The 115343-nt window shown below is 42.9% G+C and carries 104 protein-coding genes and 2 pseudogenes (2 of these 106 running past the window's edge); 27 read left to right on the top strand and 79 right to left on the bottom strand.

Annotated elements, in window-relative coordinates; translation table 11 throughout:
- From rpe to pilM, 10 genes and pseudogenes are all read right to left on the bottom strand, one after another.
- Window positions 1-588 carry the 5' portion of a ribulose-phosphate 3-epimerase gene (gene rpe, locus QF117_RS06995; protein ID WP_282388359.1) on the bottom strand. It extends 87 nt beyond the left edge of the window, so the window shows 588 of its 675 coding nt (coding positions 1-588); the start codon lies at window positions 586-588; its stop codon lies off the left edge, out of view.
- A gap of 229 nt (window positions 589-817) precedes the next feature.
- Window positions 818-1663, bottom strand: coding sequence for a Dam family site-specific DNA-(adenine-N6)-methyltransferase (locus QF117_RS06990; RefSeq protein ID WP_282388358.1), 846 nt, complete (start codon window positions 1661-1663; stop codon window positions 818-820).
- A 69-nt stretch (window positions 1664-1732) separates the two neighbouring features.
- On the bottom strand, window positions 1733-3226 hold the full coding sequence (locus QF117_RS06985; RefSeq protein WP_282388357.1) for an AAA family ATPase: 1494 nt from the start codon (window positions 3224-3226) through the stop codon (window positions 1733-1735).
- A gap of 40 nt (window positions 3227-3266) precedes the next feature.
- Window positions 3267-4373, bottom strand: coding sequence for a 3-dehydroquinate synthase (gene aroB / locus QF117_RS06980; RefSeq protein ID WP_282388356.1), 1107 nt, complete (start codon window positions 4371-4373; stop codon window positions 3267-3269).
- Window positions 4374-4398: 25 nt separating this feature from the next.
- Window positions 4399-4917, bottom strand: a complete 519-nt coding sequence (aroK, locus tag QF117_RS06975) for a shikimate kinase AroK (RefSeq protein WP_017036110.1) — start codon at window positions 4915-4917, stop codon at window positions 4399-4401.
- A 188-nt stretch (window positions 4918-5105) separates the two neighbouring features.
- Window positions 5106-6725, bottom strand: a pseudogene (locus tag QF117_RS06970) (type IV pilus secretin PilQ family protein); the annotation flags it as partial.
- 116 nt (window positions 6726-6841) lie between these two features.
- Window positions 6842-7357 (bottom strand): pilus assembly protein PilP, encoded by a 516-nt coding sequence (locus tag QF117_RS06965; protein ID WP_282388354.1) that lies wholly within the window; start codon window positions 7355-7357, stop codon window positions 6842-6844.
- Window positions 7347-7937 (bottom strand): type 4a pilus biogenesis protein PilO, encoded by a 591-nt coding sequence (gene pilO, locus QF117_RS06960; protein ID WP_282388353.1) that lies wholly within the window; start codon window positions 7935-7937, stop codon window positions 7347-7349. The genes QF117_RS06965 and pilO overlap by 11 nt, the downstream gene beginning before the upstream one ends.
- A 166-nt stretch (window positions 7938-8103) precedes the next feature.
- Window positions 8104-8640: pseudogene (locus QF117_RS06955) on the bottom strand (PilN domain-containing protein); the annotation flags it as partial.
- A complete protein-coding gene (gene pilM / locus QF117_RS06950; protein WP_282388352.1) occupies window positions 8630-9628 on the bottom strand; it encodes a type IV pilus assembly protein PilM in 999 nt (332 codons plus the stop codon). The gene pilM and the pseudogene QF117_RS06955, both read right to left, overlap by 11 nt.
- Before the next feature lie 140 nt (window positions 9629-9768).
- Between pilM and QF117_RS06945 the strand changes: the two genes are divergently transcribed.
- Window positions 9769-12360 (top strand): PBP1A family penicillin-binding protein, encoded by a 2592-nt coding sequence (locus QF117_RS06945; protein ID WP_282388351.1) that lies wholly within the window; start codon window positions 9769-9771, stop codon window positions 12358-12360.
- Between the two features lie 70 nt (window positions 12361-12430).
- On the opposite strand, the gene oxyR is transcribed toward QF117_RS06945, so the two are convergent.
- Window positions 12431-13318, bottom strand: a complete 888-nt coding sequence (gene oxyR / locus QF117_RS06940) for a DNA-binding transcriptional regulator OxyR (protein WP_282388350.1) — start codon at window positions 13316-13318, stop codon at window positions 12431-12433.
- Window positions 13319-13507: 189 nt separating this feature from the next.
- On the opposite strand from oxyR, the gene QF117_RS06935 reads away from it, so the two are divergent.
- Both QF117_RS06935 and QF117_RS06930 read left to right on the top strand, forming a co-directional pair.
- Window positions 13508-14236 carry a glutathione peroxidase gene (locus QF117_RS06935; protein WP_282388349.1) on the top strand — a complete coding sequence of 243 codons (729 nt, stop codon included), beginning with the start codon at window positions 13508-13510 and terminating at the stop codon, window positions 14234-14236.
- Between the two features lie 262 nt (window positions 14237-14498).
- Window positions 14499-15971: a dihydrolipoyl dehydrogenase gene (locus tag QF117_RS06930; RefSeq protein WP_282388348.1), complete on the top strand. Its 1473-nt coding sequence runs from the start codon at window positions 14499-14501 to the stop codon at window positions 15969-15971.
- A 304-nt stretch (window positions 15972-16275) separates the two neighbouring features.
- Here the strand turns inward: QF117_RS06930 and QF117_RS06925 are convergent, their stop codons facing one another.
- The gene (locus QF117_RS06925; protein WP_282388347.1) at window positions 16276-16623 is read right to left on the bottom strand and encodes a RidA family protein; all 348 of its coding nucleotides are present in this window, start codon (window positions 16621-16623) and stop codon (window positions 16276-16278) included.
- A 67-nt stretch (window positions 16624-16690) separates the two neighbouring features.
- Between QF117_RS06925 and QF117_RS06920 the strand changes: the two genes are divergently transcribed.
- Entirely contained in the window at window positions 16691-16969 is a 279-nt protein-coding gene (locus tag QF117_RS06920; RefSeq protein ID WP_282388346.1) for a DUF3624 domain-containing protein, read from the top strand.
- A gap of 86 nt (window positions 16970-17055) precedes the next feature.
- Here QF117_RS06920 and QF117_RS06915 read toward each other — a convergent pair whose 3' ends face one another.
- The 5 genes from QF117_RS06915 to argC form a co-directional block, all read right to left on the bottom strand.
- On the bottom strand, window positions 17056-18519 hold the full coding sequence (locus QF117_RS06915) for an alkaline phosphatase (RefSeq protein WP_282388345.1): 1464 nt from the start codon (window positions 18517-18519) through the stop codon (window positions 17056-17058).
- A gap of 440 nt (window positions 18520-18959) precedes the next feature.
- Window positions 18960-20834, bottom strand: a complete 1875-nt coding sequence (gene argH / locus QF117_RS06910) for an argininosuccinate lyase (RefSeq protein ID WP_282388344.1) — start codon at window positions 20832-20834, stop codon at window positions 18960-18962.
- Window positions 20835-21142: 308 nt separating this feature from the next.
- On the bottom strand, window positions 21143-22363 hold the full coding sequence (locus QF117_RS06905) for an argininosuccinate synthase (protein ID WP_282388343.1): 1221 nt from the start codon (window positions 22361-22363) through the stop codon (window positions 21143-21145).
- Between the two features lie 113 nt (window positions 22364-22476).
- Entirely contained in the window at window positions 22477-23283 is an 807-nt protein-coding gene (gene argB, locus QF117_RS06900; RefSeq protein WP_282388342.1) for an acetylglutamate kinase, read from the bottom strand.
- A gap of 116 nt (window positions 23284-23399) precedes the next feature.
- Window positions 23400-24419: an N-acetyl-gamma-glutamyl-phosphate reductase gene (argC, locus tag QF117_RS06895; RefSeq protein WP_282388341.1), complete on the bottom strand. Its 1020-nt coding sequence runs from the start codon at window positions 24417-24419 to the stop codon at window positions 23400-23402.
- Window positions 24420-24641: 222 nt separating this feature from the next.
- Between argC and argE the strand changes: the two genes are divergently transcribed.
- The 3 genes from argE (at window position 24642) to QF117_RS06880 (ending at window position 29832) form a co-directional block, all read left to right on the top strand.
- Window positions 24642-25778, top strand: coding sequence for an acetylornithine deacetylase (gene argE, locus QF117_RS06890; protein WP_282388340.1), 1137 nt, complete (start codon window positions 24642-24644; stop codon window positions 25776-25778).
- A gap of 358 nt (window positions 25779-26136) precedes the next feature.
- Window positions 26137-28770 carry a phosphoenolpyruvate carboxylase gene (ppc, locus tag QF117_RS06885; protein WP_017036782.1) on the top strand — a complete coding sequence of 878 codons (2634 nt, stop codon included), beginning with the start codon at window positions 26137-26139 and terminating at the stop codon, window positions 28768-28770.
- 522 nt (window positions 28771-29292) lie between these two features.
- Window positions 29293-29832, top strand: coding sequence for a PadR family transcriptional regulator (locus QF117_RS06880; protein WP_017036783.1), 540 nt, complete (start codon window positions 29293-29295; stop codon window positions 29830-29832).
- Window positions 29833-29991: 159 nt separating this feature from the next.
- On the opposite strand, the gene cysE is transcribed toward QF117_RS06880, so the two are convergent.
- The 5 genes from cysE to epmA all read right to left on the bottom strand — a co-directional run bounded on the left by cysE (window position 29992) and on the right by epmA (window position 34482).
- Entirely contained in the window at window positions 29992-30813 is an 822-nt protein-coding gene (gene cysE, locus QF117_RS06875; RefSeq protein WP_282388339.1) for a serine O-acetyltransferase, read from the bottom strand.
- A gap of 68 nt (window positions 30814-30881) precedes the next feature.
- Window positions 30882-31919, bottom strand: coding sequence for an NAD(P)H-dependent glycerol-3-phosphate dehydrogenase (gene gpsA / locus QF117_RS06870; RefSeq protein WP_282388338.1), 1038 nt, complete (start codon window positions 31917-31919; stop codon window positions 30882-30884).
- Between the two features lie 161 nt (window positions 31920-32080).
- Window positions 32081-32551, bottom strand: a complete 471-nt coding sequence (secB, locus tag QF117_RS06865; protein WP_017036786.1) for a protein-export chaperone SecB — start codon at window positions 32549-32551, stop codon at window positions 32081-32083.
- A 276-nt stretch (window positions 32552-32827) separates the two neighbouring features.
- On the bottom strand, window positions 32828-33262 hold the full coding sequence (locus QF117_RS06860) for a rhodanese-like domain-containing protein (protein ID WP_282388337.1): 435 nt from the start codon (window positions 33260-33262) through the stop codon (window positions 32828-32830).
- 245 nt (window positions 33263-33507) lie between these two features.
- Window positions 33508-34482: an elongation factor P--(R)-beta-lysine ligase gene (gene epmA / locus QF117_RS06855; protein WP_282388336.1), complete on the bottom strand. Its 975-nt coding sequence runs from the start codon at window positions 34480-34482 to the stop codon at window positions 33508-33510.
- A gap of 381 nt (window positions 34483-34863) precedes the next feature.
- Here epmA and frdA point away from each other — a divergent pair, with 381 nt between their 5' ends.
- Genes frdA through frdD form a run of 4 tightly spaced genes read left to right on the top strand, consistent with a single transcriptional unit; the run spans window position 34864 to window position 38210 of the window.
- A complete protein-coding gene (gene frdA / locus QF117_RS06850; protein WP_282388335.1) occupies window positions 34864-36675 on the top strand; it encodes a fumarate reductase (quinol) flavoprotein subunit in 1812 nt (603 codons plus the stop codon).
- Window positions 36675-37433 (top strand): succinate dehydrogenase/fumarate reductase iron-sulfur subunit, encoded by a 759-nt coding sequence (locus tag QF117_RS06845; RefSeq protein WP_282388334.1) that lies wholly within the window; start codon window positions 36675-36677, stop codon window positions 37431-37433. The genes frdA and QF117_RS06845 overlap by 1 nt, the downstream gene beginning before the upstream one ends.
- 2 nt (window positions 37434-37435) lie before the next feature.
- The gene (frdC, locus tag QF117_RS06840; protein ID WP_282388333.1) at window positions 37436-37819 is read left to right on the top strand and encodes a fumarate reductase subunit FrdC; all 384 of its coding nucleotides are present in this window, start codon (window positions 37436-37438) and stop codon (window positions 37817-37819) included.
- Between the two features lie 13 nt (window positions 37820-37832).
- Window positions 37833-38210, top strand: coding sequence for a fumarate reductase subunit FrdD (gene frdD / locus QF117_RS06835; RefSeq protein ID WP_282389435.1), 378 nt, complete (start codon window positions 37833-37835; stop codon window positions 38208-38210).
- A 105-nt stretch (window positions 38211-38315) separates the two neighbouring features.
- Here frdD and hslU read toward each other — a convergent pair whose 3' ends face one another.
- The 5 genes from hslU to priA all read right to left on the bottom strand — a co-directional run bounded on the left by hslU (window position 38316) and on the right by priA (window position 44676).
- Complete coding sequence (gene hslU / locus QF117_RS06830; RefSeq protein ID WP_282388332.1) at window positions 38316-39650, bottom strand: HslU--HslV peptidase ATPase subunit; 1335 nt, start codon at window positions 39648-39650, stop codon at window positions 38316-38318.
- 84 nt (window positions 39651-39734) lie between these two features.
- Window positions 39735-40277, bottom strand: coding sequence for an ATP-dependent protease subunit HslV (hslV, locus tag QF117_RS06825; RefSeq protein ID WP_017036794.1), 543 nt, complete (start codon window positions 40275-40277; stop codon window positions 39735-39737).
- A gap of 294 nt (window positions 40278-40571) precedes the next feature.
- A complete protein-coding gene (locus QF117_RS06820; protein ID WP_282388331.1) occupies window positions 40572-41123 on the bottom strand; it encodes an SPOR domain-containing protein in 552 nt (183 codons plus the stop codon).
- Between the two features lie 121 nt (window positions 41124-41244).
- Window positions 41245-42276, bottom strand: a complete 1032-nt coding sequence (gene cytR / locus QF117_RS06815) for a DNA-binding transcriptional regulator CytR (protein WP_282389434.1) — start codon at window positions 42274-42276, stop codon at window positions 41245-41247.
- Window positions 42277-42474: 198 nt separating this feature from the next.
- Window positions 42475-44676, bottom strand: a complete 2202-nt coding sequence (gene priA, locus QF117_RS06810) for a primosomal protein N' (protein WP_282388330.1) — start codon at window positions 44674-44676, stop codon at window positions 42475-42477.
- 274 nt (window positions 44677-44950) lie between these two features.
- Here priA and rpmE point away from each other — a divergent pair, with 274 nt between their 5' ends.
- Window positions 44951-45166 (top strand): 50S ribosomal protein L31, encoded by a 216-nt coding sequence (gene rpmE / locus QF117_RS06805; protein WP_017036798.1) that lies wholly within the window; start codon window positions 44951-44953, stop codon window positions 45164-45166.
- Between the two features lie 430 nt (window positions 45167-45596).
- Complete coding sequence (locus QF117_RS06800) at window positions 45597-46889, top strand: malic enzyme-like NAD(P)-binding protein (RefSeq protein WP_282388329.1); 1293 nt, start codon at window positions 45597-45599, stop codon at window positions 46887-46889.
- Window positions 46890-47127: 238 nt separating this feature from the next.
- Here the strand turns inward: QF117_RS06800 and metJ are convergent, their stop codons facing one another.
- On the bottom strand, window positions 47128-47448 hold the full coding sequence (gene metJ, locus QF117_RS06795; RefSeq protein WP_017036800.1) for a met regulon transcriptional regulator MetJ: 321 nt from the start codon (window positions 47446-47448) through the stop codon (window positions 47128-47130).
- Window positions 47449-47724: 276 nt separating this feature from the next.
- Between metJ and QF117_RS06790 the strand changes: the two genes are divergently transcribed.
- The 3 genes from QF117_RS06790 (at window position 47725) to metF (ending at window position 52545) form a co-directional block, all read left to right on the top strand.
- On the top strand, window positions 47725-48939 hold the full coding sequence (locus tag QF117_RS06790) for an O-succinylhomoserine (thiol)-lyase (RefSeq protein ID WP_282388328.1): 1215 nt from the start codon (window positions 47725-47727) through the stop codon (window positions 48937-48939).
- 3 nt (window positions 48940-48942) lie between these two features.
- Complete coding sequence (locus tag QF117_RS06785) at window positions 48943-51354, top strand: bifunctional aspartate kinase/homoserine dehydrogenase II (protein WP_282388327.1); 2412 nt, start codon at window positions 48943-48945, stop codon at window positions 51352-51354.
- Window positions 51355-51654: 300 nt separating this feature from the next.
- Window positions 51655-52545, top strand: a complete 891-nt coding sequence (metF, locus tag QF117_RS06780; RefSeq protein WP_017036804.1) for a methylenetetrahydrofolate reductase — start codon at window positions 51655-51657, stop codon at window positions 52543-52545.
- A gap of 172 nt (window positions 52546-52717) precedes the next feature.
- Here metF and zapB read toward each other — a convergent pair whose 3' ends face one another.
- Window positions 52718-52960 (bottom strand): cell division protein ZapB, encoded by a 243-nt coding sequence (zapB, locus tag QF117_RS06775; RefSeq protein ID WP_017036805.1) that lies wholly within the window; start codon window positions 52958-52960, stop codon window positions 52718-52720.
- Window positions 52961-53297: 337 nt separating this feature from the next.
- Between zapB and glpX the strand changes: the two genes are divergently transcribed.
- On the top strand, window positions 53298-54305 hold the full coding sequence (gene glpX / locus QF117_RS06770; protein WP_282388326.1) for a class II fructose-bisphosphatase: 1008 nt from the start codon (window positions 53298-53300) through the stop codon (window positions 54303-54305).
- A 60-nt stretch (window positions 54306-54365) separates the two neighbouring features.
- Here glpX and modF read toward each other — a convergent pair whose 3' ends face one another.
- The 3 genes from modF to QF117_RS06755 form a co-directional block, all read right to left on the bottom strand.
- Window positions 54366-55811 (bottom strand): molybdate ABC transporter ATP-binding protein ModF, encoded by a 1446-nt coding sequence (gene modF, locus QF117_RS06765; protein WP_282388325.1) that lies wholly within the window; start codon window positions 55809-55811, stop codon window positions 54366-54368.
- A gap of 339 nt (window positions 55812-56150) precedes the next feature.
- Entirely contained in the window at window positions 56151-57797 is a 1647-nt protein-coding gene (gene groL / locus QF117_RS06760; RefSeq protein WP_282388324.1) for a chaperonin GroEL, read from the bottom strand.
- A gap of 80 nt (window positions 57798-57877) precedes the next feature.
- The gene (locus QF117_RS06755) at window positions 57878-58171 is read right to left on the bottom strand and encodes a co-chaperone GroES (RefSeq protein WP_017036809.1); all 294 of its coding nucleotides are present in this window, start codon (window positions 58169-58171) and stop codon (window positions 57878-57880) included.
- 258 nt (window positions 58172-58429) lie between these two features.
- Here QF117_RS06755 and QF117_RS06750 point away from each other — a divergent pair, with 258 nt between their 5' ends.
- Complete coding sequence (locus QF117_RS06750) at window positions 58430-59047, top strand: metalloregulator ArsR/SmtB family transcription factor (RefSeq protein ID WP_282388323.1); 618 nt, start codon at window positions 58430-58432, stop codon at window positions 59045-59047.
- A gap of 234 nt (window positions 59048-59281) precedes the next feature.
- On the opposite strand, the gene QF117_RS06745 is transcribed toward QF117_RS06750, so the two are convergent.
- Together QF117_RS06745 and QF117_RS06740 are read right to left on the bottom strand one after the other, a co-directional pair.
- Window positions 59282-60259 (bottom strand): diguanylate cyclase, encoded by a 978-nt coding sequence (locus QF117_RS06745; RefSeq protein ID WP_282388322.1) that lies wholly within the window; start codon window positions 60257-60259, stop codon window positions 59282-59284.
- The gene (locus QF117_RS06740) at window positions 60256-61197 is read right to left on the bottom strand and encodes a response regulator (protein WP_282388321.1); all 942 of its coding nucleotides are present in this window, start codon (window positions 61195-61197) and stop codon (window positions 60256-60258) included. Before QF117_RS06740 ends, QF117_RS06745 begins: the two co-directional genes overlap by 4 nt.
- Before the next feature lie 368 nt (window positions 61198-61565).
- Here QF117_RS06740 and QF117_RS06735 point away from each other — a divergent pair, with 368 nt between their 5' ends.
- Window positions 61566-61907 (top strand): DUF3135 domain-containing protein, encoded by a 342-nt coding sequence (locus QF117_RS06735; protein ID WP_282388319.1) that lies wholly within the window; start codon window positions 61566-61568, stop codon window positions 61905-61907.
- 18 nt (window positions 61908-61925) lie between these two features.
- Here QF117_RS06735 and birA read toward each other — a convergent pair whose 3' ends face one another.
- Together birA and murB are read right to left on the bottom strand one after the other, a co-directional pair.
- Window positions 61926-62963: a bifunctional biotin--[acetyl-CoA-carboxylase] ligase/biotin operon repressor BirA gene (gene birA / locus QF117_RS06730; RefSeq protein ID WP_282388317.1), complete on the bottom strand. Its 1038-nt coding sequence runs from the start codon at window positions 62961-62963 to the stop codon at window positions 61926-61928.
- Window positions 62960-64048, bottom strand: coding sequence for a UDP-N-acetylmuramate dehydrogenase (murB, locus tag QF117_RS06725; RefSeq protein ID WP_282388316.1), 1089 nt, complete (start codon window positions 64046-64048; stop codon window positions 62960-62962). The genes birA and murB overlap by 4 nt, the downstream gene beginning before the upstream one ends.
- Before the next feature lie 64 nt (window positions 64049-64112).
- Between murB and QF117_RS06720 the strand changes: the two genes are divergently transcribed.
- Window positions 64113-64544, top strand: a complete 432-nt coding sequence (locus tag QF117_RS06720) for a GNAT family N-acetyltransferase (protein ID WP_282388315.1) — start codon at window positions 64113-64115, stop codon at window positions 64542-64544.
- Between the two features lie 149 nt (window positions 64545-64693).
- The gene (gene pssA / locus QF117_RS06715; protein ID WP_282388314.1) at window positions 64694-66034 is read left to right on the top strand and encodes a CDP-diacylglycerol--serine O-phosphatidyltransferase; all 1341 of its coding nucleotides are present in this window, start codon (window positions 64694-64696) and stop codon (window positions 66032-66034) included.
- Window positions 66035-66439: 405 nt separating this feature from the next.
- Here the strand turns inward: pssA and QF117_RS06710 are convergent, their stop codons facing one another.
- Window positions 66440-67180 carry a Wzz/FepE/Etk N-terminal domain-containing protein gene (locus tag QF117_RS06710; protein ID WP_282388313.1) on the bottom strand — a complete coding sequence of 247 codons (741 nt, stop codon included), beginning with the start codon at window positions 67178-67180 and terminating at the stop codon, window positions 66440-66442.
- Between the two features lie 1095 nt (window positions 67181-68275).
- Here QF117_RS06710 and QF117_RS06705 point away from each other — a divergent pair.
- Window positions 68276-70186, top strand: a complete 1911-nt coding sequence (locus QF117_RS06705) for a nucleoside-diphosphate sugar epimerase/dehydratase (RefSeq protein ID WP_282389433.1) — start codon at window positions 68276-68278, stop codon at window positions 70184-70186.
- A gap of 257 nt (window positions 70187-70443) precedes the next feature.
- On the opposite strand, the gene QF117_RS06700 is transcribed toward QF117_RS06705, so the two are convergent.
- From QF117_RS06700 to QF117_RS06565, 28 genes are all read right to left on the bottom strand, one after another.
- Window positions 70444-72147 carry a DUF6044 family protein gene (locus QF117_RS06700; protein ID WP_282388312.1) on the bottom strand — a complete coding sequence of 568 codons (1704 nt, stop codon included), beginning with the start codon at window positions 72145-72147 and terminating at the stop codon, window positions 70444-70446.
- A gap of 6 nt (window positions 72148-72153) precedes the next feature.
- Window positions 72154-73344, bottom strand: coding sequence for a DegT/DnrJ/EryC1/StrS aminotransferase family protein (locus QF117_RS06695; RefSeq protein ID WP_282388310.1), 1191 nt, complete (start codon window positions 73342-73344; stop codon window positions 72154-72156).
- A 9-nt stretch (window positions 73345-73353) separates the two neighbouring features.
- Window positions 73354-73977 carry an acetyltransferase gene (locus tag QF117_RS06690; protein WP_282388309.1) on the bottom strand — a complete coding sequence of 208 codons (624 nt, stop codon included), beginning with the start codon at window positions 73975-73977 and terminating at the stop codon, window positions 73354-73356.
- Window positions 73970-74569 (bottom strand): sugar transferase, encoded by a 600-nt coding sequence (locus QF117_RS06685; protein WP_282388308.1) that lies wholly within the window; start codon window positions 74567-74569, stop codon window positions 73970-73972. The genes QF117_RS06690 and QF117_RS06685 overlap by 8 nt, the downstream gene beginning before the upstream one ends.
- Window position 74570: 1 nt before the next feature.
- The gene (locus QF117_RS06680; protein WP_282388307.1) at window positions 74571-75701 is read right to left on the bottom strand and encodes a glycosyltransferase; all 1131 of its coding nucleotides are present in this window, start codon (window positions 75699-75701) and stop codon (window positions 74571-74573) included.
- Window positions 75698-76702, bottom strand: a complete 1005-nt coding sequence (locus tag QF117_RS06675) for an NAD(P)-dependent oxidoreductase (protein WP_282388306.1) — start codon at window positions 76700-76702, stop codon at window positions 75698-75700. The genes QF117_RS06680 and QF117_RS06675 overlap by 4 nt, the downstream gene beginning before the upstream one ends.
- Window positions 76699-77493, bottom strand: coding sequence for a glycosyltransferase family 2 protein (locus QF117_RS06670; protein ID WP_282388304.1), 795 nt, complete (start codon window positions 77491-77493; stop codon window positions 76699-76701). The genes QF117_RS06675 and QF117_RS06670 overlap by 4 nt, the downstream gene beginning before the upstream one ends.
- The gene (locus QF117_RS06665; protein ID WP_282388302.1) at window positions 77494-78414 is read right to left on the bottom strand and encodes an NAD(P)-dependent oxidoreductase; all 921 of its coding nucleotides are present in this window, start codon (window positions 78412-78414) and stop codon (window positions 77494-77496) included.
- 3 nt (window positions 78415-78417) lie between these two features.
- Entirely contained in the window at window positions 78418-78846 is a 429-nt protein-coding gene (locus QF117_RS06660) for a dTDP-4-dehydrorhamnose 3,5-epimerase family protein (protein WP_282388300.1), read from the bottom strand.
- Window position 78847: 1 nt separating this feature from the next.
- A complete protein-coding gene (gene rfbG, locus QF117_RS06655; RefSeq protein WP_282388299.1) occupies window positions 78848-79951 on the bottom strand; it encodes a CDP-glucose 4,6-dehydratase in 1104 nt (367 codons plus the stop codon).
- Window positions 79952-79956: 5 nt separating this feature from the next.
- Window positions 79957-80727 carry a glucose-1-phosphate cytidylyltransferase gene (gene rfbF, locus QF117_RS06650; protein WP_282388298.1) on the bottom strand — a complete coding sequence of 257 codons (771 nt, stop codon included), beginning with the start codon at window positions 80725-80727 and terminating at the stop codon, window positions 79957-79959.
- Window positions 80728-80831: 104 nt separating this feature from the next.
- Entirely contained in the window at window positions 80832-82016 is a 1185-nt protein-coding gene (locus QF117_RS06645; RefSeq protein ID WP_282388297.1) for a hypothetical protein, read from the bottom strand.
- Between the two features lie 307 nt (window positions 82017-82323).
- Window positions 82324-82947, bottom strand: coding sequence for an HAD hydrolase-like protein (locus QF117_RS06640; protein ID WP_282388296.1), 624 nt, complete (start codon window positions 82945-82947; stop codon window positions 82324-82326).
- A 44-nt stretch (window positions 82948-82991) separates the two neighbouring features.
- The gene (locus QF117_RS06635; RefSeq protein ID WP_282388295.1) at window positions 82992-83876 is read right to left on the bottom strand and encodes an NAD(P)-dependent oxidoreductase; all 885 of its coding nucleotides are present in this window, start codon (window positions 83874-83876) and stop codon (window positions 82992-82994) included.
- 111 nt (window positions 83877-83987) lie between these two features.
- Complete coding sequence (locus QF117_RS06630) at window positions 83988-84596, bottom strand: CatB-related O-acetyltransferase (RefSeq protein ID WP_282388294.1); 609 nt, start codon at window positions 84594-84596, stop codon at window positions 83988-83990.
- Window positions 84577-85518: an NAD-dependent epimerase/dehydratase family protein gene (locus tag QF117_RS06625; protein ID WP_282388293.1), complete on the bottom strand. Its 942-nt coding sequence runs from the start codon at window positions 85516-85518 to the stop codon at window positions 84577-84579. Before QF117_RS06625 ends, QF117_RS06630 begins: the two co-directional genes overlap by 20 nt.
- Window positions 85515-86096, bottom strand: a complete 582-nt coding sequence (locus QF117_RS06620) for an acyltransferase (RefSeq protein ID WP_282388292.1) — start codon at window positions 86094-86096, stop codon at window positions 85515-85517. The genes QF117_RS06625 and QF117_RS06620 overlap by 4 nt, the downstream gene beginning before the upstream one ends.
- Complete coding sequence (locus tag QF117_RS06615; RefSeq protein ID WP_282388291.1) at window positions 86080-86856, bottom strand: 3-deoxy-manno-octulosonate cytidylyltransferase; 777 nt, start codon at window positions 86854-86856, stop codon at window positions 86080-86082. The genes QF117_RS06620 and QF117_RS06615 overlap by 17 nt, the downstream gene beginning before the upstream one ends.
- Entirely contained in the window at window positions 86856-87620 is a 765-nt protein-coding gene (locus QF117_RS06610) for an aldolase/citrate lyase family protein (protein ID WP_282388290.1), read from the bottom strand. Before QF117_RS06610 ends, QF117_RS06615 begins: the two co-directional genes overlap by 1 nt.
- A gap of 23 nt (window positions 87621-87643) precedes the next feature.
- Entirely contained in the window at window positions 87644-88621 is a 978-nt protein-coding gene (locus QF117_RS06605) for a phosphoglycerate dehydrogenase (protein ID WP_282388289.1), read from the bottom strand.
- 70 nt (window positions 88622-88691) lie between these two features.
- Window positions 88692-90197, bottom strand: a complete 1506-nt coding sequence (locus QF117_RS06600) for an oligosaccharide flippase family protein (RefSeq protein WP_282388288.1) — start codon at window positions 90195-90197, stop codon at window positions 88692-88694.
- Window positions 90194-91948, bottom strand: a complete 1755-nt coding sequence (locus QF117_RS06595; RefSeq protein ID WP_282388287.1) for an LIC12162 family protein — start codon at window positions 91946-91948, stop codon at window positions 90194-90196. Before QF117_RS06595 ends, QF117_RS06600 begins: the two co-directional genes overlap by 4 nt.
- The gene (locus QF117_RS06590) at window positions 91941-92690 is read right to left on the bottom strand and encodes an NTP transferase domain-containing protein (protein ID WP_282388286.1); all 750 of its coding nucleotides are present in this window, start codon (window positions 92688-92690) and stop codon (window positions 91941-91943) included. The genes QF117_RS06595 and QF117_RS06590 overlap by 8 nt, the downstream gene beginning before the upstream one ends.
- A 6-nt stretch (window positions 92691-92696) precedes the next feature.
- Window positions 92697-93878 carry a DegT/DnrJ/EryC1/StrS family aminotransferase gene (locus QF117_RS06585; RefSeq protein ID WP_282388285.1) on the bottom strand — a complete coding sequence of 394 codons (1182 nt, stop codon included), beginning with the start codon at window positions 93876-93878 and terminating at the stop codon, window positions 92697-92699.
- Window positions 93879-93880: 2 nt separating this feature from the next.
- Entirely contained in the window at window positions 93881-94993 is a 1113-nt protein-coding gene (locus QF117_RS06580) for an iron-containing alcohol dehydrogenase family protein (RefSeq protein WP_282388284.1), read from the bottom strand.
- Window positions 94994-94995: 2 nt separating this feature from the next.
- Window positions 94996-96033, bottom strand: coding sequence for an N-acetylneuraminate synthase family protein (locus QF117_RS06575; protein ID WP_282388283.1), 1038 nt, complete (start codon window positions 96031-96033; stop codon window positions 94996-94998).
- A 9-nt stretch (window positions 96034-96042) separates the two neighbouring features.
- Window positions 96043-97653 carry a cytidyltransferase gene (locus QF117_RS06570; RefSeq protein ID WP_282388282.1) on the bottom strand — a complete coding sequence of 537 codons (1611 nt, stop codon included), beginning with the start codon at window positions 97651-97653 and terminating at the stop codon, window positions 96043-96045.
- A gap of 4 nt (window positions 97654-97657) precedes the next feature.
- The gene (locus QF117_RS06565) at window positions 97658-98845 is read right to left on the bottom strand and encodes a hypothetical protein (protein ID WP_282388280.1); all 1188 of its coding nucleotides are present in this window, start codon (window positions 98843-98845) and stop codon (window positions 97658-97660) included.
- 170 nt (window positions 98846-99015) lie between these two features.
- Here QF117_RS06565 and rfaD point away from each other — a divergent pair, with 170 nt between their 5' ends.
- Together rfaD and lpxM are read left to right on the top strand one after the other, a co-directional pair.
- Window positions 99016-99957 (top strand): ADP-glyceromanno-heptose 6-epimerase, encoded by a 942-nt coding sequence (gene rfaD, locus QF117_RS06560; RefSeq protein WP_282388279.1) that lies wholly within the window; start codon window positions 99016-99018, stop codon window positions 99955-99957.
- Window positions 99958-100067: 110 nt separating this feature from the next.
- Window positions 100068-101024 (top strand): lauroyl-Kdo(2)-lipid IV(A) myristoyltransferase, encoded by a 957-nt coding sequence (gene lpxM, locus QF117_RS06555; RefSeq protein ID WP_069584949.1) that lies wholly within the window; start codon window positions 100068-100070, stop codon window positions 101022-101024.
- Window positions 101025-101112: 88 nt separating this feature from the next.
- Here lpxM and QF117_RS06550 read toward each other — a convergent pair whose 3' ends face one another.
- Genes QF117_RS06550 through QF117_RS06535 form a run of 4 tightly spaced genes read right to left on the bottom strand, consistent with a single transcriptional unit; the run spans window position 101113 to window position 104730 of the window.
- Complete coding sequence (locus QF117_RS06550) at window positions 101113-102084, bottom strand: glycosyltransferase (protein ID WP_282388278.1); 972 nt, start codon at window positions 102082-102084, stop codon at window positions 101113-101115.
- Between the two features lie 3 nt (window positions 102085-102087).
- On the bottom strand, window positions 102088-102576 hold the full coding sequence (coaD, locus tag QF117_RS06545) for a pantetheine-phosphate adenylyltransferase (RefSeq protein WP_282388277.1): 489 nt from the start codon (window positions 102574-102576) through the stop codon (window positions 102088-102090).
- Between the two features lie 8 nt (window positions 102577-102584).
- Window positions 102585-103637 carry a glycosyltransferase family 9 protein gene (locus QF117_RS06540; RefSeq protein WP_282388276.1) on the bottom strand — a complete coding sequence of 351 codons (1053 nt, stop codon included), beginning with the start codon at window positions 103635-103637 and terminating at the stop codon, window positions 102585-102587.
- Window positions 103627-104730, bottom strand: a complete 1104-nt coding sequence (locus tag QF117_RS06535) for a glycosyltransferase family 9 protein (RefSeq protein WP_282388275.1) — start codon at window positions 104728-104730, stop codon at window positions 103627-103629. Before QF117_RS06535 ends, QF117_RS06540 begins: the two co-directional genes overlap by 11 nt.
- Window positions 104731-104801: 71 nt before the next feature.
- On the opposite strand from QF117_RS06535, the gene QF117_RS06530 reads away from it, so the two are divergent.
- Window positions 104802-105524 (top strand): 3-deoxy-D-manno-octulosonic acid kinase, encoded by a 723-nt coding sequence (locus QF117_RS06530; RefSeq protein ID WP_282388274.1) that lies wholly within the window; start codon window positions 104802-104804, stop codon window positions 105522-105524.
- 38 nt (window positions 105525-105562) lie between these two features.
- On the opposite strand, the gene QF117_RS06525 is transcribed toward QF117_RS06530, so the two are convergent.
- The 7 genes from QF117_RS06525 to QF117_RS06495 are packed head-to-tail and all read right to left on the bottom strand — an operon-like array spanning window position 105563 to window position 112510.
- Window positions 105563-106456, bottom strand: a complete 894-nt coding sequence (locus QF117_RS06525; protein ID WP_282388273.1) for a hypothetical protein — start codon at window positions 106454-106456, stop codon at window positions 105563-105565.
- Between the two features lie 7 nt (window positions 106457-106463).
- The gene (locus QF117_RS06520) at window positions 106464-107201 is read right to left on the bottom strand and encodes a glycosyltransferase family 25 protein (protein ID WP_282388272.1); all 738 of its coding nucleotides are present in this window, start codon (window positions 107199-107201) and stop codon (window positions 106464-106466) included.
- Window positions 107198-108499 carry a lipid IV(A) 3-deoxy-D-manno-octulosonic acid transferase gene (waaA, locus tag QF117_RS06515; protein WP_282388271.1) on the bottom strand — a complete coding sequence of 434 codons (1302 nt, stop codon included), beginning with the start codon at window positions 108497-108499 and terminating at the stop codon, window positions 107198-107200. Before waaA ends, QF117_RS06520 begins: the two co-directional genes overlap by 4 nt.
- Before the next feature lie 12 nt (window positions 108500-108511).
- Entirely contained in the window at window positions 108512-109567 is a 1056-nt protein-coding gene (waaF, locus tag QF117_RS06510; protein WP_282388270.1) for a lipopolysaccharide heptosyltransferase II, read from the bottom strand.
- A gap of 51 nt (window positions 109568-109618) precedes the next feature.
- On the bottom strand, window positions 109619-110563 hold the full coding sequence (locus tag QF117_RS06505) for a glycosyl transferase family 90 (RefSeq protein ID WP_282388269.1): 945 nt from the start codon (window positions 110561-110563) through the stop codon (window positions 109619-109621).
- Window positions 110560-111771, bottom strand: a complete 1212-nt coding sequence (locus tag QF117_RS06500; RefSeq protein WP_282388268.1) for an O-antigen ligase family protein — start codon at window positions 111769-111771, stop codon at window positions 110560-110562. The genes QF117_RS06505 and QF117_RS06500 overlap by 4 nt, the downstream gene beginning before the upstream one ends.
- Window positions 111752-112510, bottom strand: coding sequence for a glycosyltransferase family 25 protein (locus QF117_RS06495; protein ID WP_282388267.1), 759 nt, complete (start codon window positions 112508-112510; stop codon window positions 111752-111754). Before QF117_RS06495 ends, QF117_RS06500 begins: the two co-directional genes overlap by 20 nt.
- A 267-nt stretch (window positions 112511-112777) precedes the next feature.
- Here QF117_RS06495 and QF117_RS06490 point away from each other — a divergent pair, with 267 nt between their 5' ends.
- The gene (locus tag QF117_RS06490; protein WP_282388266.1) at window positions 112778-113545 is read left to right on the top strand and encodes a glycosyltransferase family 25 protein; all 768 of its coding nucleotides are present in this window, start codon (window positions 112778-112780) and stop codon (window positions 113543-113545) included.
- Between the two features lie 22 nt (window positions 113546-113567).
- Here the strand turns inward: QF117_RS06490 and mutM are convergent, their stop codons facing one another.
- A complete protein-coding gene (gene mutM / locus QF117_RS06485) occupies window positions 113568-114377 on the bottom strand; it encodes a bifunctional DNA-formamidopyrimidine glycosylase/DNA-(apurinic or apyrimidinic site) lyase (RefSeq protein WP_282388265.1) in 810 nt (269 codons plus the stop codon).
- A gap of 37 nt (window positions 114378-114414) precedes the next feature.
- Entirely contained in the window at window positions 114415-114894 is a 480-nt protein-coding gene (locus QF117_RS06480) for a hypothetical protein (protein ID WP_282388264.1), read from the bottom strand.
- Window positions 114895-114965: 71 nt separating this feature from the next.
- Between QF117_RS06480 and QF117_RS06475 the strand changes: the two genes are divergently transcribed.
- Window positions 114966-115097: a hypothetical protein gene (locus QF117_RS06475; protein WP_282388263.1), complete on the top strand. Its 132-nt coding sequence runs from the start codon at window positions 114966-114968 to the stop codon at window positions 115095-115097.
- Window positions 115098-115213: 116 nt separating this feature from the next.
- Here QF117_RS06475 and rpmG read toward each other — a convergent pair whose 3' ends face one another.
- Window positions 115214-115343, bottom strand: the 3' portion of a protein-coding gene (gene rpmG, locus QF117_RS06470; RefSeq protein WP_002535344.1) for a 50S ribosomal protein L33. The gene runs 38 nt beyond the window's last position; only the last 130 of its 168 coding nucleotides appear in the window; its start codon lies off the right edge, out of view; it ends in the stop codon at window positions 115214-115216.

Genomic DNA, 115343 nt, shown 5'->3' with positions numbered 1-115343 from the left:
AAACATATCGGCGCCGGCTTCGGCAATCTCACGAATGTTATCGACTTTAACGCCACCATCAATCTCTAAGCGAATATCACGGCCAGATTCATCAATCATCTTACGAACAGAACGAAGTTTATCAAGAGCATGAGGAATAAACGATTGACCACCAAACCCTGGATTCACCGACATCAGAAGAATCATGTCGACCTTATCCATAATAAACTCAAGACAAGACAATGGGGTTGCAGGGTTTAATACCACGCCCGCTTGGCAACCATGTTCTTTGATGAGCTGTAAAGTACGATCAACGTGCTCAGAGGCTTCGACATGGAACGTAATCATCGTCGCGCCCGCTTTCGCAAAGTCTGGGATAATGCGATCGACTGGCTTCACCATAAGATGAACATCGATTGGTGCAGTAATGCCATAGTCTCGTAGTGCTTTACAGATTGGCGCACCGAACGTTAGGTTAGGTACGTAATGGTTATCCATCACATCAAAGTGCACAACATCGGCACCGTCTGCGAGTACTTTTTCAACGTCTGCGCCTAGGCGAGCAAAATCCGCCGATAAAATGGATGGAGCGATGAGAAAATCTTTCATACCTAGCCTCTATGTTTAAATTTGTGCTTAAGTCCGTACTTAAATGCGTGCTTAAAATACCTAATGGGATACACAACCAAACGGATACATAACCCATTCAATTCGCGATTTAACGAGTTCGCGGATTTAACGAGTTCGCGGATTTAACGAGTTCGCGATTTAACTAAAACGGGAAATTGAACAAGTTTCGCGCGCAATTCTACAGAAGCCAGTCGTGAGATCCTAGTGCTTAAAGTGATTTGTCTGCAGTGTGATTTTGTTTTTCGTAAAACAGCGCAAGTAGCTCATCCACTTTATTGCGCCCAGCACCATTGCGACTGATGGTTCGTTTTACTTTCACAGTGTTGAGTTGTGCGCCGTGATAAAGACGACGAGTCAGCGTTGTATCATGATTCGAAATCAATACCGGGATACCGCGCTCATAAGCGGTTTTCTCTGCTATATCCGCTAGAGCCGCTTGGTCGTCAAGTGAGAACCCATTTCCTGCGTATGAGGTAAAGTTGGATGTCGTCGACAATGGCGCATAAGGAGGATCACAATAAACCACGCAGCCTTTTCGAGCCCGCTTGAATGTCTCAACGTAGCCTTCACAGATAAAAGTCGCTTTCTTGGCTTTTTGCGCAAAAAATTCGAGTTCCGCCTCTGGAAAGTAGGGTTTTTTGTATGAGCCAAACGGGACGTTAAACCCACCTTTTTTGTTATAACGGCACAAGCCATTAAAGCCAAAACGGTTCATATACAGAAAGGCCAATGAACGATACATCACATCATCGGTTGCATTGAATTGGGCGCGTACGTCTAAGTACACCTCTTTTTGATTATGGTGTGGGGTGAACCAACGCTTGGCTTCTGAAATATAAAGCTCGGGTTGCTCTTTAAGAAGATTGTATAAGTTAATGAGGTCCGGGTTAATGTCAGCCAGCAGGTATTGCTCAAAATCTGTATTAAGGAAAACGGAACCCGCCCCAATAAAGGGTTCTATTAACTTACGAGCAGGAGGCAGGTGATGTTGAATATCTTCAACGAGGCCATATTTTCCACCCGCCCATTTTAAAAAGGCACGCTGCTTTTTCATTTACTGCTCTGTTTATCCACCACAAAATAAGGCTGCGAAATGTAACATATTTTCGCATTAAGCTCAGCGTTATTTCTCACGATCGATTTCTCGATGAACCTGACTCATTGATTTGGCCCAAGGCCCAAGCTCACGCAGCTCTTCTGGCAGTGTATCGACAGCGTCTCTGGCAACCTGAATCGTTGGGTAGTTTTCATAAGTCACAATGTACCACTCAATGTCATTTCGCATTGTTGGATAAACACGAACTTGATCTTCGATAGCGTACTGCTCGATAAATTCTTGGACTTCGGTTAACGAGTTCATGGCAGCGAGTTGGAGCGTGTAGCTACGCGGTGAAAATGCCTTCAATGCCTCGCGAGAAAATGAGAATGTGATGATTTTTTCACTCGGTGCGGATTCGGCTTCAATCACAGATTCTGCTTCAACATCCGCATCAGCTTGTTGCTGAGCGTCTGCAATGGCATTGTCAATCGTGCTGGTGTCCGCCGGTTTATCATCTAACAGGGCATCAACAACATCCGAGTTAATCACGACACGTTGCTGATCATCATCAGCGAGCCCTACACTTGCCGTTTCGCCTACCACATCCGGAGGGAGTGACATACTGTCATCAATCGCACCCTGGTAGCTTGGATCAACACGTTCAGCGCCATCTTGGTTTTCATTCTCAAGCGACTCTCCGTCCATCGTGGTAACCGATGAAGAGACACTAGGAAGTGTTGGGATAACGGTTTGTTCAAGGCTATCGGTTATCTGTTGCGCTTTCTCGTCCGGAGAAGGCTGGCTAATCATCCAATAGTAACCACCGCCAATAATCAATAAGAGTAAAATAATGAGTGCAGCGATTTTGCCAGGAGAGCCCACAATCGAACGAATGATGATACGTTTTTCCACTTTATGATCTCCTAATGCCATGATTGCACCCGGTAAAGGCGGGGTCTTTTTGTACACCTGACGAACTCGTTTTTCGAGATTATCATCCACATATCGAACGACAAGAAATTCAAAGAACCGTTCCGCCTCTTCTGAACGTAGTGCATCAACCTCTAATTCAATCGGCTTGTGCTCTTGTCCGTAGCTTAAACGGGTTAGCAAACCCTCGATGCTATTTGATTTAGCAAACAGAACGACGTTAATGCTCCAATGGGGATTACTTTGCGCTTCAAGAACCAACATCCACAGCTCTGAAATAAACGACTCGGTCAATAAGTGGGCATCATCAACCACAATGACGAGATCACAAGGTTCGCCTTCTAAGATTTGCTCAAGGCTATCAACAAGGGAATCTTGGGGGCTAAAAAGAGCGTTGGAAATGATCTGATTTAAAATAGTAGAACGGCGTTGAGGATCATCTTGATTGGGGTGACACATCAACAATGATTGATTTTTATCTTGCGCCCAAGCTTCTAGGTAACGTTGCGCCAACCACGATTTTCCCGCGCCAATCTCACCACCGACGGTGACAAGATTGGAGCCGAAATTAGTCAATAGCTGTAAACGCTCTAGCAACTCGGTTTGAGACTCTAATTCCAACACACGTGATTCATGCGTTAAACTCATTAGGCCGTCCTACTGACAGATGACTGTCTATAAAATAAAATTATACGCTACGACAAAAATCAATGGCTTGCTCAAGTACAGATTCAGGAACACCTTTAACGACTTCAGCAGTACCGATACTGGTGGGTAGCACTAAGCGAAGTTCTCCGGCCAATACCTTTTTGTCTCTTATCATGTGCTTCATAAAATCACCAAAAGCCATGCTTTCTGGGGTGTGTACCGGCAACTTTGCATTTTTAAGTATAGAAATGATTCGCGTAACTTGCTGCTCAGAAATTAATCCTTGCAGTTGTGCTGTTTTCGCCGCCATAACCGTGCCCGATGCAACCGCTTCCCCATGCAACCAATTACCATACCCTAGTTCCGCTTCAATGGCATGACCAAATGTATGACCTAGGTTCAATAAAGCACGAATACCCGACTCTTTTTCATCCTGAGCGACGACTTCCGCTTTGATTTCACAGCAACGAGATATTGCATAATTTAATGCTTCTTTATCAAGGGCATAGAGTTTATCTAAATTGACTTCTAGCCACTCAAAAAAAGCGACATCGTAAATGATGCCATATTTGATCACTTCAGCAATGCCCGCTGCAAATTCACGCTCTGGCAGGGTAGTTAAACAGTCGGTATCAATGATGACAGATTTAGGTTGGTAAAAGGCACCAATCATATTTTTGCCGAGTGGATGATTCACCGCCGTTTTCCCACCAACAGAAGAGTCGACTTGCGATAATAATGTCGTAGGAATTTGGATGAAGTCCACACCGCGCTGATAGCACGACGCAGAAAAACCAACAAGGTCACCAATCACACCACCACCAAGCGCTACCACCACCACATCGCGGCTGTAATTGCCTTCTAACAGAAAGGTCATGACTTGATTGAAGGTATCGAGGCTCTTGTATTGCTCACCATCGGGAAGTTCGAGTAACGAGGTTTCGCAACCAAGCTGCTTAAACTGAGCCAAAATTTGGTCAGCATAAAGCGGAGCAACGGTCACATTACTGATAACCACTACTTTCTGATAAGCAGAAAATGCTTGATCGATATAAGAAGAAAAAAGTTGTGCCGAATTATTAAATAATCCGGCACCGATAGAGATTGGGTAGCTTCGCTCGCCCAAACTGACCGTAATCCGTTCCATGGTTTGCTCTCCGATAAAAAACGACTTAACGTTCTTCTAGCATTTTTACGATCTGATTGGCTACTACTTTTGCACTCTGGTCATCGGTACGAACGGTATAATCCGCTACTTCTTCGTAGAGGTTATTGCGTTCACCCGCCAAAGATTCTAAAACATCTCTCGGATTATCCGTTTGTAGCAACGGGCGCTTCTTGTCGCGATTTGTACGCGCAAGTTGCTTTTCAATTGTTGTTTCTAGGTAAACAACAATGCCACGTGCAGATAGACGATTACGGTTATCCTTACTATTTACAGAGCCGCCCCCTGTCGCAAGAACGATGCCTTGCTTGTCAGTTAGATCATTGATGACAGATTCTTCTCGCTTACGGAAGCCTTCTTCGCCCTCAACATCAAAAACCCATGCGATATCAGCACCTGTGCGTTCTTCAATAACTGTATCGGAGTCTAAAAACTCCATATGCAGTTGTTGAGCAAGGTGTCTACCAATTGTACTTTTGCCGGCGCCCATTGGGCCAACAAGAAAGATATTGCGTTTCTCAGCCATGTTTTTAGCAGTAATTTACAACGTTAATTCAATGACATCGCCACAAGAGTAACCTGAGATTATCAGGTCTTATAGTTGCTTGTGGCACCTATTCCTCACAGATGTTTCGTGATAAGACCCGAAATTATCTAGATCTGATGACACTAATGCAACTTTATTTTTTGTTGATCGCGATTATTTATTCCCCACTACTGGAGAATTACTTTCGGAGTCACGAAAATTAGCAGTTCACTTTTGCCTTTTTGTTCATAAGTTCGGCGGAAAAGCGCCCCCAATAATGGTAGATCACCAAGCAATGGTACTTTATCTACCGAATTGGTGGTGCTGTGCTGGTAGATTCCACCGAGCACCACGGTTTCCCCATTATTGACCAGTACTTGAGTTCCAATTCTTTGTGTGTCAATCGCCACCGCCTCCCCGGTTCCCGTCTTAACGATTTCTCCCGGCCTGTCTTGAGTCACACTTAAATCAAGCACTAAACGATTGTCTGGAGTGATTTGAGGGGTGACTTTCAAACTTAAGACCGCTTTTTTAAATGCCACGGTCGTTGCGCCACTAGACGAGGACTCTAGATACGGAATTTCGGTCCCTTGCTCAATATAGGCTGGTTTTTTATTGGTTGTGATTAAACGGGGGCTAGAAATAATCTCTGCCTTCGATTCACGCTGTAATGCCGACAGTTCAAGATCAAGTAACATGTCTGAGCCTAATTTGGCCACTTGAAACGCGATTGATGAAGCATTCGCTGACGTCGCGCCTAAATTAACATTGAGAAAGTCATCAATGGGCAACTCATCCCCCGCCAACGCGCCTACTTGCCATAAGTTACTTTCTATAGATCCCCCTGCGGTATTATTCCCATTGGTATTAGTAAACCCCCAACGAACACCTAGCTCATCCATGTTGCCTTCATTAATGGTCACTATGCGAGCTTCAATCTGCACTTGCTTTACCGGGATATCGAGTGAAGAAACAATGTCACGAATGATCTCAATATTGTCAGGCAACTCACGAATCAGTAAAGAATTGGTTCGTTCATCAATGCTGATGGAACCACGATCGGACAGCATACTCACAGGGCCATCACCGCCAATCATATCGGCAATATCGGAAGCTTTAGCAAAGTTAATTTTGAGAATGTCGGAAGAGAGATCACCTAACTCCTCAGCAAGGCGGGATTTTTCGAGTTTTTGTTGTTCTTGCAAATCAAGCTCTGCAGTTGGCGCGACCAAAATAACATTCCCTTCCACTCTTTTATCCAGGCCTTTGACTTGCAAGATAATATCGAGAACCTGTTGCCAAGGCACCCCGTCTAAGCGCAAGGTAAGGTTACCAGACACCGAGTCAGACACGACTAAGTTAAATGCGTTGTAATCGGCGATGAGCTGCAAGACATTCCTTACCGGGATATCTTGGAAGTTTATTGAAATCAGCTTGCCTTCTTTTTCGAGTAGACTGGCCTGCTTAGGCTTTTGAACGGCTTTGGCTTGAGTCACCACAACATCAAGGTACTTCCCTTTCAAGCTGTAGTTATAATCATAATCACCACTGATGGACGCCACCAACAAAGTACTCGGCTCTTTACGAAATACCTCTATATTTTCCACCACTGTGCCGAAATCGTTGACATCGAGTAGATACAACTGCTCATCACTGACATCGGTTTGCAGTAGCTCAATACTCAACCCTTCTTGTACTTTCTGCAAATCAACAACCGAAGAGGGACTGGCTAGTTCGATAATAATGCGCGCGCTTTTGTCACCATCCACTCGAAAATCAATGCTCTTCAATTGATTTGTGTCGGCTGCCAACACATCACCACTGGTGAGTAGAATACTCAGTAGAGTGACGGTGAATAACGAACAAACTGTCGCTATTTTCATTGTTAATCCTTTAATCATGATGATATCTCAAACAAATAATTCTATTTAAGAGCAAGCTTGACGTTACGCTTACTCCAGCAACCTAGGCCATCGGGCAGCGTTTCATTGATCAACACATAATGAGATGTCACCCTAGTGACTCTGCCGTTATTAAGACCAATAAACTGCCCCTCACTCACGTTGACCACTTGACCTTTAGGTGTTTGGACGAGCGCTGACACCCTATTCGCACTCCCCATGACGCCTTTTAATCTCAACTTACTCATTGGATAGCGTTCAAGCGGCCCTGATTTGGTTCGCTTTGGGGGTTGCCAACAATCTTTTTTAACCATGGCCTGCTCTTGCACCAGTGCCGCACTGGGTAAAAAAAACGGTTCACGAAGTTCAGTACTTTGGTAAGCGGAAGCTTGAAACATAATCACGGGCTCTAGGCGAACAACCTCTTTACGGGCCTGGGATTCAATGGCCTGAATATACTCATCGATCGAGTCATTGTTGGCTTGGCAACCGATCAGAAAGCCCGCGCAGAGAAAAAGAAAAAAACCATTAGCCTTCATCTTTGACCTCCGCTTTGAATTGATAGGTATATGCGCGTACACGGAAATGCAATGTGCTGCTTTCTTGGCTCACTCGTTGCCAATCAATGTCTTCAAGAACGATGATTCTTGGTAGGTTCGCAATGGCCTCTGAAAAATGACCGATGTTGTCGTAACTTCCCGTCAGTTCAAAGTTGAGAGGCAACCGATACAGAAACGTCTGATTCTGCCTTTGACCCCAATCGATACGCGTGAAGGTCAGTGAATTCTTTAAGCCAAACTCATTGACCGATGCCAACATGCTTGCCAACTCTTTCTGTTCCGGTAACTGACGCAACAGGTAATCGTATCGTTCTTCTAGCTCATCAAGCTGAGCACGTAATACGGGTAGAGTGGCCGCTTTATTGGCTTTTATTCGCAAGGTTGACTTCAGTGTTTGCTCTTCATTTTTCAGTGCTTCAAGCTGTTCTATTTTAGGTAAAATATAAAACCAGCTACCAACGCCCTGTAAGAGAATAAGGAGTAGCAGCAATACCATCACCTGAGGCAATAAAGGCCACTCGGTCACTTCATCGATGTCCAGATCTCGAAAATTAACCATGCAGAGCTCCCATGCCATCTGGCTCTTCAACACAGTAATGAAAATTCAAGCTCGCTAACCACATTGAACGGCCACGTTCTTTATCGGCTATCTTTTTACTCGGTATCTGGCCACTAGGTCGCACTTGGCTAACACCATCTTCGAGAGGGCTTTCATCGGTCACTGCAATGCGAAAAGACGCTTCGAAAGTCTGATAGCTTTGACCAAAACGTTTTTGATCGTGGATGATGGAATGCATAGAAACATCATCTAAAAATGAAGACTTTTCGAGATTATCCAGCATCGTCGCCAAATGCGCAGTACTATCGCTGATCCCTTTCATCTCTATTTCGTTGCCCTTCATTTTTATCTTGTCGACGTACACCCCTTCCGGTACCAACTTCTGTATTTCAACCATAAATTCAGTGCTTTTATTGCGCGAGGATTGCAGTTCTTCCACGACAGATAATCGAGTAAGTAATGCCGCATGGTCTTGCTCGGTTAGCTTCAGTTCATTGATTTTTTGATCGAGCTGTTCAATGTATCGGGTAAAATAATTAATTCGCCCTTGCTGTTGATTAAGTTCTGCGATGAAGTACCAACCGGCCAGATATTGCAGTAAAAAAGAGACCAGAATTGACAGCACGATCAAGCTGAAAAATCGTCTTTTGTGCTTTTTACGCTTATCATCTCGCCAGGGTAGAAGGTTTACGCTATAGAGCATGTTGAACCTCCAGCCAATCGTGACCTCTCATTGCGATCCCCACGGCGGTATTAAAACCATGCAAATCACTGTAATGATGTGGCTTTCTAGTCCGTGAGCGCCCCAATAAAGACAGAGGATTTAGAACCTGGCATTCAATACAAAGCCGACGCTGAATCTCTTCAACCAACATTGGCGTTGTCGCGCCGCCCCCAGACAGCCAAATTCCTTTCACTGCTGAATTGCCGTTCACGGACAGCAACATCTGTATTTGCCGTTGAATTCGGTCAATCATCAACTGAATAAATTGATCGATTCTCTTCTCAAGTAACGCATTCATCGGTGATGAAGATTGCTCTAGGTATTGCGTCCCAATAGCCATCTCTTTACTAAAATGAGCCTTATTATCAAAGTCCATACACAGAGAGGTTTGGGTGTATCCAACATCCACCAACAACCAATCTGTGTTGGCGGTCATTTTTGCTGCCTGCCGCCAAACGCTCACTAACCCATGAGCTTGAACGTCACACACGATCGGCAAAAACCCGGCTTTTTTGATGGATTGATAACGACTGTCAACCACGTCTTTTTTGGTGGCATAAACTTGATAGGCAACGGTCTGCGTTTTGCTGTCGTTATCAACCCGCACAAAGTCCAAACTGAGTTCTTCAATGGGGAAGGGAGACTGATGGGAGAAGCCTTGATAGATGGCAAACTCTGTCTCACGCTCGTCAAGATCGCTGTCAATTTGCAGTACTTTGCTGATCACCGCGTTATCAGGAATAGCAATCGCGACCCTTTTACTCCAAATAGGGAGAAATTTTCGTAGCTCTTTTAACTTATTGACAATTTGTTGATGATTTACGGTGTGATTATCAGAGAATACATCACCTGAAATGGGCAATTCTTTAAAACTTACCAGTGAATAGTCATCACTTGCTGGCTTTAAGACCACGGCTTTAATACTATAGTGGCCAATATCTATACCAGTTATTAATGGTTTACCCATGTGTTTTGCTCCAGTGGCTCTATTGACCAACAGTAGAGATCGTTGCTAGCGTTAGCACCGTCATATAAAACTTAGTTATTTTTTATTTTAGAATACAAGGGGTTGCACTTTAGCTACCTCTACTAATCAGGGATTCTTCGGTGAAGTTCATAAAGCGACTATTTATATTCACATTGGTTTGCATGATTCTTGGAGTCAGTACGATCATTGGTTTCTACTTTTACGTAAAACCTGACCTACCAGACGTAGAAGAATTACGACACGTTGAGCTTGAAGCTCCGATGCAAGTATTCAGTCAAGATGGCAAATTAATCGCACAGTTTGGGGAAAAACGCCGAACACCCGTTGAATATCAAGATATTCCTCAGCACTTAATTGAAGCTCTCATCGCGACCGAAGACAGCCGTTTTTACAGCCACTACGGTATTGACCCGATTGGTATTGCTCGTGCCGCCATCGTCGTGGCGATGTCAGGATCAGCAAAGCAAGGGGCGAGTACGATCACTCAGCAACTAGCACGCAACTTTTTCTTGACCAATGAGAAGAAAATAATAAGAAAGATCAAAGAGATATTCCTGGCGATTAGGATTGAACAATCGCTAAGCAAACAGGAAATCATGCAGTTATACGTTAACAAGATTTTCTTGGGTTATCGCTCTTATGGCTTTGGTGCGGCAGCGCAAACCTACTTCGGGCGCGAACTCAACGATCTGACTCTCAGCGAATTAGCCACGCTTGCTGGTATGCCAAAAGCGCCGTCGACCATGAACCCGATTTATTCGCTCGAAAGAGCCACGAGTCGACGTAATGTCGTACTGCGACGCATGTTCGATGAAAATTACATTACTCAAGCCGAATTTGAAGACGCGAGAGCTGAAAAAATCGAATCTCGCTATCACAGTGCAGAAATAGAACTGAGTGCGCCGTATGTCGCTGAATTAGCACGCGCTTGGATGGTTGAACAACATGGCGAAGCCGCTTATACGCAAGGTATGAGCGTTTACACCACGGTTGATTCTAAATTACAACAGGCCGCCAATAAGGCCGCGATTGATAATCTCCTGGCCTACGATGAACGTCATGGTTACCGAGGTGCAGAAAAAGTCGTATGGACAAAAGCGCCAACACTGAATACTGACCAAGAATTTCGACGTCACCTAGCAAAAGAACCGACTTATGGCGCATTGCTGCCTGCCATCGTCACTGATACTCAAGGCAACACCGCGTTTATTTGGGTGAAGAATCATGGCCCGCAACAAGTCGAATGGGCACAAATGAATTGGGCTCGCCGCTTTTTAACCGATGACCGCCAAGGTCCAGAACCAAAGTCGGCCTCAGATATTTTATCCGTGGGTGAACAAATCTGGGTTCGTAACACCGCAGAACAGGCCGAGCCGAGCCTTGAGAGTGAAGTGATTTCAGAGATTGCCTCAGACGAGAGCAATGACGACATTGCCAAACTCGATATTGAACCTATCTGGCGTTTAAGCCAAGTTCCCAATGCCAATACTGCTTTTGTCGCCATGAATCCAGAAAACGGGGCTATTTTGTCACTCGTCGGTGGCTTTAACTTCGTGCACAACAAATTTAACCGCGCCACTCAATCAGTTCGACAAGTGGGCTCCAGTATTAAGCCATTTATCTATGCTGCAGCAATGGATCAAGGCATGACGCTCGCCACTCTGATTAACGATGCACCGATCAATCAATGGGATAAGAGTCAGGGTACAGCATGGCGGCCACGTAATTCACCACCAACGTATATTGGCCCAACTCGTGTGCGTATTGGGCTTGCGCAATCTAAAAACGTCATGGCGGTTCGAGTGCTTCGTGCGGTTGGTTTGGATGAATCTCGAGAATACTTAACTCGCTTTGGATTTGACATTGACCAACTGCCTCGCTCTGAAACCATCGCACTGGGTGCCGGCAGTCTTACTCCGGTGAAAATGGCCCAAGGCTACTCGGTTTTTGCCAATGGCGGTTATTATGTCGACCCATTTTATATTAGCCGTGTCGAGAGCCGATTTGGTGACATCGAATGGCAAGCTACTCCAAAAACAATATGTCGTGAACATTGTGACATGCTCACTACCTTAGACAGTGATAGTAATAGTGATAGCAACGAATTTATGGAGCAGGATGTCGACCTTGATCAACCTCAATATGCACCACAAGTTATCTCTGAACAAACCGCATTCTTAATGCGCGAAATGATGTACAGCAATGTTTGGGGTGGCGGCAACTGGCGTGATGGTACAGGCTGGAACGGCACAGGGTGGCGCGCACAACCGCTCAAACGCCGAGATATCGGCGGTAAAACCGGGACCACCAATGACTCTAAAGACGCTTGGTACAACGGCTACGGCCCAGGCATTGTTGCTACCGCGTGGGTTGGCTTTGACAACCACAATCGGAAACTGGGGCAAACCACCGCCAATAAAAACCTAGATAAGAACCAAATCACCGGAGGTGAGGCTGGCGCAAAAACAGCACAACCTGCGTGGGTTGACTTTATGCAAGTGGCTTTAGACGGCGTTCCGATTCAGTCAAAACAGCTGCCTAACAACATTGTACGCGTTCGAATCGATAGAGATTCCGGCCTTTTGACGAATAAGTTTGATTCAAGCTCGATGTTTGAATACTTCCTAGAGGGGACAGCGCCAACAGAATATGTTGAAGAATCGATCACCGATACGATTTATTCTAGCTCTAGCAGTGAAGAGCTGTTTTAACTCGGAAACAGCAAAAAGGGTTGGCAATGCCAACCCTTTTTTATTCCTTTATATTTGCAGCCATTTTTGATTAAGCTTGCAATATCGACTGAATGGTTCCGCCTAACTGTTCAAAACGAGCCCGCAATGGTGAGCCAGGTCGATAGACCAACACGATTTTTCTTGATGGCTGAGGCTCCATTTTTTTTACGTAGCAAACCCCATCTTTGGTTGACTCTTTAGGGACTGAAAGCTCTGGAAGCAAAGTAATGCCGCCCCCAGCTGCCACCATATTCCGCAGCGTTTCTAAGCTCGTGGCTTTGAATCGTTTATCTTCTTTTGCCCCTGCAGCAAAACAATAACCTAGTGCTTGGTCACGTAAACAGTGCCCATCTCCGAGCATTAATACTGTGCGCCCATTCAGCTCGTCGACATTTAAAAATTCGAGACCAGCCCACTCATGATCGCAAGGCACCGCTAAAGAAAGTGATTCATTATAAAGCTCTATTTCTTTAAAAGGAGCCGTCTCAGCCACCGATGCTAGGACCAGACAATCTAATTTCCCGTCTTGCAGCTGCCTGACTAAATCATGAGTTTGAGATTCATGTAAGAACATCTCAAGTTCTGGATACGCGGCTTTCAGCTGTGGGATAATTCTTGGCAAAATATAGGGGCCGACCGTGGGAATAAAGCCAATATTCATTGGGCCAACCATCTCCCCACTTTGCCCACTCGCCATGTCTTTAAATCGCGTCACTTCGGAAAGAATAATTTTTGCTTGTTCGACAAGCTGCAACCCTGAATCAGTAAAAAGAACTTTACGACTATTTCGTTCCAGCAGAGCGGTGCCGATTTCATCTTCCAACTTACGTATTTGCCCACTCAAGGTTGGCTGACTCACAAAACAAGATTCTGCGGCTTTGCGGAAGTGCTGATGCTCAGCTAATGCAACTAAATATTCTAAATCACGAATGTTCATATAGACTCATACTCAACGTCAGTTTAAGAGGCCACATACCTCAATAGAAAACACCTATTGAAACGATAGCACCAAACGATTATTCCTATCAAAGAAAATTGTTAATAATAGCTTCAACAAAACGGAGCACAGCAAAGCGCTGACTAAGACTCACAGTAACTCATTAAACTTAAATACTAGGAAATCATTATGTTTACATCTAAAGAAGGCCAAAACGTACCACAGGTTACTTTTCCAACACGCCAAGGTGATGATTGGGTAAACGTAACAACAGAAGAACTTTTCAAAGGCAAAACCGTTATTGTATTTAGCTTGCCTGGTGCATTTACACCAACATGTTCTTCAAGCCATCTACCACGTTATAACGAGCTATTTCCTGTATTCCAAGAGCACGGTGTTGACGACATTCTATGTGTTTCTGTAAACGATACGTTTGTTATGAACGCTTGGAAAAATGACCAAGAAGCAGACAACATCACATTCATCCCAGATGGCAACACTGAATTCACCGATGGTATGGGCATGCTGGTAGACAAAGGTGACATTGGCTTTGGTAAGCGTTCATGGCGCTACAGCATGCTAGTCAAAGATGGTGTGGTAGAGAAAATGTTCATCGAAGCAAACGAACCAGGCGACCCGTTCAAAGTTTCAGACGCTGACACCATGCTTGGCTACATTGCACCAGACTACAAAGCACAAGAATCAATCACGGTCTTCACAAAACCAGGCTGCCCATTCTGTGTGAAAGCAAAACAGGCTCTGATTGATAACGGTTTGAACTTCGAAGAAGTGGTACTGGGTAAAGATGCGACCACCGTTAGCCTTCGCGCTGTTACTGGTAAATCAACGGTTCCTCAAGTATTTATCGGTGGTAAACACATCGGTGGCAGTGAAGAGCTAGACACTTACCTAGCTTAATCACAACCCACTGAAGACTACCTAGTGTATCGGGCACTAGGTAGCCTTTTCCCTAACGTCACCTCTATACCCAAGTGGCTTTCATATCCAGGTTACTTTATACCCAAGCTACTTTATACCTAAGCCACTTTATACCTAAGCGGCTTGAATGATTCCCCCAAAGCAGGCCATCAGGACACTTTGGTATAGAACGTACGAACGCAACAATTTCTTTCAGCAGCCTGAATAAAAAGGCTCAGAAAACAAAAGTAGAGACAGGGTTATGAAACAAGTAAACGTAGATGTAGCTGTTATTGGTGGTGGTACTGCAGGTTTAGGCGCATATCGCGCAGCAAAAGCAAATACACCAAGTGTTGTCATGATAGAAGGCGGTCCATTTGGCACAACCTGTGCTCGCGTTGGCTGTATGCCGTCAAAACTGCTTATCGCTGCTGCTGAAAGTGTCCATCAGATTGAAAAAGCGCCTGGATTCGGTGTTTACCCTCAAGGTGAAACGGTGATCAATGGTCGCGAAGTGATGGACAGGGTAAAACGTGAACGTGACCGTTTTGTTGGATTTGTTCTTGAAGGCGTAGATGAAATCCCAGCTGAAGACAAAATCCATGGCTACGCAAAGTTTATCGATAACAACACGTTAGTGGTTGACGACCACACAACCATTACCGCTAAGCGCATTGTCATCGCCACGGGATCACGCCCTGCCTACCCTGCGGTTTGGAACGAGCTTGGTGATCGCCTTGTTATCAATGACGACGTATTTGATTGGGACGACCTGCCAGAATCAGTCGCCGTATTTGGCCCTGGTGTTATTGGGTTAGAGTTAGGCCAATCCCTGCACCGTTTGGGTGTCAAGGTGAAAGTATTCGGCGTGGGCGGTCAAGTTGGGCCAATCACTGACCCTGAAGTCATGGCTTACGCGAACAAAGCATTCCAAGAGGAGTTCTATCTTGATGCGGATGTTAAAGTCGAGACCATGCGTCGTGTGCTCGATGATCAAGGCAAAGAGACGGACAAAGTCGAGATCATGTTCATCAACCACGATGGTGAACTTGAAACCTTCATTGTTGATTACGTATTAGCAGCAACAGGACGTCGACCTAACGTTGATAAACTCGCTCTTGAAACAACTACGCTGGAATTAGATGAACGCGGTGTACCAACAGCCGATTACTACACGTTACAAACATCGGTAGAGAGCATCTTTATTGCGGGTGATGCAAGTAACCAAATTCCACTGCTTCATGAAGCGGCAGACCAGGCGAGAATCGCCGGTGATAATGCGGGACGCTTCCCAGATATTCGTGCAGGTTTACGCCGTTCGGTTATCTCAGCGGTCTTCTCGGATCCGCAAATTGCCATGGTCGGTGAAACTTTCAAACAACTCGAGCAACGTTTAGGTAACTGTGGGTGTTTTGCGACCGGCGAAGTTTCATTTGAGAACCAAGGTCGTTCACGTGTCATGTTGAGAAACAAAGGTATTTTACATGTGTACGGAGAGCAAGGAACAGGACGCTTCCTAGGCGCTGAAATGATGGGGCCTAATGCTGAGCATTTAGCGCACTTACTGGCTTGGGCACACCAAAACAAGATGACGGTATCGGAAATGCTCGATATGCCATTCTACCACCCAGTGATTGAAGAAGGCGTTCGTACTGCACTTCGTGACCTGAACGCCAAACTGCACCTAGGACCAGAGATGGTGAAACATTGCCTAGACTGTGGGCCTGGATGTTAATGTAGGCTTAATTGAAAACAAGCTGAGAATAGGCTAAAAAGAGGCAGAAGAGAAGCTGAAGAGAAGCTGAAAACAGGTGGAAAAGAGGCTGAGTATAGGCTTTTTCCACCACTTCTTCTTTTATCAGCCTATTTTTTAGCCTTCTATCGCGCCTCTTTGTAACCTCGCTCCACCCTCTTTTCTGACCTCTTTTTCGGCTTTGTTTCCAGCCTTGTTTCCAGCCTTTTTTCTACCCTCTTTTTAACCTTGTCTCTGGCTTCTTTTTAACCTTGTCTCTGGCTTCTTATCTACCCTATCGACTCACTTACTTTTCAGCAGCAATCACCGAGATTTCAACCAATAACGCTTCGCGCGCCATATCACCGGTCACACATGCGCGTGCTGGTGCGTGACCTTCAGGAACCCAAGCATCCCAAACCTCATTCATCTCTTTAAAATCTTTCATATCTTTTAAATAGATGGTCGCTGACAACATATGCTCTTTATCACTACCCGCTTCCAGGAGTAAGGCTTCTACCTTATCTAGCATGGTTTGTGTCTGTTCTTTGATGCCTTTTTCTGCATCCGCACAAACTTGGCCACATAGATAGATGGTTCCGTTATGCTTAACAATGCGGCTCATACGTTGCTTAGTGTGTTGACGTTCAATCATTTTGCTCACTTTCTTGGGTTAGTTACGATATTCTATCAGCGTGTATATTACCCAATAAGAAACATTCATGACATGTAAAACGTGTGATAACGCGGGCTGGTTTTGGAAAAAAATCGGGCGCTGTCAACGCTGTATGGATCAGCTCACCACGCTCTCGGTGTTGTGTGCGGTCGTCTGGTGGTTTACCTGTCGAGAGACGCCGTTTAGCATAGAATCCATTGCACTTATCATGGCGGGGCTTGCGTTTAATGGATTGCTGTTTTTGCATCTTTGGATGAAGTTCATCATCATTCCCTACCAAGAGAATAAGCGTAAAAAAAACTCCAGCACTTCAGGCAAGCACTAGAGTTTTATCATTATCGTTTACGTTAGCTTTATCGTTTACATTGCTTTTGGCATTGGCATTGCTTTTACCGCTGCATGTCTGGATTGTTAACGGGTGAGCCCAAGCGCTTCGTCTACCACGTGATAGATATAATGCTGCTCAACCACACCTTGAAACAACCATGCTTGCGGCCCACGAGCAAAGATCGCCACATCTTCACCAGAATGCGTTTCTGAGCTCAGTTTCACCAACGCCTGCTGTAAGTAATCGAGCTTTTTCACTTGCTCTGCCGTTGGGTTATCGCGCTCACCTTTCACCGCTCCTGGGCCATTGCCGTACGCGAGTGTGGTGTAATTTTTCCCAAAATCATCCTGGTTAAGCTTACCTTTTTGCTTGGAAAGGCCCAGAATTGGGTTTCCGCGCTCAGCGTAGCCATTTGAAATCAGTGTATGAGCATGATCCGCAGTCACAATAATCAGAGTTTCTTCAGGGTTGGTTTTTTCTAAAGCAAGTCGAATCGCATCATCAAAAGCGACCGTATCTTCCAGCGCTCTGGCGGCATTGCCATCGTGGTGAGCATGGTCTATCCGCCCAGCTTCCACCATCAAGATATAACCCGTTTTGTTGTTGCCTAATATTTGAATCGCTTTATCGGTCATCTCGGCCAATGACGGCTCTTGGTTATCGACTTTTCTATCCGCTTCATATTGCATGTGGCTGTTTTCAAATAGACCGAATGCACGCTGTTGATCGGTCAACTTATCAAAGCCTTGGCGATCATAAACATACTGACCTTCCGGGTAACGAGCTTGCCACTCTTCAATCAGGTTACGCCCATCTTTACGTTTGCCTTTTTTACCCTCAGGGTCGGTATTATCTACCGGAAGAAATTCACGTCGACCACCAGCAAAAGCCACTTGGAAGCCGTCACCGTGATCAAACTCTATGAACTGCGTTGCGATGTCTTTGCACCCATTCCCTTTGGCGATATTAGGCATAGCCGCATCGTTTTCCCAATTTCGGTCTGCGCTGTGTGCAAACGTGACCGCTGGCGTAGCATGAGTCAGTCTCGCGGTCGACACCACGCCGAGAGACATGCCTTTTTCAGCGGCTGAGTGAAACGCTGTCTTGACTTCATTTCCTTTTGCGCTGCTACAAAAACCACGTTGCACCTTGTCATTAACACTGATAACGCCTGCTTTGGTCTTCACCCCGGCCACCATCGCGGTTGCCGTACCCGCAGAATCCGGTGTTTGCATGTCGGTATTGTATGTTTTTGCTAATGCAGTATGAGGGAGACTTTCCATAGCGAGTGAATATTCTTCACCTTTAAGCCCTTTGTTTTGCCCTGCATAAATACGCGCTGCGGTCATTGTGCCCACACTCATACCATCACCGATGAATAAGATGACATTTTTAGCTGGCCCGGTGATTGGCTTTAACTTTTTTGCTGCTGTAATCGCACTTTGGCCTTGGGTATACCAAGTATCACCTTGCTGAGGCAGTTCAGCCATTGAAACTGTTGATGCCATTAGGCCGCTGAGCGCTAATCCTAGTTGATATCCTTTCACTGCGTCTCTCCGATGGAATAAATGAACGAGCCCAACGGTAGCCAATTTGTATATCAGTTTAATGAATGATTATTGACACTTTTTTGACTACTTGTGAAATAGGAAAATAAAAAATGGCTCACAGAATAAACAGATAAACAGATAAACAGATAAACAGATAAACAGCGTAGGATAAAAGTACGAGCAAAAACTTGGGCGACAGGAAGAAAAAAGCCCCGCAGCCAATATCGGTTGCGGGGCCTTCTTAGATATTTTCTAAGAAAAAGCAGTGGTACTAATTATGACTACCGCTTTTCTTATTAGTTCCTTAAAAACAGGATCTTTTTTGATCTTTCTTCAAGAAAATGAGTTTGCACCCTATATTCAATTACTTACATAAAAATGAAATCAAATAAAGCATCAATGACATAGAACATCTGGCGCGATACGGTTACAACCGGTTAAGCCACGTTCACTTTGGCAATGATCTGTTCAACCAAGTTCACTTCCAACGCCACTTCATCACAAGCATGCTGACGTGGGCATTGATCGCAGTCTTTAAGCACTTTCTCTGGCAACAACGACTTCGATGTCGGAATAAAGCTGTGCTTCATAAAGAACTCTGGTGTTCTTGTCAGTACAAAGACTTTCTTAATCGCCATTTGGCGGGCTTTATCCACTAAGTGTTGAACAATCGCCGTGCCTTGCCCTTGACCTTGCCAACCGGCTTCTACGCCTAATGAGCGAATTTCAGCCAAACCAGAATCATACACATAAAGCGATGCACAGCCCGTGACTTCACCATGGTGCTCTGCCACCGCAAACGAGCCAATATCACGCACCAACTCATTACGAGAGCGCGGCAGGTTTTCTCCCATGTTGGCCCAATAAGCGACCATGCCTTCCAATGCTTCAATGTCGGTAAGACGCGCAGAACGCACTTTCACCGCCGAAGTATCACGCTGAGCAAGACGTTGATCCGCTTGATCAACCGCATACGCCACTTGCTTAGGAGAAACGCCACCTAAGGCACTTCGTTTTTCCAAACAGGATTCGATGGTTAAGATATCGTACACATCCTCTTCAATCACATCAGAGAACGCTTTGAGCTCATCAAGTGAAAGCTCTTCTAACGCGCAGCCTTTTGAAATAGCCCCTACAACCGCCACCCCAACAATATGGTGCGCTTCACGGAATGGAATGTTTTTCGCGACTAAGTAATCCGCAAGCTCAGTTGAATTGGCATAACCTTGTTGCGCGGCTTCTAAAGTACGTTCGTTATTGACTTTAATGCCCTCAAAACACAACGCCGCCATTTCCATGCAATCGTTCCAAGTATCAAGCGCATCAAACAGCCCTTCCTTGTCTTCTTGCATGTCTTTGTTGTACGCCAATGGCAGTGCTTTCACTGTCATCATCATCGCTGCAAGAGAGCCATAAACACGGCCAGTTTTACCACGAATAAGTTCAAGCGCGTCTGGGTTTTTCTTTTGTGGCATGAGTGATGAACCCGACGTCACAGTATCGGCTAACTCGATGAAGTTGGATTCACCTGAGTTATAAAAAATCATGTCTTCTGCAAGACGAGAAAGGTGAAGCATGGAAATGGATGCAATCGACATCAGCTCCATCACGTGATCACGGTCAGAAACAGAATCGAGTGAGTTACGTGTTGCACGACGAAACCCTAGATTATGCGCCAGCTCTTCACGGTCCATCGGGTATGCAGTACCGGCCAGTGCGCCAGAGCCAAGTGGACAAGTATCGAGACGCTTAATAGCATCATTCAAACGAGAGTAATCACGCTCTAGCATTTCAACATACGCCAAACACCAGTGAGCAAAAGTCACCGGTTGCGCACGTTGCAAGTGCGTGTAACCAGGCAAAACCGTGCCTTGGTGTTCTCTTGCGACTTCAACCATTTTCGCTTGCAGGCGATCAAGGCCAATAAGCAGTTGTTGCCCTTGTTGGCGACACCACAATTTTAAGTCGGTAGCGACTTGGTCGTTACGAGAACGGCCAGTGTGTAATTTTTTACCTAGATCACCCACCTTGCCAATTAATTGCTGTTCCACCCAAGAGTGAATATCTTCTGCATCAGAGCGTAAAATCTGATTGGGATCTTCCATCACTTCAAGCTTGAGTTCATTCAGGGCCAGTTCAAGCTTTTGCTGCTCTTCTTCACTCAGCACATCAACAGATTGCAACGCTTTTGACCAAGCGATAGAGCCAACAATGTCTTGCTCAGCCAATCGGTAATCAAAGCGAAGTGAATCGTTAAAGTCTTTGAACCTAGTGTCTGCTGCTTGGGTAAATCTACCGCCCCATAATGCCATTGTGTCTCTCCTAAATGCTCAGTATCTACTGCTTGTGCAACGATGTTCTCTGATTAAATTCAGCTTCTCTTTTTGTATGATTCAAACTTACAGCAATTCAATATAAAAACAAGGTAAAAATGCAATTTTTTCACATAATTATTCACGAATGGTACATTTAAATTCGTCATGGCGATCTTACTCACTGACAAAAATTCATTAAACGTCTTTCGTAATAAAGTACCTACCCCAAAGTCCCCCCTAAATAAATGAAAAACCCACTTGCAAAAACAAGTGGGTTTTATTGGTTTTCATTCAGTAATGGTTGATTACTTTGATCTTTTCACTTCGTTCAGTGCTCTAATTCGGCTTGATAGAGAGTAAAGACGAATGAAGCCTTCAGCATGGCTTTGGTCGTACACTTCATCTTCACCAAACGTTGCAAACTCTTCACAATATAAGCTGTTCGCCGAACGTTTTTGAGTCACTGTTGCGTGCCCTTTGTAAAGCTTAACCACCACTTCACCATTCACGTCTTGAGCAAGCTCTTCAGTGGCTGCAAGAATTGATTTACACAGTGGTGTGAACCAACGACCATCGTAAACAAGGTGCGAAGCTTTCACGCCTAATTCTTCACGGAACTCAAAAGCCGCTTTATCTAATACCAGCTGTTCAACCGCACGTAGCGCTTCCATCATGATGGTGCCGCCCGGAGTTTCGTAACAACCACGAGACTTCATGCCAACGAGACGGTTCTCAACGATATCGATACGACCAACGCCGTGCTTTGCGCCTTTTTCATTGAGGTAAACCAGCGCGTTGTATGGCGTCATTTCTTCACCATCGACCGCAACCACTTCACCTTTGACCACTTTAAGCGTGACCGACTCAGATTCGTCGGGTGCTTTTTCTGGATCAACGGTCCAATCCCAGCAATCTTCGTTTGGCGCGTTCCATGTATCTTCTAACACGCCACCTTCTGTTGAGATGTGCCAAGCGTTGGCATCACGGGAATAGATTTTCGTAAGTGATGCTGTACAAGGGATATTACGCTCGGCAAGGTAATCCAGACATTCTTCACGGCTGACAAGGTCCCACTCACGCCAAGGCGCAATCACATGCAGGTCAGGGGCAAGCGCCGCAAATGCACCTTCAAAACGCACCTGGTCGTTACCTTTACCGGTACAACCGTGACACAACGCATCCGCACCCACTTTACGTGCCACTTCAACTTGCGCTTTAGCAATGATTGGACGTGCCATTGACGTGCCTAGTAGGTACTTACCTTCGTAGTATGCGCCTGTTTTTAGAGTCGGGTAGATGTAATCCGCAACCATCTCTTCTTTCAGGTCAGCGATGTAGCACTCTGAAGCGCCTGACGCTTTTGCTTTCGCTTCAATACCTTCCAGCTCTTGTGCGCCTTGACCTACATCCGCAACAAACGCAATCACTTCACAGTCATAGTTCTCTTTTAGCCACGGGATAATGACTGAGGTATCCAGACCGCCAGAATATGCGACAACGACTTTTTTAACTTGAACTTTGCTCATTTTTTCTCTCCAAATTCCTTGCTCTGCGCTTGGCGGTCAGTGCTAAGGCTTCCATTTAATAGTGTTAATTTTGTTGTTCTCACGCTTTTGCGTCAGGACGTATTGGTTGTGTTCTACTTTGGTACGAAAAGTGTTCCGATACACTCTCCGGCAAATAATTTGACCAGTTTCTCTGGGTATCTCCAGGTGGCAACTTGAATAGAGCGCCCTAAATCATTGGCCGCTTCTAGGGCCGCTTCTACTTTGACAATCATGCCATCAGTAATCACCTGGCCTTGAATCAGCGCCGATGCCTGTTCTTCAGTTAGGCTACCGATTAGGTGCCCTTTGCCATCTAATACACCACTCACATCAGAAAGCAGAACTAACTCAGCATCAAGCGCACCAGCAACGGCAACCGCAGCTTGGTCGGCATTCACATTCATTAATTGCCCTGCGGGTGTTAAGCCAATCGAGCTAATAATAGGAAGCGCTCCAGTATTTAGAATCGCTTGAAGTACCGCTGAATCTCCCGGTGACGCTTTACCTACTGCGCCTAATTCCGGATCAAGCTCTTCAACGTGACACAATCCACCGTCCGCTAGACTTAAACCCACCGCATTAAGGCCATCTTTAATCGCTTGCCCTTGAAGCAGTTTGTTGGCGGTTCCTGCTAATGCGCCGGCAATAACAGGGATTTGTTCGTAAGGCGTCACACGTAAACCGTTTTTCTTCACCGTTTCTAAATTCAGTTTACCCATAAGGTCATCCACTAAATACCCGCCACCGTGAACAATGACGATTTGTCGTCGAGCCTGCTGCTGATAAGTGTTGATAGCCGCGAATAACTGACTCAGAGTCTCGTTACTCTCCAGTGCTGCTCCGCCTAACTTAATCACCAATGGCATGGTTTTGTTGTCTGACAAGGTATTATCGGTCATGAATGTTCCTTACTGCTCTGTATTATCTAAATGGCGTATTTGTTTTTTCTTTTACATATTGCCGTCTATTGTGTCTTTTCATAGCCGCTTACTCTAACGCGGCGATATTTATGCAATTAAATCAGCGCGGTTAACTGGGAAAATCCGTAGTGGATATTCAAGCACTGCATAGCTTGGCTGGATGCCCCTTTCAGTAAGTTATCAATCGCTGACACCACGATGACGTGCTCACCTTGTACCTTCCACCCCAAGTCACAAAATGGGGTGTACTCTACGTTTTGAATTCTTGGCATCTGCTCATCCAGTAGGCGAACGGCGGGTTTACCGTCATACGCTTTAACAAACGCTTGTGTCACTTGTTCAGCAGTCACACCCGCCGACAACTTCATCGTGATAGTGGCGAGAATACCGCGTTTAAAATTGCCTAGGTGCGGGGTGAAAATGACATCACATCCTAAGTGGCTGGTGATCTCTGGCTGGTGGCGGTGCGCAAACACACCATAAGGCTGTAGGCTCACTTCGCAGAAGCTATTGACCATAGAAGCTTTACGTCCTGCCCCTGTGACACCACTGGTAGCATTGATCACAGGCCATTGATTCAGATCGAGAAGCTGTGATTCAACCAAAGGCTTGATGGCCAGTTGTGACGCGGTTGGGTAACAACCTGCAACGGCCACTAGCTGAGCCTCGGTAATGGCCTCTTCGTTCCATTCAGCTAAACCATAAGCTGCGTTATCCAACCAAGCGGCATGTTGATGCTCAAAGCCATAGTACTGCTGATAGAAGTCTTCACCTTTTACTCGAAACGCACCGGATAAATCGAAAACCTGGCAACCGTTCTCTAAAAAGATAGGCGCGAGGTCATGGCTCACTTCATGGGCGGTGGCTAAAAAAACCACATCGCAGTCAGTCGCCGCTTTTTTAACGTCCACTAACGGCTCAACAGGCATATCAACCAAACCGGCTAGCTTACCGTGCAGCTCTCCAATATTTTTACCTGCGTCAACACTATTGGCTGAGACGTACAAACCTGATAGCGTGAGCTGTGGATGTTTTTGCACCATGACAGCTAATTCGGCTCCGGTATAACCGCTCGCGCCAATAATCGTGGTTTTAAGTAACTCAGCGTGTGACATCTACAACTTCCAAATTCAAGGTTAATAATGGTTTCTTCATTGGTCGTGAATCGTGGCGATTAGGTTTCAATTTCATGGCTATTCATCAGAGTGGGCCCTTGGCTCAAAATGACTATTAATTTTAAAAAAATAGCTTTAATTGATTTTTTATTCACAATTAATGATTTAATATGTGTTTTACCTTCTTAAGGTATTTCTGTCAACAGTAGAAGTGAAGATAATATGCAATTACCTAGTTTTCTCGAGGTCTACGAAGGCCTAATTTCAACCTCATCCATCAGTTCAAGCGATCCTAGCTGGGATGAAGGCAACAGCCTGGTGATTGAAAAGCTCGCCACCTGGTTAAAAGACATCGGTTTTGAGGTCACCGTTACAGAAGTTGAGAAAGGAAAGCACAACCTGATCGCCAAGAAAGGCTCTGGTGAAGGCGGGCTACTTCTTGCGGGACACAGTGATACCGTACCATTTGATGAGGGTCGTTGGAGTTTTGACCCACACACACTAACTCAAGCAAACGATCGCTTTTACGGGCTCGGCACAGCGGATATGAAGGGCTTCTTTGCGTTTATTATTGAAGCCGTGAAGAAAGTCGATTGGAGCAAGCAAACCAAGCCACTGTATATATTAGCAACCTGTGATGAAGAAACGACCATGTTGGGCGCTCGTCATTTTACCGACAATGCGCCTTTTAAACCTGATTATTGCATTATCGGTGAGCCAACCAGCTTAGTTCCGGTCAGAGGCCATAAAGGTCACGTCGCTAACGCCGTGCGGATCACGGGTAAATCGGGCCACTCTTCCGATCCCGCGTTGGGTGTCAACGCCATCGAAATCATGCATGAGGTGTTGTTTGCCCTGATGCAACTGCGCGACAAACTGATCAAAGAGTATCACCACCCGGGCTTTGCGATTCCAAGCCCAACGCTAAATCTTGGTCATATTCATGGTGGAGACAGTGCAAACCGTATCTGTGGATGCTGTGAGCTGCATTATGATGTTCGCCCTTTACCAGGCATTAGCCTTGATGGGCTAGATAATATGTTACGAGCCTCACTGAAAGAAGTAGAAGCAAAATGGCCGGGGCGAATCGAAATAACGCCTCTGCATGAACCGATTCCCGGTTATGAATGCCAACATGACCATCCGTTTATTGCCGGTGTTGAAGACATTTGCGAAACCCCGTCAGAAACCGTTAACTACTGTACTGAAGCGCCTTTCCTACAGCAGCTCTGCCCAACTCTAGTATTAGGCCCTGGTTCTATCGAACAAGCGCACCAACCGGATGAATTTTTAGCCTTTGAGTTTATCGACCCCACCATCAATATTTTATCTAAAGCGATGTATAAATATTGCTTCTAGAGAGAGTGCAACGTCTGACTTCTCTATTCTTATTTAGAAGTCAGTCACTCAGATCTAACCATGAAAAACCAGTGACAAACAGCGTGCGAGTTATCGATCCACTCGCACGCGTTGCCATCACTTGGGGAGTCGTGACTCAATTCATCGGTATTCCATCAACAGTCTCTCGATTAAACCTTTAATTCTGTAATAAATTTTCAGTAATTTATCGAATAATACGCATTTAGCATCACTTACATCCACTTGCACAATAAATGCAAACTTATGCTGCAATATTTGACTCTTGGTAGCACTTTTCGCTAGATTGTGTACTTAACAAGGAACACCGGATGTAACTTTTTTACAAGGCAGGATGATAATGAACGAAAAATACGCTGCGCTCACAAGTAACGTAAGCATGCTAGGCCGTTTGCTTGGCAACACCATCAAGGATTCACATGGTGACGTTATTTTGGAGAAAGTTGAGACAATTCGTAAACTTTCTAAATCAGCAAGTGCAGGCAATCAATCCGACCGCGCCACTTTAATTGAAGAAATTAAAAGTTTACCCAACGAGCAACTCACGCCTGTTGCACGCGCATTCAACCAATTTCTCAACTTGACCAATATGGCAGAGCAGTACCATACGATTTCACGCCATTGTGAAGAGCACGTATGTGAACCTGACGCGATCAGCAGTTTGTTTTCGAAGCTAAGCCAAAATGGCATCAGTAAACTCGATACGGCTCAAGCCGTCCGTGACCTCAATATTGAATTGGTGTTAACCGCTCACCCTACTGAAATCACTCGTCGTACTATGATCAATAAGCTGGTCAAAACCAACGAGTGTTTATCTAAGCTTGAACTGACCGACCTTTCTCATAAAGAACGTCAAAAAACAGAACGACGTTTAGAGCAGTTGATCGCTCAAGGTTGGCACTCTGATGTGATTCGTAAGCAGCGCCCAACCCCGTTGGACGAAGCGAAATGGGGCTTTGCTGTTGTAGAGAACTCACTATGGGAAGGGGTTCCTGAATTCTTGCGCGAGCTTGATGACCGCCTAACAAGCTACCTAGGTGAAGGCTTACCTATTGACGCTCGCCCAGTGCATTTCTCATCTTGGATGGGTGGCGATCGCGATGGCAACCCATTTGTGACGCATACGATCACTCGTGAAGTGATGCTTCTTTCTCGCTGGAAAGCCGCCGACCTTTACTTGGGTGATGTGAACGAGCTTATCTCTGAGCTCTCGATGACGAAATGTAATGATGCTGTCCGTGATTTAGCCGGTGATGACCAACACGAACCGTATCGAGCTGTATTGAAAGGTCTTCGTTCGCTTCTAAACGAAACGCTGGACATTCTCGACGCGAAAGTTAATGGTCAGAAGCTGGCAGTCAAAGCACCATTGCAGCACATTGATCAACTATGGGCACCGCTTTATGCCTGTTATCAATCTCTGCATGAATGCGGCATGGGTGTCATAGCCGACGGTTCACTGCTTGATACTTTGCGCCGCATTAAGGCGTTTGGTGTCCACCTTGTCCGCTTGGACATCCGACAAGAAAGTACTCGTCATTCAGACGTGTTATCAGAACTGACTCGTTACCTAGGTATTGGTGATTACGACCAGTGGAGCGAGCAAGATAAGATTGCTTTCCTAACCAATGAACTCAGCTCTAAACGTCCGCTTCTCCCACGCGACTGGGAACCGTCTGCGCCAGTAAAAGAAGTCTTAGATACGTGTAAGATTGTTGCATCTCAACCACGCGAAGCGTTTGGCGCTTATGTCATCTCAATGGCACGCACGGCTTCAGATGTGCTGGCTGTTCATTTGCTTCTACAAGAATCAGGTTGTCCTTACCGCATGGACGTTTGTCCACTGTTTGAAACACTGGACGACTTGAACAATGCGGAATCGGTCATTAAGCAATTAATGGACATCGATCTGTACCGTGGCTTTATTCAGAATCATCAAATGGTCATGATCGGTTACTCCGACTCTGCGAAAGATGCCGGTGTAATGGCAGCAGGCTGGGCACAATACAGCGCAATGGATGCTCTGGTTAAAGTATGTGACGCTGAAGGCATTGAACTAACACTGTTCCACGGTCGTGGCGGTACGGTTGGCCGTGGTGGTGCTCCTGCCCATGCAGCTCTATTGTCTCAGCCACCAAAGAGCTTGAAAGGCGGCTTACGTGTTACAGAACAAGGGGAAATGATCCGCTTTAAGCTTGGTTTACCTGAAGTGGCTGTAAACAGCTTCAATATGTACGCCAGTGCGATTTTAGAAGCGAACCTACTTCCACCTCCGGAGCCAAAACAAGATTGGCGCGATCTCATGGACGTATTGTCGGAAGTCTCTTGTGAGTCTTACCGTAATATCGTTCAAGGGGAGCCTGACTTTGTACCGTATTTCCGACAAGCAACACCAGAGCTTGAACTCGGCATGTTGCCTCTCGGCTCTCGCCCAGCAAAACGCAATCCGAATGGTGGCGTGGAAAGCTTGCGTGCTATTCCATGGATCTTCTCATGGAGTCAAAACCGACTCGTATTACCGGCATGGTTAGGCGCCGGTGAAGCCATCCAGTACTCCGTTGATAAAGGTCACCAAGCTCTATTAGAAGAGATGTGTCGCGAATGGCCATTCTTCTCAACTCGTCTGGGTATGCTAGAGATGGTGTATTCAAAATGTAATATCGAGATTTCTCGTTACTACGACGAACGCCTTGCTGATCCATCGTTGTTGCCACTGGGTGATCGCCTACGTGAGCAACTGCAAAAAGACATCAAAGCCGTCTTGAATGTAGAGAACAACGAAAACTTAATGCAAAGTGACCCGTGGGGCCAAGAGTCTATTCGTCTTCGTAGTATCTACGTTGAACCACTCAACATGCTTCAAGCAGAATTACTTCACCGAACTCGCCAAATGGACACACCATCAGCAGAACTTGAAGAAGCTCTTATGGTGACCATTGCGGGTATCGCAGCGGGTATGCGAAATACAGGGTAATCGTTCGATTTCAATGCCTACTCCCGTGACTGTCCGAATAACGCGGAAAGTCACGGGGTAGGTGATACATTGATCTAAAAACCACGTCAAGCAGCACTGTTTTTGTGCTGTTTTTTTGTTTTTATTCTCTGGCTTTTTTGTTTTTATTCTCTATATAGGCATAAAACGATCAATTTTAACGATATAAAAACAACCAAAACTTAAAAAACAAAGAGTGATAATCTAAATAGACAGTCTTATTGAGTTATTTATCAGTTTTTATTGTGATTACGTCCATCTATTCCACTTTATGCTTATATTTAGATATAATACTGCCCCACTGCGATAACACACATATACTAATTATCTCGCAGGATCGACATCAGTTTAAATAGAACTAGGTGATAAACGGCTTATAAAGGTGACAGAACCAACACGATAAAGTTGGTGTTGTTTAAACATAGAAATAATAAGTGCTACGAAGCACAACCAATGTTTAAACATCGTTATTTTGAAGTTTATTGACCTATTTGGATTTAAGACATGTCACTACCACACGTAATCCTCACTGTACTTAGTACACGTAACGCAACTGGATACGATATCACTAAAGAGTTTTCCGCTAGCATCGGCTATTTTTGGAAAGCAAGCCACCAACAAGTGTATCGTGAACTCAATAAAATGGCTCAGAACGAGCTCGTTACCTGTGTTCTAGAACCTCAAGAAGGCAAACCTGATCGTAAAGTGTATTCCATCACCGATGCTGGCCGCAGCGCGTTAGGTGAATGGTTTGATCAACCGACAGCACACCCAACCGTTCGCGATGAGTTTTCTGCTAAATTAATGGCATGCGCTGTACAAGACTCAGGTCCGTATCGCATTCAACTTAGCGAGCTAATTAAAGAATCTTATAGCCTAGTGGCGCACTATCAAGAAATAGAGGCGGCCTACTACGCAACGCCAGCCACTCTCGATAAATCTCAACGACTAGAACGCCTCACCTTGCGCCGTAATCTATTACTTCGTCAAGCTTGGTTAGTTTGGGCGGAAGAAGTACTCGCAGAGCTTAATGAAATCAAATAAGCAGTAATGCGCACAAATAGACCTAAACTTGGGTTTATTTAAGGCTAGTCATAGAAAGCAAAAAGGACGATACCTAAGTATCGTCCTTTTTTATTCTGCTATTGCGTATGCGTATGCGTATGCGTATTTTGCTACCCTGACACTTTAACGGTCAATACGCTAAATACCATCACCACCAATAAAGCTTTGAGACTTGCCATTAAATTGTTGGTCCATATCCAGTGATGGTTTATCGGTTTTTGGTCGGCCGACTATTTTTGCCGGAACACCCGCCACTGTGGTATGAGCAGGAACCGCCTGTAAGACCACAGAACACGAACCAATTTTGGCCCCTTCGCCCACTTCAATATTACCCAAAATTTTAGCACCTGCGCCGATCATCACCCCTTCACGAATCTTAGGATGGCGATCACCACACTCTTTGCCCGTTCCGCCCAGCGTCACGTCTTGAAGTATGGAAACATCGTCTTCCACCACGGCGGTTTCACCAATCACAATACCTGTCGCATGATCCAGCATGATGCCACGACCAATTTGCGCCGCCGGGTGAATGTCCACTTGGCAAGCCACCGAGATTTGATTTTGCAAGTAAGTCGCCAGTGCGATGCGGCCTTGTTTCCATAGCCAGTTTGCAACGCGATAACCTTGCAAAGCATGGTAGCCTTTCAAATACAGGAGTGGCATAGAGTACATGGCAACCGCAGGATCTCGATTCACGGTGGCGCAGATATCACAAGCCGCTGCATGACCAATATCAGGATCGGCAGCAAAGGCTTGTTCAACCACTTCACGTACCGCCATTGCAGGCATGGATGGGGTTTTAAGTTTATTCGCGAGAATATAGCTTAACGCCGCCGCCAAGCTATCATGATTAATAATGGTGGCATGATAAAAACTCGCCAACATCGGCTCTTGCTCAGATTGCTCTCGAGCTTCGCGAATGATCGCCTGCCATACTTTCTTTTTTTCACAATGCTTCATCAATCAATCCCTATTCCCAAAGCACCCTCAGCGCCCTATTCACCAGAGCGCTGATCACAAGGTGTTTGTTACTTCCCTTCTGATTTTTTATCTCGAGCAAGCAAATCTTGCGCTGCGACACGTGTCTCTTTTCCTTGATACAGCACTTGGTAGATTTGATCAACAATCGGCATCTCAACACCCATTCGAGCGGCAAGCATCCACACTTCTTTGGTATTGCGATAGCCTTCAACGACTTGACCGATCTCTTTTTGGGCCTGCTCAACACCTTGACCTGAGCCTAGTGCCAGACCAAAGCGACGATTACGAGATTGGTTATCAGTACAAGTAAGCACTAAATCACCAAGCCCAGCCATTCCCATAAAGGTTTCTTTCTGAGCGCCAAGAGCCTCACCTAAACGTGTCATTTCAGCAAGACCACGAGTAATCAATGCTGTTCGGGCGTTAGCACCAAAGCCGATACCATCAGACATACCTGCGCCAATCGCAATCACATTTTTCACGGCACCACCCAGCTGCATGCCGGTAAAATCGCTGTTTGCGTAAACACGGAAAGTCTTGCTGCAGTGAATTTTCTCTTGAAGATCCGCCACAAACTGATCATCTGGCGAAGCCACAGAAATCGCCGTTGGCATACCCATCGCCAGTTCTTTAGCGAAAGTGGGCCCAGACAACACGGCCAGTGAACGCCCTTCCCCTAATACTTCATGAGCGACGTCTTTAAGCAAACGACCTGTTTCAGGCTCAAGCCCTTTTGTTGCCCAGCAAATCCTTGTGTCGTCACGTAGATGCGGTTTTAAGCTGCCTAATACAATACCGAACACATGGCTAGGCACCACAACCAATAAATCTCGGCTTGCTTGAACGGCTTTCTCAACGTCCGACTCAACGATCAAGGATTCTGGGAAATCAATACCAGGAAGAAACTCATGATTAGCACGATCCGCTTCCAATCGCGCCATGTGTTCAGGCTCGTGCCCCCAAATTACTACATTAGCGCCATTGCGAGCCAGAGAAATAGCCAATGAGGTACCGTAAGAACCGGCACCGATCACCGTCATGGTGATCTCTTTTCCGTAAGCATTATTCACATTTGAGTTAGTCATTCACTTTGCCTGATCACATTTTTATTAGGATTCATTTACTGTCATTCTAAACAAAAAATGCACATCGCATCATTCTATTTAGATGCTTTGTGCATTTTCTTTAATACGCTATCGATTCACTAGGCGTACCTTTCACCTCATCGCTGAAGTGAAAAACCGATTTACGCCTCTTTAGAAGCTTCGCCGTCTTTTGCTTGCTGCTGTAGGTAGTTCATGAACAATGCATCAAAGTTAACCGGTGCAAGGTTCAGTTGAGGGAACGTACCTTTAACCACTAAGCTAGAAATCGTTTCACGAGCGTATGGGAACAAGATGTTCGGGCAGAATGCACCTAAACAATGAGCCAGTTGACCCGCTTCCATGTTTCCAGCAGTGAAGATACCGCCTTGTTGAACTTCACATAGGAAAGCCGTTTCTTCTGCGTTCTTCACCGTCACAGTTAGACGTAGAACCACTTCGTAAGTGCCTTCACCAAGCTCACGGCTTTGCGTGTCTAGGTCAAGTTTCACATCTGGTTGCCACTCTTTTTGAAACATAACTGGAGAGTTAGGCGCTTCAAAAGAGATGTCTTTTAGAAAGATACGTTGAATAGCGAAATCTTGAGCTTGTTCTTGTGGTGCTGCTTCAGCCATGTGGGGATCCTTAAAATTTGGGTAATTCAATCTGTTTTCAGACTAACCGAGAGACGTCACCTTGCGCAAATAAATCCGCAGTTCCGTGGAAAGTGTCACATCTCTTTACGATAAGTGCTGCCATTTTAGGCAGCACACATTCAAGCTAGGCTTACTGTCGTCGCGAATGGGGCGACTGACTTCGTATTGCGCTCTGTTTCTTACTGAGCTCTATTTATCCGCGGACTATTACTTAGCGCGGACTGCTTTTTGTCACAAAGTACTTTTTGCCACGGACTATTTTTTACCGCGGACTAAAGGCAAATTAGCTTCATTCCAGCCTGACAAACCATTTTTCAGTAGCTTTACATTTTCAAAGCCTGCTTTTGCAAGTAGGTTCGCGCTTTCTACTGCGGTTTGACCTGTCTTACATACCACAATGATTGGGTTAGTTTTGTTCTTTTCAAGGCCGTTAAAGTTACCTGCTTTGATGTCAGACGGTAAAATGTGAACTGCGTCAGTAATGTGGCCTTTTTTGAACTCGTCTTTTGCACGAACATCGACCACGACACCGTCTTCACGATTCATAAGTAATGTCACTTCAGATGCAGTGACTTCTTTATAAGCTGCCGTAGCGGCTTTAACAAAGCTCATAATCAAAGCGACAAAAAGACCGACCCATACTAAAGATAGGATCATATTTTGTTGGAAAAAATCGATGTATTCTTGCATATCCTGCGCTCTTACTGTTTAGGGCTTAAAATTCAGTCAGGAGTATAGCGAGGAAGCGCCAAAGAGGCTAGTGAGTATAGGCTTCAATTGCAACTAGACGTGAAGTCCATCCGTTCTGCTCTATCTTTTCTGTTCTATCTTTTAACAACGGACCGAGGATATAGACTCCAGAAAGTGGATGACCACACTCCCATCACTTATCCGCGATCCATCTCTTTATCGCTCAAAAATCGACATTCACTAATCTAAGCCCTAGGAAATGGAAACGCGGTCACTTCATCGATGTGTTTGCATTGCAGCGCTAACATAATAAGGCGATCGATCCCAAGTGCGACCCCTGAACAAGCGGGGAAACCTGCCCTTAACGCGGCAACCAAATGGTGATCGATGGGTTGCTCTGGTAAACCCATGTCTAAGCGTTTGCGGTTATCGGACTCAAATCTAGCCAATTGCTCATCGGCGTCATCCAACTCATGGAATCCATTCGCCAGCTCAATCCCTTTAAAATACACTTCAAAGCGATCGGATACTCGTTTGTCTTGCGTGTTGATTTTTGACAGTGCCGCTTGTGATGCTGGAAAGTCATAAACGAAAACCGGTTCAGTTTGGCCTATCTCTTTTTCAACGCCAATGCTAAACAGAAGTTGCAGCAATGTATCTCTATCCTGCTCATCATCCGCTATATCGCTTAGCCCAAGCGTTCGAGCCGATTGTTTAAGCTTATCCATCGAATCTTCTAACGGGCATACGCCTAATACGTTCATAAAAGCGTGCTGGTAGGTCATTCGACTGGCGGACTCGCAACCCAAGGTTAGCTGGAGAAGTTCATCCATTTCATCCATCAACTGGTGATGATCAAACCCGACACGATACCACTCAAGCATGGTGAATTCTGGGTTATGGTAGCGGCCATTCTCTTCGTTCCGAAACGCCTTACTCATTTGGTAAATACACCCACTTCCCGCCGCCAATAAACGCTTCATATGAAATTCTGGACTGGTCATGAAATAGAGCGGGCAACCTTGCGCGTAGTCAGGGCCAATAAAGGTCGTTTGAAAAGTATGTAGATGAATATCAGTGACCGTAGCATGGCTCATTGCTGGCGTATCCACCTCCATCACTTGCCGCTGATAAAAAAACTCACGAATCTTAGCCAGTATGGCGGCGCGTTTTTTCAGCTGGTGAATGGAGGCACTGGGTTGCCAGGTTTGTCGTGTCATAAGAAGCTCTATTTAGCGAGTAACGGTTATGGCGCCATTCTACCTTTAAAACGCACGCTCTAGAATGCTCACTGGAACACTTTTGAGTAGCGACAGTCTTGTCTATTTATCCTCTTTTGCCCGTATCTTCATGACATTGATCACACAAAATGGAATAACTATGCTCTTGTTTGCATTTCCGACTAAAAAGCCTGACTGAATCAATTTATTCCTCATTCTGCTCTTCTAAACTGGTTGTGCCGCTAAAAAGGCGGTCTGGAATTGAAGGGATAAAAATCCACTTTTTATCCCTATTTTGATTTCTGAATATAAAGACTCTAGGGCAGCGGAATCAAGCCTACCTAGTATTCAATAATATCAATTACTCACTGGAGGATAACTGTGAAAATACTCACCACAGATATCGCAGTCATTGGCGCTGGTGGCGCTGGTCTTCGTACTGCTATTGCAGCTGCGGAAGCAAACCCTGAATTAGAAGTTGCACTCATTTCGAAAGTTTACCCTATGCGCTCCCACACGGTTGCAGCAGAAGGGGGTTCAGCAGCCGTCGTCAAGGAAGAAGACAGCCTAGATAATCACTTCAACGATACTGTTGGTGGTGGTGACTGGCTATGTGAGCAGGATGTCGTTGAGTACTTTGTTAAAAACGCAACCCGTGAAATGATCCAAATGGAGCAATGGGGTTGCCCATGGAGTCGAAAAGAAAACGGTGAAATCAACGTTCGTCGTTTTGGAGGCATGAAAGTCGAGCGCACTTGGTTTGCGGCGGATAAAACCGGTTTCCACATGCTGCACACCTTATTTCAAACCTCAATGAAGTACGAGCAAATCAAACGTTTTGATGAGTACTTTGTGGTTGATCTTCTCGTTGAAGATGGCGAAGTTCAAGGCCTTATTGCTATTCATATGGCTGAAGGTGAGCTGGTCACCATTAAAGCAAAATCGGTGGTACTGGCAACAGGTGGCGCTGGCCGTGTTTATCACTGTAATACTAACGGCGGCATTGTCACCGGTGACGGCATGGCAATGGCCTATCGTCATGGTGTTCCTTTGCGTGATATGGAGTTCGTTCAATACCACCCAACAGGCCTACCGGGCACTGGCATCTTGATGACCGAAGGTTGTCGTGGTGAAGGCGGTATTATCGTGAACAAAAACGGCTATCGTTATCTGCAAGATTACGGCATGGGCCCAGAAACACCCGTTGGCGAGCCGAAAAACAAATACATGGAACTCGGTCCTCGTGACAAGGTTTCTCAAGCGTTTTGGCATGAGCAGCAAAAAGGCAACACCATCAAACACCCACTCGGTGATGTGGTACACCTTGACCTTCGCCACCTAGGGGAAGAGTACCTGCAAGAGCGTCTGCCGTTTATCTGCGAACTATCAAAAGCGTACGTCAACGTTGATCCTGCTAAAGAGCCAATTCCAATTCGCCCAACGGTTCACTACACCATGGGTGGTATTGAAACGAACGGCAATTGTGAGACTCAAATAAAAGGTCTTTTTGCTGTCGGTGAGTGTGCCTCTGTGGGTCTACACGGAGCCAACCGTTTAGGTTCTAACTCGCTGGCTGAATTTGTCGTCTTTGGCCGCGTTGCTGGTGAGCATGCCGTGAAACGCGCGGAAGAGTTCAAAGGTTGGAACGAGGAGTCTATCGAGAAACAAGTTAAAGCAGTTGAAGATCGTATTGCGGGCATCTTAGCCCAAGAGGGCGATGAAAACTGGGCGGACATCCGTACTGAAATGGGTCACACCATGGAAGCGGGTTGTGGTATTTACCGTCAAGAAGACTTGATGCAAGCCACCATCGAGAAAATCACAGAGCTTAAAGCACGTTACAAGAAGATTGGCATTAAAGATAAAGGCAAAGTGTTCAACACTGATCTTCTTTACGCTATCGAGGTCGGTTACGGGTTAGAAGTCGCTGAAGCGATGGCTCACTCGGCTATTTTACGTAAAGAGTCTCGTGGTGCTCACCAGCGTTTAGATGATGGCTGTACAGAGCGTGATGATGAGAACTTCTTGAAGCATTCACTGGCTTACTACCAAGAAGATGCCGCACCAAAGATCGATTACCGCGATGTCAAAATCACGAAATCTCAACCGAAAGCGCGTCTATATGGCGAAGCTGCTGAAAAAGCAGCGGCACAGGAAGCTGCTCAAACGAAACAGACAGAGGAGCAAGAGTAATGCCAGCGAATCGAATTCAAAAAATTAATATTCTCCGCTATGACCCAGCCACTGATGCTGAACCTCATATGCAGGCGTTTGAAGTCCCTTTTGATGACACCATGTCTGTGCTTGATGCCATTGGCTACATCAAAGACAACCTAGACAAAGACTTGTCTTACCGTTGGTCTTGCCGAATGGCGATCTGTGGTTCATGTGGCATCATGGTTAATGGCGTACCCAAGCTAGCCTGTAAATGCTTCTTACGTGACTACCCTGATGGGGTAACGATTGAGCCTTTGGCAAACTTCCCAATCGAGAAAGATCTGATCGTTGATATGAGCTCGTTTATCGAACGTCTGGAAGCGATTAAGCCATACATTATTGGTAACGACCGTAAACCTGAAGATGGCACTAACATTCAAACCCCAGAGCAAATGGCGAAGTACAAGCAATTTGCAAGCTGCATCAACTGTGGTCTTTGTTACGCGGCGTGCCCTCAGTTTGGTCTCAACCCGGAGTTCATCGGTCCTGCGGCTCTGACCTTGGCTCATCGTTACAATCTTGATAGCCGTGACAATGGCAAGAGTGAGCGTATGGCTCTGATTAACGGTGACAATGGCGCTTGGGGCTGTACGTTTGTGGGCTACTGCTCTGATGTTTGTCCTAAGAATGTGGATCCGGCTGCTGCGGTAAACCAAGGCAAAATTGAATCTTCTATGGATTTTGTCATTGCAATGCTAAAGCCTGACGGTTCAAAACAGAGAGAGGAGGCATAAGGATGAGTAACCGTAAACCTTACGTTCGTGAAATGAAACGCACCTGGTGGAGCAATAATCCCTTTTATCGCTTCTACATGCTGCGCGAAGCAACGGTACTGCCGCTTATCCTATTCACTCTGTTTTTAACAGTAGGATTGGCCTCTTTAGTCAAAGGGGCTGATGCATGGCAAGGTTGGCTCGAATTTATGGCCAATCCTGTGGTCATCGCCATCAATATTGTGGCGTTGGCTGGCAGCTTACTTCATGCCCATACTTTCTTTGGCATGATGCCGCAAGTAATGCCTATTCGTTTGAAAGGCAAAACGGTAGATAAGAAAGTGATTGTTTTAACGCAATGGGCTGCTGTGGCGTTTATCTCTCTCATTGTTCTCGTTGTTGTGTAAGGAGCATATTGTGATAACAAATAACTATAAAGTAGACAGATCACCAAAACGCTCTGATGAGCCTATCTGGTGGGGACTGTTTGGCGCAGGTGGCACATGGTTTGCCATGATCACACCGGTTACCGTACTCGTCCTAGGTATCCTTGCTCCTCTTGGTATCATTGACGCTGAAGCATTGAGCTACGAGCGTGTTAGTCACTTTGCCACCAGCATTATTGGTGCCTTGTTTATCATCGGCACGCTGGCTTTCCCTATGTGGCACGCCATGCACCGTCTACATCATGGTATGCATGACCTAAAAATACACGCAGGCGTTGCGGGCAAAGTTGGTTGTTACGCCTTTGCTGGTTTGATCAGTGCTCTATCGGTTATCTTTGTCTTAATGATTTAGAGTAAACCAGTTGCAGTAAATAACCATGATGTAAGTAAAAAAAGGGTTGGCATAATGCCAACCCTTTTTCTTTCTGTTCATGTTCTTTCTATTCAAATAACGTGATTAAAGAATGAAGCGGCTTAAATCTTCGTTTTCAACCAATTCACCCAGGCAGTTCTTCACGTACTCGGCATCAATGGTTAAACTTGTTCCGGCTTTGTCTGTGGCTTCAAATGAAATCTCATCCATTAAGCGTTCCATCACCGTATGCAGACGACGAGCACCAATATTTTCCGTGGTTTCATTGACGTGCCATGCGGCTTCAGCGATCTGAGTGATACCATCTTCCGTAAAGTCGATGTCCACTTCTTCCGTTTTCATCAGTGCGATGTATTGCTCAGTCAGCGAGGCTTTCGGTTCGGTTAAAATACGCTTAAAGTCGTTGCTTGATAACGCTTCGAGCTCTACTCGAATTGGCAAGCGACCTTGCAACTCAGGAATCAGATCCGAAGGCTTCGACACTTGGAATGCGCCAGAGGTCACAAACAAAATATGGTCGGTTTTCACCATGCCGTGCTTCGTCGATACCGTACTGCCTTCAATGAGCGGCAGTAAGTCACGCTGAACCCCTTCACGAGAAACATCAGGGCCTGAGCTTTCACCACGCTTACAAATCTTGTCGATTTCATCGATAAACACGATACCATTGTTTTCGACATTAAAGATTGAACTCTCTTTTAACTCTTCCGGATTCACAAGCTTGGCGGCTTCTTCTTCAGTCAGGGCTTTAAAAGCATCTTTAATTTTCATCTTACGCTTTTTCTTAGTATCTCCCGCCAAGTTTTGGAACATACCTTGAAGCTGGTTGGTCATCTCTTCCATGCCTGGAGGCGCCATGATCTCAACCCCCATCTGTGGTGCGGCAACATCGATTTCGATCTCTTTATCATCTAACTTACCTTCGCGTAATTTCTTACGGAAGATTTGACGCGTATTCGACGATGACTCTTCAACTTGCTCATTTTGACCCCATGCATCACGGGCAGGCGGTAATAGTGCATCTAAGACACGCTCTTCAGCCTGCTCTTCAGCGCGGTATTTTACTTTCTCCATCGCTTGCTGATGGGTCATTTTAATCGCAACATCGGTTAGGTCGCGGATGATGGTTTCCACTTCCTTACCAACGTAACCCACTTCCGTAAACTTAGTCGCTTCAACTTTAATGAAAGGCGCGTTAGCCAGTTTAGCAAGACGGCGAGCAATTTCAGTTTTACCCACCCCCGTTGGACCAATCATCAAAATGTTTTTCGGCGTGACTTCAGCACGCAAGCCTTCTTCAAGTTGCATTCTACGCCAGCGGTTACGCAGGGCTATCGCCACTGAACGTTTTGCTTGGTCTTGACCAATGATGTGGCGGTTAAGTTCATGAACAATTTCACGAGGGGTCATATCAGACATAATAATTTCCTTAAAGCAGTATCACTGACTATCTTTTATTTTTTACAGACTAAAACGGGCTTTAACACAGACGAATAGTTGAGTCTATTTGACCAGTTCAGCTGGGATTTCTAGTTCTTCAATAGTGTGATGATGGTTAGTAAAGACGCAAATATCACCCGCAATTTGCAATGACTTTTGTGCAATCTCTAGTGCGTCTAATTCTGTATTTTCAAGTAATGCAATCGCAGCGGCTTGTGCAAAGTTGCCACCAGAGCCAATGGCGATCAAATCGTTTTCTGGCTGAACCACATCACCGTTTCCAGTAATGATTAGCGATGCGGTCTCATCGGCCACCGCTAATAGAGCTTCTAGCTTTCTTAATGCGCGATCACTGCGCCAGTCTTTTGCCAGTTCAACTGCGGCTTTAGTAAGATGCCCTTGATGCATTTGCAGTTTACTTTCAAATCGCTCAAACAGCGTGAACGCATCGGCTGTACTACCAGCAAAGCCAGCCAGAACTTTGTTGTTATAAAGACGACGTACTTTTTTCGCATTACCTTTCATGACGGTATTGCCTAGCGATACTTGTCCATCTCCCGCGATGACAACTTTATTATTTCGACGTACTGATACAATGGTAGTCACGAGTAGGGCCTCTTATTCTAGATTAGGGAGTTAAACACTGATATGAGGTCAAAAAGGGAAATTTCAAGAGCAAAAGGACGCGACTCTTTGACGAAAATACTCACCAAGACACCGTTATTACTTATGTTAGTGATAAATCAAAAATAGGTTAGTGATAAATCATGAAAAGTGACATAACTGGAGTCATTTTTGTGAATAGCGTCTCTGGCTGATTTCTATAAATAGCTAAAAACAAAAAAAGGTTATTCCTTTGAATAACCTTTTTGATAAAAGTGGTGCTAAGACATTCCATGTCTACTGTGATTCTTTCCAAATCGCACATGGCTCAATTTTAGCACGTTGCAATTTATGCCTATCTCGCTCGGCATCACGCTTTAGCGTATACGGCCCTAAAACAACACGATACCAACTGCTGCCTTCTTTTTTTCTGACTTCACTTTGAATGCCTTGAAAGGCGATGTTGGCTTTTCGTTCTTCTGCTTGTTGCGACAACTTAAACGCGCCACACTGCATAATGTAAGGGATGTCAGAGATAACCTGCTCTTTCGCCTGAACCTCTACCTCTCGGTTTGGTAAGGACTCAACGTAGTCCCATTTTTCTTCTGGGGGCTTAGGCAATACGGTCGCAGGTTTGGGTTTTGGCTTCGCAACGGGCTTCGCAGCAGGTGTCGGTGGCTCAGGATCGTTACTTAACGTATACAGCCCGTAACTAAAAGCACCCAATAAAATAAGGGCAATGAGCCCACTTCGCCAAGGTTTTCGCCTTGGTGAATGCTTATTCGACGCTTTTTTACTAGGCGATTTTTTGGTTCCTCGCCCGCGCTTTACATAATCTTTATTTGCCACGATGGTCTATCAACATTGAAAAGTCAGTAGGTATGTTAATTCAGATTCAGTGGGGATAACAGGGTAGAAATGGAAGCAGCGCACCAAAATGCGCTGCCAGTCAGGGGATTTAGCCAAAGAATTACACCAGTCTTGGTGGCGCAGCGCTTTCCCTAACCACCAAATGCGTTTCTAAAAGACGCGATCCGGCTCGTACATCGTGCCCTCTCAATAACTCAAGCATCATGAGCATCGCTTGACGACCGATTTCATAACGAGGCTGAGAGATCGTCGTTAATGGTGGATCACAGTACTCTGAGAATTGAATATCATCAAAGCCAACCACCGATAGATCTTGCGGAACGCGTAACCCCAGTTTTTTCGCTTCTTGAATCGCACCAATCGCCATGACATCGCTGTGACAGAAAATCGCCGTTGGTGGCTCAGGAAGTGATAATAAGGCTCTTACTGCTTTTGCACCGGCTTCAAAAGTAAAGTCACCATAGGTGGTGTAAGTCGGGTTCATGCTCAAGCCACCGCGTCTCAATGCCTGTTGGTAACCTTGCTGACGGAACTGGCAAAGCACCGCATGTTGAGGCCCTGAGATTTGAGCAACACGTTTATGACCCATTTGTGTCAAATAGTTCACCGCTTCAAATGCCGATGTCAGGTTATCGATATGCACCGTAGGTAATTCAAGTTCTGGAGCAAATTCACAAGCCATCACCATTGGCGGTAGATTTTTTTGCTCGGCTTTGCTCACGTCAAAGGGAAGATCGCTGCCAAGTAGCAACATACCATCCGCTTGCTTAGTGAAAACCAGATTAACAAAAGAGGCTTCGCGCTTTTTTTGCTGTGAGCTGTCACCGAGTAAAACAAGGTAACCATGCTCCATTGCTGCATCTTCAATACCACGAATAATTTCAGAGAAATAAGGATCGCAAATATCAGGGACGATAGTGACAATGGTTTTAGATTCATTTCGACGCAGGTTTCGCGCCAACGAGTTTGGTGAATAGCCAGCTTCCAATACAGCATCTTCAACACGCTTACGTGTGCTCGACGATACTTTCTCTGGATTCATCAGAGCTCTGGACACAGTAGCCGTTGAGACTCCCGCAAGCTGGGCAACATCCTTCATTGTCGCCATATTTTTAACCCTCTCTTCCTTTATTTACAGCCACGCTGCATTGCGTATTATTAAAGTTAATCTGGCGAACTGTCGTTCACTCTTGTTTTTCTATGTTCTGATAGTTTATTCATTTCTAAACATAAAGTTACGGTGAGATTAACACATTTTGCACAACTAGCGTGAAGTCGCTCACAAATCCCTTGTTTGTACTTTATCCAGATTCGCTCACATACCTTCGGTTTAACTGAGATCTTGCGGTTCGATATCAATCGACCAACGGACTTTTTTCGCGATAGGTAACAGGTTTATCGCAGGTTTGGCGCTCATCAGAAGCTTCTGCATTAACGAACGCGCTTCCGTTTGTAATAACAATTGCCAACGATACTTCCCTGCTCTTTTAGCCAGTGGTGCTGGCACCGGGCCAAGAACCATGCAGTATTCATCAAACAGAGGATGCGCTTCGAGTGTATGACGAACTTGACGAAGAAAGTCTTCGACAAGCTGATTATCATTCGCTTCCGCTCTAAATAGGGTTAAATAACTGTAGGGAGGAAGTTGCGCCAACTTGCGCTCTTGAAGCGCGGTTTTCGCGAAGTGCCCATAGCTTTGATGGAGTAAAGCTTGCAGTAATGCGTGCTCGGGGTGATGGCTTTGTAAGATCACTTCACCGGGCTTACTTGCTCTTCCAGCACGCCCGGCAACCTGAATGAATAACTGAGCCAGCCGTTCCGATGCTCGAAAATCGCTGCTGTACAAAGATCCATCCACATCCAATAGCGCCACTAAGGTCACATCCGGAAAGTGATGCCCTTTGGCCAGCATCTGCGTGCCAATTAAGATTTGATACTCACCACGACGAATGGATTCCAATGCGCTCTCTAAACTGCCTTTTCGGCGTGTGCTGTCTCGATCGATTCGTACGGTTTTGAATTCGGGAAACAATTCCAGGAGCTGGCTTTCTAACTGCTCGGTCCCGACACCAACGGTCACTAAGTTGGTTGAACCACATCCATGGCATTGATGAATCACCGCTTGCTGAGATCCGCAATGGTGGCAACGCACTTCTCGGCTATGTTGATGGAAGGTGTAATAAGCATCACAACGTTGACACTCTGCAATCCAGCCACATTCATGGCACATTAAAGCCGGAGAGAATCCACGACGATTGAGAAACAGCATCACCTGGTTGCCCGCGTTCAAGTGGCGTCTCATTTGAGCGATCAATGGCGCTGACAATCCACCTTCGAGATACAACCCTTTAATATCTAACACGCTGTGCGTAGCAGGCTTAGCGACACCGGCTCTTTGGGTGAGTGTTAAGTGGTGGTACTTGCCAGTTTGAGCATTGTGCAGTGTTTCAAATGCAGGAGTCGCAGAACCCAGTATGATGGGTATTTGTTCTTTATTAGCTCGCATTACCGCAACATCACGAGCATGGTATCTTAACGAGTCTTGCTGCTTATAAGATCCGTCATGCTCTTCATCCACAATGATAATGCCGAGATCAGCAAAGGGGGTGAGCAGCGCAGAACGAGTGCCAATAATGATGCCCGCGATATTATCACGCGCGGATAACCAGGCATTGAGTCGCTCAGTGTCATTGAGTCCAGAGTGCATCACCGCCACTGGGACATTAAATCGCTTTTTAAAACGATTAATGGTCTGTGGCGTCAGCCCGATTTCAGGCACCAACACAAGTGCCTGGCGTTTTTTCTCTAGGACTGGTTTGATCATGTTCAGATAAACCTCGGTTTTACCCGAACCCGTCACGCCTTCCAGTAAATAACAGCCAAAACCCGGATTGTTGTTCACCGTTGCAATCGCTATCGCCTGCTCTTCGTTGAGTTTGGGCTTATCAACGTTCGCTTCTACGTCTCGCGGCCATGGCTTCTGTTTGGGTTTGATCTCGTGGCTCTCGATCCATCCCTTATCTTGCAGCGTTTTTAAAACACTGCTGGTAATATCTTGGTCAATAAAGGACTGATGAGATAACGGCCCATGCTCGAGCATCTTCATTACCGTGGCTTGCTTTACGGCTCGACCAAATCCCTGCATCAACTGATCTTTACCTGCTGGGGTTAACTGCCATTCTACTTGGGCCGTAAAGTCGGCTGGTTTGCCTTTTTTAAGAGCGCTGGGCAAGGCGTTTGCAAAGGTATCGCCAAGCGGGTATTGGTAGAACTGACTGCACCAATGAAGTAAACCATACAGTTTTTCTGGCCAGACAGGTTCTGAATCCAACACTTTGTAAATGGGTTTAAGCTTCGATATTTCAAACTCAGATTCACTCACCATCGCCGTCACGATCCCGATCTGACTTCGAGGGCCAAAAGGCACACTGACTCGCCCACCAATCACCGGAAATAGATGATTTGGAATGAGATAATCAAATTGCTTATCCAGAGGAACAGGCAGAGCAACTCGAGCGATGGATGGGCGCATAGTGATTGGCAACTTTTAACGGCAACAAGAAAACACAGTCTAAATGATCGCTTAGTAAAGAGGGAAGCTAAAAAAGTGGCTAAATAGTTAGCAAACCTGTTGATCCTCACGCAAGTATTCATTACTATACTGCGCCTTAGTGATAGGGCTTTCTGATAGGGCATTGGTCATCACGACCCGCCAGGAAGAGAGTGTTATCCATACTGTTTTATTAACTACGTGTGGTGTCCGGCATAGCATCGGATAGCGACACGGCCTAAATTGAGGTTATCCCATGAAAGCTGGAATCCACCCAGAATACAAAGCAGCGACAGCAACTTGTTCTTGCGGCAACTCGTTTGAGTTCAACTCAACGCTAACTAAAGAAACTATCCACCTAGACGTATGTGACAAATGTCACCCGTTCTACACTGGTAAGCAACGTATCGTTGATACTGGTGGCCGTGTTGATAAATTCAACAAGCGTTTCGGTGCTCTTTCAAGCAAGTAATAGCTCGCGCTATACCTAATTAAGAAAAAGGACGCTCAGGCGTCCTTTTTTGTGTCTGTGGTTCTAATCTCATCGCCTCTTCCTATCTTTTTCATTATTGTCTTCCTCTTCTCATCCTAGCTTTTCCTTTTCTTTATTCGTTTCCCTTCTTTTCTTCCTATACTCCCCCCCTCTTCCTATCTTTTTCTTTATTGTCTTCCTCTTCTCATCCTAGCTTTTCCTCTTCTTATTCACTTCCCTTCTTGTCTTCCTATTTTACTCCTCTCATCCTCTTTATCTTAAATAAACTCAGTGAGCCCAGATCTGGTCTTATCAGTAGTCCATTCATAACTATTAATGATATGACTCGCATTCTGACCTAGGCAGGTTGACTTACATACTCTAGAATGGTCTCCCCCTATGGCCACATTTTCGATGAGTACCTAACCCTATGTCCGATGACAACCGTCAAGAAAACTCTGCTGAGTTATCTGCACAAGAAGCCTTCCGTCAACAAGCTCTTGATTACCATCAATTCCCGAACCCAGGTAAAATTGCCGTTGCACTCACAACGCCCGCTAATTCAGCGGAAGATCTGGCACTGGCTTATAGCCCTGGTGTTGCAGAGCCTGTTCGCGAAATCGCGCAGAACGTAGACAATGTTTACAAGTACACCGCGAAAGGAAACATGGTTGCAGTCATTTCTAACGGTACCGCAATTTTGGGTTTAGGTAACTTAGGGCCAATCGCCTCAAAACCGGTTATGGAAGGCAAAGCGCTGTTGTTCAAACGCTTTGCTGGCTTAGATTCTATTGATATCGAAGTGAAACACCGCACCATTGACGAGTTTGTCGATACCGTTGCTAACATTGCCGATACCTTTGGTGGCATCAATTTAGAAGACATTAAAGCACCGGATTGTTTTGAAATTGAACGTCGCCTGATTGAGCGTTGTGATGTGCCTGTTTTCCACGATGACCAGCACGGTACCGCCATTGTTACCGCAGCGGGCATGCTGAATGCAATTGAACTGCAAGACAAAAAGTTGGAAGAGGCTACCATTGTTTGTCTGGGTGCGGGCGCAGCAGCGGTGGCGTGTATGGAACTGTTGATCAAGTGTGGTGCCATGCGCGAAAAGATCTACATGCTTGACCGTAAAGGTGTGATTCACACACGTCGTGATGACTTAAACGAATACAAACAGCTGTTTGCCAACAATACCGATAAGCGCACCCTTGAAGATGTGATTGAAGGTGCTGATTTATTCTTAGGCGTATCAGGGCCAAACTTGCTGCCACCTGAAGCGCTAAAACTGATGGCTGATAAGCCGATCGTGTTCGCCTGTTCCAACCCAGATCCAGAAATCAAACCTGAACTTGCCCATGAGGTTCGTAGCGACCTCATTATGGGTACTGGTCGCAGTGACTACCCAAATCAGGTCAATAACGTTCTGTGTTTCCCGTTCATCTTCCGTGGCGCTCTTGATGTACGTGCAAGCGAAATCAATGATTCAATGAAATTAGCCGCGGTGAAAGCTATCCGAGAACTGGCTAAAGAGCCCGTGCCTGCCGAGGTATTAAAAGCCGCAGGTGTTGATAGCCTTGAGTTCGGGTCAAGCTACATCATTCCAAAACCGATGGATCCACGTTTGTTGCCTCGCGTAGCAAAAGCGGTGGCAGTGGCTGCGGTTGAATCTGGAGTAGCTCGAATCGACATGCCAGAAAATTACATGCTAGAAAGCTAGATGCTAGATGCTAGATGCTAGATGCTAGATGCTAGGCAATTATATGGCGTCGTAATCGACGCTCTTTGCTAACGGTATTCCAAGCATTAAAAAACCGCAGCCTTTTTATAAAGTCACTGCGGTTTTTTTGTTTCTGTACCATTTTAAAATGTCGGTACAACAAGCGATAGCCTAACTGCGCTAACGACACTATTCGCGTAACGCTTAGCCAATGAAATAATAGCTAGCTGAGCCCTTTTTATTCTTGATCGTAGGCTTCAAATTCAATCCCCATTGCCGTCATCAGTGCTTTCACTTCTGCCGGAATATCATCTGGGCGATCTTTTCGTAAATCTTCATCCGTCGGTAACGGTTGACCAGTATAAGCATGAAGAAAAGCTTCACACAGTAATTCACTGTTGGTCGCATGGCGTAGGTTATTTATCTGACGACGCGTACGTTCATCGGTCAATACCTTCAGTACTTTTAGCGGAATCGATACTGTGATTTTCTTTACTTGTTCGCTTTTTTTGCCGTGTTCCGCGTATGGACTAATGTATTCACCATTCCAATCTGCCATTGCGCACCTTCGTTATTATCATAGGGTATTTAAGTTGAGGGGCAATTTTAGCCGGATTTAAGTCTATAAGCAAAGACATATAGACGTCTAGAAGTGTTGACGTCTTCATTTTTGATAAGTAAAGTGTCAAAAATAAGGAAGGGAATAACTTATAGCAACCTGAAACTATCCATATACCTAGGTCTATCCATCTAACTAACTAGGTATAGCCGTATTGCCCTTTAAGAGTCATTATAGCAGCGTCAAAAAGCATAGCCATACACAAAGGAAGGATTTATGAGCACCCGCAAACCAGCAACAATCGCAGTTCGTACGGGAATCGAGTCAGATACGCAACATCACGCTGTGGTGCCACCTATTTATCTCTCAACCAATTACGGCTTCCCTGCATTTGGCGAAGTGCCTAAATACGATTACACACGTTCTGGAAACCCAAATCGCGGGTTGCTTGAAACCGCCTTGTTTGAGCTAGAATCAGGAAAAGGCGCGGTGGTCACAAACTGTGGAACGTCTGCACTTAACCTTTGGGTATCAACATTTTTGGGGCCAGATGATCTTATCGTTGCTCCACACGATTGCTATGGTGGCACTTACCGCCTGTTTAATACGCGAAGCCTTAAAGGTGACTTCAAGGTGGAATTTGTTGATCAATCGGATACCAAAGCCTTTGACGCGGCCATTGCTAAAAAACCAAAACTGATTCTGATTGAAACCCCATCAAATCCTTTAGTACGTGTGGTCGACATTGAGAAAACATGCCAAAAAGCCAAACAAGTCGGGGCATTAGTCGCGGTCGACAATACCTTTTTAACTCCGGTGTTCCAAAAGCCTTTAGAGCTTGGCGCTGACTTTGTTATTCACTCAACCACCAAATACATCAATGGTCACTCCGATGTGATTGGTGGCGTTGTGATCACCAAAACCGAAGAGCATGCGGAAGAACTCGGATGGTGGGGCAACTGCATTGGCGCTACAGGTACGCCTTTTGATAGCTACATGACGTTACGCGGCATTCGTACATTGGGCGCGCGCATGCGTGTGCACGAAGAAAGCTCGCAAACCATTTTAGTCGAACTTCAACGTCAACCTTTAGTGAAAACCATTTATCACCCGAGCCTAGAAAGCCACCCGGGCCATGAGATTGCCAAAAAACAACAGTTAGGCTTTGGTTCTATGCTGAGCTTTGAGTTTGGCGGAACCTTTGAGCAATTAAAGTTCTTTGTTGAACAACTCGAACTGTTTTCACTGGCAGAGTCGCTTGGCGGTGTTGAGAGCTTGATTTGTCACCCCGCCTCCATGACCCACAGAGCCATGGGGGAAGCAGCGCTTGCTGAAGCTGGCATTTCTCAGCAACTTCTTCGCCTCTCGGTTGGTCTAGAAGATGCCGATGATCTGATCGATGACCTCAAGCAAGCCTTTCAAAAAGCCGCCGACTTTACTGGCGATGCCGCGGATTCTCAAAATACACCCCCTTCAGAGAAAGAGGCGTAATTCATGACCATTTCACGTCAACTGCACAAATTTGGTGGAAGCAGCCTCGCGGATCCTGAATGTTACCGTCGCGTCGTCAATATTCTCAAAGAGTATTCAGGTTCTGAAGATCTGGTGGTCGTCTCGGCGGCAGGCAAAACCACCAACCGATTAATCGCGTTTGTGGATGCGCTTTCCAAAGACGGTCGACTCGCACACGAAGAATTACAGGCGCTAAGGCAGTTTCAAGTTGATCTGATTAACGCCCTTCTTACGGGTGATGCACAACACAGTTTAATTGCTCAACTCAGCGATGAATTTAGTACGCTTGGTGAACTGACCGCGCCACTGACAGAGGCGCAACGTGCGGCCATTTTAGGTCACGGTGAAGTCTGGTCTGCAAGATTGCTGGCGGCTTTGCTTTCACAAAATGCACTGAATGCCGTTGCTCAAGATGCTCGTGCTTTCTTGCGTGCAGAAGCAGGTACTCAGCCAGAAGTCGATCGAGCCAGCTCGTATCCACTGATTAAAGAAGTGTTGGCTCAACATACACATCATCGTGTCGTCATCACTGGGTTTATGGCGCAAGACAGCGAAGGCCATACCATACTGCTTGGCCGTAATGGTTCGGACTATTCAGCCACCGTTATCGGGGCATTAGCCGAAGCCACGCAGGTGACCATCTGGAGCGATGTGGCCGGCGTATACAGTGCCGACCCCCGCATTGTTAGCGATGCTTGCTTACTGCCGCTGCTTCGATTAGATGAAGCCAGTGAACTGGCTCGGCTTGCTGCGCCCGTACTGCACAGTCGTACTTTGCAACCTGTCGCTCAAAGCACCATGGATCTTCATTTACGTTGCAGCTATCAAGCCGAATCAGGGTCAACACGCATTGAACGCGTACTGGCTTCTGGTCGTGGTGCAAAAATCATCACCTCACTTGACGAAGTATTGCTGATTCAGCTTTCCTTTGCTCACAGCCACGATTTTGAACGCGTAGAAACCGAAGTACTACAAAGCCTAAAACGCGCCCAGCTTGAACCGCTGGCCTATGAAGCTCAACCTGATCAATACAAACTGCGTCTTGCTTATACCGCCGAAATTGCTAGCGGTGCCTTAAGCCACCTGCAAGATGCCGCGATAGAAGCGGAAATCAAACTCAAAGAAGGGTATTCCCTTGTCGCTGCCGTCGGTGCGGGCGTGGCGAAAAACCCGAATCACTGTTACGGCTTTTACCAACAACTGAAAGCTTCACCGGTCGAGTTCATCTCTGAATCTCAATCGGGGTTAAGTCTTGTGGCCGTAACACGCAAAACGCCGATAACACCGTTGGTCAATGCGATTCATACTCAACTTTTCCAGGCACAGAAACGTGTCGCGATTGCGTTATGCGGCAAGGGCAATATTGGCCGTAGTTGGCTTGAGTTGTTCTCTGTCCAAAAAAATGAGTTAGAAAAACGCCGCGGAATGAGCTTCAACCTCGTTGCCGTCATCGACAGCCAGACGTATTGGTTTGATGAGCAAGGAATCGATGCAAGCAGCGTTGAGAAGCGATTTAACGATGAATCGGTCACTCACAATGGCAAAGAATGGATTGAGCGACTAGGAGCGATTCAGGGCTACGATGATGTAATCGTCCTGGATGTCACCGCTAGCCAAGTGCTTGCCAATCAATATCTCGACATTGCTGCACACGGTATGCACCTTATCTCAGCAAACAAAGTGGCAGGATCCGCATCCAGTCACTATTACCATCAAGTTCAGGATGCATTCAGTAAAATCAACCGCCATTGGTTATACAATGCCACCGTGGGGGCGGGCTTACCGATCAATCACACGGTTCGCGATCTTCGTGAAAGTGGCGATGACATCATGGCGCTGTCTGGCATTTTCTCGGGCACACTGTCGTGGTTATTCCAGCAGTTTGATGGCTCGGTTCCTTTCAGTGAACTGGTTGATTTAGCCTGGCAACAAGGGTTAACAGAGCCCGATCCGCGTTCTGATCTTGATGGGTCAGACGTTATGCGCAAGTTGGTTATCCTTGCCCGTGAATCCGGCCTTGATATTGAACCTGAAAACGTCAAAGTGGAATCGTTAGTGCCTCAAGAGCTGGCTGGCCTCCCGCTGGATGACTTCCTAGATAAGAGTGCTCTACTGAGTGAGATTCTGGCCGAGCGATTGGAAAAAGCTCAGCGTGAAGATAAAGTACTGCGCTACATTGCTCGACTCGAGAAGAACGGCAAAGCAACCGTTGGTATTGAAGCGCTCAACAAAGAGCACGCACTCGCCAACCTGCTCCCTTGCGACAATATTTTTGCGATTGAAAGTAAGTGGTATAAAGACAACCCACTGGTGATTCGTGGCCCTGGCGCAGGGCGAGAAGTCACGGCGGGAGCGATTCAATCGGATCTGAACCTATTGTCGAGCCTACTGTAACCTGGACTATTTCATGTCAATAATTGGGTTAGAGATTATCTAGCCCATTTTTTCCCCTCTTTTCTTGCATCATCCTACTCATCGCCTCAATGGTTGCCTTAATGGTTGCTTGAATACCTACTTGCATAACTCATTGAATAGCGACTTCATCTCTACTTGAGATTGGCTCATTATCAACATGAAAAAAATTCATAGTTAGACTGTTGACATTAAATCGCTTTCATTACATCCTGTGGACATATAGACGTCTAAACGTCGATTTTAAAGTTTGGTGATTACATTGATCACAGGGAGAGTAAGATGGGATACACACACGCAGGTCACATAGATGCATTAAACCAAAATGTTGCTGAGCTTTCAGACAACATTAATGTGTCATTCGAGTTCTTTCCACCGAGCAGTGAAAAGATGGAAGAAACACTATGGAACTCTGTACACCGCCTGAAAACTCTACAACCAAAGTTTGTTTCTGTTACTTATGGCGCAAACTCTGGCGAGCGTGACCGTACGCACTCCATCATCAAAGACATTAAAGATCAAACCGGCTTGATTGCTGCGCCTCACCTAACGTGCATTGACGCCTCTCGTGATGAGTTAATCCAAATCGCGGATGATTACTGGAATAATGGCATTCAAAGCATTGTGGCACTTCGTGGCGACATTCCACCTGGTGGCGGTGCACCAGACATGTACGCATCAGATCTTGTGACGCTCCTGAAAGAACGCCATGACTTTGATATCTCTGTGGCTGCGTTTCCTGAAGTTCACCCTGAAGCGAAAAGTGCACAATCTGATCTTCTCAACCTGAAACGCAAAGTGGATGCAGGCGCAAATCGTGCCATCACTCAATTCTTCTTCGATGTCGAAAGTTACCTGCGTTTTCGTGACCGCTGTGTCGCAGCTGGGATTGATGTTGAAATTGTGCCAGGTATTTTACCCGTGTCGAATTTTAAACAAGCGTCTCGTTTTGCCGCGATGAACAACGTAAAAGTCCCGGGCTGGATGGCAAAACAGTTTGAAGGTCTAGACGACGACCCAACCACACGCCAACTAGTCGGAGCCAGCCAAGCGATCGATATGGTGAGAATTTTAAGCCGTGAAGGTGTTAAAGATTTCCACTTCTACACGCTAAATCGCGCTGAAATGACGTACGCACTTTGTCATACGCTCGGTGTTCGCCCACAAGGGTAATAGAATTCGCCTGCGGTCAGAAAAACAAAAACGCCAACGAATCATCGCTGGCGTTTTTATTATAAATTCAAAGAAAACCCATCTAGCTGTAAAGCAAACGAATCCGGCTTCCAAGAAAGCTCATTAAGCTTCAAAAAATTATTTACAAGCTCAAGAAAAAGTAAGCGAGCGCCTACTCTACTTCATCCATTTTACCCAATAGGCCGCGGATACGTTCTTGCCATGCCGCTTGTTCTTGTTGCATCTGCTCTGTTTTTTGCTCTAGAGCTTCACGGTTTGCTTTTAGCTCATTCGCTTCGTTTTCTAGCAGTTGCTTTTCTTCTTTTAGCTCTTCTACTTCCATTTGTAGCAGTGAAATTGTATCTACCGCTGTTTGAATCTTTGCTTCCAATTGCTCTAATACTTCAAAAGACATTTTAGCCTACCTTTCTATTTGCTTAAGTCGTTACTTGCTTAAGTGAATGTGTGCTTAAACGGATGTGTGCTTAAGTCGTTGTTTGGTGAGTGTTGCTATTGCCCCCATTCTACTCAGCAGCGAGCCGATAAACACGCGCTATATTCGATAATTTATATCATTCGCTCAAAAAACACACGCATATTGACAAACACCTGACCAAGCCAAGGTTCACGCTTCAATTTGTTTGAAAATATCATGCGCTGAATGGCCATTAGACAAAAAAGCAAACGTTTCCTTTTTGATGTGCTAAAATCTCGCCGAATTTTTCCTTTTCCCTTTCATATTTGGAGTCATCATGAAACGCGACTTAGCAATGGCATTTTCACGAGTTACCGAAGGTGCTGCATTAGCAGGTTACAAATGGCTTGGCCGTGGCGATAAAATTGCTGCTGACGGTGCAGCGGTTGAAGTTATGCGCAGCCTACTCAATAAAACCGACATTAGCGGCGAGATCGTGATCGGTGAAGGTGAAATTGATGATGCGCCGATGCTTTTCATTGGTGAAAATGTAGGTAAAGGCGGTGATGCCGTTGATATCGCGGTAGACCCTATCGAAGGGACTCGCATGACCGCTATGGGGCAATCGAATGCACTGGCTGTTCTTGCTGCGGGCGAGAAAGGTAGCTTCTTAAAAGCGCCTGACATGTACATGGAAAAACTCGTGGTTGGCCCTGGTGCGAAAGGCTGCATCGACCTTGATAAACCGCTAGCAGAAAACCTTGAAAATATTGCGAAAGCACTCGGTAAAACGTTAGATACATTGGTTGTCACCACGCTTGCTAAGCCTCGTCACGATAAAGTGATCGCAGAAATGCAAGCCATGGGCGTACGCGTTTTCGCTGTGCCAGATGGTGATGTGGCGGCGTCTATTCTCACCTGTATGCCTGACAGCGAAGTCGATGTTATGTACTGCATCGGCGGTGCGCCTGAAGGTGTGGTGTCTGCTGCGGTTATTCGTGCTCTCGATGGTGACATGCACGGTAAGCTGATCCCTCGCCATGAAGTAAAAGGCGATACCGAAGAAAACCGTAAGTTTGGTGAAGAAGAACTGAAGCGTTGTGCTGAAATGGGCGTGGCTACGAATGTCGTGCTTAAAATGGAAGATATGGCGCGCAGTGACGATGTGGTTTTCGCCGCAACGGGCATCACTAAAGGTGACCTTCTAGAAGGCATTACCCGTAAAGGAAATATCGCGACGACGGAAACCTTAGTCATCCGTGGCCGCTGCCGTACCATCCGTCGTATTAAATCGATTCACTACCTAGAGCGTAAAGACCCTGAAGTACGCGATCACATTCTGTAATTAGAGTATTTTGATAGAAGGCTTCGTTTTAGAATGAAGCCTTTTTTGATCAACTCTATATTACTCGATATGCGTAATAACAGCTTTATGCCCTTCTCTATCCGGTACAAAATCGACAAAGTGTGTGATTGCATCCAACGCATCTTCTTTGTAGTGCGTGACATACAAAAGCTGGCTCAGGTTCGCCTTAGCAATTCGATTCAGTGCAAAATAGACTAACTTACGGTTAATAAAGTCGAGCCCCTGATACGGTTCATCAAGAATCAACAATGCAGGTTGTTTGATCAGGGCGCGTCCGATCAGCAATAACCGTTGCTGACCATAGTCGAGACTGCGAAAACTGATCTTAGCAAATTCACGCATTTCCAAGACATCTAACCACTGATGCGCCGCTTCAATTTGCTTTTTACTCGGTTGATCGTAAAGCCCGATGGAATCATAGAAACCCGACAACAACACATCCAACGCTTGGCACCCAACTCGATATTGCAGATGCAGTGCGGATGAAACGATACCTATTTGACGTTTTATATCCCAGATACTCTCACCACTGCCGCGCTTCATGCCAAATACATGAATGTCATTGCAATAACATTGAGGGTGATCACCTAGAATCAAACCCAGCAAGGTGCTTTTTCCACAACCATTGGGGCCACGTATTTGCCAATGCTCCCCAACGTTCATCTGCCAAGTGAAGTCTTTGAAAATAACGCCATCGAGGTATTCCACTTTGACATTATTCATGGACACCAGCGGTTCACTCGTTTTTTCATTGGGTGTTTTTTCAGCCATCATCCCCAGTAACGCATCACTTTTTTGCTCTGAAAGGGCTTGAATTTGTTGTCGAATCGGATGGGAAGACCACTCTTTTTCGGTCATGGTTTGTGTTAAACGTTGGTGATCAAACAGAGCGACATGGGTAATACACTTCGGTAATTCATCCTCCCGAGAGGTAATGATCACTAACTGCATTTGGCTGGAACATTGATTAAGCAATTCTGTCAGAGCGGCGCGGTGTTCGGTGTCTAACCCGGTGTATGGCTCATCGAGAATCAACAATTGTGGATTCTGAACCAAAGCTCTGGCGAGCATGACTCGGCGCGTTTCTCCCGTTGAAAGCTGTCTAAATTGTCGCTGGCGTAACCGCATCAAATCGGTTTTTTCCAACATCGTTTCAAGCTCTTTCGCCTCACACCCCACATCGATAAGCAGCTGTTCAACGGACGTTCCATAATCTAAGCTGTCTTGAAAATCTGTTTCGTCTTTGGCAATTTCATCTTCAAGCAATTGCTGCTGCATTTCCAATGAGACGCATGAAATACGCTGCGGGAGGTTTTTAATCTCGCCACTGTCTGGAACTAAATCACCACTAAGGATCCGTGCCACCAACGAAGCACTGTGACTGTGGGCTGCGAATATCCCCCAATGCTGGTTTGGTGTGAGAGCCCAATCATCAATACTTAACGAAGCGGCGTCGCTATGGTAGCGAAGCTTTTCAATGTGCATAACGTATCCCTGTTTTTATCATTGTTATTTTTTATTGTTGTGAACATGTCAGGCGATCGCCTTTCAGCACTTTCTTTTCCCCTTCCCCATATAGTGCAAAATATCATCACCATTATCCAGTCACACGCCAACACCAATGTCGAATTACCGTATTAAATAAGCATCAACTCATTTTTCAGGCACAAAAAAACCGAGACTAAAAGCCTCGGTTTAATACTCGATATTTGTTCGACTCAAAGATGTATAGCTTTAGAACGAGAAGAACACGCGCAGTTTATAATTATAAATGAGCATGCTCGACGACGTTATCAAGCTATACAGCGAAGAGGAAACAAATCATCACATCATGCCAGGCATTCCACCCATACCGCCCATGCCGCCCATATCAGGCATAGCTGGACCAGAGTCTTGAGGCTTGTCAGTGATCATTGCTTCTGTTGTGATCATAAGACCGGCAACCGATGCTGCGAACTGAAGTGCAGAACGAGTCACTTTGGTAGGATCTAGGATACCCATTTCGATCATATCGCCGTACTCACCTGTCGCCGCGTTGTAACCGTAGTTACCTTCGCCAGCACGTACGTTGTTCGCGACAACTGACTCTTCATCACCTGCGTTAGTCGTGATTTGACGAATAGGTGCTTCCATTGCGCGAAGTGCCACTCGGATACCGACGTTTTGCTCTTCGTTGTCACCTTCAAGGCCAGCCACTTTTGATGCTGCGCGGATAAGTGCAACACCACCACCCGCAACCACACCTTCTTCAACTGCTGCGCGAGTTGCGTGAAGTGCATCTTCTACGCGGTCTTTTTTCTCTTTCATTTCAACTTCAGTTGCTGCGCCAACCTTGATAACCGCTACGCCGCCAGCCAGTTTAGCCACACGCTCTTGAAGTTTTTCTTTGTCGTAGTCAGACGTTGCTTCTTCGATTTGTTGACGAACTTGAGCAACACGACCTTGAATCATCTCTTCTTCACCCGCACCATCGATGATGGTTGAGTTTTCTTTAGTGATGGTCACGCGCTTCGCTTGACCTAGGTCTTCTAGTGTTACTTTTTCTAGGTCTAAACCGATCTCTTCAGAGATTACCGTACCACCAGTTAGGATAGCGATATCTTGCAGCATAGACTTACGACGGTCACCGAAACCAGGCGCTTTAACAGCCGCGACTTTCACGATGCCACGCATGTTGTTCACAACAAGAGTTGCCAGTGCTTCGCCTTCAACATCTTCAGCGATGATGAGAAGTGGACGAGACGCCTTAGCTACCGCTTCTAGAGTCGGAAGAAGTTCACGAATGTTCGATACTTTCTTGTCGATTAGAAGAATGAATGGGCTTTCTAGATCAACAGAACCTGCTTCTTGGTTGTTGATGAAGTAAGGAGACAGGTAGCCACGGTCGAACTGCATACCTTCTACTACGTCTAGCTCGTCTTGTAGAGCCTGACCTTCTTCAACCGTGATTACGCCATCACGGCCTACTTTATCCATGGCTTCAGCAATTAGGTTACCAACCGTGGAGTCAGAGTTTGCAGAGATAGTGCCCACTTGCGCGATCGCTTTGGTATCTGCACATGGAACAGACAGTGCTTTTAGCTCTTCTACTGCTGCAATAACCGCTTTGTCGATACCGCGTTTAAGATCCATTGGGTTCATGCCAGCAGCAACGGCTTTTAGGCCTTCAGAGATGATCGCTTGAGCCAGTACGGTTGCTGTTGTTGTTCCGTCACCCGCCGCATCATTCGCTTGAGAGGCCACTTCTTTCACCATTTGTGCGCCCATGTTTTGGAATTTATCTTCCAATTCAATTTCACGAGCAACAGAAACACCATCTTTAGTGATCGTTGGTGCACCAAATGATTTATCTAGAACAACGTTACGGCCTTTAGGACCTAGCGTTACTTTTACAGCGTCAGCCAGAACGTTTACACCTTCTAGCATCTTAATACGTGCGTCATTACCAAATTTTACGTCTTTAGCAGCCATCTTTATTTCCTTTAAATTTTTGATTCGATTTTTACTCGAAAGTAAATATTGAAGAGAAAAGTCAATTACTCAACGAGTGCTTATGCTTCGACAATCGCCATGATGTCATTTTCAGACATGATCAAAACTTCTTTGCCATCGATTTTCTCAGTCTTAGTACCGTAGCCTTCTGCAAAAATTACGGTATCGCCAACTTTTACATCCAATGCTTGGACAGTACCGTTTTCTAGGATGCGGCCTTTACCCACAGCAACAACGATACCGCGAGTTGATTTTTCAGCCGCTGAACCTGTTAGTACGATACCACCCGCTGACTTTGATTCAGCTTCTTGGCGTTCTACGATAACTCTGTCGTGTAATGGACGAATGTTCATCGGTCGTCTCTCCTAAAAATTTCCATGAGGTTTGAGAAATGCTGACACCTAATGTTTTCAAAGGTGTTTCAGCGGTTGAAAGAGATGTGGGGGCATTCCCAATAATCCCAAGGGGGGAGAGACATTTTTTTGTGACCAAACCTGCAAAACAACCTGATTACTGCGTTGGGGGCTGGATTCATAGGAGTAATCTAAATAGTAAATTCTTTGCTTTATTAAATCGTTACGACATAATTAAATAAAGCGAATGAGGAAAACATGAAAAGTAGCGAAAAAATACTGCAAGCGATCAAGAAAAACGGTGAGATCACTGCAAAACAGTTAGCCCTTGATTTGGCCATGACCACAATGGGCGCTCGCCAGCACTTACAGCTGTTAGAAGAAGATGGGTTGCTAAGCTACCAAGACCTCAAAGTCAAAGTGGGCAGACCGACAAGACACTGGTCACTGACCAGCAAAGGACATGCGCATTTTGCTGATAGCCATGGAGAACTGTCGGTTCAAATGATCGATTCTGTTGAACGCGTTTTTGGCCTTGAAGGCTTAGAGAAAATAGCCGCAGACAGAGAAAAGCAGACACTAGAATCTTATCAAACGCTGATTGATACTTCTCACTCACTGGAACAAAAACTGGCGATTATTACTCAGCAGCGCAGTAATGAAGGTTACATGGCTGAATTTGAGAAACTCGATGATGGCTACTTGCTTATCGAGAATCATTGTCCAATCTGTAAAGCGGCGACACGAAATACGGTACTTTGTCGTTCTGAATTAAACGTCTTTCAAGCACTACTTGGCGAGCATTACCAAGTTCAACGCATTGAACACATTGTGCAAGGTCAGCGACGCTGCGCTTATCACATCAGTGAAGGCTGACTCTGTCAAGACTCGTTCAATAAAGGCGAGCTCAGTGAAGGCCTACTCTCATGCTCTAACTCTTCTTTCTTATCTCTTCTTTCTTATTTCTTATCTCTTATCTCTTGCCTCTTATCCTCTTATCCTCTTATTCTCTTATCCTCCTGCCTCTTATCTCTTCTTTCTTGCCTCTTAATTTCTTACTGTTTACTTCTTACCCTTCTATTAACGCATTGCATTAAGTAACGCATTACATTAAGCGGGTACAGAATGAACCGTGGTCATATTACGACCGTTTTCTTTGGATTTGTATAACGCGGTATCGGCGGCTTCGATCCAACCGGTGGCTGAATCGATAGCACTGCGGTTAAACTCACACACACCCAGACTGATGGTGTAGTTGATCACTCCTTGCGGCGAAGCGATTTGGCTTTCTTCAATTCTCTTACGTAGCCGTTCTGCAAAATACAACGCTTGTTCATGACAGGTATTAGGCAGCAAGACGGCAAATTCTTCTCCCCCATAGCGTCCAACAAAATCGCTGCCTCTTGAGGTTTTCTGTGCCAGCTGAGCTGTATGACGAATCACTTCATCACCAATGCTGTGCCCATAGTTATCATTCACTCGCTTAAAGAAATCGATATCAAACATGATGAGAGTCGACACACGGTCGTCGTCGATTTTGAGACGATTGTACTCTTCGATTAACGACTCTTCCCAACTCGCTCGATTCAGTAAGCCCGTTAACCCATCAATGCGGCTTTTGTGTTCCAACTTGCGATTGGATTCATGTAAGAGCATTTTGCTTTGCGCGGTATCGGAAACGTCACTGATCATCACGCACAGGTGAGAGACCTGACCGGATAAAGAGCTCAGTGGCGTGATGACCATATTCTGATGCATTTGCTCTAGCCCACGAGAGGCAGGCGAAAAGTTATTAAATTCGAAGATATAGGCGCGATCTTCCCAGGAAGAAAAACCTTGTGTACCCAAAGAGATGGTGGCGTTGAACTTGGCTTCCATCCAGGCTTCTGGAAGATCTTTACACACGCTAAATAGCGGCTTATGCAAAATTTTGGCTGACGATATTCCGCTGTACGACTGCATGAAGCGATTCCAAGCCACGACTTTAAATTCAAGATCTAGAACAAAAATGCCTACATCCATGGTGTCGATAACCTGGGTATACCAGTGCAGCTCTTCAACCACATTCAAATTGGTTTCATGGCTCATATGGACTCCATAATACAGTTAATCACCTTCTCTGAGGACTGATCAAACATAAACAACACTTCACACTCAAACGCTTGATCATCTCGATAAATAAATTCAAGTGCCAAGGTATCATCGCCAATACAACTCGGTTTTGCATACACGCGAGTATCCACCACCACCGGTTGACGCAAGGAAACACTGACATCCATTTGTTCACACAGAGAAGTCATAAACGATGACACAAATAGGTTAGCCACATTCAGCACGACTTCGTTGTAAGAGTTATCATCACTGGTGAATCCCAAGCGCTCGCCGATGTGCCCAATTCCATCGCCATGAAGGCATATCAACGCCTCACCATGCATCCCACTTCCCACAAAACGCTGAGTAACCGCCGCGACTTCATCTCGATACAAGGCATCACGCAGCATCATATCCAGTTCCGCTTTTTCAATTTTACTGACGGTTGGCACTGGCAGATGAATAAATTCACCCAGCACTTTTGCTAAGGTCGCAGCGCCCTGCCCAAGCGCTATATTGGCGATCTCTTTAAACTTCACCTGTGGGGAGATGTCATCGACTCTGGGCCCGTTACTTTTGAACACCAGACCTAAACGAGTAAACACCTCTGCCGCATAGCTACTCGAAAACGGTTTTTGAATAAAGAGATACGCGCCTAAGTCCATGCATCGACTTACCGCCTGAGGCTGAACATCCCCCGAGACAACAACAACCTTGGTGGAAATATGCTTAGGGATGGCCTTTAGCACCTGGTAGCCATCCATTTCGGGCATGGTGAGATCAAGGAATAGCACATCAACAGCATATTGGTGCAAAAGCTCTAATGCTTGACGTCCATGCTGAGCGAACAGCAAATTTTGATTCGGTAATAACTCGATACTTCGCGCCAGCATTTTTCGGGCGAGCGCGGAATCATCGCAGATAAGAATATTCATGCTTAATAGTTATGTCGGGGTTATGAGGATCACCGAGCCACGAAGGTAAGTTTCCAGCAATCATTTTGGAATGAAGTTCACTCCACCAGCACCAATTAGGTAATTAGCCTGTCATGAATACAGCATGTTAATTAGGGGGTAAAGATATCCTTAACAAAATTAGAGCCTTGCTCATGTTTATTTCCATTTTACAGCTTGAACTCATCGAAATAATCAATATCTAAATGCATATCAATTCTATTAATGGAACAAAAATCACCGTCTCACAAATGAGAATAAAGACGTTAGTTCAAACTTTAATCTATTTGATTGGTTACGCTTAAGGTAGTGTTGATAAATTCATCAACGCTGTGATAGAGGAAACAGACATGAATGCCTCACCTTTAAATCAGACTCTGCCACCTTTTGATGAGTTGGTCGACTTAGCCAAACACAACCCAGATGCGTTTGTGCAATTTAAAAAAGAGATGTGTGAAGAGATGATTCTTTCCGCTTCCAGCGAAATGCAAGATCGCCTTTGGGCTCAGCAGAGTCACATTGATCGAGTGGTTGATCGCTGCAAGAATCCGACTCACGCTAATGTGTTGTTAATGAAAGAGCTATCACAGCAGATGCATCGCTTCCAAGATGTCTTAGATGGCAATGTGCCAAAACAAGAAAACAGCGCTCAGATTATTCCGTTCAGACCAAAAGAAGAGCAGTGGCGCTAAATCCACGCCACTAATATTTTACGGTGTTTCATTATTGCGTAATGAAATTTCACCACCAATAAAGCGCTCAACGCCCTGCTCGGTTTCAAGCAGTACTGCTCCTTGGGCATCGATACCTTTCGATATACCTTCAATTACACGTGAGCCCATAATCAGCTTCACCTTACGGCCTAAATAGTTGTCTAAGCGGTTCCAGCGTTCAACGAACCCTGTCATCCCATACAACTCATAATCGTTTAATGTACTTTGCAAGGTGTTGACCAAAGTAACCGCCAGATCATTTCGGTCAAAAGTTTGAGAATGAGATTGAGCATCACACACCTCTGATAAACTGACCCAGGGTTGTGTTATTTTTTGGGTCACTTCTTGGTGATGGTTTTGGCTATGATTGTGGTTGTCGCTGTGGTTATGGCTACCATCATTGACCATATTCAGGTTAATGCCCATACCGATCACAAGGTTAGCTGCCGCGCCTGCTTGACCAGACATTTCAACCAAAATACCCGCCAGTTTTTTATCCTCAAAGTAAAGATCGTTCGGCCACTTGAGTTTTACGCCATCAATACCGATTTTTTCCAAGGCTTCAACAATAGCAACACCCACAACGAGACTCAGCCCCATCGCTGCTGCCATACCCGCATCTAATCGCCAATAAATAGAGAGATAGAGATTACTGCCAAACGGCGAGACCCATTCGCGGCCACGACGACCACGTCCTTTGGCTTGATATTCAGCGATACACACCGACCCTGATTGCAACTGATCCACTCTATCGAGCTGATATTGATTGGTTGAATCGATGATCGGAACCAGCTCCAGTGGTGTCGTTACCTGAGACTTGAGTAATGCCTCATCCAGTAACTGCATCGGTTTAGACAGCTGGTAGCCTTTGCCTTGCACACTGAAGACATCGACACCCCACGCTTGAATGCCTTTAATATGTTTGCTGATTGCCGCTCGTGAAATGCCTAACCGCTCTCCAAGATCTTGACCAGAATGAAAGCCACCTTGAGACAAGGTCTGCAATATCGCCAGTTTTACTCGATGCTCTTTCATGCCTGCCTCTCCAATAAGCCTTTGCGCTGTAGAATTGCCTTTAAGTTCGTCTCGCCATTGGCATCCATAAACCGCACTTCATGTTCTAATTCAATATTGTATCGCTCACAGACGCTCTGACGCACTTTTGCTGCGAGTAGCACCACATCATCAGCGGTGGCGTTATTGGCATTCACAATCACCAAAGCCTGATTCGGGTGCACTTGAGCGCCACCAACCATGGCTCCTTTCAACCCACATTGATCGATCAACCACCCTGCTGCGACTTTCATCGCTGGGTTGCCTTGTTCATCTGCGGCAGGGTAAGCCACTATCTCTGGAAAGCGTTCCTGTAGAGATTCAAAGTGCGATTGAGTCACGATTGGGTTTTTGAAAAAACTGCCTGCATTTCCAACGTCTTCCGGGTTTGGGAGCTTTTCCAATCGAACCTGACTGACACGCTCAAAGATTTGCTTGGCGGTAACCGTGGCTTTATCAAAGCCTTTTAGTGGGCCATAACCAATATTAGGCTGCCAGTTTTTGACAAGCTCTAGCCCAACGGCGACAACCACCGCCTTTTTATACCACTGATGTTTAAAGATGGAATCACGGTAGCCGAACAAACACTCTTTGGCACTGAGGCGCTTTATTTGATGGCTTTCCAGGCACAATATGTCCACATATTCACAGATATCTTTAAACTCCACGCCATAGGCTCCGATGTTTTGAATCGGTGCAGAGCCTGAACAGCCAGGGATCAACGCGAGGTTTTCTAATCCATCATAACCTTGTTCGACACACCACTTAACCAGCGCTGGCCAATCTTCCCCACCGTTAACATGCAAATGATACGCAGACTCTGATTCGCGAACTTCGATGCCCATCAACCGACTGACCACCACCACACCTTTATAACACTCGGTAAACAACATATTGCTGCCTTTACCTAACATCAGCTTCGGTAAGGCATGCCACTCGGCTGATTGATAGACATCCAATAGTTGCTGTTGCGTACTCACTTCAACGAGGTGATCGCAATATTGCTCAATGGCAAAAGTATGGTAAGAGCCAAGATTGGCGTTAGATAGAGATTGCATGGGCTTCATCGAGTAACTTAAACTGCCACTATTCTACATGACAACGGTACGATTAGATAAGAGGAAGGTCATAATGAGTGAGCTGACAATCGCGGTTCTCCCGGCAATTAAAGTCCCCCTGGTCAATAAACTCTACAAGGTTCACTACCCTTCAGGAAAAGCCAAAAAAGATGAACACATTATTACGGCCTCAAACCGCAGCTCTATTATTGCGATGGTTCGATTTCGCACGATAGAGCAATACCGCCTACTCACTGGGATGCTGGTGATTCCAGAGCAGCGCGAACAAGGTGTCGGCCATGCTCTACTCAACTATTGCCAAGACAATGAGCTGACGAGTAATGACTTTTGTTTTGCATACGACCACCTAGAAGGCTTTTACCGCGCTCATCAATTTGAAGTTGTTGCCCTGGATGAAATGCCCAATTGCCTTAAAAATCTTTACCAACGGTATGTGAATAGTGGCCGAAGTCTCATTCCTATGCAGTTTCAGGTTGATAATTAAGCAACTATGCGCCTTTACTGGTCAACGATAGATTAAGTTTGGTAATATTCGTCTCTTGCAGTTTTTTGCATTTTTTCGCCCAGTTTATGATGCTCTATATTTAAGAGGGCATACCTCAACTTGTTAACGATTAAGGTGATACATCCAACATGATGGTCAATAGGAATCCATTCAATCGACTGCCAACCCTTGCACTAGAGCCTGAAAATTTTAGCGTTCTGTATTCAGCGCAAGCGTTTAGAACTCGCATAGTAAAAGCGATTCAAGAGGCAAGCAAACGGATTTACCTTGTTGCTCTTTATTTAGAGGATGATGAAGCCGGTCGTGAGATCTTAACTGAGCTGTATAAAGCCAAACAGAAAAACCCAGATCTAGAAATCAATGTGTGTGTCGATTGGCACCGAGCACAGCGTGGGTTAATTGGCGCTGCCCCTTCTGAAACCAATGCAGCCATGTACCAATCTTTTGCTGAACAATATGAACATAAGATTCCTGTGTATGGCGTTCCTGTTCGCGGCCGAGAAGTGTTTGGGGTTTTGCATTTAAAAGGATTTATTATTGATGATGAAGTGATTTATAGCGGCGCAAGCTTAAATAACATCTACCTGCATTATCAAGATCGTTACCGATTTGACCGCTACCATGTATTGAAACAACCTGCGCTAGCTGACAGCATGGTGCGCTTTATACGCGAATCGCTCATCGACCACCCAGCAGTCAACAATCTTGCTAGTGATGAAAAACCGGCAACCAAAGATATTAAAGTTGAAATTCGTCAGTTGCGTGCGTTACTCGCCCAGGCCAAATATGAATTTGAACACCAACCTGTCAGTAATGAACAGATTGCCATTACCCCTTTAGTCGGCGTGGGGAAGCGACGTAATAGACTAAACAATAGCATCAATCAATTACTGGCTGCCGCCAAAGATGAAATATTCATCTGCACGCCTTACTTCAACTTTCCACGCAGTGTGGCAAAAGAAGTTAAAAAAGCGATCAAACGCGGTGTAAAAGTAACGATTGTGGTGGGTGATAAAACCGCAAATGATTTCTACATTTCACCAGAAGAGGCGTTCAAAACCATTGGTGGGCTGCCTTATCTGTATGAAATGAACCTTCGCCGCTTTGCTAAAGCTAATGAAGCGCATATTGCGAGCCGACAGCTTTCTATTAACTTATGGAAGCACGACAGCAACAGCTTCCACTTAAAAGGGATTTGGGTCGATAAGCGTTACATGCTGCTCACAGGCAACAACCTCAACCCAAGAGCCTGGAATCTCGATCTTGAAAACGCGATTCTGATTCAAGACCACTATAATCACCTCACTGAACAATTTGAGTTGGAAGTAGAGAACATCTTACAACACACCGAAATGATTTGTGCTTATCGCCAACTTGAAAAGATAGAGCACTACCCAGATCCTGTTCAGAAACTGATTCGCAAGATTATGCGCGTTAAAGCGGATCGGGTGTTGAAGCAGATATTGTAATCTCAAACCAGAAGCTCAATGTTTGAAAAAAACTCCCTATTGGGTAATGCCAGCCAGTTAAGCTGACTGGCTTTCTTTTTATTGGGGTATTTCTTTGCTTTCGGTTTTCCCGCTCTGGGGGAAAATCTTACCACTCTCGATATACTCCATACCAAAATAGTCTTTTTTAGCAAGTAGTGGACTTATCGTAAGCGCCAATTGCTCAGCGTATCGGAGGATTGAACCAAAGCCGTTAGGCCTTGGTTAGATTTGCGCTTTGCTCTCTTCTATCGTCTCTGCGTACGATAGTTTACTGAGAAGGGTATGAAGATAATAGTAAGGCGTAAGTTCGTTTAATTTCGCCTTATTTCAGCTAAAACTACACGTTGCCCGTTTCAAAATCAGGCCTGATTTTTAGAGAATTCTTTAGCGTTCTTCTCTACGAAAGATGAATCGTAGTAGGACTATAGCAACCCCTATCCCTCCTCCTACCAATATACCTAAAGCAACCATAAACTTACGTCGAGGTTGAATTGGAGATGAAGGCTTTGTCGGCGCAGAAACTACTGCGACGAGCTTTGATTCGGGATTTTGTAATATAGCTTGTTTGAAGAGTTGCGTTGCGTGCAAGTCTGTAAGCTTACTAGCCACAGCTCCATCCTGAGCCTTCAGCAATTTCTTAGTTACTCCAACTGTAATATTCAAGCCTTCAAGTTGCTGATTTTTGTACGTTTTGTTCACTTCTTTAGTGAATTTAGAAACGGCAAGAAATGCTTCTTCAGGATCAGTCGACTCTTTTGACACAATATAAAGACCATTGCGATTATCACGACTAAATGAAACGTCGGACAAAATATTTTCTGGGGCAACTTTCAGTTCCATCGATAAATCTCTTGTCCCTAAATAATTGCCTTGAAGTTCAGCAAAAAAATGAGGATCGTATAGAGTCATAACAGTTGCACTAGAGCGATATACATTGGGTTTATTAAAGGCATAGACTGTAGCTAAAAGTCCAAACAACAAAGCAGAAACCAAAATAACGAACTTTCCAGCCCAAAAAGCCTTAATTATTTTGTTCACATCAAGTTCGTCATTAGACAAGAAATAACTTGGAACTCGTGGAGAAGGGGCATTAGAAACTGCCTTTTTAGAGGGGTGGCCGTGCATGATTATTCCTTCAAAAGCAATTGGCAATAAAAACATTGTTAAATGTAATTGATAGTATCACAAGAAATAGGGTAAGCGCCAATGGTAAAACCCCAGAACTAAACACACGTTTACATTGATGAAAATACTGCCTTTCATACATTTGGTTACAGTCCACCATTTGTACCATGATTTGGCTTCGGGTTATAGAAGCATTCAATGTTGTCGAAAATTTCAGATCGTGATTTGTTACGTATTTTATATATCTTTCTCTTCATTCTGTCTCTTTTTAGCTGTGAAAAAACGTTCTGGGCAATCGCATTATCACGACAATTACTTTTCGCCTCATTCTAATTTCCATATTATGCTCTTAAGGAAGCTGCGTCAGTCGCTCGACGAATACTGAGTACCCTGAACGGAGTGTCTTATTACTCGTAATCTGCACCATAAGTTTTGGATACAGAGTTAAGTGAGTACAATCACTAACGAAGTGAACAATGATAAGTAAGAGAATAAGAATCAAACATGCTCCTAATTTAAAGCCGAAGCGTTTAAGTTTAGAAGATAAAGTCGGCGTCTCTGCTGCCGCACGACAGTATCGTTATATGAATCTTAAATCTATGAGTTGCGTAAAGCCGTCAAAAAAGAGATGCGAAGATCAGCAATGAGAACTCGCCACTGACAATGCCAAACTCAAATGATTATTGGCAGAGTAAGCTAAAGAGTTGGATATAGTAAAAAGGCCGCCACCTATTTCGCGAAAAATCTAAAGTAGATTGTTAAGAGTTTATACTCGAACACCTGATGTAATATAGGATCATCCGTAAGGCTAAGGTGTGCGGGGTTTCTCTAAGTGAGTTTTATTGTTGGATTGATAACCAGCATAAAGTCACTCAACGCAACCGAGCGCGACAAGCAGCTTGATAGTAAAGTTAGAGAGCTCTTTTATGATAAAAAAGGAACGCGATGGTACAAGGCGTTTTAAAAACTCTAAGAAAAATGGTAATAATCACTATGTAAAAACCATTGCCGTGAGCATGAAGCGCTGTCTTTTGTAAAGACAGTATGTCTTTACAACAGTATAATACTAGAGTTAGTTTATTAAGAGAAGTAAAAATGGCTAGGCTTGATTTTTTCTGGAAATTATCTCGTTTTAACAAACGAATAATAAGTATTTTTTTCGATATAGTATTTATCATAGGTTCGTTTTATGCAGCGTACTGGACTCGAATTGGGCATATTAAGTCCTTAGATGATGTATCAACTCGTTATGTAGTGCTAGGCACAGTGCTAATCACTATTTTCGCTTATATTAAACTAGGCTTGTATAGAGCCATCCTTCGTTATTTAACGTTTCATGCTCTTGCGGTTCTTAGCCTTGGCACTGCTATATCAACTGTTACGGTGGCTGTTTTAGCATTTTATTTGGATACAACGATCCCAAGGTCAGTTCCTATTATTTATGGAGCCTTTCTTTGTATACTTAGTGGCGGTTCAAGGTTAACTGTTAGAGTGTTGGTCGCTCAGGTAGGTAGTAAAGGGAAGCGAAATGTTCTTATATATGGCGCTGGTTCAGCAGGGCGTCAACTAGCCTTTGCTTTAAGAACCTCGGAAACTCATAGGGTTATTGCTTTTATTGATGAAGATTCAACATTAGAAAATACCATTATGATGGGGCTGAAGGTTAATGGTATAACAAGGGCTGATAACCTTGTTGAAAAACATAAAATTAGCCAAGTTCTACTTGCAGTCCCAAGTGCATCAAGGGCTCGGCGAAAAGAAATTTTAGATTCTCTTGTACACCTGCCCGCAGAGGTTTTGACGGTTCCTGACATGCAAGATATTGTGGAAGGAAAGGCTCAAATTGATGAACTTAAAGATGTCCCTATCGAAGATTTACTTGGCCGTGATTCTGTAGCGCCACAACAAGCCTTAATGGAATCAAACATCAAAAATAAAGTAGTAATGGTCACAGGAGCCGGAGGCTCGATCGGTTCAGAACTGTGTCGTCAAATTTTGATAAATCAACCTACAGTATTAGTGCTTTTTGAAATTTCAGAATTTGGTTTATATCAGATCGAGCGAGAGTTGTTAACTCTTGCAAAAAAGGAGAACTTAACTACTGAAATTATCCCTTTATTGGGGTCTGTTCAGCGAGTTCACCGTCTATCAACAGTAATGAATAGCTTCAAAGTTAACACTGTATACCACGCGGCTGCATATAAGCATGTCCCGCTTGTCGAGTATAACGTTGTTGAGGGTGTAAGAAATAATGTGTTTGGTACTTATTACACTGCGAATGCTGCAATTGAAGCTAAGGTTGAATCCTTTGTCCTAATCTCTACTGATAAAGCCGTGCGTCCAACTAATGTTATGGGAACCACAAAGAGGATTGCTGAATTAGGCTTGCAAGCTCTAGCTGAACAGGAAAACTCAAAGAAAAATGGTACCCGCTTTTGTATGGTACGCTTTGGCAATGTACTAGGCTCTTCAGGTTCAGTCATACCATTGTTTAAAAAGCAGATAGAAAAAGGAGGCCCAGTTACTGTAACCCACCCTGATATTATTCGATACTTTATGACAATCCCCGAAGCAGCCCAGTTGGTTATTCAAGCTGGAGCAATGGGCAAAGGTGGTGACGTATTTGTTCTAGATATGGGTGATCCAGTTAAAATCACTGATTTAGCAGAAAATCTTATTCAATTGTCAGGTCTTCTAATTAAAAATGAAGAAAACCCATATGGTGATATTTCCATTGAATTTTCAGGGCTTCGTCCTGGAGAGAAACTTTTCGAAGAACTATTGATTGGTGAGGATGTAGGTAAAACGGCACATGAGCGAATTCTTACCGCCAATGAGAAATTCTTACCTATTGAAGAATATGCTCAGTTAATAGATTCACTTGATGTTGCTTGTCATGACTTTGATCATACTCAGATTCGTCAGCTATTGCTTGACGCACCAACCGATTTTAACCCTACAGATGGTATTGGCGATCTGGTTTGGAAAGCTCAGCAAGTGATTTAGATTCTGATTACAGTAAAGGCTCTTAGCAAGGTAATGCCAATCAGTTAAGAATTTAACCGGCGGATCAATTGAACGATCTTACCAATGTATACGAATCCGAGAGATTGATGTATATCGAATTTTTATACCATGGGGCGTTTACAAAAGAAGGAATGAATGGAAGAGTAACAGCTGGGCGATACTCTTCCCATAAATACGGGGCAGTTTCTAACTATTAGCCCCCTGTCCTTTTTTCAGCAAGAGGGAAACCTCCGTAGTTACTCAACGGAATAAAGATAAAACTTCCTCTGGCTTATTGGGCTTATCAATAATTCAATTAATTGTACGTTTGGATTATCAACAATTTCATATGCTGAAAAAATGTATTCCCCTCCCATCTTTTTTAACTCATGAAAGTTCAAATCCAGATTATAAAGTTTTCCATTTTGGGGTGGTCTAGTAAATATATAAAAACGAGATCCCCATTTATCATAATATTCTTTAAGATTGGGGGTTACTTCAAGCTCATCACTAATTATTCTTCTAAAATCATTCTTATAATCTAAGGGATAAATAACAAAATATCCATCTAGTGTATAAAACCCGTTAAACTGAGAGACTGCGGGATCAAAACCAATACTCACCACCCGATAATCACTTTGAGGTCGACCTATTTTCTCTTGCACTGTCTCATACAAATCTTCTTCAAAAGTATAATTAAATGAGCTGTGTAAGACATCACGACCTAAAAGTTCATAGATGGCAAGCTTAGCGTTAATTTTGATTTCATTTTTACCACCCCAAAACTGATAAGCTAACTGCCCCCCTAAACACACGGTAATTACAAATACAAATAGTCTACCTTTTGGAAGCAGAGCCAGCGACATTGCAAAAATAGCAAACCAAATCATTGGGGTAAGGAAGTGAAAGCGGCTAAAATTAAAAGAAGAAAGAATCGAAAAACTCTCTTTTAAAAAGATAATCCCATTCCAATACCACAACCCATAAATCAGAGAAATCAGAGCGCATATTCCAAGAAGCAATCCAATTGATTTCTTATATGGTGATTGCCTACGTGCGTTCAAACATAGAGCAACAACCGAGAATACTAAAATAGGTAAGTGTTTACTAGCAGCATGGTACTGCCCTTCAGTAAACATAGAAAAAGCCAACTCCAAAGAGCCAGAGAAAGGCTTGCTAAGATACCATAAGTCAAAAGATTCCCGATGTGAAGGGATGCTGTTTTCTGATAACGTATAGGAAATGAGTTGATAGTTAACATAAATATAAGATAGGGACAATAAAACTAACCCTAAAATAAAGAAGTAGGGTAGCCGCTTATGCAACAATGCATATCCAAATATGAAAAGCATCAATACACTGATGAAGAACACTCCCACAAGAGCTAGGGAGGAATAAAAAGGAAACGATGCAATCAATAATAGGCTCAGTATTGTCTTACGCTTATTAACTAAGTTTAAAAAACTCCAAGCTAATATAGGTTGCCCTGATACCGACACTCCAAAAACACTATAGTATGGCAATAGTGCGAAACAAATTGCAACACCAAGCGATATCCACATGCGACCTTTGATTACATACTCATCCAAAAGAAGAAGCATACCAATCAGTCCAACCAATCGCACTATGAGCTCAGCAATAGTAATAGCCGTATAAGGTTCAAATACCATTAACAACCATACTGTTACATTGGCCCCGGATGGTAAAAAATATCGAGGCATTCCATTCATTACCTGCTCGATCAGACCAGTCTCATTGGGATTCAGTGAATAGTTTGCTACATGTATTAAGTCTAAAAAGGCAGAGTCTAAAAAGTCATGCCCTATTAGATAAGAGTCTCCACCCAAAATAAGTCGGGGTAATAAATAAGTTCCCAATATAAAAAGCACGCCAAGCCCCAATGCTTGAACGAAACTAATTTCCAACCTGCAAGGTAATCTATTTTTAAAACTATGAATCATATATAATCAACCTAGTAACTTTGGTGCTATAGCTCTCGATAGAACGGCTCTGAGAACACTGCAAGTCTTTTCAATTTCGTCATCCTTAAGTGTTGGGTGTACTAATAGCATTAAACTTGTCTCACCTAATTCTCTGGCATTTCTTAATCTCGTTTCTGGTTGCCAAGAGGTGTTATCAAATGCCTTTTCTAAGTAAACCTCAGAACAACTTCCTTGATAAATAGGAACACCGCGGTTGGAGACTTCCTCCACGATACGATCTCGTGTCCATCCCGAAGCTAATTGTTCAGGCCTAACAAAGAAATAATACTTATATTGCGCGTGTTCAATGTGCTCCGGCACGTTCACCAGCCTGACTAAATCAAACTCAGAGATCGCCCCAGAGATCTTATTGGCATTCTCCTGCCTTTTTAGTGTCCAGAAATGCATTCGCTTCAATTGGATCCGGCCAATAACCGCTTGCATTTCAGTCATTCGCCAGTTGGTACCAAAGCTATAATGCAGCCAACGGAAACCAGGTGGGTGCTCTTGGCTATAGATCGCATCGTAGCTTTTACCATGATCTTTGTACGACCACATCCGTTGCCAAAGCTGTTCATCATTAGTAGTCACCATCCCACCTTCACCACCGGTAGTCATAATTTTATCTTGGCAGAATGACCAAGCTCCAATATGACCAATGGTACCAACGCTTTTTCCTTTGTACTTAGCGCCATGTGCCTGCGCGCAATCTTCTATCACATAGAATCCATGTTTTTCGGACAATGCCATGATGTCATCCATTTCAGCTGGCATACCTGAAAGGTGAACGACAATCACCGCTTTTGTTTTAGAGGTCAGTACAGGTTCGATAGTTGTTGCTGATATGGCCTGACTATTCAGATCAACATCAGCGAAAATAGGGATAGCACCTGAGGTTACAATCGAAGAAGCTGAAGCCAGAAATGTTCTAGGTGTTGTAATCACTTCATCACCAGCTTGAACACCTAATGCCTTTAGTGCCACATCTAAAGCCAATGTCCCATTGGCGAGAGTTACCGCGTGTTGACAACCAATCCAACTCGCAAACTCTTTCTCAAAGTCTCGGCACTCGCTACCCGTCCAATAGTTCACCTTATTAGAGAGTAAAACGCGACTAACCGCATCCGCCTCTTCTTGCGTATACTGTGGCCATGGAGAAAAAGGGGTGTTTAACACTGTATAATCCTATTCTATAACTGGTTTTGCTGGGGTTCCGATGACGGTCAAATCATCCATAACATCACTGACAACTGTTGCACCAGCGCCTACAGTAACTCTCTGACCAATGTAAATTTGCTGCTTTACACAACATCCAATACCAAGCCAACTCAATGCACCAGCGTTCACGCCACCAGCCAAATGCGCACCAGGGCTAATATGTACAGCATCGCCAAGCCAACAATCATGATCGATACTTGATGAGGTGTTAATGATACACCCTTTACCTATTCGGGAGAATGGGTTAACCGTCGCATGAGCCATAACCACACTGCCATCGCCAATTTCACAGTATTTACTCACAACTGCACTTGGGTGTATCAAGGCAGGTAGTTTAGCGCCATTTTTCAGCAGTAAATCCAGCTTTTGTTTTCGCACGTGATTGTTTCCGATCGCAACAAAAATAGAATCATACTCACTAAGCGAAGAAAGTAACTTCTGCGTATCGCCAACCACCGACCAACTCTCGATTTGTGTTAACTCTGGCCACCTTTCGTCAAAAAACTCAACACTACCGATTTGGCTAAGCTCAACCATATCCGCAATCACTTTACCATGGCCGCTGGCACCTAAAATCGCGCATCTACTCATTTCGGTTTCCTTTGAATGGCTCAATGGTGACATGCCCTTCCGCCGAAATATCTTCTTTGACGAGTACCTTTTTTACCGTCAGAAACAGTATCTTGATATCTAGAATAAAGGACTGATTATCAACATACCATGTGTCGAGTTTAAATTTATCTTCCCAACTAATCGCATTGCGTCCGTTGATTTGAGCCCAACCCGTCACACCAGGCCGAACGTTGTGTCTGCACGCTTGATCTTTCGAGTAAAGCGGCAAATACTGCATCAAAAGAGGCCTAGGGCCAACCAAGCTCATCTCTCCTTTAAGTACATTCCAAAGCTCAGGCAATTCATCCAAACTAGAGTTCCTAAGTTTGTTACCAAAAGCAGTCATTCGCTCAGAATCAGGAAGAGGATTACCTTCTTTATCGACGGCATCTCTCATCGTCCTGAACTTTATCATTTTGAACGGTTGACCATCTAACCCTGGGCGAGTTTGTTCAAACAAGATTGGCGAGCCAAGGTTCCTACGTACTTTAAATGCCAAAAAAGCGAACAACGGTGAAAAAACAATCAAGACAGACACCGAAACGAAAACATCAAACAATCTCTTGAGCATATTACTTATCTTCTTGTTCTAGATAAAAATCTAACATAGCCTCAACGACTCTTTGTTGGGCGAAGTCTGTACAGGAGCGCTTGTAAGCTGCCAGTCCCATATTGTGACGCAGTTCTTCATTAGCAACCATTTCTCTCATCACGTTATATAGAGCTAAGTCATCTTTAGCAGCCACCAATACCCCTGTTTTTTTATCCTCAATCGCATCACTGAGTCCGTAGATAGATGATGCAATCGCTGGCAAACCCGCTGCTGCCGCTTCTAATACTGAAGTACCAAAACCTTCCCGATAACTTGGCAATACGAAGATATCACTGACGCTATAATAATCTTCAGGGTTAGTGGTAAACCCAACGCGATGCACATTGGAGTTATTAAGATGGTTAAAGAACAGCTCGTCATATTTCTCTTCATTTGGCCCAACGAGTAAAAGATGTGCTCTTTTATCCTGCTTGGATAATTCACCGAATGCAGAGATAAGCTCATCAATACCTTTGTCTTGGCACAAACGGCCTAGAAACAAAAATAGAACATCTATCTCTTTAATACCCAACAACTGGCGAATCTCTTTTCGAGAAGCGGGATTAAATATAAACCGCTTCGTATCAACACCACTAATAGACCCCCGCGCTAACACCTCAGGTTCAGATCGAGTCACACCTTCACTAAATAAAAACTCAGCTTGAGATGGACTATCTGCAAGTGTCACCGTCGTAGATGCAGCAATAAGTCCGTCCAACTGTTTCAATAGCGCTCTAAATACACCAGTTTTTGTTACCCAGACTTGCCCCGTGAACGTATGAAAACGCCTTGGGACAAAACTCAACTTCGCCGCTAACATGCCTAACAAACCTGCTTTAGGCGTTATACTATGTACACTATGGTATCGATGAATTATGAAGTGCCACCAAAGAATGGCGAAGGCAACAGGATCTCTCAGTAGGGATATATCTCTTGAAATTGGAACATGCTTAAAGTGAGCGATACCAGTATTATTAAAATCTGACATATCAACGCCATCAAAATTGGAGATCAGAGTGACTTCATATTTTGAAGATAGATACTTCAGATGAGGAGAAAGAAACACTTTCGCTGAAAGAGAGTTCGAGGTTACAAAAGCGATTTTTTTCATTTTAGTTTGCCAGATTGTTCGCTAAGTGACATGACATAATCTCGAATACCCTGTTCCAGTGACACTCGATTCGTGTAATCTGTGTAATGAAACAGCTTATCATTCGAATAAACAACACTCGTATTCAAAGCGCAAATTTTTCGTTCAATCACACTATTTCTGGTAAGCCTAGACACCCATTTAGTAACTTTAAGAATAGCCAGGTAAGGATATTTACTTTGCCGTGGTGTTATACCCAAAGTGTCGCAAACGATTTTGACGAACTTAGTTTGAGTAATAAAGTCCGATACAATAAAGTCCTGATTAACCGTTTGTTCATGAAAACCACACAGAACTAATGCATCAACAACGTTGTTTATATGTACATAGTTGGAGTGCACGGTTTCAGCTTTGTTTGATTCAAAAAACCATCCCGAGTGAATTAACCCTATCCACTTTTCTAGAGACTTATTCGTCATATCGAGCGAAAATACATTGGACGGGCGCAGAATAGAAAAGGGAATATCATTCTTTAAACAATAGCCACGAACTTTCGTGTCTGCTTCAGCTTTTGTTACTTCATAAGGTCCATCAGGGCAAAACGGATGGTCTTCCGTTACCTCACCAAATACATTTTGACCATACACACCAACACTACTTAGCTGGACCCAGCGCGTATCGCGATTTTGCAACGACTTCAGCAAGCGCATTGTCCCATCCACGTGGAGTCCTTGCATTTTTTTTGGATCTTTGAGCTCCCCAGCACAGTTGAATATAACATCGAAGCCGGAAAGATCTGGAACAGATTGATGTTCGTTACTTAGGTCAAACTCAATAAGGCCTAACGCTTTATATGCGTGATTATAACTGTCTCTATTTCGAGTAATAATCGAAACTTGGCATCTTAGTTCAATTAATCGGTCAACTAGGTTGCGTCCGATATAGCCGCTCGCCCCTGTCACCAGAACCTTAACATAGCTTAAATCTACACCATCTAAGTTGAAAGTGGAACGTTTATTCATTTTGAAAGCGCCAACTTAATAAAACGCAAACTGCTAGACAGCAGCACAATGTGAACCAAGCCTTTTGATTTGGATTCAACTAAGAATTTCACAGAAGCCAGTAAATACTTCATCGCAAAGCGATATTTACCATCGACATTCCCCAATGAAGAGGATAAGACTCGATACTTGATCAGCTCTTGTCCAATGTGAATAAATTTACATTCTGCTTTGTTGAGTAGGTTTAGCCACAAGAAATAATCTTCGCACGTGACTAATTCTTGGGATTCATCAAACTCTAAATCACCTAACAGAGAACGACTCACCAATACGCTTGATGTCACAACCCGGTTGCTATACAACTCATCTTTTACATCGTAATATTTGTTTGGTTTTTTACGTGATGGCGATAAGTAAGCAGAATGGTCATCAACAAGTCGAGCGGATGAACAGAGAAAGTTACATCCCTCAGTGTTCGCATACTGTATCTGTTTTTCCAGTTTTTCTGGATACCACACATCATCAGAATCCAAGAAGGCGATAAATTCACCTTGTGAGTGGCGAATACCTATATTGCGAGGTGATGCAGGGCCGCCTGAGTTTTGTTCACAACGAATCAATTTAAACCGCTCGAACTGCTGTGCCATTCGGTTCACGGTAATCGAACTCGTATCTGTAGAAGCGTTGTCTACAACGATAACTTCATAATTTTTATACGTTTGGTTTAAAACAGACTGTAAGGTTTCTTCAATATAGTTTTCCGCATTGTATAACGGGATAACGATACTGACCAAAGGTGAGGATTCGTTCATTTATCTAGCCAATAGTTGAAATATTTTTTGCGCTTCTTGTGCTATGTAGTCTCTATAATGATGAGTAATCACGGCGGAAAGCTTCTTATTCGATACCAACAATTCAGCGGGTTTAGTGGTGTCTTGTTCGTTAACCATGACCGTTACTTCTCCACCAAACTCTTGTTGGTAAGCTAACTGAACTCTATCAACCATCTGATTTAGCGAATAGGATATACCGGCTGAAAGATTGAAAGTATCATTAATCGGTTGTGACAAATGAATTAGCCGACTGACAACGTCAACAACATCTCCCATCCAAATGAAGTCCCTTGTCGCCAATCCATTACTCTTTAATTGAATCTGTCGCTGCTGGAAAGCTTGGTGACAAAGATCGTTAAGCGCCAAGTACCACTTATCTGAATCTATAAACGTCGGGCAACCGTAGCTGTTGGAAAGCCGAAGAATGACGTAGTTTAGCCCACTCTGCCTGTGGTGCTTTTCAATGTATTTTTCTGCAAAATAATGAGTCAGCCCGTAATCGTTCACAGGGATTACAGGGGTAGACTCTTCAACAATCCCACTTGATTTGCCATACACATGAAAAGTACTGAAGTAAACTAATTGTCCCACTCCATGCTTAGCAAGGGCTTGACATAGTAGCTCGGTTCCTAATGAATTAATCAGTAGTGCGTCTTTTGCGTAGTTAGCTTGAAAGTGTTCATTGTAACTCGCGGTATGGATACACACATCGTAATAGCAGTCGATGGTTAAATTCAGCTGCTCCAGTTTCGTGATATCCGCTTGCACAAATCGATAATTGGGATGATCGATTACATGGCGCTCATTTCGCGCCAACACTGTCACAGTATGCTTATCAAGAAGATCACGTACTAACCAAGAACCAAGGTTACCTAACCCTCCAGTAACGAGAATATTCATGGCTTACCACTCAAACTTAATGTCGTGAAGCAGTTTGACTTCACTCTCATTTGGGTCGTGGGGAATACTCGCCAGATTAAGCAATAAGTTTCGCGACTCTCCTGTACCTTGGAAAGCGAGCCAAACCCCCTGAGGTACTGTTAGGCGGCAATAGTTCTCTGCAGATAGTTCGGTTTGATAGAATTGCCCATATGTACTCGATTGATTTCGATCATCGCAAGCAACGAATTTGATTTTACCTACCGGAACCACCAAATTTAACACCATTTCAGTGTGCTTCTTCCAGCCTTTAATTTCTCCAAAATTAACTTCCGAAAAATACGCTTCACCAAAGCCCGCATAGCCACTGTCGGAACTTTTCATCGCGTGAAAAATATCACCTTTAGGATGTGAGATTTGTTTCAAAGGAGTAATGAGCAATCCATCTAGCATGTTATTTAGACCACTTTAATTTTAGGGTAGCAGCATGTTGGCAGTAATCAGCAATTTGTTGCGAAGTAAGTACTCTCATATTAGAGCTAGCGGTATTATAGAAATCATAATACCACTCACTTACCATCTTGATGCACTGTTTATAGTTCAAGGTTGCTTCCCACTTGAGGTGGAACAACGCTTTATCACAATTAAGTTTTAGAAGGCCAGCTTCATGGAAGGGGATATGATCCGTGACTAAGTAAGCCTCGTTTGGATCGGAGAAATGCCAATATTGACTTAGATGTTCTAGAAGGTCTTTAACCGTGTGATTCTGCTCAGACCTCGGGCCAAAGTTATATTGCTCACCATGGTGATTTGGATTGCAAGCCATGCCCTCACCTAGAGCCAAATAACCACTTAATGGCTCCAATACATGCTGCCAAGGGCGTGTTGCATCAGGACAGCGAATCTCGACTTGCTTTTTGTCGCTCCAAGCTCTCATGCAATCAGCGACAATGCGGTCGCTTGCCCAGTCACCACCACCGATCACGTTACCCGCTCGCCCGGTTGCTAAGCGCACTTTGCTGGCTGGGTCTTTGAAAAATGACTGTTGGTAAGCATGGAAAATTACTTCAGCTGCCCCTTTGGAACCACTGTAGATATCTTTACCCCCCATGTGATCCGTTTCTTTATACCCCCAAACCCACTCGATGTTTTCATAGCATTTGTCGCTGGTTACAATAACCGCATTACATTGATGCTCAACAACTCTCAACGCTTCTAGAACATTTGCGGTTCCCATAACATTGCTTGAAATTGTGTCTAGAGGGTCAGAATAAGAGAGCGAAACAATAGGCTGTGCCGCTAAGTGAAACAGAAAGTCAGGCTTGAAATCCAAAATGATGCTGCGAATCGTTTCCAAATCACGCACATCAGCGATATGATGTTGAATATCACCCTCTAAACCTAGCTCTTCGAACATAGATGGCTGAGTTGGAATATCTTTTGAGATACCACATACTTCAGCACCTAGGTCAAGCAACCATGTGGTCAACCAAGAGCCCTTAAAACCAGTATGGCCAGTAACGAGTACCTTTTTACCTTTGTATACATTGTTAAACATACTAATCACCAAGATTTCCAGAGAGCTTTGCCGTTTTCTAACATTTCAGTAAGATGTTTTTTGTCATTCAACGAGTCCATACATTTCCAAAAACCATGATGCTTGTATGCCATTAACTCGCCATCGAGTGCAAGGTTTTGCAGAGGGCTTTGTTCAAAGACAGTTGGATCTCCATCTTGGATATAATCAAAGACTTTGGGTTCGCAAACAAAGAAACCGCCATTAATCCACGCGCCATCCCCTTTCGGTTTTTCGAGGAAGTTAGTGACATTGGGGCCATCAAGTTCCAAAGCGCCAAATCGACCGTCCGGTTGTACAGACGTCATCGTGACCGATTTACCATGAGACTTGTGGAATTCTACAAGACCCGAAATGTTAACGTCTGAAACACCGTCTCCATATGTCAGCATAAATGGCTCATTACCAACGATTTCCTGAGCTCGCTTAACTCGCCCACCAGTCATGGTGTGCAACCCCGTATCTAACAAAGTCACGGTCCAAGGCTCAGACGTATTCTTGTGAATCTTCATTTCGTTAGTTGAAAGATCGATCGTTACGTCGCTCTGATGAAGGAAGTAATTAGCGAAATATTCTTTAATGTAGTAACCCTTGTAGCCCAGCAGAATCACAAATTCATTGTAACCATGTTGAGAATACATCTTCATGATATGCCATAAGATTGGCTTACCTCCGATTTCAACCATTGGCTTTGGACGGACATCAGTCTCTTCACTAAGGCGAGTTCCGAAACCACCTGCAAGCAATAATACCTTCATGCACTGTATTCCTATGTTATTTATTGCCAGTTTACTATATGTCTCAATGGAAGCCCATTTGTAATTGTAAACGTCCCTTCTCTAGTGGCACTCAACTATAGAAGCTATTTCAAATCAAAAGCCCTAGCAATGTTGCTTTGTATCGGACTGACAAAAAAGTTTGTCCTGTACCAATGTGCAATTTGATTTATTCTCTGAGGGTTGTCATTTCTATAATCTAACAACTTCTTAGAAAGAATTTCAACGTCACTATTTTCGTATGCTATATCCCAAATCTCTCCCTTGCCGTGGTTGACAAGTGGGTTTGCTGTAAGGTTATTCTGGCTAGCAATTATTACAACTGGAATTCCACAAGCAACGGCTTCGACACTAGTTCCAGAGGCCGTTCCGATGACTAACTTAGCGCTCTCAAAAAGTGTATATATATTTAATTCAGTTATAGCAACACCACCTGGTAGAGTCCCAAGTTTAGTAATATCAATTGCGGGGTGGTTTTTGAAAAGAGGTTTATCGAAAGATTTCGCTACTTCCAGCATAAACTTAGTCTCTTCAATTAAATACGAACCTAAAAACAACACATTACTTCTACTCGATACACCTTTGAAACTAAATACATCCGAATATCTGAGGGAAACACCAACCGAATACTTTACCTTTCGAAGATTTCTTAAATAAATAGCACCATTTACCATGATACTATGAGGTGAAGAACCATGATGATAATCCAAGTCATCAACATAGCTATTAAAATAAGTTTCATAATTAAGATAAAATTGCAGCGCTGTAATTCTAATATTATTATACTTCCTTATCGCATAATTAAACCCCCTTTCAATTGACTGAAACTCACTCCACGAGTAGACATTAACTATTTTTCTATTAGCCAAGTTTTTCCCTAACACATAGCGAGTTAAGCTAACAAAGTCAAACTTACAAATATCTCTCACTAATGATATATTGAAAATATTATTATCTAAACTATCACCACCTTGAATCAACCTTAAGGTTTTGAAAGGATACTGAATAATAAAAGTAAATAGATAAATAAAATCTTTCAGCTTCAAAAATTCATATTCTAGAATGATATTTTTTTCACTACGTTTAATAATCGAAAAGAGATTAACTAACTTGAACGGATTTTTCCCTGCCCCAATGATTCTAGGAATAATAACACACGGTTTTCCACGAGATTCAAAAAATTCATAAAGGCCAGGGAGATAATCATCATTAAAATAACCTTTCGAGTTAACCTTTGGGACCACTAAAAATGTATCAATAATATTGGTCATTTCGTAAGTAGATTCGTTATTATAGAGAGTTTTGTAGAGTAGATAGGCGATTAAGTAAGAAACTAGTAAATAGGTATTTTTCAGATAAAACTTAATGACAGACCTCAAAAAAAAATACGCTAGCTTATAGGTATTTAATTTTTTTACTTTCTTGTTGAAGTAACTAAGAGGAAAACAACTTACGAAAGGATTTTTTATCAACGTTGGGTTCAGGACATAATAGAGATCAGACTCTAAGCCTGCTCTTATTGAATCTATATAGCTATGAAAAGACTCTTTATTTTTTTCGTACGAGTCTGAAATAAGCCTAGCAATCAAAGTCAACCTCTCTAAATGAATGGATATATTCGGCTAAATCCTGAAGATCTGGGTTATTATACCCCAAAAATTTGATTCCATTTATAACAGCGGCATTATAATCTGTCATAGCATCACCAACCAAAGTAACATCTTCTACTCTATAATGGTTGTTTTTAATAACATTACAAACCAGAATGTCTTTTTTAGTTGGACTCCCTGATATGCTCTTAAAAAATTGGGCAAGAGAAAAGTGATCACAAAGAGCATTTAATTCATTATGTTCTGCACCTGAAACGATATGAAAATCGAACTTTTTATGGTATTTCTCTATGAAATCAACTGAATCGTTGATAAGGTTACTCTTGTCAAACAGTTTCTCTTCTATAATGTGTGCAAAGTCCGCTGCCAGTTCGTTTATTTTATCCTCTGTAATTGGACATCTAATTATATTGTCATAAAAGTGTCTAATTTTATCAAACCTCGATACCCCACCATTTTCATAATGGAATTTCTCTATTTGGGTCAGGTACTGGCTGTCATATTCCTGGAATAATTTGAGAAATCCATCACCTTTTATTTTCATACTATCTAGGATAACACCATCAAAATCCCATAAAATAGACTTTGCCATCTAAACACCCCTCATTATAAATAGTTATAAAGCTTAATAATAAATTATACGTTTACGGACTCTTCATATATTTTTTGGATACACTCCAAAAGACCTTGACCTAAATCTATATACGGATTGGCAATCAGTTTTTTAGCAACAACAGAGTTATATGAGTAAGGTGTCACCTTATAATGACCAGGATTCTCATCAGCCACCTGTTTTATTGTTAGTTGGTTCTGCATAATTTCGTTAATCATCGTTAGTAATTCAATGCGCTTTAGCCTTTCAGTTCCAGTTAATATTATGTGTTGATTTTCGAACTTTTCGCTTTCCAAAATATCCACTGAAAGTTGTGCAGCATCTGCAGCATGAATGTATTCTCTCAAATCTTGTCCATCCCCTTTGTAAGAGAGAACTTTGCTTTTAATTGCATCATTCAAAAGATTATAAATATAGTTATTATGGCTTGCTCTTTCTCCATATAATGAACCATACCTAATAACTGTAAACTTCAGGCCATATCTTTTGTAATACTCTTCCGTAAGTCTCTCACTAGACTGTTTGCTTATACCATAAAATGACCCACTATTACTTAAAGAATATGCACTACTTGCATAAACAAACCTCTTAATTGCACCATTGCTTCGACAAGCTTCGAGTATATTTAGGTGGCCAATAACATTTATACTCATAGTACCAATTGGATTCTCTATCGCGTCATCCAAATTAGATATCGCAACGAAATTGTAAACAACATTTGCATCCGATATGATAGATTTTATTTGGTCTAAATCCATTATATCAATTGACTGAAATTTTTGGCTCGGTAATAAGTATTTAGACTTTTGTACATCTGCGACAACCACATCAAAGCCTCGTTTAGATAGCTCATCTGCAACATAAGAGCCTAGAAAACCACTTCCACCAAATATAACTACTTTTTTCATAAAAATTCACTTCCACCAAGCTAATTACGAAAACCAAAGGCTATTATTCTGCATAATCATGTACTTTCGCTATATTAATGAGCACTTCAATTACCATTAACAATGAAGCTGTTATGCGTTATACGCCATTAATTTTTTGAAAGTATCTAGGCTCGAGAATGCATCACTATCCACTAATTCTTGAATCTTTTCCCTATCAAAATCCCACCATTTCAAATGCTTAAACCATTCGATTTCCTCTTTCTTGAATCGGTACTTTAAGACCTTAGCCGGATTGCCAACAACGATTGAATATTCGGGAACATCTTTTGTCACAACAGCCCCTGCACCAACTATTGCTCCATCACCTACCTTAACTCCTTTAAGTATAATAGCACTAGCTCCAACCCAAACATCGTTACCAATAAAAGTTTCAACGGAATCTTTATCATAATCTTTATAACCTGATACAAACTCACCAGAGTGTTCAAATAAGTAAAAGGAATGAGTAGATACACTTGTATTATGTTCCCATAAACCAATGCTACAGCCATTAGAAATAGATGTATATTTACCGATCGTAGATCTATTTACCATTGTTCTTTGTGCTATGTAGCTATATTCACCGAGATAACTATCTCGTAACTCTGCATAATCTTTTACACGTGCATACATCTTTAACCTAGAGTTCGATACCTGCGCGTTGCTTGCGATACTTGAGTTAAGTTCTAGTTTGTTCACTTAAAGTCCTACTTATCATTTCTTGTAAGCCTACACTGAATGGAGTCAATGGTCTCTTATATAAAGACAATAATTTCTCATTATTGGCATATATTCCAAACTGATCGCCAGGGGTGCCATCTTGAGTCACTACCTCTTTCTTAGAGTTAGTAAATGACTTTATTAAATAAATAATATCACGTACGGTTGTTTTTATACCGGTACCTAAATTAATAACCTGATTATTGTAAGATCTATTACTTATAGATTCGATTGTGATATCTACAACATCATCAATATAAATGAGGTCTCTGAAACGATCATGGTCCCCTTTAACTAAAACCTTTTCAAAGCTTGGATCTATAAATTGCTTCAAGTAAATACTAACCATACCTTGCTTTAAGTTTTCTAGGTTTTGACCAGGTCCATAAACATTAAAATACCTAAGAGAAACAAAATCCACTCCAAACTGTTTGGAGAAAATCTCCATATACCTTTCACTTGCTAATTTTCCCACAGCATAGAATGATTTAGGTCTAACCTCATCCAATTCAGAGAACTGTTCTTTATCACGCTGTTCCCCATAAACGGACATTGTGCTAGCGTAAACAAACTTTTTGCAGCCAGTACTTACACAATATTCAAGCAGCTTTAATGTAGATAGTGTATTGGTATTTAGGTCATATTCTGGATCTTCAAAACTAATTTCCCCTGAACTTTGCCCACCAATATGCAGTACCGCATCAAACCTTACATTATTTAATTTGGCAATTGTTTCATCTTGGCTGAAGTCGCCTGAAAAAAATTTAGCCTTTCGAGGAACATTATATTCATATCCAGTATTAAAATTATCAATAATATAGACATCATTCCCGAGTTCAATTAGCCTATTAGCTATAGCTGAGCCTATAAATCCAGCACCGCCTGTTACCAAATATCTCATCTCTGTCGTGTCCTAAGTAACTTTGCAGGAACTCCACCCACAATTGAATATGCGCCAACGTCTTTAGTAACAACACTACCTGCTGCCACAATTGAGCTTTTGGCAATCGTTGTGTTCGCGGTAACAACACAATTAGAAGCTATCCAAACATCATCTTCGATAATAATCTCTCCGAAAGAATGTCCTTGCTCTCTAATAGTAGTATCTACACTGTCAAAATTGTGATTTGAAGCTCTTAGTACACAATTAGGGCCTATAGCACAATCGTTACCTATAACGATCCTTCCAAAGGCGGCACCAAGTTGGCTATTGGAGTTCATTGTAAAGTTATCACCAATCGTTAACTTGCCATCATCATGAGCATAAACATAACTATTTTTCATAATAGCTACATTTTTACCAAGCTTTATGTTTCTAAACCCTGAAATTGAGACGCCAGTATCTATATAAAAGAAGCCATTTGTCTCTTTGAATAGTGGTTTATATGCAAGATACCTTAATTTTGCGCCAATAACTGTAGGCAAATGTGAAACTAGTGCCAAGTAAAATTGAAATAATACTCTAAAGATTCGTTTCATAATTCTTAAATAGGATATCACTTTTCATAGCGTCGATGACTAGCTCTAGGTCTTTTACTGTATCAACCGCTTTCGTTTGGTAGTTAGTAGGTACCATTTTTACATTTAATCCATTTTCAATAATTCTCATCATATCAACAGATTCAATAATTTCTAGTGGAGTTGGCTCCATTTCGTTGTACTCAAGTAAAAAATCTCTGGTAAAAGGAATAACACACACCTGCTTCTTCATAGGAACGTCAAGAATACCTTTCTTTCTGCTTGGAATAGGCTCACGGCTAAAATAAAGCGCGTTATTGTGAATGTCTGTTACTACCTTCACTTCATTTGGATCGTTGAACTCACCAACGGTTTCGATATCCGCAATTAAATTAGTTATCAAGATACTCTCATCTTGAAGCATCGGTAGAACAGCCTCATCAATCATTTCCGGAAAAGTTAAAGGTTCATCCCCTTGAACCATGACCATAACATCAACTTTTTGACCGCCTTGTTGCTCAATTTTCAGCATTGCTTCAGCACATCTGTCGCTACACCTTTCGTGGGAGTCGCTTGTCATAACAGCCTTTCCACCAATCGACAGAATATAGTCATAAATCTCTCTATCACATGTGGCAACATAAACTTCATTCAGAAGCTTACTCATCTTAACTCTTTTATAAACGTGCCCTACCATCGGTGTTCCAAGTATATCCGCCATAGGTTTTCCAGGAAATCTACTGGAGCCCATTCTTGCTGGTATTATTGATATTATATTCATTATTTTAAGCTCTCTTTAATTTTTGACATTCCACTTCTAACGCTATCACCTAGAAAGAAAAAATCGAGGCTATACGCTAAAAATGTACATCCTTCATTAATTCTTTCTGTTAACTTTTCAGGGCTCGATTCAATCACATGAAAACCTGAAGGAACATTTTTTTCTTTGCAGACACGCAATACCTTCGCAATTCCGTCTTTCACATCATCTCGATGATACTCTCCAGGATAGCCCAAAGAGCCTGATAAGTCGTAAGGACCAATGATAACTCCATCTATACCATCTACACTTACAATTTCTTCGATATTGCTCACAGCCTCGTGATGCTCAATCTGAGCAATAATAACTAACTCGTCTTTAACCCACTTTTTGTACTCTTCAAATCCTAGGCCGTACTTCTGGGCCCTAAACAAGCCAACTCCACGCTTTCCAATTGGTGGATATTTAGCATAGTCAATGGCTTGTAATGCATCCGATTTTGATTTCACCATGGGTACCACAAGACCATCAGCCCCCATATCAAGAACCTTTTTAATTATGACTTCTTCATTTTTACTCACTCTTACCAATGCTTTCATTCCATTGGCTTGAATAGTTGAAATCAAATTATGAGCTGTTTCTAGGTTGATTGAGGTATGTTCCATATCAATGACTAGCCATTCAAAACCTGCACTTGCCATAATATCAACGATAGCTGGATGTCCAATCGTAACCCAACTACCTAGTGTAAGCTTGTTAAGCTCTAGTTTTCTTTTCAGCGACATTATTAAACCCTTAAATCGAATAATTAGTTGATACTTTGCATTGTATATTCTACCTCAGGAACCAAAAGCTCTAGCTCTGAACCATTAATAAATCTAATTGCCTCTTGCGTTGCTTCTAACTCCATTCTTGAACGACAATCAATAGACATAGATCCCATATGTGCTGTCAATAAGCAATTATCTATATTTGCTAAACGGCCGCTATAAGGTTCCTGCTCAAATACATCAATCGCTGCACCACCTAAATGACCCGACTCCAGAACATCAGCCAAATCATTCTCATTAACAATACCTCCTCTACTTGTGTTAATTATTAGTGCGTCTGGTTTCATCATTAATAAATGTTCTTTCTTGACCAAATCCTTTGTATGAGGTGATAGAGGTATATGAAATGTGATTACATCGGCATTTTTATAAATATCTTCCTTCGTCGTCCATTCAACTTTATAAGCTTTGTCAATTTCACGCTTCTGAGAAACATCATTAATCATCAACCTAGGAGAGCCAAATGCCTCCATCCTTCTAATTACTCTTCCACCAATTCTACCAGCTCCAATTACGCCCACGGTAACTTCAGAAATTCGTCTACCAAAAATTCGATTCCAATTACCATCATGCAACTGCTTATTTGCAATATGTATCGAGCGCAGCAAGCTCAGCATTAGCCCCATTGTTAATTCAGCTACAGCAGGAGCAGGAGCATCTGGAGTATAACTTACGAGTATGCCTTTTTCTTTTGCTGCAACTAAGTCCACACCATCCAGTCCAATACCCACTCTCGATATCAGCTTTAATTTTGGAGCGTTATCCATAACCTTCCTAGATATGGTCTCCGTCCCAGCGATAATTATATCGATATCACTTACCATACCTGCTAGCTCAATCTCAGTTAGCTTCTTATTCAATGGGTTAATTATATATTCAGCACCTGCGAACTCTAATAGCTCAAGAGGTAACTTAGATTTATTCGCAAATGGTACTGTGGTTATAAGAACTTTCATTATTTCACCTATAAGTTTTTTTAGTCACTCATGTAAAAGGTCAAAGCAACGCTCATAACATACGTTACATTCAACTATTTCCGGACCTAACATGTAACCCATGCATAAAGTTATTCACCTCAAACCTTTTAATAGAAAAAAGGCTTGGATAGGCAAAGAACATCAACAAGACAAAAATAGAATACACCACGCCTGTTATTAAGAAATCAACTATAACGTTGTTAAGTTCAATTAGGCAACTTGATAGATAAGCACAAAAACCTAACAATATAACGGCTACAAACTGGTGCATCAAGAAATATGACATCTTTAAGTTCAAAAACTTAGTACTAAAGTACAGTTGAACATTAACGGCAATAACTTGAGCTATTACCATTTTCAATCCCAAACCCAGTGCACCTAGTTCAAGAAAATAAACAAATAGTGTAGTAAGTAACATACCAATAGCAAAACTAACCATACCAATATTGTTATATAGCTTAGTTTGCCCTGTCGCATAGAAAATAGAACCACTAAGCTGACCATATGTTTGATGAATTGGGTAGATAGCCAACACCATCAGAGCAGACAGTGCGCCTTCAAACTTCTCATCAGCAAAAATATAAAGAACACTTTTACTTTCAAAAACAATAAACACAGAAAAATACACAGATATTGTATACATCATGGGTATATATCGTTTGAAGTAAGTACGCATCAAACGGATATTACCTTCTTTAAAAGATTTACTAAACTCACGAGTAATAATTGGTGTCATTGCTCCAGTAAAAATGAAGCACATCGCTGCTATAGAGTATGACAACCCATAGAATCCTGTCTCAATGGAACCACTAATATTTTGTAGTAACCATATATCAAAGATACTCGCAATTAAGCCGACAACAGAATAAAAAAATAGCGGTGTACAATAGGATATAAACTCTTTAGCTATACCCTTAAATTGAAGGAATTTTAAGGAAATATCAGACCAGTAGATTACCTTTCTATTGAAAAAAATAGTCAAAACTAAAACTATAAACAAAATCAACATTACTATATTGAGGTATAAATATAGTTTTAAGTCTAAATCTCCAAACATGACAATGCATATCAGTAAAGCTAGCGATATAACCTTATGAAATATCTTGGCTATTTCAATAGAAACAGTCATTGCATAAGCATCAGATATTTTAATGAGAACCTGAGTAAACCATGTAAAGAAGCAGAAAATTAGACCTAAATAGATATATTCGTTGTTTACTTCTGGAAGTATATATTCAGCAATTTCAAATACATTCAGCATATAGAAGAAAGCTATTAGTAATAAAAAAATTGATATTGAGTATCGCGCATAAAACGCTATTAGATCTTTTCTTTCTGAGTTTGCTGACAGTTTAGTAAAGAAAGCAATGGAGGTACTTGCGTCAAGAAACCCAATAAGTTGAGTGAAAAATTGTTGTAAGTATACGAACTGACCATAGGCAACTGGCCCAATGGCTCTTGGGACAATAGCCACCAACGCCATTCCAATGACACCATTAACGATACTTGCGAACAGCTTTACAACATATCTTTTTTTAAGGCTAGATTCGTTCATTTATCCTCTAGTGCTACACTTTCCAGTTCGCTTTTCCACTCTGCTAACCAGTTTTCTGAGGTGTAAGCAAACGATAAACAAAACTTTTCTCTTGCTTTCTGTACTTTAACATCACCCCACCAACCATCTACATCTTGATTAATTGACGAAACAAATTCAGCTGCCTTGACTGCGCTTTCATGAAATATGCCGACACTTTTTAACTCTTCGAAAGCCTGTCTAGCTTCCTCTCTGATTGGGAATAGTGATTCACTCCAAAATGCGATCGTTGGTATTCCAGAAACAATGAACTCTAGGAAGGTAGTGGAATTACAGGTCGTAATACAAATCTTAGAGTTAGACATGGATTTTTTTAAAGAACGCTCACAATCAACTTGATATTGATGTATATCACTGTTTAGCCTCTCTCTAATTCCCCACCCGCAATCATGAGGATAATACCGCAACAGTATATCAGACTTAACTTCTTCAGAAGTTGATTTCAGAAAGTCTTGTACATCTTCCATATACTCAAACATCTTCTCCCCGACAGGGAAGCTCTGATTCCAATAAGTGTACATTGGAATATCATATAACGTAACCAGTATATTGTTACTAGGTTTAGGGGACCTATCTACACTGCCTTCCGTTAGCTTTGGTGCAGGCATTGCTTTTAGATTATTTATTTCACTACCTGACCAACCCCATGTATAAAAGACATTGGCATTCTTTCTTTGAAAATCTTCTACTTGAGACAATTCAGATATACCATAGCACCCACCATGCTGGCTAACTAGCAGTGGAATACCCTGCATTTTTTGATGAGCACACCAAACTTTGAAATGGTCATCGCAGATGTCGGAAACCCCTGTAAAAATAGCTTTCACATTATGTGGATAATATTTTAGCGCGTGTTTCTCTACTGTCTCAAACGCTTCCAAGTATGTTTTAGGTAACTGTTCTATAAGAAGCGATAAAAGAATGGACTCAATACTTTTCCCATCATTATGGCCATTCCTTCGCAGTGCGGGGTTGGATTGAACAGATGGAGGAATCAAATTTAGAGGGACAAACTGTGGGACTTGCCCCAATTTTCGGGCAAGCTTAAATTCACTCTTCTTAGGGAAGTATGAGTTGTGAAAGAAAACATGATAACCAAGGTAGGTGTTAACCTTAGAGTTAACTATAGCAACTATAGATTTAAAGAATGACGTTGCTTTAGACACTTTGCTACTGTTTATTTTTATCGCTGAGTTAACTGGTTTGGACTCAATTAAAGATAAACCTTCAGCTCTTCTATGTAGTATCTTGGAGAAAACATAGTCATTCCAGTCTTGATTATCTATATAAGAACAAAATTCATTATAATGGGTAGCAGGTTCAAAAATATATTCTGGATCAAATACTATCGCTTTTGTTAGCTCATGCTCGTTCAAAGCTCGATTAACTAAATCAAAGCGTTGATAAAACACAGATATTGCTAATTGAGTCCAAGAACCTATAACTATTTTCCAAAAATCATCTGAATGCTGTGTTTTGTGAACACGATTTAGATGACTAGCCAAATGAGGAAATATATCAAGATACAGTTGTTGTATCTTCTCATAGTCTTTCCTTCTAACATTTTCATCAACCCAAGGCGCAGAAACGATAGAATGGGTAGTTACCTTCGAAATGTCTTTTAAGCCCCACAATCCTAGGTATACTCTATGCTCTGAATCATCGAGGGTTAGATCCATGGACCTAGACGTAACAAGTGTTAGTTCAGTCACGTCTATACTCTTTCCATCGACGGTTCACATCGCCATTTATAAGTACAGTCTTTCTATTTTCATCTAAGAAGCTAATGATTTCTTCTAATGAGACCGACACATTGTCTTCAAACTTTTCCGCAATTATTCTTATAAATTCGATATCAATCTTTTCGTCCACTTCAATTTCATACTCAGGACGATGTAAATGTGAAGGCGCTGATATGTTTTTGATATTAAATACGTCGGGCTGACTTCGAATAACTAACGTTCCATGCTCTCTAACAGAAGGGCTATCACAGGTTTCTAGCCCTCTACTAAGTGCATCAAGGGTAAAAACTTCAGCTTCAGTACCGGGTGGATATGTGGTTTTTAGGTTATTACCAACAAAATCAAACCCACCTTTTGCGAACTCAGAAATCAAAAGATCGATTATTGTCGGTTCAATAAACGGGCAGTCACCAAAAATTGTAACGCCAGTAGTCGCGTTAAAATAACGCAAAGCATCATTCATTCTTAAAGAAACATCGTCTTCATTTCCTCTGAATACTCTCATTCCTTCCGATTTACACATCGACTCTATTGCATCATTCTCTTTGCAATCAGACGTGCAAACAACGACTTCATCAACTAACTTACTTCGTTTTACTCTAGAATAAATCAACTTCAACATTGGAGTTCCAGAGATATCGCAAAGGGCTTTTCCAGGAAAGCGGGAAGAGCCCATCCTCACGAGTATTAACGCTACAACTTTTGGCTTCATTCTTAACTACCCTAGCCTTATTTCATCGAGCGTCTTTTTTGCAGAATCAATAATATAGTTAATATCTCGTTCTTCTAAACGGTGCTCAAAGGGGAAAGACACCATGTTGTCAAACAGGTCATCAGCATTTGGACAGTGGCAATCAGATAACCCTAAGCTCTCGTATAATGGATAACGGTTGAGAGGGTAGTATTGAACAACACATTGAACTCCATGCACTTTGCCCATTATGTCGATGAATTTATCACGAACATCGGAATGACACTTAGCCACCAATAAGTGATAAGTATGTCGGCTAGACTCAACTTTATGGAACGAAAGCTCCGGATACTCTGCCAAACTTTCGACAAATTTATTAGCCCGAACGCGCTTTTCCGCATTGAGAGTATCAATTCGGCCAAGTAATTCACTTCCTAGTGCGGCTTCAACTTCTCCCAAACAGTAATTATTTGGCCAAATTGGCTTTCCGTCGATTTCTGGAAAACGCAAATCGCTCATTGCAGGTACCCAATAGTTTTCTCTCTCATGGGCATAAGCACAATGACCATTGTGACGTATTTGTGGTATCACATTCTGATATTTAGGGTTATTGACCAAAAGAACCCCACCCTCTCCTAACGTCGAAACATTTTTATGAGAATGGAATGAATAGATACCAAAATCACCAAACGTTCCCGCTTTCTGACCATTGACTTCCGCCCCCAAAGCTTGAGCAACGTCTTCTATCAGCAGCAAGTCATATTCTCTAGCCAACTTACAAATCTCTGCCATCTCTATACAGAAGCCGTATAGATGGACGACGACGATAGCTTTCGTTTTTGGAGTTAGCTCTTTTCTTATGCTTTCAGCAGAAACCACCCTAGTTTCAGCATCAATATCTGCCCACTTTATGTGACCACCTTGTTTAGCAAAAGGGTAAGCAGAAGAAGTGAATGTATGAGATGGGATGATAACTTCATCCCCTTCTTCAAACTGGCATAACTGTGCAGCGATTTCTAATGCCGCGGTGGCATTATTAACAGCATAAGCTTTTTCTGCGCCAATATATGCTTCAAAGTCAGATTCAAATTTCTTAAGGTGATGCCCTTGAGTCAATGTTCCCGACTCTCGCATAACATTTAAAACAATTTCTTCTTCTCGTTTGGTGTAGGTGTGCGCTCGACCACCAAAAGGGATTTTAAACTCCATAGTTACATCGCCTTAAAAATGGACTTTACTTTCTCTCGAGTCAGTATGTCTTTAAAACCAACTCCTAGAGCATTAGTCAACGGTTTTTCATGAATAATAGTTGCTTGGTATAGAGCTTCAAATTGCTCGTCACTCAAATCCCGAGTGATGCCTTTCCTAATTTCAACCCCTTGCTTCGCGACCATCTCATTGAACTCTGCATATTCTTCTGGATAGAACTCTTCCATTGCCATCATGACTATACAGTTTGCTTCACAGTGATGAGTACCGAGTACAACACTAAGACCAGCAGAGAAAGGATGAATTAGACCAACATAACTGGACGCAATAGCACACCCCCCCAGATAGGAAGCAACCATCATTTTGCCTCTATTTTCCAATGAAATCATATCGTCAGATAGGAACACGTCTCGGCACAATTGAATACTCTGGTGAGAGAAAGCGTCACCAACAGCATTACGATAACTACCATTCAACGATTCCACACAGTGAATGTAAGCATCCATACCTGTGTAGAAGTATTGATTTTTAGGAACAGATATTAACAACTCAGGATCTAATATCACTTCATCAAAAACAGTATGGTCACTGTTCATACCAAGTTTTAGTCCTGTCTGCTTATTGGTCATCACACAGGTACGTGTCGCCTCACTACCAGTCCCTGATAGGGTAGGGATAGCAATTTTATACACCCCAGCATTAGGCACCAAGTCCCAGCCTTGGTAATCGGAAGCTTGACCATCATTTCGCAACATGTTAGCGGCAGCCTTAGCTACATCCATCGTGGCACCGCCACCGATCGCAACAATAAGTTCTATTGCTTCAACGATGTATTTTTCTCTCAGATACTTGTTATGCTGATCAATATCGTTGGTGGTTGGTTCATTTGTAGTATCAACAAAAACAATCTCAACATTACTGTAGCTATCAAACTTGCTCAGAAGTGGAGAACCAACAAAAAAGAAATCTACAAATACAACAACTGTCGCTTTGGATTCTCCGGTAATTTGATCAATACGGTCAAACAAGCTTGCAAAATTACCTTCACCAAAAGAGTACTTAAGGACATTCTTACAGTTCTTAATGCCCGTATCTAAAATATTTACGTTACTCATTGTCAAATCATATCCCACGTAAGTACGGTATCTTCAGTTAAATCTAGCTTGGCAGTACGCCCGATAACAACATCAATATGCTCAGGGCAAATGCCGGTCCCTGGACGTTTAAGCATAATGTCATTTTCCGTAATAGATTGTCCCGCTTTCAAGTCTCTTGTCAGCACCAAAGAACGTCTTGCTTCTTTGCGAGGAGTTAGTTCACAATCCAAAACCGTTTTCTTATCCGAACCTCTAACAGTATCAATGAGATCAAGATTCTTTATCGCCGCTGCTAGGTCTTTCTCATCCATAGAATGGTAATGATCATTACCGGTTAGAGATTTATCTAACGTAAAGTGCTTCTCAATAATAGTGGCGCCATTCATGTAAGCCGCAGCCAAAATCGTCATATTCTCGTCAGGTAATGTATGGTCGCTATAACCGATAGTTACATCTGGGAATATCTGTTTTAGATGCTTGATCATATCAAGGTTCGCATCTTCATTTTTAGTCGGGTACGAAAGTACACAATGCATTACGCATAAGTCTTGACACCCTTCTTCTTTGATTGCTCGAACTGCATTATCAATTTCAGATATATACGAAGCACCCGTTGATAAATAAATCGTTTTTCCTTTTTTAGCTATATGCCTGATAAATGGAATATTTGTTAGATCAGAAGAAGATATCTTGTAGATATCAATCATCTCATCTAGGTAATCAGCAGATTCAAAATCGAATGGGGTAGACATGAAGTCGACTCCAACTTCATTTGCATAATCGCACAGTGTTTGGTAATCCGCTTTGTTAAAACCATCATGCTTTAGGAAAAGCGCATGTTGAGTCGGTGTTGACTCTTTTTCTAAATCCCAATAAGCCGGAGAGTTTTTAGACACAATGGTATCAGCTTTATAAGACTGAAACTTAACAGCATCAGCACCGCTTTCTTTAGCTTTAAAAATATACAGCTTCGCTGCTTCTAACGGAGACAAATTGAGTGATTTTGCCGTGTCATAAAAGTTCACGCCAATCTCAGCAATTACATAATATCCTTTCATATTACCTCTCTAAAAACTATTAATCAGGTTGAAAACTCGTTTACGCCCATTTCTTAAATCATGCTCAAGAAGTTGATTTTGAATTATTTTTCGCTCCTCGCCTCCTAAAGAGATATACATATCTAAGTTACTTTCAATAATTGAATCTGGTGGATTAAGGCCCAAATAATTAAATCCATTTTCATGAGATACAAAACCATGTTTTTCTTCTCGTTTATTTTGCGCCATCGCTATGGTAGGTACCCCTAGTAGAGCTAGTTCGTACCCGGTTCTTCCTCTTGATGTAATAGCAATATCACATTTCATCATCAGCTCAGGCATATTGCGAACATCGTACAGCACTTCAATATTCTCAACACTGTTGAACTTCATAAGTTCATCAACATTTTTCTTTGCTCTTCCCAAAACAACTATAAACTTAAAAGCTTTATATTTATCTTGATTGACAATATTAATAAGTCGATCAGAGTAGTCTTGTGGGTCAGCTCCCCCAAAGGATATAAAAACTGACCTCACTGACTCATTGATGGCTATCGGTGAGTAAAACAAAAACGTTTTTGAGCATATATAGTATTTTTCACCTGCCCTCATTTGCGATAAGGTAGGGTTCTCATACAACGCATTTACTGTCAAGTCAGAATAAAGTACACCTTCTCCATCATCTTCAAAGTTAATGATTTTTTTGGCTGGGTTACAATCTTTCAACGCAATCATGTAATCAACGGTGGTATTAAGGACATCATTGATGAAAATGTCATATTTCTTTTCTTTAAGAATATTAAAGAGTTCAGATATGCCGTTCACGCCTATCAAGTTATGACTTGTCGATCCAAATAGCCTAGGATCTGTTTGGTTCGAATCAAAGTAAATATCTGGCTTAACATAAAACTCATCAGCAAGCTCTAAGCAGCGATATATATGACCCAGACCTCGTTTATTATTGCCATTAACATAGAAAGCAACCTTTTGGTTTGACAATATTTGCTCACAAGTTTTTAAATCATGAAAATGTTGTACTTCAATAGCTTCGTCTTCAGGAATGCGGTGAATTTCAACCTTACTACCAAATCGCGCTCCCTGTTTTAGGACTTCAGCTCTACTGATCACAAAAGCGCCGTTTTCAACATAGTATTCTGGTAAATCAATCTGAGCAGCTCGGCTCACATAATTAGGAACACTAGAGCCATTAGCATCAACAGTCCACCCTAGTGATTTAGCCTCTGTGACCGAAACTAATGTATCGATATCTTTACTAACGAAAGAACCTATCGCCCCGTCTAGAGTTTCTAGCTTAAGTGTCGGCGAAGTCGCTTGCAAGGTGACACAAACATCAAACTCAATACCGTTGAGCACATCTATCACTACATCATCAAGCAAAACTTCGTCACCGCATAACTCTACACCTCTTCGGATCACTTCAGCGCCCATTTGCTTAGCAATACATTCTATCTCATCTGAATCGGTAGTAACAATAACCCTATGAATAAAACTAGAGCTTAGTGCATTAACTATCGAGTAATAAACCAAAGGCTTCCCATTAACCAAGCGAATATTCTTGTTAGGCATTCCTTTGTTCTCAATTTTTGCAGGGATAACTGCAACTATATTAAAACCATCCATTAATCTAATCCCCACCCTCTAACATTGAGAGCTGATTGTTAAATTTAAACTCATCATAGTAATAACTTACACAGCCAAATACAAAAATAAGAAATGGCATAAAAGCTTCTGATGATTTATTAATCATTAGCAATGAGCAAACATAAAAAGAAATCATCATCCAATCTTTCGTTATACATACTCTGTAGAAGTAAAACAAAACCACTGTCATGTATCCTAATAAAGTAATATATCCATACTTAAAAACTAGCGATGAAACTCCACCAATCACCTTTTTATTTGATAAATAATCTATTCCAAATCCGAAAATGCCAATGTCATAATTCGACATATTGTTAAATATACTCAAATAGCTGGATATTCGAATATTACCCAAGTTTGCCACATTAGGAAGCACTAATATCATCAAAAGAAAGAAAACAATCATAGATAGTTTCAATACGAAGCTTCGATTCCACACAAAAAAACCAAAAAATAGAGACAAGAAGGTTGCGACAAGAGCGTAATATGAACATGTAACTAACAATGCAAAAGAAAGAATGAGTGCTGACATCAACATTCTAAGCCTAATCGCTAAAAAAATGCAGGGAGCTATAACAATAGAGTAAAGTGTAGGCTCTACAGAGAAACCATAAAACCTAGGTATTCCAAGAATTCCATCTTCAGGAGTATTAGTAGGAAACGACAGCAAATAAAAAATTAAAGAATAATCCCAATCCTTTCTAGTGATATAAGCCGAACTACTTGGTAACATAAGATCTTCTGCAAGATATTTATTCTCCAAACTCCCGCCCAAAGCAAATAAGTAGACAACAAACATAAACAAAAAGGTAACCACTAAAAAATATATAACAGCCTTAAAAACATACTTATAACAAAAATTCCTTTTAACTACGAAAACAAACACCCAAAAATACAAAAAATATTTGGCCAATTCTTTATATGCAAGTAATGACGGATTGAAAAAAAACACAGAAATGGACAAGAAAAATAAAAAAGGGATGAATATTATTACATCCACATTTAAAATATATTTATTTCCATAAAAAATAGAAAATAGAATTATAACAGTCAAAATATAGATAATATTATTCGCGTAGAGCAACATCATCGAAGAACTGATCAGGTGCATGTAGAACACAATTAAAAGAGGCAGTAGAAGCAAATTAATTGCATGTTTCTGTTGTATCACACTTTCAACCTTAGATTCCGTCTAAATCTGCAAATATACATAAAATGACAACACTATTTCGCTAGCAGCTAAACTTCGCGCTAACTAAAAGAGGAAGGAGTTCCCATTAGTTTAGAAAGAAACCTATGATATACTACTAGTAACAAAATTGGGAGGGATGGTTTACGAATATGATCATAGTAACTGGCGGTGCTGGCATGATTGGCAGCAACATCGTTAAATCTCTTAACGAGCAAGGCATTAACGACATCTTAGTTGTCGATAATCTTAAAAATGGTAAAAAGTTTCAAAATCTTGTCGATCTTGATATAGCAGATTATATGGATCGCGATGACTTCCTAGTTCAAATCATGTCTGGTGAAAACTTTGGGCCTATCGAAGCTATCTTCCATGAGGGCGCTTGCTCAGCTACTACTGAGTGGGATGGTAAGTACATGATGCTCAATAACTACGAGTATTCTAAAGAGCTGCTGCATTACTGCTTAGAGCGTGAGATTCCGTTTCTATACGCTTCATCGGCTGCGACTTACGGTGAAACGGATACTTTCATTGAAGAGAAACAATACGAAGGTGCACTTAACGTTTACGGTTACTCAAAGCAGCAGTTCGATAACTATGTGCGTCGCCTATGGCAAGATGCAGAAGCTCACGGTGAAACCTTATCTCAAGTTACTGGCTTTCGTTATTTCAACGTATACGGTCCTCGTGAACAACATAAAGGTTCAATGGCTTCCGTTGCTTTTCATCTGAACAATCAAATGAACGCAGGTGAGAACCCAAAACTGTTTGCTGGCAGTGAAACTTTTCAGCGTGATTTCGTGTACGTGGGTGATGTAGCAGCTGTTAATCTTTGGTTTATGCAAAACGGTACTTCGGGTATTTTTAACCTAGGCACGGGAAAAGCTGAATCTTTCAATGAAGTGGCTAAAGCGGTGGTTAAACACCACGGTAAAGGTGAAGTGGAGACCATCCCATTCCCAGAGCACCTTAAAGGTGCCTACCAAGAATTTACACAGGCTGATTTAACCAAGCTTCGTGCTACAGGCTGCGATCACCAATTCAAAACGGTCGCAGAAGGCGTTGCGGAATATATGACGCTAGTAAATAGCTAACACTTCCATTTGCTGTATTTAAGCCAAGGGTTTATCTTAACGCTTGGCTTTTTTATTTTCTTCGCATTTTTATTTTCTTAAATGCTACTTATCAGGCTAAAGGTTTTACTGTGGCTAATACACGTAATGATTACGACTCTAAAGCATACAATCCCACGTTTAAACGGGAGTTTTTAGCACCTAAGCACTGGGGAACTTGGTTAGGGTTGACATTCGGTTTGCCTCTCACGCTTTTACCCAATTCAGTCCGAGTTTCAATCGCTCGCTTTATCGCGCGTAAGATGTGTAAAAAACAACGCGGTTCAGTGCAAAAAGCCCGCATCAACCTAGCCCTTTGTTTCCCTGAAAAATCAGAACAAGAGAGAGAAGCGATTTTAGAAAAGTGCCTTGTCACCGCGGGAACATTTCTGCTCGGTTTTCCTGCGATCAGTCTTCGTAGCAAAAAATGGTTAGAAAGAAACTCTTCCATTATTGGGCTTGAATACCTGCAAGATCTCCAGAAAAACAACCAAAGTGCTATTTTGCTCGTTCCTCATTCGTGGTGTATTGATATCCCAGCCATATTACTCGCTTCAAGAGGGCTGCCTGTTTCGGCTATGGCCAACAGCCAAAAGAACCCATTTACTGATTGGTTAATGCATAAGCAGAGAGTGCAATATGGTGGAAGAGTCTACGATCGTAGTGGTGGCATTAAACCGTTTATAAAGTCAGTGAAAGACGGATATTTAGGTTATTACTTACCCGATCAAGATCACGGGCCAGAGCAAAGCGTCTTTGTGGATTTCTTTGCTACAGAAAAAGCCACATTGCCCGGGCTTGGTAAGCTAGCAAAAGTGAGCCGCGCAAAAATCGTCCCTACCTTTGCGAGTTACAATATTGAAACTGGAAAATATGAGATAGAGATAAAGCCGCCACTTGAAGATCTCTCGGGCGATGAATACATCGATGCGAGAGTGATGAATGAAGTGGTTGAAGGATTTGTAAATCCAAGACCCGAACAATATATGTGGATTTTAAAGCTGTTGAAGACACGAAGGGATGGAAACGACCCTTATGTGGGTTATTAACTATATATTTTTGGCCAATACCATAAAGGCTATAAACATAGACTAACAAATGAAGAGCTAAGCGACTTCTGTATAAGAAGTCGCTTTATTATTTTTGATACGGTAAACGCTTAAAATCAGTAATAATCGAACCTAGATGTGGATTAAGTGGGCTCCCATCAATGACCTGCTGATATTTTTCAACATACGCCTTCGCCATCTCATTCGCGTTAAAAACATCGCGGGCATATTCATGACATCGAATTACATTAAACTGTTCTGAACAAGATACCGCCTTAATCAAATCAGATTCAACATGAGACAAAAAACCCACATCCTTTGTTACTAATTCAGGTAACGAGCCATAAGGGGTGCCAAATACTGGGCAACCAAAATACAGGCTCTCAGTAATCGCTAAACCAAAGGGTTCATGCCACGTCACCGGAAAGATGAGCCCTTTCGACTTCGTCATCACCTCTGACTTCGTTGTATCACCCACCATACCCAAAAAACGCACATGCTGATCGAGTGTCAGTCTAAAGCCCATTTTCAGATTCAATCGATGACCGCCCAACACATCAAGCTGTTCGCCTGCTTTCTTAGTGATATCAATGGCCCCTTGAACATTCTTCACTCGCCATGCTGCTTTGCCAAGAAAATGAAAACGTTCGCGGTTAGCCTTAAGATCAGGTTTTAGGTAATTGTCCCAATTGAGTCCATTGTAAACATAAGCCTGCGCACCATGGTTTTTTGCATGTTGCGACGACACAAATACGGTATTAGGATCTATGGGGCCGTCTGAGTTCCCATGCTGAGTCAAAATATAAGGGATGGAAATTGGCTCAAGGTCAGAATGAAAATGTACAACATCGATATCATTTGGAAGCTGTTGTTGTAGCGGTACATTGGGTTGATATTCAATGACTCTTGCCCAATCACATTGAGTACCTTTGCCTGCCAATAACGTCACCTTATGCCCTGCAAGGTGCAAAGCATAAATTAAGTCCCAAATGACTCGTTCGGTTCCACCATAGTTAACAACTGGTAATGTCGCTCTTGTATAAACGAGAATATTCATCATGGCTTAACGCTCTGCTGAGTTAACTTTAGCAGCGACAGCCTGGTGAACACACTCAGGAACAAACTGCTGAATTTTTCCGCCATGAATCGCGACTTCACGAACAAGCGTTGATGATAAAAATGCGAACTCTTCCGCGGGCGTTAGAAATAGACTCTCTAGCTCTGGTTTTAATCTTCGATACATAGTGGTTAAACCAAACTCGTACTCGAAGTCCATGGTAGTCCTCAAACCTCTTACCAAAATAGAGGCGTTTTGATCAGTGGCGAAGTCGACGAGCAAACCACTAAACCCTTCTACAGACACATTAGGCAGTTCACGGCAGGTTTCTCTAAGTAAAGCCACTCGCTCATCTAAACTGAACAGCGTGGCTTTACTTGGGCTTTCTGCAACACCAATAACAAGCTGCTCAAACATACTCGCAGCGCGTTTGATTAAATCGTAATGACCGTTAGTAACCGGATCAAACGTACCTGGGTATATGGCTATTTGCATGGTATTCCTTATTGTTTTTTATTATTCAGCACAAGTACTTGTTCTAGCTTTTCAATCACATCATTCACTTCAATACGCTGCATTAAATCGCTCCCCTTGACCCTCGTTCCCCAAGGTAAGGTATCAGCGGATTGACCGTGTTGCTCAGCGGCGACGTCATCATAAACTGAAACGACGTGCTCTAAACTGTTATACGGCCCAGTTCGACGAGGATTACTGTGGGCATAAAGTCCTATAACAGGAGTGCCTTGAGTCGTTGCAATATGAGCAGGGCCGGAATCAGGGGCAATGACTGCGCTGGCTTTAGCGATGACTGCCGTCAACTGTTTGAGTGACGTTTTACCAACCAAGTTAATACTTGGTGACGCCATATGCTGTGTAATGTTCTTTGCTAATTCTCGCTCTCTATCGGTTGGAGCACCGCAAAGCACAACCTGCAAACCTAAGTGATGCGCATGGTCAGCAACAGCGGCGTAGCGTTCAACCAGCCAGTTACGTTCATCTTTACTGGCTGCCGGGCTAATAACAATGTATGTCTGCTCTGAAAGCTCGTTTGCCAGTTGTTGATCTGCCAATGAAAGAGGAAGATTCCAGCTTGGTGCCAGTTGAGGGCACCCTAAAAACTGAGCAAATTGAGAGAAATTATCCAGAACATGCGAGGCATTGGTTCGCGGTAGTTTTCTATTGGTAAATAACCATTGGCCTTCTTTGGCTCGACTCCAGCTAAAACCCACTTTGATTTTGGCTTTAATGCCGAGTGTTAATACGCTGGCTCTTAACGCCACCTGCATGTGCAGCAAATAATCGAATTGGGTTTGGCTTAGGGTTTTCCATACTTCCTTCATCCCTTTTAAGCCGCGTTTTTTATCAAACACCACCACCTGAATGCCCGGCAGATCACCCAGTAGCTGAGATTCTATTTTTCCCATAATCCAAGTGATTTTGCATTCTGGATATGTGGTTTGAATACGCTGTACAGTCGAGAGTGCATGGCAAACATCACCAATGGCAGATAGGCGAAGAATGCAGATGGATTTCGGTGCTGATAAATTACTCTTCATTTACTGAATCCAACGGCATCATTTCCTTAACAGCCGAGATCACCTGCTCTGGAGTAATGTCTTTTAGGCATGGTGAATACAAATCATCGCTGATCTTACAGTGGTTCTTATAACAAGGGACACAGCTGCGTTCCGATTGCAAAAGTCGAATATTTGCCACTCTTTGAGACGCCGTGCCATTTCGATACAGGTTATTTTTGACATCAATTGGCTGTTCATACGGCCAAGGTGACCACATACTCGCAGGAGCAACGCTAATGATAGAAACAATGGGGATTGGGTAACCTGACGCCATATGTCCGGGCCCACTATCCGGCCCAAGAAAGCCATCGCTTTGTTTCAACAGTGCAGAGGTTTGTGCCAATGTAAGCTGCCCTAACGCACTCACTAACTGAGGTGATTCCGGTATTTTATGGAGTATCTGATTTACAACCGCTTCATCTCGCTCCAATTTAGCGCCAGAGAGCACAATATTGTAGCCAGATGCGATGAGACTGTTGATGGTTGCAATCCAATAGTCAACGGGCCACTGTTTAATTTCATTGGAAGATGGTGGGTGTACAACAATATAACGCTGTGGCAGCTTTTGTTGAATCACATCGGGAAGAGGCTCTTCCGGTGAAACAAGCCTAGGTGTACATTCAACACCGATGATTTCAAGCATGCGAGCGGCTCGGCTCATTTTATGCTCAAAACGATGTTGTTCTGTAATATGATGATGATAAACAAGCTTCTTAAGCCAAGTGCCTGAAAGTGATTCATCAATCGCTCCCAGTCTCTGCTTACCAAAAATAAAGCTGTATATCGCCGTTCTATCATTGAGCATTTCATTCACGACCAAATCATACCGCCCATGTTTTTGCAGAATGCGGTAATAATCTTTCAGTGATGCTCTTGGGGGGATTTCAACCAAAGAGTCCACATCTGGGTTCGTGCCAAAAACCATCTCACCTCTAGCATTGACTAGCACGTCAATTTTAGCGTTCGGAAATGCATTGCGTAAGCTTCGAGTAAACGTTGAGATCAACAAACTGTCACCGATACAGTGAGTAGCAATAACTAATATTTTCTGGTAACTATATGAATCGTTCATCAATCTATTAGGCGTTTGATATACTGTTTTACCTAGTATGCCATAAACCCACCAATACGAGACAGTGATTCATGTTCACAACAAAACAAATCAACAATGCAACGTACTGGTATGATCCTTTAGTGCTCACAGAAGATGTTGAATCTGCTTTTTCTATTGATTACTGGAAAGAGAATCAAGCGATACTAGGCAGTGCCCAAGGTAGAGGGACGACATGGTTTGTAAAAGGTAATAAAGATAACTTTGCCCTTAGGCACTATATTCGCGGTGGTTTGTTTGGAAAACTGGTCCGTGATCGCTACTGGTTTACAGGGTTAAAGACGTCGAGAGCTTTTCAAGAGCTGCTACTACTCAAACTACTGACTGAAAATAATGTCAACGTTCCGGCTCCAGTCGCAGCAAAAGTCTCAAAGAACGGACTAACCTACAAGGCTGATATCTTAGTTCAAAAACTCCCTCATGCTGAAGATTTGGTAAAGATACTCTCGAGTGAGAAGCTATCAAACACTGACTTGAGAAATATAGGTCGTCAAATTCGAAAAATGCACGATGTGAACGTTAATCATACTGACCTTAACATTCACAATATCCTACTCGATAAAGACAAAAAAGTTTGGATTATTGATTTTGATAAGTGCCGAACACAAAGTGGCGATAACTGGAAAGAGAGCAATATAGAGCGCCTTGAACGCTCATTCGAAAAGGAAGTCCGACTAGGGCGCATTAGTGCCGCTAATTTTGACTTTTCAGAGATAAAAAAAGGATACTGTGAAAGTACCCTCGATTACTCTTGATTACCCAGAAAGAATACTGAAACTAATGCAGGCAAATCCTACTCTTCTTTCAGGCCAAACAATTTGCGAAGTTTCTTTTTCTTCTTGTAGATATGCCCTCGAATCACCTCAGCAAGGGGGCGCTTAAAGCTGACACCTTTTGCTAGGCGTACTTGCTCTTCAAAAGGCTTGTTGCCATGCTCTTCAAAAAATCGCTCTAAAACGATTCTGGCCCAGTCTTTTCTTCCACTCGTTGAGTAGTGGTTCACCCACTCTTTTGCTGGCGTAATCGAAACTTGCCTAGAAAGAACTTCAGATAACGCAAATTGCTCTAGAGTATGAGCGAAACACCCTTCCTTGCGTAAGCCTTGAATCAACATATCAGCATGATCGAAAGCTGATATGCGAGATCCAGTCATTCCAATCACTGCAGATGCCCACATGACCGAGTCGGAGTCTGTGCGATAGACGCTGCCATCAGCGAGTTTAATATCCCTATCTCTTATAGCGGCATATTCATTATTCTTTGGAAGGGTATTAATGTTCACTTCCGAGCAAAACAACAGTGCACTATCATTGGAGATTGAATCGAAGTACACATTGGTGGCTAGGGTAAAGTATGTGTCGGTATCTAAAAAAAGAAGTTTATCTTCAGGGTTCAACTCTAAATTATCACAAAGATATTTTAAACCACGATTTTTAATTCTGAAGTGATAAGTATTGTCTAGGCTCCATTCTGCCTTTTGAGAAGGCGATATAGGAAACACTTTAATTGGCATACTAGCGAAGTGCTCAGTCTCTTCCGCTAGAACAGAGATTTCAGGCCTAGTTCCATTTGCCTCAACCCAATTGGCTAAAAAAGACAAAATGCAAAACCTTGCGCCTTGATAGTAAGTTTTATCGTTTCCATAAACTACGAAGGTTAAGTGTGTCCGAGCTAAGTTTGATGTCATAGTCTTACTACTTGTTCATGTTCTGAAAGAGCGCTTTGTGTTTTTTACTGAGATGACTTCGAATATCACGTCTATAACAGTCTTTAATCGCACTTCTTAATCGTATGTAGAGCCCAGATTTTGCGCCGTTCAGTTCGCTGGCAAACATTCCATTTTTGCTTCCTTGCGAAACAAGAGGCGGCTGGCACCAAAATATATTGTAACCCAGCTCAGAACGAACATTCCCAATTAACCCATCGATAGGCGCATCAATTGTGTTCGTCTCAATATAAGTCACCATTCTCGTCGCGAAAGATAAATCGTAGACATAGCCTCCACACAGCTTATTTGTTTTACTACGGTAAAGTTGCTGCCCTGAAACTCTTAAGCTGAATGGTACGGATGTAGCTGCATCTTCAATGTTGACAAAATAATTAGACTCTTCACTCACTTCACCTAAAGCTTCAAGTAGCTTATCCAAGAAGTTTCTTACCAAGATGGCATCATCTTCAAGCACTAAAACATGAGGTATCTGCTCTTCAACGACCTTCTTCATCACCAAGTAGTGCTTATAGAAACAGGATTTTTCAGGCAACCTTAGCGAATCATCAAAAAACTCATTACGAATTTCATCATTCAAATCATCAATATCACCGCGCAGCATGTACTCATAATCCGTAATACCACGCTCAGGCAGGTGTTTATCGATGTGCTGTCTGCGCTCTTCATAGCCTTTACTGACATGAATGACAAAAGTTTTGATCATGATGGTGTCTCAATATTTGGTGAAGTACTTACTAACTCGAGTGTTTTATGTAAAGCGCCTTGATTGCGCTTAACTATACCATAGCCCCACTGCCCTTTTTCAGTTAACTCTTCCGGTTTAGCCAGGGCGCTGACTATCTGCATCGCAAGATCGTTTGCATCCGATACTACGGAAAGCGCATTCGACTCTATAAGCTGATGAGCAAGATCAGAAAAATTAAAATAACTAGGGCCTGTTAAACAGTATTTTTTAAGCAGTGCTGGCTCTATGAAATTATGCCCGCCAACTTTTTTTCCGATTAGGCTTCCACCCATGAAAACAAGATCGCTTGCCGATAACATAACCATGAGTTCGCCCATCGTATCGCCCAAATAGACATCGACATGACGACCAACACTCTCTATCGAATCACTGCGACGAACCAAAGTTAAGCCTTGGCTTAAGACTAAATCCGCCACTCGATCAAACCGCTCAGGATGACGAGGGACAATCACGAGCAATAGCTCTGGCACCTCCATTTTGGCTTGTTGATAAGCCTCAAGTATTTGTTCATCCTCTCCTTGATGAGTGCTAGCTGCTACTACTATTTTTCTGTTGGTTCCAAGGGCGTTTTTTAGTGCATGTCCTTGAACTTCGATATCTTGATTGAGTGTAACGTCATACTTAATAGAGCCTGTAACAATAACCTTTTCACTTGACACCCCAAGGGATTCAAATCGAGCTTTATCAGCAGCATGAACCGTGAGTATTAAATGTAACTGGGAGACCGCAGGATAAATCAAAGCATTTAATTTACGATAATTACCAACAGATTTTTCCGAAAGGCGACCATTGATTAACGTAATTGGGATGTGATTATTAGCAACGGTATGAATCGTATTCGGCCATAACTCTGTTTCAATAATGAGCATTTTTTCGGGTTGGACAGTATGAATAAAACCTCGAACACACCAGCTAAAATCTATCGGCATATAACGGTGTATGATGCCATTACCCATCCTTTCAACTTGCTCAGCGCCAGTACTGGTTGTTGTTGTCACCAGTATTCGTTTGTCTGGGTTTTGCTCTGCCAACTTCTCCACTAACTTCTTACTGGCCAGAACTTCACCGACTGACACAGCATGAATCCAGATAACACCTGATTTTCTGTGGTCAATTTTTGGTGTGAAACCGAAATGCTCTTTCCAGCGTCGACCAAAGGGTGGTTTGTTGGTTTTCGGACGATACAAACCCCACAGTAAAATGGGGCTAATGAGACTGAGCAGTATGGTGTAACACCAACGAACCATCGTTGTCATTCTTCTCGCCTTTTAAATATGCTCTTGTTTAATGATGTCAAACTGCTGAATCGCAGTAATAACTTTCTCAGGCATAAGCTCCGTTAAGCACTTTAGATGCTGTTTAGGACAAACTCGTTCAAAGCAAGGGCGACAGTCAATGTCAGTATTCAGAATCGACAACTTCTCGGTTAGCGGTGGTGTGTATTTCGGAGAACTAGACCCGTAAACAGCAACTACGTTACAGCCCACCGCAGCGGCAACATGCATCAAACCAGAGTCATTACTGGCAACGGTACGACAGGCGCCAATCAGATCGACGGCCTGAATCAGGCTTGTGCTGCCAGCGAGATTAAAACAATACTGCTGCCCATCAGATTGTACTTGATCAATAATTTTGGTTGTCACTTCTCGATCTTTGGCCGAACCAAATAGCCACACTTGATAGCCGAGTTCAATCATCCTAGAGGCAACTGCAGCAAAGTGATTATCGGGCCAACGTTTGGCTGGGCCGAATTCAGCGCCAGGGCATAAACCAAGAACGGGGCGCTCCAAATTTAAACCGAATTCTTCCATCGCTGCCGATTGTGTTTGCTCTATGACTTCTAGCTTTGGAAACGGCAAGCCTGATAGCTCACCCAAACAACCACTGCCCGTCATTTTTTCTTTGGCATACGCTAATGCTACATATCTCTCAAGCATGTATTGGAAGGATTTTTTGTTGGTGCGGATGTCGTTGAGAAGTCCATAACGCATTTCACCTTTCCAGCCCACTCGCTTGGGTATTTGAGCAAACCAAGGAATGAGCGCGGATTTCGCTGAGTTTGGTAGTGTATAGGCCCTGTCATATTGTTCATTTTTCAGAGACTTGCCTAACGAATATCGAGTTTTCAGATCAAACTGTCCATGCCCCAATGGCATTTCAAGGGCTTGATTCACCTCGGCCATTCGCTCAAGGATTGGCTTACACCAGGCCGGAGCCAAGACGTCAATAAGGGCATCAGGATATTGTTTTTTTAGTTCAATGTACAAACCTTGGGACATCACCATGTCCCCTACCCATGACGGGCCGATTACCAGTATTTTCATAGTCTTCTATTTCTTATCGTTCTGGTTCTAACGGTTCTAATTCTAACGGTTCTAGCTATTATCATTATGGTGTTCATTAACGTATTGACCGGATAATTCGAAGTAACGTTCTAGTGTTTTAATGCAAATAAGTTGCTCTAATTTTTCATCTTTAAATGGCGCGACATAGTCATGTGCGTTTTTAATGATCTTCTCAGCTTCTTCTGGATGAGCTAGGTAATATTGCATTTTTTCGTCAAAATCTGACCAGTCATCTTTCACTTCAATATAGTGAACACCCGCTTTTAATGTGCCTTCCATAAACCAAGTTTCGTACTTCATTTTAGGTGTAATAACCACAGAGTTCGAAGACATCGCCCATTTTAAATTTGACGCAACATCATTGCCTTCTAAACAAATCAGAAACTTATATTGAAGTTGTTCATCAACCGACATAAACGGCTTCTGCCATTCTGGGTGTTCATCACATGAATTAGATTGCCCAGCATCCACTAATGGATGTTCGAACATCTCTTGCATAAAGCGAATACGATGAGGTTGCGTGACCGCGCCTCGAAAGACGGCCATATCCTTTTTATCTGAATATTTTAGCTTGTCATTAACGAAGCGAAAGTGACGTCTTTTATCGAGCTTGAAAAGGACGGAGTTTCGATTGTCCCCTTCTATTGGGCGAGCTTTGAACAAGGTAGGCACTGGCTCTATGTGCGTTTCATCACCGAAATAATAATAAAATCGAAAGTGCTTTGGGAAATAATGAAGAAACTCTTTGAGATCAAAATAGTATGAGGTGTAACCTTTTCTCTTATAGTTGTTGATTTCAACACCGTTGTTTGAAAGTGCAAATGAGCCTTTAACTTTAAAATAATACTTAACGCGCCCTTTAATGTAACCTTCTTGCCCCTGATAAGCACCATTTAAAACACTATAATGCCTTCGAAACAGAGTTCTTGGTAGCAACTCCAAAGCCGTATGCTTTAGGTAATAAAATAGCTTCATGCTTCCTCTTTTTGATTCATCAGCATAAAGCTAACAAAACCAATCAAGTACATATAATAAATTGCCGCTTGAGCATTAATAAATGGCGCATCTGAAAAATTACAAACTGCTATAAATAATGCAGGAGGCCATAAAAGAGCGGAGCCATTTTCTATAGAAAATCGCCTAGACAATATAATGGGATAAAGCAAAAAAGAAATAAAAATAACGCCACCAACTACTCCATACATAACAAATTTATCGATATAGCCATTGTGAAAAGTCATTGAAATGTATCTATTAAATATCGGAGATATTCTTTTTTCTGATTCTAATCGATCAAACTCTTGCTTGATATCTTTACCATAACCCAAAATTGGTTTTTTTTGCCACAACTCAACCCCCATATTGAGCATTCTCAAGCGAACCCCAACAGAAGACCCGTATTCACCCTTTTGGATCAACCGATATTCTTGAACAGTATATTCGACTCTCTGTTGAACGAATGATAACTGAGATATTCCCAAGGTAATTGCACTTAAACACACTAGTACGTATACACTCAATTTTTTGCTTCTTCTAGATGAGACGTATAATAAGAGAAGGAAAACTATCACCAACATAGAGATCAAAGGCCCACGCGATTGACTAAGTAATAAACCAACCACAGAAAAAGAAAATGAAGCAAATAAAATTACTACACTCTTTTCTTTGAAATGGGCAACAATAAGTCCCAGAGAAAAGATACCAACTAATCCACAAATGGTTGCAAATGGAATAGCGTTGATAGGCCAAGATCCACGGTCCATATAAACATGAACCTGATAGTAATACCCATATAAAGCGCAAGAACACGCGGCGACCAGCAACATCCACTGCATAACGTTTTTAGTGTAAAAGTCTCTTGGAGTTACTAACAATAAGACAAGAATAGCCAAAGTAGCTCTTAGTTCACGTGAATCAAAGCCATATATTTTATATGCGATGGCACCAAACAGTCCACTGACAAGCAACAGCTTAATCCAAAAGCTATTCTTGAAATTGTCTTTTATGATCTCGAAGCGAAAAAAGAATATTGAGACCAAAGCTAAAACTAGAACAATGGGAACGAGACGCATATCCCCATCACCGTCCCATAGCATTCCTGTCGTCATCCAAAGAACAGGAAGAATGAATAGAAGCTGAATAAATTTATTATTATTTTTATTACTACTTATGTGATTTGACATTTTCAAAGACTCTTAAAACTCGTTTGTTGACATGACTCCAAATATACTTCTTATGGTAGTTCTTAATCATATAGCGAAATTTATCAGCTACCCCTGTGCCTTCAGCATTAATGGCACTAGCAAAAGTACCATTTTTGCTGCCTTGCTGAACTAGATCCGGTTGAGCCCAATAAATATTAAATCCAATAACATCTCTCATTTCACTTTGATAAACATCTATAGGAAGGTGAATAGGATGAGAGTTAAGATAGTCGTACAGCTTTTTAGCCGCTTTATAGTCAATAATATAACCACCCGTCATTTTGGTGTAGTTGGCTAAATAAATGTGCTGATCACACTTACGAAATTTAAATGGCACGCTCAAATAAGCACTTTCTATATTAATAAGATAGTTAGACTTATCCTTCAGCTCATCAATAACTTTTTCTAATTTACTTGAAAAGTTTTTTGTCAAATAGGCATCATCTTCTAACACCAGAGCAAAAGGAATCTCTCTTTCCACAATAGCTTTGTAAGTTAAATAGTGCTTATAGAAACATGATTTCTCTGCCGGGGTTTGAGGACTACCTAGGAATAAGCTATCTAAAACATCCCTTGTTAAGTCTTTAATATCACCATCAAGCACATACTCAAAACTATCCAGACCTGACTCTGGTAAATGCTTGTCGATATGCTTCCTTCTATCTTCATATCCTTCACTTACATGAATGACAAACACATGCTCAATGGGTTGCACCATTTAAGGCCTCTCCTACTACAATACGGGGCGAAAAAAGAACAGATTATATCTTGAGTCAGCATATGTTTCACGCAATCTTACTCATACAGTATAAGAAAACGAGAGCCCTGACTTTGCTTCTGACATCTATGACAAAAAATGCACCCTGCACTCTCTAAAAACTCCTTGAAAAAAAGTTGTCGCTTAGCTTACAAACTCTCACTTTCGATTTGTAACAAAGCAATATTTCATGTAATTAATCTACCTATATTTAACACTGGATTTTTTATGAAGTCATACTGCATAACCCTAAACGGCTGCGAAGATCGCCAAGCCACCACAAAAAAAGTCCTCACGAAAGCACAGCTCGAGGTTGAATTCTTTATCGGTGTTGATGCACGAGTAGACACTCACCCTTTGCTAAACCGCAACAGAGATAAAGAATTTCTATATAACATGGGGCGCCCAGCAGCCATTGGAGAATTTGGATGCTACGCCAGCCACTACCTTATGTGGCAGAAGTGTGTAGAGCTTAACGAACCCATCATCATTTTTGAGGATGATTTTGATATTAACCCTGAGATGTTTCAAAGCACATTGGACATCGCTAAAGAACATATCGACAAATGCGGCTATATTCGAATTGAAAATGCCGATAACCACGACATGTTCTATCAAGTTCGCACTTATGGTGAACAGCGATTAGTGAAATACCTTAAAATCCCACAGTGCATGACGGCCTACGCTATCTCGCCTAAATGCGCGAAAGCCTTCATAGAACACAGCCAAACTTTTGATTACCCTGTCGATGTGTTCTTACGTAATGCTTGGATTCATAAACAACCTATCTTTGGTGTTTGTCAATCGGGCCTTTGGGGAGAAAACAAACCTTCTATCATCGGCAACCGGAAACGATCCGGTAAGAAGAACTACTTCGTTGCAGTCATGAAAATTATCAATAAGGTTAAAAATATGACTCTTAACCTCATGACAAACTTTTATCACTTAGCCGTTTTAGGAAACGAGTACAAACCCACCAAATGGTGGAAAGGCTAAACGCTAAAACAATAGCCTTGCTTTAGCACTGGCACACACCACAAAAAAACGTATTACGTTGCCCAATTTTTTGCTCTTCAACCAAAGTGCTGCAAATTGGGCATTTCTTTCCTGCCCTACCATACACTTGCAGTTCTTGAGCAAAATACCCCGGCTTACCATCGGCTTGGGCAAAGTCTTTTAACGTTGTCCCACCTTGTTCGATGGCTTTGGATAATACCTGTTTGATTTCGGGCACCAACACGCCCCACTCTCTTTTTAGAATTTTACCCGCTTGCCGAGTCGGATGTAATTTGGAAGAAAACAGAGACTCACAGGCATAGATATTTCCGACCCCAACCACATTTTTGTTATCCATGATGAATTGCTTAACGGTCACACGCTTGCCTTTTGCTTTATCAAACATGTAGGCCGCATTGAATTCATCGGTTAACGGCTCAGGGCCAATGTTCACTAATACCGAATGAGACTCACCTTTTTCAATCCATAACCAACACCCGAAGCGTCGCGGATCGTTATAGCGTAAAACTTTTCCATTGGTGAGTTTGAGATCAACATGGTCATGCTTTGCCGCTTCGAAGTCGGCATCTAATACTCTTAATGATCCTGACATACCCAAATGAACAATAGCGCTACCAATGTCGGTTTCAATGATCAGGTATTTTGCTCTTCGAGATATGGCTCGAATCACTTCCCCTTCCATTTTTTTTAACTCTTGTGGGATATCCCAACGCAGTTTCGGTGTTCGAAAAGTCAATGAGTGGATGGTTTGGCCGATAAGGTGGGGGCTGATCCCCATTCGGCTCACTTCAACTTCAGGCAACTCAGGCATGAGTTACAACTCCTTGAAAACAGATGATAATGATGACTTAAGAGCCAGGAACGAGGTAATTCACTTCAACAGAAAGCGCTATCCACTTTTCTTCCCAATTTTTTAATAACCAGAACTGGGGCGTCTGATAATAGGTGATCCTTTGTGGCTCTTCTTGATCCGCATACCACACTTCTATGGTCTGTGGGTTAATCAGAGTCGGATTCAACGCTTGGCGTGTTTTGTCATCGACTTCCGTTCCAACAAGCGCTCGCCATCGATCCGCTAACTCTTCAGGCGCAATGGCACTGGGCACGCTAATTCTCCACCGGCCTTGGTTTTTTTCTAAAGACCACTGGCTAAAGTGAAGAGACTGAAGCTCTGCATCTGGGTTTAATAAATAAGGATAGGGGCTGTGTGGCGGCTCAATTAAGTACGTTTTGATGATCGTCGGAAGGTATAGCACTCCGATAAAACACACAATGGCCAGCATCAATAGATTGTTCCAACGCTTGCGACGGGCTGGTGAAACTCGCATGTTCATTCCCTATAAATACATTCGTTTATCTAACAAGTATAAGGGATCGAAGGTGGAAATAGGAAAAAAGGATGGAAGGCAAGGTTAAAAGAGGGGAAAAAGAAGGTGGAAAGAGGACGGAAGACAGGTTCAAAAGAGGAGTAAAGAAGATGGAAAGAGGACGGAAAACAGGGTTAAAAGAGGAGAAAAAGAAGGAAAGCTAGACGTTAATGGTAATGGTGGGTACTAAATGAATGGTTGTAGATACTAAAAACCCAGCTCGAAAGCTGGGTTTTATGCAATCTTCTCTAAACAAGAAGCTTTAAAGCGTTAAGATCAATTACTTGATTTTAGCTTCTTTGTACATAACGTGTTGGCGAACTACTGGATCAAACTTTTTGATCTCAAATTTGCCTGGCATGTTACGTTTGTTCTTGTCAGTTGTGTAGAAGTGACCTGTTCCAGCAGAT

Origin of the sequence: Vibrio sp. YMD68 (assembly GCF_029958905.1) — a bacterium.
Classification (GTDB): domain Bacteria; phylum Pseudomonadota; class Gammaproteobacteria; order Enterobacterales; family Vibrionaceae; genus Vibrio.
The sequence above is the reverse complement of the archived record's forward strand: the minus strand, read 5'-3'. Positions and strand labels throughout refer to the sequence as shown.

What these genes read in the sequence shown, in the direction of transcription:
- argB (WP_282388342.1), bottom strand. Translation starts at nt 23,283, where the DNA reads ATGACCGATAATACCTTGTCAGACAACAAAACCATGCCATTGGTGATT.
- epmA (WP_282388336.1), bottom strand. Translation starts at nt 34,482, where the DNA reads ATGACACGACAAACCTGGCAACCCAGTGCCTCCATTCACCAGCTGAAA.
- QF117_RS06790 (WP_282388328.1), top strand. Translation starts at nt 47,725, where the DNA reads ATGAGCACCCGCAAACCAGCAACAATCGCAGTTCGTACGGGAATCGAG.
- QF117_RS06785 (WP_282388327.1), top strand. Translation starts at nt 48,943, where the DNA reads ATGACCATTTCACGTCAACTGCACAAATTTGGTGGAAGCAGCCTCGCG.
- mutM (WP_282388265.1), bottom strand. Translation starts at nt 114,377, where the DNA reads ATGCCTGAGTTGCCTGAAGTTGAAGTGAGCCGAATGGGGATCAGCCCC.
- QF117_RS06720 (WP_282388315.1), top strand. Translation starts at nt 64,113, where the DNA reads ATGAGTGAGCTGACAATCGCGGTTCTCCCGGCAATTAAAGTCCCCCTG.
- rfaD (WP_282388279.1), top strand. Translation starts at nt 99,016, where the DNA reads ATGATCATAGTAACTGGCGGTGCTGGCATGATTGGCAGCAACATCGTT.
- QF117_RS06740 (WP_282388321.1), bottom strand. Translation starts at nt 61,197, where the DNA reads ATGAATATTCTTATCTGCGATGATTCCGCGCTCGCCCGAAAAATGCTG.
- QF117_RS06505 (WP_282388269.1), bottom strand. Translation starts at nt 110,563, where the DNA reads ATGAAGCTATTTTATTACCTAAAGCATACGGCTTTGGAGTTGCTACCA.
- groL (WP_282388324.1), bottom strand. Translation starts at nt 57,797, where the DNA reads ATGGCTGCTAAAGACGTAAAATTTGGTAATGACGCACGTATTAAGATG.
- metF (WP_017036804.1), top strand. Translation starts at nt 51,655, where the DNA reads ATGGGATACACACACGCAGGTCACATAGATGCATTAAACCAAAATGTT.
- QF117_RS06800 (WP_282388329.1), top strand. Translation starts at nt 45,597, where the DNA reads ATGTCCGATGACAACCGTCAAGAAAACTCTGCTGAGTTATCTGCACAA.
- QF117_RS06520 (WP_282388272.1), bottom strand. Translation starts at nt 107,201, where the DNA reads ATGATCAAAACTTTTGTCATTCATGTCAGTAAAGGCTATGAAGAGCGC.
- QF117_RS06525 (WP_282388273.1), bottom strand. Translation starts at nt 106,456, where the DNA reads ATGACATCAAACTTAGCTCGGACACACTTAACCTTCGTAGTTTATGGA.
- QF117_RS06535 (WP_282388275.1), bottom strand. Translation starts at nt 104,730, where the DNA reads ATGAACGATTCATATAGTTACCAGAAAATATTAGTTATTGCTACTCAC.
- QF117_RS06490 (WP_282388266.1), top strand. Translation starts at nt 112,778, where the DNA reads ATGAAGTCATACTGCATAACCCTAAACGGCTGCGAAGATCGCCAAGCC.
- murB (WP_282388316.1), bottom strand. Translation starts at nt 64,048, where the DNA reads ATGAAGCCCATGCAATCTCTATCTAACGCCAATCTTGGCTCTTACCAT.
- QF117_RS06495 (WP_282388267.1), bottom strand. Translation starts at nt 112,510, where the DNA reads ATGGTGCAACCCATTGAGCATGTGTTTGTCATTCATGTAAGTGAAGGA.
- QF117_RS06920 (WP_282388346.1), top strand. Translation starts at nt 16,691, where the DNA reads ATGACATGTAAAACGTGTGATAACGCGGGCTGGTTTTGGAAAAAAATC.
- QF117_RS06675 (WP_282388306.1), bottom strand. Translation starts at nt 76,702, where the DNA reads ATGAATAAACGTTCCACTTTCAACTTAGATGGTGTAGATTTAAGCTAT.
- QF117_RS06705 (WP_282389433.1), top strand. Translation starts at nt 68,276, where the DNA reads ATGGCTAGGCTTGATTTTTTCTGGAAATTATCTCGTTTTAACAAACGA.
- QF117_RS06610 (WP_282388290.1), bottom strand. Translation starts at nt 87,620, where the DNA reads ATGTCGCTGAAAAGAAAACTAGAGCTTAACAAGCTTACACTAGGTAGT.
- QF117_RS06710 (WP_282388313.1), bottom strand. Translation starts at nt 67,180, where the DNA reads ATGCACGGCCACCCCTCTAAAAAGGCAGTTTCTAATGCCCCTTCTCCA.
- aroB (WP_282388356.1), bottom strand. Translation starts at nt 4,373, where the DNA reads ATGGAACGGATTACGGTCAGTTTGGGCGAGCGAAGCTACCCAATCTCT.
- QF117_RS06645 (WP_282388297.1), bottom strand. Translation starts at nt 82,016, where the DNA reads ATGACCAATATTATTGATACATTTTTAGTGGTCCCAAAGGTTAACTCG.
- rpmE (WP_017036798.1), top strand. Translation starts at nt 44,951, where the DNA reads ATGAAAGCTGGAATCCACCCAGAATACAAAGCAGCGACAGCAACTTGT.
- hslU (WP_282388332.1), bottom strand. Translation starts at nt 39,650, where the DNA reads ATGTCTGATATGACCCCTCGTGAAATTGTTCATGAACTTAACCGCCAC.
- metJ (WP_017036800.1), bottom strand. Translation starts at nt 47,448, where the DNA reads ATGGCAGATTGGAATGGTGAATACATTAGTCCATACGCGGAACACGGC.
- QF117_RS06620 (WP_282388292.1), bottom strand. Translation starts at nt 86,096, where the DNA reads ATGAAACGAATCTTTAGAGTATTATTTCAATTTTACTTGGCACTAGTT.
- QF117_RS06925 (WP_282388347.1), bottom strand. Translation starts at nt 16,623, where the DNA reads ATGATTGAACGTCAACACACTAAGCAACGTATGAGCCGCATTGTTAAG.
- QF117_RS06880 (WP_017036783.1), top strand. Translation starts at nt 29,293, where the DNA reads ATGTCACTACCACACGTAATCCTCACTGTACTTAGTACACGTAACGCA.
- QF117_RS06590 (WP_282388286.1), bottom strand. Translation starts at nt 92,690, where the DNA reads ATGAAGCCAAAAGTTGTAGCGTTAATACTCGTGAGGATGGGCTCTTCC.
- argC (WP_282388341.1), bottom strand. Translation starts at nt 24,419, where the DNA reads ATGTCACACGCTGAGTTACTTAAAACCACGATTATTGGCGCGAGCGGT.
- QF117_RS06750 (WP_282388323.1), top strand. Translation starts at nt 58,430, where the DNA reads ATGAAAAGTAGCGAAAAAATACTGCAAGCGATCAAGAAAAACGGTGAG.
- QF117_RS06585 (WP_282388285.1), bottom strand. Translation starts at nt 93,878, where the DNA reads ATGGAGTTTAAAATCCCTTTTGGTGGTCGAGCGCACACCTACACCAAA.
- QF117_RS06990 (WP_282388358.1), bottom strand. Translation starts at nt 1,663, where the DNA reads ATGAAAAAGCAGCGTGCCTTTTTAAAATGGGCGGGTGGAAAATATGGC.
- gpsA (WP_282388338.1), bottom strand. Translation starts at nt 31,919, where the DNA reads ATGACTAACTCAAATGTGAATAATGCTTACGGAAAAGAGATCACCATG.
- QF117_RS06700 (WP_282388312.1), bottom strand. Translation starts at nt 72,147, where the DNA reads ATGATTCATAGTTTTAAAAATAGATTACCTTGCAGGTTGGAAATTAGT.
- argH (WP_282388344.1), bottom strand. Translation starts at nt 20,834, where the DNA reads ATGGCATTATGGGGCGGTAGATTTACCCAAGCAGCAGACACTAGGTTC.
- ppc (WP_017036782.1), top strand. Translation starts at nt 26,137, where the DNA reads ATGAACGAAAAATACGCTGCGCTCACAAGTAACGTAAGCATGCTAGGC.
- QF117_RS06685 (WP_282388308.1), bottom strand. Translation starts at nt 74,569, where the DNA reads ATGCTCAAGAGATTGTTTGATGTTTTCGTTTCGGTGTCTGTCTTGATT.
- waaA (WP_282388271.1), bottom strand. Translation starts at nt 108,499, where the DNA reads ATGACAACGATGGTTCGTTGGTGTTACACCATACTGCTCAGTCTCATT.
- QF117_RS06540 (WP_282388276.1), bottom strand. Translation starts at nt 103,637, where the DNA reads ATGAAGAGTAATTTATCAGCACCGAAATCCATCTGCATTCTTCGCCTA.
- waaF (WP_282388270.1), bottom strand. Translation starts at nt 109,567, where the DNA reads ATGAAAATACTGGTAATCGGCCCGTCATGGGTAGGGGACATGGTGATG.
- QF117_RS06625 (WP_282388293.1), bottom strand. Translation starts at nt 85,518, where the DNA reads ATGAGATATTTGGTAACAGGCGGTGCTGGATTTATAGGCTCAGCTATA.
- pilO (WP_282388353.1), bottom strand. Translation starts at nt 7,937, where the DNA reads ATGGTTAATTTTCGAGATCTGGACATCGATGAAGTGACCGAGTGGCCT.
- glpX (WP_282388326.1), top strand. Translation starts at nt 53,298, where the DNA reads ATGAAACGCGACTTAGCAATGGCATTTTCACGAGTTACCGAAGGTGCT.
- QF117_RS06860 (WP_282388337.1), bottom strand. Translation starts at nt 33,262, where the DNA reads ATGCAAGAATACATCGATTTTTTCCAACAAAATATGATCCTATCTTTA.
- frdC (WP_282388333.1), top strand. Translation starts at nt 37,436, where the DNA reads ATGAGTAACCGTAAACCTTACGTTCGTGAAATGAAACGCACCTGGTGG.
- QF117_RS06965 (WP_282388354.1), bottom strand. Translation starts at nt 7,357, where the DNA reads ATGAAGGCTAATGGTTTTTTTCTTTTTCTCTGCGCGGGCTTTCTGATC.
- QF117_RS06670 (WP_282388304.1), bottom strand. Translation starts at nt 77,493, where the DNA reads ATGAACGAATCCTCACCTTTGGTCAGTATCGTTATCCCGTTATACAAT.
- pssA (WP_282388314.1), top strand. Translation starts at nt 64,694, where the DNA reads ATGATGGTCAATAGGAATCCATTCAATCGACTGCCAACCCTTGCACTA.
- QF117_RS06845 (WP_282388334.1), top strand. Translation starts at nt 36,675, where the DNA reads ATGCCAGCGAATCGAATTCAAAAAATTAATATTCTCCGCTATGACCCA.
- QF117_RS06575 (WP_282388283.1), bottom strand. Translation starts at nt 96,033, where the DNA reads ATGAAAGGATATTATGTAATTGCTGAGATTGGCGTGAACTTTTATGAC.
- QF117_RS06665 (WP_282388302.1), bottom strand. Translation starts at nt 78,414, where the DNA reads ATGAATATTCTCGTTACTGGAGGGTTAGGTAACCTTGGTTCTTGGTTA.
- QF117_RS06640 (WP_282388296.1), bottom strand. Translation starts at nt 82,947, where the DNA reads ATGGCAAAGTCTATTTTATGGGATTTTGATGGTGTTATCCTAGATAGT.
- QF117_RS06935 (WP_282388349.1), top strand. Translation starts at nt 13,508, where the DNA reads ATGTTTACATCTAAAGAAGGCCAAAACGTACCACAGGTTACTTTTCCA.
- pilM (WP_282388352.1), bottom strand. Translation starts at nt 9,628, where the DNA reads ATGGGTAAACCATTAATAACTGGTATAGATATTGGCCACTATAGTATT.
- priA (WP_282388330.1), bottom strand. Translation starts at nt 44,676, where the DNA reads ATGCGCCCATCCATCGCTCGAGTTGCTCTGCCTGTTCCTCTGGATAAG.
- QF117_RS06605 (WP_282388289.1), bottom strand. Translation starts at nt 88,621, where the DNA reads ATGAAAGTTCTTATAACCACAGTACCATTTGCGAATAAATCTAAGTTA.
- QF117_RS06680 (WP_282388307.1), bottom strand. Translation starts at nt 75,701, where the DNA reads ATGAAAAAAATCGCTTTTGTAACCTCGAACTCTCTTTCAGCGAAAGTG.
- QF117_RS06690 (WP_282388309.1), bottom strand. Translation starts at nt 73,977, where the DNA reads ATGAGTAGATGCGCGATTTTAGGTGCCAGCGGCCATGGTAAAGTGATT.
- QF117_RS06530 (WP_282388274.1), top strand. Translation starts at nt 104,802, where the DNA reads ATGTTCACAACAAAACAAATCAACAATGCAACGTACTGGTATGATCCT.
- QF117_RS06930 (WP_282388348.1), top strand. Translation starts at nt 14,499, where the DNA reads ATGAAACAAGTAAACGTAGATGTAGCTGTTATTGGTGGTGGTACTGCA.
- rfbF (WP_282388298.1), bottom strand. Translation starts at nt 80,727, where the DNA reads ATGAAGGTATTATTGCTTGCAGGTGGTTTCGGAACTCGCCTTAGTGAA.
- QF117_RS06635 (WP_282388295.1), bottom strand. Translation starts at nt 83,876, where the DNA reads ATGAAAAAAGTAGTTATATTTGGTGGAAGTGGTTTTCTAGGCTCTTAT.
- coaD (WP_282388277.1), bottom strand. Translation starts at nt 102,576, where the DNA reads ATGCAAATAGCCATATACCCAGGTACGTTTGATCCGGTTACTAACGGT.
- QF117_RS06580 (WP_282388284.1), bottom strand. Translation starts at nt 94,993, where the DNA reads ATGAGTAACGTAAATATTTTAGATACGGGCATTAAGAACTGTAAGAAT.
- modF (WP_282388325.1), bottom strand. Translation starts at nt 55,811, where the DNA reads ATGCACATTGAAAAGCTTCGCTACCATAGCGACGCCGCTTCGTTAAGT.
- QF117_RS06735 (WP_282388319.1), top strand. Translation starts at nt 61,566, where the DNA reads ATGAATGCCTCACCTTTAAATCAGACTCTGCCACCTTTTGATGAGTTG.
- oxyR (WP_282388350.1), bottom strand. Translation starts at nt 13,318, where the DNA reads ATGAACATTCGTGATTTAGAATATTTAGTTGCATTAGCTGAGCATCAG.
- secB (WP_017036786.1), bottom strand. Translation starts at nt 32,551, where the DNA reads ATGGCTGAAGCAGCACCACAAGAACAAGCTCAAGATTTCGCTATTCAA.
- QF117_RS06905 (WP_282388343.1), bottom strand. Translation starts at nt 22,363, where the DNA reads ATGAGCAAAGTTCAAGTTAAAAAAGTCGTTGTCGCATATTCTGGCGGT.
- aroK (WP_017036110.1), bottom strand. Translation starts at nt 4,917, where the DNA reads ATGGCTGAGAAACGCAATATCTTTCTTGTTGGCCCAATGGGCGCCGGC.
- zapB (WP_017036805.1), bottom strand. Translation starts at nt 52,960, where the DNA reads ATGTCTTTTGAAGTATTAGAGCAATTGGAAGCAAAGATTCAAACAGCG.
- QF117_RS06985 (WP_282388357.1), bottom strand. Translation starts at nt 3,226, where the DNA reads ATGAGTTTAACGCATGAATCACGTGTGTTGGAATTAGAGTCTCAAACC.
- QF117_RS06475 (WP_282388263.1), top strand. Translation starts at nt 114,966, where the DNA reads ATGGAAGGCAAGGTTAAAAGAGGGGAAAAAGAAGGTGGAAAGAGGACG.
- QF117_RS06755 (WP_017036809.1), bottom strand. Translation starts at nt 58,171, where the DNA reads ATGAACATTCGTCCATTACACGACAGAGTTATCGTAGAACGCCAAGAA.
- cysE (WP_282388339.1), bottom strand. Translation starts at nt 30,813, where the DNA reads ATGAAGCATTGTGAAAAAAAGAAAGTATGGCAGGCGATCATTCGCGAA.
- birA (WP_282388317.1), bottom strand. Translation starts at nt 62,963, where the DNA reads ATGAAAGAGCATCGAGTAAAACTGGCGATATTGCAGACCTTGTCTCAA.
- QF117_RS06660 (WP_282388300.1), bottom strand. Translation starts at nt 78,846, where the DNA reads ATGCTAGATGGATTGCTCATTACTCCTTTGAAACAAATCTCACATCCT.
- QF117_RS06550 (WP_282388278.1), bottom strand. Translation starts at nt 102,084, where the DNA reads ATGATGAATATTCTCGTTTATACAAGAGCGACATTACCAGTTGTTAAC.
- QF117_RS06745 (WP_282388322.1), bottom strand. Translation starts at nt 60,259, where the DNA reads ATGAGCCATGAAACCAATTTGAATGTGGTTGAAGAGCTGCACTGGTAT.
- QF117_RS06570 (WP_282388282.1), bottom strand. Translation starts at nt 97,653, where the DNA reads ATGGATGGTTTTAATATAGTTGCAGTTATCCCTGCAAAAATTGAGAAC.
- QF117_RS06600 (WP_282388288.1), bottom strand. Translation starts at nt 90,197, where the DNA reads ATGAACGAATCTAGCCTTAAAAAAAGATATGTTGTAAAGCTGTTCGCA.
- argE (WP_282388340.1), top strand. Translation starts at nt 24,642, where the DNA reads ATGCAATTACCTAGTTTTCTCGAGGTCTACGAAGGCCTAATTTCAACC.
- rfbG (WP_282388299.1), bottom strand. Translation starts at nt 79,951, where the DNA reads ATGTTTAACAATGTATACAAAGGTAAAAAGGTACTCGTTACTGGCCAT.
- QF117_RS06500 (WP_282388268.1), bottom strand. Translation starts at nt 111,771, where the DNA reads ATGTCAAATCACATAAGTAGTAATAAAAATAATAATAAATTTATTCAG.
- QF117_RS06615 (WP_282388291.1), bottom strand. Translation starts at nt 86,856, where the DNA reads ATGAATATAATATCAATAATACCAGCAAGAATGGGCTCCAGTAGATTT.
- QF117_RS06480 (WP_282388264.1), bottom strand. Translation starts at nt 114,894, where the DNA reads ATGCGAGTTTCACCAGCCCGTCGCAAGCGTTGGAACAATCTATTGATG.